This window comes from Dietzia sp. NPDC055877 (genome assembly GCF_053615975.1).
The window spans coordinates 177,346-291,860 of the sequence record NZ_JBSHCV010000004.1; the positions used below are offsets into that span (position 1 = coordinate 177,346).

At 70.5% G+C, this 114,515-nt stretch carries 103 protein-coding genes, 4 tRNA genes and 1 other RNA gene (1 of these 108 running past the window's edge); 77 read left to right on the top strand and 31 right to left on the bottom strand.

Annotation, left to right across the window (positions count from 1 at the left end):
- Positions 1-107 precede the first annotated feature (107 nt).
- Together ACWGLC_RS07040 and ACWGLC_RS07045 are read right to left on the bottom strand one after the other, a co-directional pair.
- On the bottom strand, positions 108-1,637 hold the full coding sequence (locus tag ACWGLC_RS07040) for a coenzyme F420-0:L-glutamate ligase (RefSeq protein WP_452099221.1): 1,530 nt from the start codon (positions 1,635-1,637) through the stop codon (positions 108-110).
- A complete protein-coding gene (locus tag ACWGLC_RS07045; RefSeq protein ID WP_452099222.1) occupies positions 1,634-2,719 on the bottom strand; it encodes a 2-phospho-L-lactate transferase CofD family protein in 1,086 nt (361 codons plus the stop codon). Before ACWGLC_RS07045 ends, ACWGLC_RS07040 begins: the two co-directional genes overlap by 4 nt.
- Before the next feature lie 337 nt (positions 2,720-3,056).
- On the opposite strand from ACWGLC_RS07045, the gene ACWGLC_RS07050 reads away from it, so the two are divergent.
- A complete protein-coding gene (locus tag ACWGLC_RS07050) occupies positions 3,057-3,368 on the top strand; it encodes a WhiB family transcriptional regulator (RefSeq protein ID WP_230930249.1) in 312 nt (103 codons plus the stop codon).
- 128 nt (positions 3,369-3,496) lie between these two features.
- Here ACWGLC_RS07050 and ACWGLC_RS07055 read toward each other — a convergent pair whose 3' ends face one another.
- Positions 3,497-4,018: a metallopeptidase family protein gene (locus ACWGLC_RS07055; protein WP_372459564.1), complete on the bottom strand. Its 522-nt coding sequence runs from the start codon at positions 4,016-4,018 to the stop codon at positions 3,497-3,499.
- A 189-nt stretch (positions 4,019-4,207) separates the two neighbouring features.
- On the opposite strand from ACWGLC_RS07055, the gene ACWGLC_RS07060 reads away from it, so the two are divergent.
- The 12 genes from ACWGLC_RS07060 (at position 4,208) to secA (ending at position 19,716) form a co-directional block, all read left to right on the top strand.
- The gene (locus ACWGLC_RS07060) at positions 4,208-4,684 is read left to right on the top strand and encodes a DUF3499 domain-containing protein (protein ID WP_452099223.1); all 477 of its coding nucleotides are present in this window, start codon (positions 4,208-4,210) and stop codon (positions 4,682-4,684) included.
- An 86-nt stretch (positions 4,685-4,770) separates the two neighbouring features.
- Complete coding sequence (locus ACWGLC_RS07065; protein ID WP_452099224.1) at positions 4,771-6,147, top strand: phosphomannomutase/phosphoglucomutase; 1,377 nt, start codon at positions 4,771-4,773, stop codon at positions 6,145-6,147.
- The gene (locus ACWGLC_RS07070) at positions 6,140-7,234 is read left to right on the top strand and encodes a hypothetical protein (protein ID WP_452099225.1); all 1,095 of its coding nucleotides are present in this window, start codon (positions 6,140-6,142) and stop codon (positions 7,232-7,234) included. Before ACWGLC_RS07065 ends, ACWGLC_RS07070 begins: the two co-directional genes overlap by 8 nt.
- 7 nt (positions 7,235-7,241) lie before the next feature.
- Positions 7,242-8,459 (top strand): mannose-6-phosphate isomerase, class I, encoded by a 1,218-nt coding sequence (manA, locus tag ACWGLC_RS07075; protein ID WP_452099226.1) that lies wholly within the window; start codon positions 7,242-7,244, stop codon positions 8,457-8,459.
- Positions 8,460-8,539: 80 nt separating this feature from the next.
- Positions 8,540-10,006 (top strand): adenosylhomocysteinase, encoded by a 1,467-nt coding sequence (gene ahcY, locus ACWGLC_RS07080; protein ID WP_452099227.1) that lies wholly within the window; start codon positions 8,540-8,542, stop codon positions 10,004-10,006.
- Between the two features lie 32 nt (positions 10,007-10,038).
- Complete coding sequence (locus tag ACWGLC_RS07085) at positions 10,039-10,677, top strand: dTMP kinase (protein WP_452099228.1); 639 nt, start codon at positions 10,039-10,041, stop codon at positions 10,675-10,677.
- A gap of 198 nt (positions 10,678-10,875) precedes the next feature.
- Positions 10,876-11,556 carry an MtrAB system response regulator MtrA gene (mtrA, locus tag ACWGLC_RS07090; RefSeq protein WP_269075066.1) on the top strand — a complete coding sequence of 227 codons (681 nt, stop codon included), beginning with the start codon at positions 10,876-10,878 and terminating at the stop codon, positions 11,554-11,556.
- Entirely contained in the window at positions 11,553-13,280 is a 1,728-nt protein-coding gene (mtrB, locus tag ACWGLC_RS07095; RefSeq protein ID WP_452099229.1) for an MtrAB system histidine kinase MtrB, read from the top strand. Before mtrA ends, mtrB begins: the two co-directional genes overlap by 4 nt.
- Positions 13,277-15,016, top strand: a complete 1,740-nt coding sequence (locus tag ACWGLC_RS07100) for an LpqB family beta-propeller domain-containing protein (RefSeq protein ID WP_452099230.1) — start codon at positions 13,277-13,279, stop codon at positions 15,014-15,016. The genes mtrB and ACWGLC_RS07100 overlap by 4 nt, the downstream gene beginning before the upstream one ends.
- A 7-nt stretch (positions 15,017-15,023) precedes the next feature.
- On the top strand, positions 15,024-15,848 hold the full coding sequence (locus ACWGLC_RS07105) for a ComF family protein (protein WP_452099231.1): 825 nt from the start codon (positions 15,024-15,026) through the stop codon (positions 15,846-15,848).
- A 226-nt stretch (positions 15,849-16,074) separates the two neighbouring features.
- Entirely contained in the window at positions 16,075-16,761 is a 687-nt protein-coding gene (gene hpf / locus ACWGLC_RS07110) for a ribosome hibernation-promoting factor, HPF/YfiA family (RefSeq protein WP_452099232.1), read from the top strand.
- Positions 16,762-16,944: 183 nt separating this feature from the next.
- A complete protein-coding gene (secA, locus tag ACWGLC_RS07115; RefSeq protein ID WP_452099327.1) occupies positions 16,945-19,716 on the top strand; it encodes a preprotein translocase subunit SecA in 2,772 nt (923 codons plus the stop codon).
- 19 nt (positions 19,717-19,735) lie between these two features.
- Here secA and ACWGLC_RS07120 read toward each other — a convergent pair whose 3' ends face one another.
- Positions 19,736-20,344: a hypothetical protein gene (locus ACWGLC_RS07120; RefSeq protein WP_452099234.1), complete on the bottom strand. Its 609-nt coding sequence runs from the start codon at positions 20,342-20,344 to the stop codon at positions 19,736-19,738.
- A gap of 131 nt (positions 20,345-20,475) precedes the next feature.
- Here ACWGLC_RS07120 and ACWGLC_RS07125 point away from each other — a divergent pair, with 131 nt between their 5' ends.
- From ACWGLC_RS07125 to ACWGLC_RS07140, 4 genes are all read left to right on the top strand, one after another.
- Positions 20,476-20,886, top strand: coding sequence for an HAD family hydrolase (locus ACWGLC_RS07125; RefSeq protein ID WP_230930263.1), 411 nt, complete (start codon positions 20,476-20,478; stop codon positions 20,884-20,886).
- Between the two features lie 3 nt (positions 20,887-20,889).
- Entirely contained in the window at positions 20,890-22,287 is a 1,398-nt protein-coding gene (locus tag ACWGLC_RS07130) for a wax ester/triacylglycerol synthase family O-acyltransferase (RefSeq protein WP_452099235.1), read from the top strand.
- A gap of 107 nt (positions 22,288-22,394) precedes the next feature.
- The gene (locus ACWGLC_RS07135) at positions 22,395-22,916 is read left to right on the top strand and encodes a DUF6912 family protein (RefSeq protein ID WP_452099328.1); all 522 of its coding nucleotides are present in this window, start codon (positions 22,395-22,397) and stop codon (positions 22,914-22,916) included.
- A gap of 166 nt (positions 22,917-23,082) precedes the next feature.
- Entirely contained in the window at positions 23,083-24,201 is a 1,119-nt protein-coding gene (locus ACWGLC_RS07140) for a ferredoxin reductase (protein WP_452099236.1), read from the top strand.
- Between the two features lie 14 nt (positions 24,202-24,215).
- Here the strand turns inward: ACWGLC_RS07140 and rsgA are convergent, their stop codons facing one another.
- Both rsgA and aroA read right to left on the bottom strand, forming a co-directional pair.
- Positions 24,216-25,274 carry a ribosome small subunit-dependent GTPase A gene (gene rsgA / locus ACWGLC_RS07145; protein WP_452099237.1) on the bottom strand — a complete coding sequence of 353 codons (1,059 nt, stop codon included), beginning with the start codon at positions 25,272-25,274 and terminating at the stop codon, positions 24,216-24,218.
- A gap of 9 nt (positions 25,275-25,283) precedes the next feature.
- On the bottom strand, positions 25,284-26,627 hold the full coding sequence (gene aroA / locus ACWGLC_RS07150) for a 3-phosphoshikimate 1-carboxyvinyltransferase (RefSeq protein WP_452099329.1): 1,344 nt from the start codon (positions 26,625-26,627) through the stop codon (positions 25,284-25,286).
- Between the two features lie 41 nt (positions 26,628-26,668).
- Here aroA and ACWGLC_RS07155 point away from each other — a divergent pair, with 41 nt between their 5' ends.
- Positions 26,669-27,517 carry an SOS response-associated peptidase gene (locus ACWGLC_RS07155; protein WP_452099238.1) on the top strand — a complete coding sequence of 283 codons (849 nt, stop codon included), beginning with the start codon at positions 26,669-26,671 and terminating at the stop codon, positions 27,515-27,517.
- A 45-nt stretch (positions 27,518-27,562) separates the two neighbouring features.
- Here ACWGLC_RS07155 and ACWGLC_RS07160 read toward each other — a convergent pair whose 3' ends face one another.
- On the bottom strand, positions 27,563-28,018 hold the full coding sequence (locus ACWGLC_RS07160) for an aminoacyl-tRNA deacylase (RefSeq protein ID WP_452099330.1): 456 nt from the start codon (positions 28,016-28,018) through the stop codon (positions 27,563-27,565).
- A gap of 186 nt (positions 28,019-28,204) precedes the next feature.
- On the opposite strand from ACWGLC_RS07160, the gene ACWGLC_RS07165 reads away from it, so the two are divergent.
- Both ACWGLC_RS07165 and rsrA read left to right on the top strand, forming a co-directional pair.
- Entirely contained in the window at positions 28,205-28,882 is a 678-nt protein-coding gene (locus ACWGLC_RS07165; RefSeq protein ID WP_230930268.1) for a sigma-70 family RNA polymerase sigma factor, read from the top strand.
- The gene (rsrA, locus tag ACWGLC_RS07170) at positions 28,882-29,208 is read left to right on the top strand and encodes a mycothiol system anti-sigma-R factor (RefSeq protein ID WP_452099239.1); all 327 of its coding nucleotides are present in this window, start codon (positions 28,882-28,884) and stop codon (positions 29,206-29,208) included. Before ACWGLC_RS07165 ends, rsrA begins: the two co-directional genes overlap by 1 nt.
- Positions 29,209-29,282: 74 nt before the next feature.
- Here the strand turns inward: rsrA and ACWGLC_RS07175 are convergent, their stop codons facing one another.
- Positions 29,283-29,357 (bottom strand): 50S ribosomal protein bL37, encoded by a 75-nt coding sequence (locus ACWGLC_RS07175; protein ID WP_370452405.1) that lies wholly within the window; start codon positions 29,355-29,357, stop codon positions 29,283-29,285.
- Positions 29,358-29,464: 107 nt separating this feature from the next.
- On the opposite strand from ACWGLC_RS07175, the gene ACWGLC_RS07180 reads away from it, so the two are divergent.
- A complete protein-coding gene (locus ACWGLC_RS07180; protein ID WP_230930270.1) occupies positions 29,465-29,680 on the top strand; it encodes a biotin/lipoyl-binding carrier protein in 216 nt (71 codons plus the stop codon).
- Positions 29,681-29,804: 124 nt separating this feature from the next.
- Here the strand turns inward: ACWGLC_RS07180 and ACWGLC_RS07185 are convergent, their stop codons facing one another.
- The gene (locus ACWGLC_RS07185) at positions 29,805-30,053 is read right to left on the bottom strand and encodes a WhiB family transcriptional regulator (protein ID WP_452099240.1); all 249 of its coding nucleotides are present in this window, start codon (positions 30,051-30,053) and stop codon (positions 29,805-29,807) included.
- Between the two features lie 390 nt (positions 30,054-30,443).
- Here ACWGLC_RS07185 and ACWGLC_RS07190 point away from each other — a divergent pair, with 390 nt between their 5' ends.
- A complete protein-coding gene (locus tag ACWGLC_RS07190; RefSeq protein ID WP_452099241.1) occupies positions 30,444-30,905 on the top strand; it encodes a hypothetical protein in 462 nt (153 codons plus the stop codon).
- A gap of 23 nt (positions 30,906-30,928) precedes the next feature.
- Here ACWGLC_RS07190 and ACWGLC_RS07195 read toward each other — a convergent pair whose 3' ends face one another.
- Positions 30,929-32,179, bottom strand: coding sequence for an Rv3212 family protein (locus tag ACWGLC_RS07195; RefSeq protein WP_452099242.1), 1,251 nt, complete (start codon positions 32,177-32,179; stop codon positions 30,929-30,931).
- A 152-nt stretch (positions 32,180-32,331) separates the two neighbouring features.
- Positions 32,332-33,918 (bottom strand): DEAD/DEAH box helicase, encoded by a 1,587-nt coding sequence (locus tag ACWGLC_RS07200; protein ID WP_452099243.1) that lies wholly within the window; start codon positions 33,916-33,918, stop codon positions 32,332-32,334.
- Positions 33,919-34,205: 287 nt separating this feature from the next.
- On the opposite strand from ACWGLC_RS07200, the gene ACWGLC_RS07205 reads away from it, so the two are divergent.
- Positions 34,206-34,433, top strand: coding sequence for a DUF3107 domain-containing protein (locus ACWGLC_RS07205; RefSeq protein ID WP_230930274.1), 228 nt, complete (start codon positions 34,206-34,208; stop codon positions 34,431-34,433).
- Between the two features lie 62 nt (positions 34,434-34,495).
- On the opposite strand, the gene ACWGLC_RS07210 is transcribed toward ACWGLC_RS07205, so the two are convergent.
- Entirely contained in the window at positions 34,496-35,149 is a 654-nt protein-coding gene (locus ACWGLC_RS07210; protein WP_344996432.1) for a TetR/AcrR family transcriptional regulator, read from the bottom strand.
- Between the two features lie 149 nt (positions 35,150-35,298).
- Between ACWGLC_RS07210 and ACWGLC_RS07215 the strand changes: the two genes are divergently transcribed.
- The 8 genes from ACWGLC_RS07215 (at position 35,299) to nudC (ending at position 48,730) form a co-directional block, all read left to right on the top strand.
- The gene (locus tag ACWGLC_RS07215) at positions 35,299-36,318 is read left to right on the top strand and encodes a DUF3152 domain-containing protein (RefSeq protein ID WP_452099244.1); all 1,020 of its coding nucleotides are present in this window, start codon (positions 35,299-35,301) and stop codon (positions 36,316-36,318) included.
- A 51-nt stretch (positions 36,319-36,369) separates the two neighbouring features.
- Positions 36,370-37,605, top strand: coding sequence for a ThiF family adenylyltransferase (locus ACWGLC_RS07220; RefSeq protein ID WP_452099245.1), 1,236 nt, complete (start codon positions 36,370-36,372; stop codon positions 37,603-37,605).
- A gap of 26 nt (positions 37,606-37,631) precedes the next feature.
- On the top strand, positions 37,632-38,519 hold the full coding sequence (locus tag ACWGLC_RS07225; protein ID WP_452099246.1) for a TIGR02569 family protein: 888 nt from the start codon (positions 37,632-37,634) through the stop codon (positions 38,517-38,519).
- Positions 38,519-39,748, top strand: a complete 1,230-nt coding sequence (locus ACWGLC_RS07230; protein ID WP_452099247.1) for an MFS transporter — start codon at positions 38,519-38,521, stop codon at positions 39,746-39,748. Before ACWGLC_RS07225 ends, ACWGLC_RS07230 begins: the two co-directional genes overlap by 1 nt.
- Before the next feature lie 100 nt (positions 39,749-39,848).
- Positions 39,849-43,166, top strand: a complete 3,318-nt coding sequence (locus ACWGLC_RS07235; RefSeq protein ID WP_452099248.1) for a PD-(D/E)XK nuclease family protein — start codon at positions 39,849-39,851, stop codon at positions 43,164-43,166.
- Positions 43,163-46,498 carry a UvrD-helicase domain-containing protein gene (locus ACWGLC_RS07240; RefSeq protein WP_452099249.1) on the top strand — a complete coding sequence of 1,112 codons (3,336 nt, stop codon included), beginning with the start codon at positions 43,163-43,165 and terminating at the stop codon, positions 46,496-46,498. The genes ACWGLC_RS07235 and ACWGLC_RS07240 overlap by 4 nt, the downstream gene beginning before the upstream one ends.
- A 166-nt stretch (positions 46,499-46,664) precedes the next feature.
- Positions 46,665-47,744: a potassium channel family protein gene (locus tag ACWGLC_RS07245; protein ID WP_452099250.1), complete on the top strand. Its 1,080-nt coding sequence runs from the start codon at positions 46,665-46,667 to the stop codon at positions 47,742-47,744.
- 59 nt (positions 47,745-47,803) lie between these two features.
- Positions 47,804-48,730 (top strand): NAD(+) diphosphatase, encoded by a 927-nt coding sequence (nudC, locus tag ACWGLC_RS07250; protein ID WP_452099251.1) that lies wholly within the window; start codon positions 47,804-47,806, stop codon positions 48,728-48,730.
- Between the two features lie 11 nt (positions 48,731-48,741).
- On the opposite strand, the gene ACWGLC_RS07255 is transcribed toward nudC, so the two are convergent.
- A complete protein-coding gene (locus tag ACWGLC_RS07255; RefSeq protein ID WP_230930284.1) occupies positions 48,742-49,020 on the bottom strand; it encodes a mycoredoxin in 279 nt (92 codons plus the stop codon).
- 95 nt (positions 49,021-49,115) lie between these two features.
- On the opposite strand from ACWGLC_RS07255, the gene ACWGLC_RS07260 reads away from it, so the two are divergent.
- Entirely contained in the window at positions 49,116-51,341 is a 2,226-nt protein-coding gene (locus tag ACWGLC_RS07260) for a UvrD-helicase domain-containing protein (RefSeq protein ID WP_452099331.1), read from the top strand.
- Positions 51,342-51,391: 50 nt separating this feature from the next.
- Here the strand turns inward: ACWGLC_RS07260 and ACWGLC_RS07265 are convergent, their stop codons facing one another.
- Complete coding sequence (locus ACWGLC_RS07265; protein ID WP_452099252.1) at positions 51,392-52,708, bottom strand: ABC1 kinase family protein; 1,317 nt, start codon at positions 52,706-52,708, stop codon at positions 51,392-51,394.
- A 7-nt stretch (positions 52,709-52,715) separates the two neighbouring features.
- Entirely contained in the window at positions 52,716-53,687 is a 972-nt protein-coding gene (locus tag ACWGLC_RS07270; protein WP_452099253.1) for a hypothetical protein, read from the bottom strand.
- A 123-nt stretch (positions 53,688-53,810) separates the two neighbouring features.
- On the opposite strand from ACWGLC_RS07270, the gene ACWGLC_RS07275 reads away from it, so the two are divergent.
- Positions 53,811-54,446: a M48 metallopeptidase family protein gene (locus ACWGLC_RS07275; RefSeq protein ID WP_452099254.1), complete on the top strand. Its 636-nt coding sequence runs from the start codon at positions 53,811-53,813 to the stop codon at positions 54,444-54,446.
- A 111-nt stretch (positions 54,447-54,557) separates the two neighbouring features.
- Here ACWGLC_RS07275 and ACWGLC_RS07280 read toward each other — a convergent pair whose 3' ends face one another.
- Positions 54,558-55,970 carry a zinc-dependent metalloprotease gene (locus ACWGLC_RS07280; protein ID WP_452099255.1) on the bottom strand — a complete coding sequence of 471 codons (1,413 nt, stop codon included), beginning with the start codon at positions 55,968-55,970 and terminating at the stop codon, positions 54,558-54,560.
- Between the two features lie 79 nt (positions 55,971-56,049).
- Between ACWGLC_RS07280 and ACWGLC_RS07285 the strand changes: the two genes are divergently transcribed.
- From ACWGLC_RS07285 to ACWGLC_RS07320, 8 genes are all read left to right on the top strand, one after another.
- Positions 56,050-57,111, top strand: a complete 1,062-nt coding sequence (locus ACWGLC_RS07285; protein WP_452099256.1) for a YlbL family protein — start codon at positions 56,050-56,052, stop codon at positions 57,109-57,111.
- Between the two features lie 66 nt (positions 57,112-57,177).
- Positions 57,178-60,261 carry a UPF0182 family protein gene (locus ACWGLC_RS07290; RefSeq protein ID WP_452099257.1) on the top strand — a complete coding sequence of 1,028 codons (3,084 nt, stop codon included), beginning with the start codon at positions 57,178-57,180 and terminating at the stop codon, positions 60,259-60,261.
- A gap of 199 nt (positions 60,262-60,460) precedes the next feature.
- Positions 60,461-60,537: transfer RNA gene (locus ACWGLC_RS07295), tRNA-Met, on the top strand.
- Between the two features lie 386 nt (positions 60,538-60,923).
- Positions 60,924-61,000 (top strand) — tRNA-Met (locus ACWGLC_RS07300).
- 224 nt (positions 61,001-61,224) lie between these two features.
- Positions 61,225-62,322 (top strand): NAD(P)-dependent alcohol dehydrogenase, encoded by a 1,098-nt coding sequence (locus ACWGLC_RS07305; protein ID WP_452099258.1) that lies wholly within the window; start codon positions 61,225-61,227, stop codon positions 62,320-62,322.
- Between the two features lie 165 nt (positions 62,323-62,487).
- Positions 62,488-63,960: an aldehyde dehydrogenase gene (locus ACWGLC_RS07310; protein ID WP_452099259.1), complete on the top strand. Its 1,473-nt coding sequence runs from the start codon at positions 62,488-62,490 to the stop codon at positions 63,958-63,960.
- Positions 63,961-63,972: 12 nt separating this feature from the next.
- Positions 63,973-64,785 (top strand): enoyl-CoA hydratase/isomerase family protein, encoded by an 813-nt coding sequence (locus ACWGLC_RS07315; protein WP_452099260.1) that lies wholly within the window; start codon positions 63,973-63,975, stop codon positions 64,783-64,785.
- 46 nt (positions 64,786-64,831) lie between these two features.
- Complete coding sequence (locus ACWGLC_RS07320) at positions 64,832-66,010, top strand: FAD-dependent oxidoreductase (protein WP_452099261.1); 1,179 nt, start codon at positions 64,832-64,834, stop codon at positions 66,008-66,010.
- Between the two features lie 96 nt (positions 66,011-66,106).
- Here the strand turns inward: ACWGLC_RS07320 and ACWGLC_RS07325 are convergent, their stop codons facing one another.
- Complete coding sequence (locus ACWGLC_RS07325; protein ID WP_452099262.1) at positions 66,107-67,267, bottom strand: acyl-CoA dehydrogenase family protein; 1,161 nt, start codon at positions 67,265-67,267, stop codon at positions 66,107-66,109.
- A gap of 143 nt (positions 67,268-67,410) precedes the next feature.
- Here ACWGLC_RS07325 and ACWGLC_RS07330 point away from each other — a divergent pair, with 143 nt between their 5' ends.
- Together ACWGLC_RS07330 and ACWGLC_RS07335 are read left to right on the top strand one after the other, a co-directional pair.
- The gene (locus tag ACWGLC_RS07330) at positions 67,411-68,025 is read left to right on the top strand and encodes a TetR/AcrR family transcriptional regulator (protein ID WP_452099263.1); all 615 of its coding nucleotides are present in this window, start codon (positions 67,411-67,413) and stop codon (positions 68,023-68,025) included.
- 132 nt (positions 68,026-68,157) lie between these two features.
- Positions 68,158-68,868, top strand: coding sequence for a peptidase S1 (locus ACWGLC_RS07335; protein ID WP_452099264.1), 711 nt, complete (start codon positions 68,158-68,160; stop codon positions 68,866-68,868).
- A gap of 180 nt (positions 68,869-69,048) precedes the next feature.
- On the opposite strand, the gene ACWGLC_RS07340 is transcribed toward ACWGLC_RS07335, so the two are convergent.
- The 3 genes from ACWGLC_RS07340 to ACWGLC_RS07350 form a co-directional block, all read right to left on the bottom strand.
- Positions 69,049-70,254, bottom strand: a complete 1,206-nt coding sequence (locus ACWGLC_RS07340) for an acyl-CoA dehydrogenase family protein (protein ID WP_230930297.1) — start codon at positions 70,252-70,254, stop codon at positions 69,049-69,051.
- Positions 70,255-70,303: 49 nt separating this feature from the next.
- Complete coding sequence (locus tag ACWGLC_RS07345; protein WP_452099265.1) at positions 70,304-71,710, bottom strand: acyl-CoA dehydrogenase family protein; 1,407 nt, start codon at positions 71,708-71,710, stop codon at positions 70,304-70,306.
- Between the two features lie 117 nt (positions 71,711-71,827).
- A complete protein-coding gene (locus ACWGLC_RS07350) occupies positions 71,828-72,637 on the bottom strand; it encodes an inositol monophosphatase family protein (RefSeq protein WP_452099266.1) in 810 nt (269 codons plus the stop codon).
- A gap of 167 nt (positions 72,638-72,804) precedes the next feature.
- Between ACWGLC_RS07350 and prfB the strand changes: the two genes are divergently transcribed.
- The 11 genes from prfB to ACWGLC_RS07405 all read left to right on the top strand — a co-directional run bounded on the left by prfB (position 72,805) and on the right by ACWGLC_RS07405 (position 81,553).
- Positions 72,805-73,926, top strand: a complete 1,122-nt coding sequence (gene prfB / locus ACWGLC_RS07355) for a peptide chain release factor 2 (RefSeq protein WP_230930300.1) — start codon at positions 72,805-72,807, stop codon at positions 73,924-73,926.
- Entirely contained in the window at positions 73,923-74,819 is an 897-nt protein-coding gene (locus ACWGLC_RS07360) for a mechanosensitive ion channel family protein (protein WP_452099267.1), read from the top strand. The genes prfB and ACWGLC_RS07360 overlap by 4 nt, the downstream gene beginning before the upstream one ends.
- Complete coding sequence (locus ACWGLC_RS07365; RefSeq protein WP_452099268.1) at positions 74,819-75,421, top strand: hypothetical protein; 603 nt, start codon at positions 74,819-74,821, stop codon at positions 75,419-75,421. Before ACWGLC_RS07360 ends, ACWGLC_RS07365 begins: the two co-directional genes overlap by 1 nt.
- A 202-nt stretch (positions 75,422-75,623) precedes the next feature.
- Positions 75,624-76,313, top strand: a complete 690-nt coding sequence (gene ftsE, locus ACWGLC_RS07370) for a cell division ATP-binding protein FtsE (RefSeq protein WP_452099269.1) — start codon at positions 75,624-75,626, stop codon at positions 76,311-76,313.
- Complete coding sequence (gene ftsX / locus ACWGLC_RS07375; protein WP_452099332.1) at positions 76,313-77,215, top strand: permease-like cell division protein FtsX; 903 nt, start codon at positions 76,313-76,315, stop codon at positions 77,213-77,215. Before ftsE ends, ftsX begins: the two co-directional genes overlap by 1 nt.
- A gap of 108 nt (positions 77,216-77,323) precedes the next feature.
- On the top strand, positions 77,324-77,833 hold the full coding sequence (smpB, locus tag ACWGLC_RS07380; RefSeq protein ID WP_230930305.1) for an SsrA-binding protein SmpB: 510 nt from the start codon (positions 77,324-77,326) through the stop codon (positions 77,831-77,833).
- The gene (locus ACWGLC_RS07385) at positions 77,830-78,678 is read left to right on the top strand and encodes an EamA family transporter (RefSeq protein WP_452099270.1); all 849 of its coding nucleotides are present in this window, start codon (positions 77,830-77,832) and stop codon (positions 78,676-78,678) included. Before smpB ends, ACWGLC_RS07385 begins: the two co-directional genes overlap by 4 nt.
- 123 nt (positions 78,679-78,801) lie before the next feature.
- Positions 78,802-79,175, top strand: a transfer-messenger RNA (tmRNA) gene (gene ssrA / locus ACWGLC_RS07390).
- A 222-nt stretch (positions 79,176-79,397) separates the two neighbouring features.
- Positions 79,398-80,135 carry a DsbA family protein gene (locus ACWGLC_RS07395; RefSeq protein WP_452099271.1) on the top strand — a complete coding sequence of 246 codons (738 nt, stop codon included), beginning with the start codon at positions 79,398-79,400 and terminating at the stop codon, positions 80,133-80,135.
- Positions 80,136-80,283: 148 nt separating this feature from the next.
- Positions 80,284-80,356 (top strand) — tRNA-Ala (locus ACWGLC_RS07400).
- Between the two features lie 99 nt (positions 80,357-80,455).
- Entirely contained in the window at positions 80,456-81,553 is a 1,098-nt protein-coding gene (locus ACWGLC_RS07405) for a serine hydrolase domain-containing protein (RefSeq protein WP_452099272.1), read from the top strand.
- Positions 81,554-81,593: 40 nt separating this feature from the next.
- On the opposite strand, the gene nadE is transcribed toward ACWGLC_RS07405, so the two are convergent.
- On the bottom strand, positions 81,594-82,463 hold the full coding sequence (nadE, locus tag ACWGLC_RS07410; protein ID WP_452099273.1) for an ammonia-dependent NAD(+) synthetase: 870 nt from the start codon (positions 82,461-82,463) through the stop codon (positions 81,594-81,596).
- A gap of 175 nt (positions 82,464-82,638) precedes the next feature.
- On the opposite strand from nadE, the gene ykgO reads away from it, so the two are divergent.
- The 6 genes from ykgO (at position 82,639) to ACWGLC_RS07440 (ending at position 88,142) form a co-directional block, all read left to right on the top strand.
- Positions 82,639-82,761: a type B 50S ribosomal protein L36 gene (gene ykgO, locus ACWGLC_RS07415; protein WP_010541956.1), complete on the top strand. Its 123-nt coding sequence runs from the start codon at positions 82,639-82,641 to the stop codon at positions 82,759-82,761.
- Between the two features lie 668 nt (positions 82,762-83,429).
- Entirely contained in the window at positions 83,430-83,660 is a 231-nt protein-coding gene (locus ACWGLC_RS07420) for a redoxin NrdH (protein ID WP_230930366.1), read from the top strand.
- Positions 83,661-83,710: 50 nt separating this feature from the next.
- Positions 83,711-84,157, top strand: a complete 447-nt coding sequence (gene nrdI / locus ACWGLC_RS07425) for a class Ib ribonucleoside-diphosphate reductase assembly flavoprotein NrdI (RefSeq protein ID WP_452099274.1) — start codon at positions 83,711-83,713, stop codon at positions 84,155-84,157.
- Complete coding sequence (gene nrdE, locus ACWGLC_RS07430; RefSeq protein WP_452099275.1) at positions 84,154-86,304, top strand: class 1b ribonucleoside-diphosphate reductase subunit alpha; 2,151 nt, start codon at positions 84,154-84,156, stop codon at positions 86,302-86,304. The genes nrdI and nrdE overlap by 4 nt, the downstream gene beginning before the upstream one ends.
- 55 nt (positions 86,305-86,359) lie before the next feature.
- Positions 86,360-87,376 (top strand): class 1b ribonucleoside-diphosphate reductase subunit beta, encoded by a 1,017-nt coding sequence (gene nrdF, locus ACWGLC_RS07435; protein WP_230930312.1) that lies wholly within the window; start codon positions 86,360-86,362, stop codon positions 87,374-87,376.
- A gap of 229 nt (positions 87,377-87,605) precedes the next feature.
- Positions 87,606-88,142 (top strand): hypothetical protein, encoded by a 537-nt coding sequence (locus tag ACWGLC_RS07440; RefSeq protein ID WP_452099276.1) that lies wholly within the window; start codon positions 87,606-87,608, stop codon positions 88,140-88,142.
- Between the two features lie 20 nt (positions 88,143-88,162).
- Here ACWGLC_RS07440 and ACWGLC_RS07445 read toward each other — a convergent pair whose 3' ends face one another.
- Positions 88,163-89,290, bottom strand: coding sequence for an ABC transporter substrate-binding protein (locus ACWGLC_RS07445; RefSeq protein WP_452099277.1), 1,128 nt, complete (start codon positions 89,288-89,290; stop codon positions 88,163-88,165).
- Positions 89,291-89,543: 253 nt separating this feature from the next.
- On the opposite strand from ACWGLC_RS07445, the gene ctaD reads away from it, so the two are divergent.
- From ctaD to ACWGLC_RS07460, 3 genes are all read left to right on the top strand, one after another.
- Positions 89,544-91,304, top strand: coding sequence for an aa3-type cytochrome oxidase subunit I (gene ctaD, locus ACWGLC_RS07450; RefSeq protein ID WP_452099278.1), 1,761 nt, complete (start codon positions 89,544-89,546; stop codon positions 91,302-91,304).
- Positions 91,305-91,469: 165 nt separating this feature from the next.
- Positions 91,470-92,699, top strand: a complete 1,230-nt coding sequence (serB, locus tag ACWGLC_RS07455; RefSeq protein ID WP_452099279.1) for a phosphoserine phosphatase SerB — start codon at positions 91,470-91,472, stop codon at positions 92,697-92,699.
- Positions 92,696-93,517, top strand: coding sequence for an aminoacyl-tRNA hydrolase (locus ACWGLC_RS07460; RefSeq protein ID WP_452099280.1), 822 nt, complete (start codon positions 92,696-92,698; stop codon positions 93,515-93,517). Before serB ends, ACWGLC_RS07460 begins: the two co-directional genes overlap by 4 nt.
- Here ACWGLC_RS07460 and ACWGLC_RS07465 read toward each other — a convergent pair.
- A complete protein-coding gene (locus ACWGLC_RS07465) occupies positions 93,460-94,293 on the bottom strand; it encodes a helix-turn-helix domain-containing protein (protein WP_452099281.1) in 834 nt (277 codons plus the stop codon). The genes ACWGLC_RS07460 and ACWGLC_RS07465 overlap by 58 nt on opposite strands.
- A 156-nt stretch (positions 94,294-94,449) precedes the next feature.
- On the opposite strand from ACWGLC_RS07465, the gene ACWGLC_RS07470 reads away from it, so the two are divergent.
- The 5 genes from ACWGLC_RS07470 to ACWGLC_RS07490 are packed head-to-tail and all read left to right on the top strand — an operon-like array spanning position 94,450 to position 100,100.
- The gene (locus ACWGLC_RS07470) at positions 94,450-95,463 is read left to right on the top strand and encodes an ABC transporter substrate-binding protein (RefSeq protein WP_452099282.1); all 1,014 of its coding nucleotides are present in this window, start codon (positions 94,450-94,452) and stop codon (positions 95,461-95,463) included.
- Positions 95,460-97,157, top strand: a complete 1,698-nt coding sequence (locus ACWGLC_RS07475) for a siderophore-interacting protein (protein WP_452099283.1) — start codon at positions 95,460-95,462, stop codon at positions 97,155-97,157. Before ACWGLC_RS07470 ends, ACWGLC_RS07475 begins: the two co-directional genes overlap by 4 nt.
- Positions 97,154-98,293 (top strand): FecCD family ABC transporter permease, encoded by a 1,140-nt coding sequence (locus ACWGLC_RS07480; RefSeq protein WP_452099284.1) that lies wholly within the window; start codon positions 97,154-97,156, stop codon positions 98,291-98,293. The genes ACWGLC_RS07475 and ACWGLC_RS07480 overlap by 4 nt, the downstream gene beginning before the upstream one ends.
- The gene (locus ACWGLC_RS07485; RefSeq protein WP_452099285.1) at positions 98,290-99,321 is read left to right on the top strand and encodes a FecCD family ABC transporter permease; all 1,032 of its coding nucleotides are present in this window, start codon (positions 98,290-98,292) and stop codon (positions 99,319-99,321) included. Before ACWGLC_RS07480 ends, ACWGLC_RS07485 begins: the two co-directional genes overlap by 4 nt.
- A 2-nt stretch (positions 99,322-99,323) precedes the next feature.
- A complete protein-coding gene (locus ACWGLC_RS07490; RefSeq protein WP_452099286.1) occupies positions 99,324-100,100 on the top strand; it encodes an ABC transporter ATP-binding protein in 777 nt (258 codons plus the stop codon).
- Between the two features lie 50 nt (positions 100,101-100,150).
- Here the strand turns inward: ACWGLC_RS07490 and ACWGLC_RS07495 are convergent, their stop codons facing one another.
- Positions 100,151-102,259, bottom strand: coding sequence for an ATP-dependent DNA helicase (locus ACWGLC_RS07495; protein WP_452099287.1), 2,109 nt, complete (start codon positions 102,257-102,259; stop codon positions 100,151-100,153).
- A gap of 101 nt (positions 102,260-102,360) precedes the next feature.
- Positions 102,361-103,716, bottom strand: a complete 1,356-nt coding sequence (locus tag ACWGLC_RS07500; protein WP_452099288.1) for a nicotinate phosphoribosyltransferase — start codon at positions 103,714-103,716, stop codon at positions 102,361-102,363.
- Between the two features lie 53 nt (positions 103,717-103,769).
- Between ACWGLC_RS07500 and clpS the strand changes: the two genes are divergently transcribed.
- The 7 genes from clpS to ACWGLC_RS07535 all read left to right on the top strand — a co-directional run bounded on the left by clpS (position 103,770) and on the right by ACWGLC_RS07535 (position 108,641).
- Positions 103,770-104,114 (top strand): ATP-dependent Clp protease adapter ClpS, encoded by a 345-nt coding sequence (gene clpS, locus ACWGLC_RS07505; protein WP_452099290.1) that lies wholly within the window; start codon positions 103,770-103,772, stop codon positions 104,112-104,114.
- A 4-nt stretch (positions 104,115-104,118) separates the two neighbouring features.
- Positions 104,119-104,748: a DUF2017 domain-containing protein gene (locus tag ACWGLC_RS07510; protein WP_452099291.1), complete on the top strand. Its 630-nt coding sequence runs from the start codon at positions 104,119-104,121 to the stop codon at positions 104,746-104,748.
- A 10-nt stretch (positions 104,749-104,758) separates the two neighbouring features.
- On the top strand, positions 104,759-105,424 hold the full coding sequence (locus tag ACWGLC_RS07515) for a rhomboid family intramembrane serine protease (RefSeq protein WP_452099292.1): 666 nt from the start codon (positions 104,759-104,761) through the stop codon (positions 105,422-105,424).
- A 23-nt stretch (positions 105,425-105,447) separates the two neighbouring features.
- The gene (murI, locus tag ACWGLC_RS07520) at positions 105,448-106,290 is read left to right on the top strand and encodes a glutamate racemase (protein WP_452099293.1); all 843 of its coding nucleotides are present in this window, start codon (positions 105,448-105,450) and stop codon (positions 106,288-106,290) included.
- A gap of 74 nt (positions 106,291-106,364) precedes the next feature.
- Complete coding sequence (locus ACWGLC_RS07525) at positions 106,365-107,141, top strand: MBL fold metallo-hydrolase (protein ID WP_452099294.1); 777 nt, start codon at positions 106,365-106,367, stop codon at positions 107,139-107,141.
- A gap of 60 nt (positions 107,142-107,201) precedes the next feature.
- Positions 107,202-107,987 (top strand): ribonuclease PH, encoded by a 786-nt coding sequence (gene rph, locus ACWGLC_RS07530; protein ID WP_452099295.1) that lies wholly within the window; start codon positions 107,202-107,204, stop codon positions 107,985-107,987.
- Between the two features lie 3 nt (positions 107,988-107,990).
- Positions 107,991-108,641: a non-canonical purine NTP pyrophosphatase gene (locus ACWGLC_RS07535; RefSeq protein ID WP_452099296.1), complete on the top strand. Its 651-nt coding sequence runs from the start codon at positions 107,991-107,993 to the stop codon at positions 108,639-108,641.
- A 201-nt stretch (positions 108,642-108,842) separates the two neighbouring features.
- Here the strand turns inward: ACWGLC_RS07535 and ACWGLC_RS07540 are convergent, their stop codons facing one another.
- From ACWGLC_RS07540 to ACWGLC_RS07550, 3 genes are all read right to left on the bottom strand, one after another.
- Entirely contained in the window at positions 108,843-109,694 is an 852-nt protein-coding gene (locus ACWGLC_RS07540) for an endonuclease domain-containing protein (protein ID WP_452099297.1), read from the bottom strand.
- 414 nt (positions 109,695-110,108) lie between these two features.
- Complete coding sequence (locus tag ACWGLC_RS07545) at positions 110,109-110,483, bottom strand: DUF3817 domain-containing protein (RefSeq protein WP_230930331.1); 375 nt, start codon at positions 110,481-110,483, stop codon at positions 110,109-110,111.
- Positions 110,480-111,064 carry a hypothetical protein gene (locus ACWGLC_RS07550; RefSeq protein ID WP_452099298.1) on the bottom strand — a complete coding sequence of 195 codons (585 nt, stop codon included), beginning with the start codon at positions 111,062-111,064 and terminating at the stop codon, positions 110,480-110,482. The genes ACWGLC_RS07545 and ACWGLC_RS07550 overlap by 4 nt, the downstream gene beginning before the upstream one ends.
- A 59-nt stretch (positions 111,065-111,123) precedes the next feature.
- Here ACWGLC_RS07550 and ACWGLC_RS07555 point away from each other — a divergent pair.
- Positions 111,124-111,208, top strand: a tRNA-Leu gene (locus ACWGLC_RS07555).
- A gap of 16 nt (positions 111,209-111,224) precedes the next feature.
- Here the strand turns inward: ACWGLC_RS07555 and ACWGLC_RS07560 are convergent.
- From ACWGLC_RS07560 to ACWGLC_RS07570, 3 genes are all read right to left on the bottom strand, one after another.
- Positions 111,225-112,256 carry an esterase/lipase family protein gene (locus tag ACWGLC_RS07560; RefSeq protein ID WP_452099299.1) on the bottom strand — a complete coding sequence of 344 codons (1,032 nt, stop codon included), beginning with the start codon at positions 112,254-112,256 and terminating at the stop codon, positions 111,225-111,227.
- Positions 112,257-112,482: 226 nt separating this feature from the next.
- A complete protein-coding gene (locus ACWGLC_RS07565; RefSeq protein WP_452099300.1) occupies positions 112,483-112,620 on the bottom strand; it encodes a methionine/alanine import family NSS transporter small subunit in 138 nt (45 codons plus the stop codon).
- 3 nt (positions 112,621-112,623) lie between these two features.
- Positions 112,624-114,291 (bottom strand): sodium-dependent transporter, encoded by a 1,668-nt coding sequence (locus tag ACWGLC_RS07570; protein WP_452099301.1) that lies wholly within the window; start codon positions 114,289-114,291, stop codon positions 112,624-112,626.
- A 137-nt stretch (positions 114,292-114,428) separates the two neighbouring features.
- On the opposite strand from ACWGLC_RS07570, the gene ACWGLC_RS07575 reads away from it, so the two are divergent.
- Positions 114,429-114,515, top strand: the start of a protein-coding gene (locus tag ACWGLC_RS07575; protein ID WP_452099302.1) for a hypothetical protein. 447 nt of this gene lie beyond the right edge of the window; the window shows 87 of its 534 coding nt (coding positions 1-87); its start codon is at positions 114,429-114,431; its stop codon lies beyond the right edge, outside the window.

Here is a 114,515-nt window from a genome sequence, read left to right on the forward strand (position 1 = left end):
CGAGACATTGCATAGGCGGCGTGGGTCTAGGGCGAGGTCTGGGGTAAGGGCCGTGGCTGGGGCCGAGCCGGGCGGAGGTCCGGCCCGGCCCGTGTACTGCTGCCGACTCACCCGATCGTCAGATACGCGTCCCCGGCGGGCCTGGGCACACGGGGCGTCACCGGCTCGGCCGGCACCCCCACGGCAACGGCGCCGAGCGGCCGCCACGACTCCGGGACGGCCAACTCGCGGCGGGTGGTGTCGGCGGCGAAGATCGTCGACCCGATCCAGCACGAGCCCAGACCGCGGGCGGCCAGCGCCACCAGCAGCGACTGCACCGCGGCGCCGCCGGCCACGGTGAACATCGTCTCCTCGCAGGCGTTGCGGCGCTCGTCGGGGTAGTCGTGCGCGCCGGCGGCGTCGTCGACGAACGGCACGATCAGCTCGGGACAGGTGCGCAGGAGGTCGCCGCGCCCCAGCCGGCGGACGAGCACCTCGCCGGTGTGCCCCTCGGCCCGCAGATCGCGCTCCCAGTCCTCGCGCAGCGCGTCGAGCAGCCGCGTGCGCGCCTGCCCGGTCACGCGCACGAACCGGATCGGCGTGCTGTGGTGCGGCGCCGGCGCGGTCAGCGCGTCCCTCACGGCCTCGGCGAGCAACTCGGCGTCGACGGGCTCGTCGGCGAAACTGCGGACCGAGCGGCGCGCGGGAACGGCCTCTCGCCGCCCCTGCGCGAGCGCCTCGGTGGTGCCCAGCCGGAACAGGTCGAACTCGCCGTCACGCACGAGGTCCCGCGCCCGCCGGGGGATGTCGACGTCGTCGTCGTCGTGGGGTCCGGCGCCGCTCCCGGCCGCACCGCCGCCGACCGCCCCGCTCCCGACCGCACCATTCCCGCCCACATCGGCACCGTCGGCACCACGCGCGGCGCCGGCGCCCTCGTCGTCGAGCATGAGGTGCGCAAGGCCGCGCACCACGGCGACCGGCCGCCCGCCCAACTTGCCCTTGACCAGGTCGGCGGCCGCCGCGACCTCGTCGGCCACGGCCACGTCGGTCACCAGCAGTTCGTTGCCCTGGCGGTCCACGGCGCCGTCGTAGCCCACCGACACCCGCATCCCCGCCGCGCCGATCGCCAGGTCGATCTGGCCGGTACGCCACGCGCGACCCATGGTGTCGGTGACGATCACCGCCACGCGCGCGCCGGTGAGGCGGCGCAGGTCCGCGGCGAGTGCGCGGGCGGAGGCGTCGGGGTCCTCGGGCAGGAGCGCCAGTTCACCGGCCTCGACGTTGGAGCCGTCGACGCCCGCGGCGGCCTGCACGATCCCCAGCTTGTTCTCGGTGATGAGCGTGCGGTTGACGCGGGCCACCACGCGCACGGACTCGTCCTCCACGAGGCGCCGCCGGAGGGCGTCGCGCTCAGCCGGGTCGGTGGGGGCGGCCACGATCCGCCCCTCGGTCTTGGACAGGACCTTGGAGGTCAGGACCACCACGTCGCCGTCGGTCAGTCCGTGCGGGTCCGCGGTGAGGGACTCGGCGAGGATCCGCGCGAGGTCGTCGCCGGGGCGGAACTCGGGCAGCCCGTCCGGGGCCCACATCGTGACGTCGGAGGGCGCGGCGTGCTCCGCCGTCCAGCGTCGGATCTCGGGGATCGCGTCGTCGGTCACCGTGCGGCCCGCCCGGGCACCTCGAGGCCGGCCAGGCGGATCGCGGCGGCGAGCATCTCGGCGGTGGCCTCGGGGTCCGTCATGAGGAGCGGTGCCTCGGTGACGGGGACGCCGTCGACGTCCACGACCCCGGTGTCCGCACCCTCGGGGCCGTCGCCGGGGGCGACCAGCCAGCCGTCGAGGAGGCCCGTGCCCGCGCGCGCGCCGAAGTGGCGGGCCACGGCCAGGGCATCGGTCTCCACGCCGATCGCGGTCAGACACGCGTCGCCCATGCCGCGCAGGACCGCACCGCCGATCACGGGGCTCACGCCGACGACCGGGGCCGAGGTGGCGCGCAGCGCGGCGCGGATCCCGGGGACCGCGAGGATCGCGCCGACGGAGACCACGGGGTTGGAGGGGGCGACGACGACGAGGTCCGCGCTCTCGATCGCCTCCAGCGTCTCCGGGGTGGGGCGGGCCTTGTCGGCTCCGATGTGGACGAAGCCGGACGCGGGCAGCTGCGCCCTGTGCTTGACCCACCACTCCTGGAAGTGGATCGCGCGCGGGCCGGCGGCCGGGGCGGCCCCGTCGGTCGAGTCATGCGCGGGCGTGGATCCCGCTCCGGCTTCCTCCGGGCCGTCGGTGACCACGACGTGCGTCTCGCAGCGCTCGTCCGACACGGGCAGGAGGGCGACCCCGGGGGACCAGCGTGTGCACAGGGCCTCGGTCACGTCGGTGAGCCGGTAGCCGGCGCCGAGCATCTGGGTGCGGACGAGGTGCGTGGCCAGGTCCTTGTCGCCGAGGCCGAACCAGTCCGGCTGCACACCGTAGGCGGCGAGCTCGTCGCGGCAGTTCCATGTCTCGCCGGCGTGGCCCCAGCCGCGCTCGGTGTCGATCCCGCCGCCGAGGGTGTACATGCAGGTGTCGAGGTCCGGGCAGATACGGACGCCGTGCATCCACGCGTCGTCCCCGACGTTCACCACCGCGTCGATCCGGTGCGGGGAGTCCGTACGCGCGGCCACCTCGTCCAGTCCGAGAAGTCGGCGGGCGCCGAGCAGGAAACGGGCGCCACCGACGCCACCGGCCAGAACACAGATCCTCACAGCGCCCAAGGGTAGTGACCCGGCCCGACGGGGTGGTCGGCGCCGTGGGGGACGTGAGGTGCCGGGGCGGGCCGGCACGGCGAACCCGGTCCGAGAATCCATCGAATCGGATGCCGGAAGTGTCCCACGCCACACTTTTGACGGCGTGTCAGGGGGGACCGGGGGATGTGAGAAATGCTAGGTATCTCGGATTTCGCTTGACCCGGGCGGCTTGCATGTGTGTAATCACAGGTGTGTCATTCCCTGGTGGGTGACCCGAAGAACGCTCCGTTCGCGTCAGAGCGAATATTCAAACACCCAAGCAGTTCACCATGCGTATGCAGCTCACAACGAAGGGATGACCGTGGATCGACAGGCACGCACCGTGGCAGGACCCGACCTGGCCCTGGTCGACCTCGGCGTCCCCGGCCTGTTCGCTGAGGACGAGGAGGAGAGCTGGCAGGACCGCGCTCTCTGCGCCCAGACGGATCCCGAGGCGTTCTTCCCCGAGAAGGGCGGCTCCACCCGGGAGGCCAAGAAGATCTGCACCGGCTGCGAGGTCAAGGCGGAATGCCTCGAGTACGCGCTGGCCAACGACGAGCGATTCGGCATCTGGGGCGGCCTGTCCGAGCGCGAGCGGCGCCGGATCAAGCGCGAAGCCGTGATGTGATCCGCGTCGGCGAGTCCTCGCCGACCGGCGGCGTCGCAGCCGCCTGTTCCTGACCGTCCCGCGGGGCGGTCACCATTCATTTCGGCCCGGCCCTCCGACGATCGGCCACGGGCAGCCCGGCGCCTGCCCTAGGTGCGGTCGGGGCCGGCCTCGACCTCGTCGGGCGAGATCTCCAGATGCTGCGAGACCAGCTCGACGAGGACCGAGTACACGAGGTCGCGCAGGTCGTCGCCGTCAGGCGCGCGCCGGGTGAGTGGCTTCCGGAACAACACGAGTCGGGCGCGGGTCGGCTGCCCGCTGCGGTCCACCCCCGCGGGGACCAGACGGGCGAGGGGGACGTCGCCGTCCGCCACGACCTCCTCGGGCCATGTCTCCCCGGGGCGCAGTCGCATACGGGGCACCATGTCCACGGCCAGGTCGAGGTGAACCAGCTGGCTGTGCCAGTGCTGGTCGATCTCGGCGAAGGCCTCGAGGGCCGCCGCGTCGAACTCGGCCGAGCGGCTGCGCCACCGCGGGACCTCCGGCGGCAGGATGGGGCCACGGGGGCCGTGGCCGCGACGCTCGGCCCGGCGGGAGGTCACCACGCGGGGGCCGCTACGCCCCGGGTCGCCGGGGAAGTCCCGGACCGAGATCCGGCTGCCCGCGGCCACGTCGGTCTGGCCGGCGCCGGGGATGGCGGTCCCGGTCGGCGGCCGTCCGGGAATATGGGCGCTGGGAGTCATGGCGCGAGGATAGCGCCGTCCGCTCCCTGTCGGCCGGAGCGGACCGTGTGGATCGCCTCGGCGTGTCGGGCGGGTCGGGGGGTGCGTCGGCGTTCGTCGGGGCTACGCTGGGATCTCGTGAGTGAGAACCGTCGTTGCTGCCGCCCGGGATGTCCGAATCGTGCGGTCGCCACGCTCACCTACGTCTACGCGGACTCCACCGCGGTGGTCGGACCGCTGCCCGCGGTGGAGGAGCCACACGCGTGGGACCTGTGCGCCGCCCACGCCCTGCGCATCACCGCGCCTCGTGGTTGGGACCTGGTCCGGCACCCTGACATCGACACCTCCGCCGAGGACTCGGATCTCACGGCTCTCCTCGACGCCGTCACCGGCGGACCCGTCGGTGGTCGTCGCACCGGGGCCGCGCTCGTCGACGCCGAGCGCCTGCGGCGGTTGGGGGTGTCCGAGCCGGGCCCGCTGTTCCCGGACGACGCACCCGAGTTCCCGACCGGACGTCCTCACCTGCGCGTGGTTCCGGACGCCCCGGAGTCCGCGGGGAGTGCGGCGGGTGGGCCCGGCGACGACCCCGGGGAGCCGGGGCCGGGGATCGGTTGATCCCCGCCCGCGAGGCGGATCCGTCGGCGGATGCGCACGGGTAGTGTCGCGGGTGACATTCACCCGCCTCATCCCTGGAGCAGCACGTGGCACGCAGCGCCGAGTCCGTCCGAGCAGTCATCAAGGCCTACGACGTCCGTGGGATCGTCGGTGAGCAGATCGACGAGGATTTCGTCCGCGAGGTAGGCGGCTCCTTCGCGCGCCTCATGCGCTCGGAGGGGGCCGGCGCCGTCGTCGTCGGTCATGACATGCGGGACTCGTCCCCGTCGCTGTCGGCCGCATTCGCCGAGGGCGTCACCGCCCAGGGCCTGGACGTGGTGGTCATCGGTCTCGCCTCCACCGACCAGCTCTACTACGCCTCGGGACTGCTCGACTGCCCCGGCGCAATGTTCACCGCCAGCCACAATCCCGCCCGGTACAACGGCATCAAGCTGTGCCGCGCGGGCGCCAAGCCGGTGGGCCAGCAGTCCGGGTTGCAGGTCATCTCCGAGGAGGTGACAAGCGGCGTCCCCGCTTTCGAGCGAGCGGCCGGCACCGTGTCCGAGCGCGATGTCCTCGACGGGTACGGGGAGTACCTGCGCGGGCTGGTCGACCTCTCGGACATCCGGCCGCTCAAGGTGGCCGTGGACGCGGGTAACGGCATGGGCGGGCACACCGTCCCCGCCGTCCTGGGCGGGCTCCCGCTGGAGATCGTGCCCCTGTACTTCGAGCTCGACGGTAACTTCCCCAACCACGAGGCCAACCCGCTCGAGCCGGCCAACCTCGTGGACCTGCAGGCCCTGGTCCGCGAGAGCGGCGCCGACATCGGGCTGGCGTTCGACGGGGACGCGGACCGGTGCTTCGTCGTGGACGAGCGCGGTGAGCCCGTCGCCCCGTCGGCCATCACCGCCCTCGTCGCGGAGCGGGAGCTGGCCAAGGATCCCGGCGCCACGATCATCTACAACCTCATCACCTCCCACGCGGTGCCCGAACTGGTCGAGCGGCAGGGTGGCGTCGCAGTCCGTACGAGGGTGGGCCACAGCTTCATCAAGGCACAGATGGCCGACACCGGCGCGGTGTTCGGAGGCGAGCACTCGGCGCACTACTACTTCCGTGACTTCTGGGGCGCCGACTCCGGGATGTTGGCGGCGATGCACGTCCTTGCCGCGCTCGGCGGGCAGGACGGCACGCTCTCCGACCTCATGGCCGAGTACACGACCTATGCCGCCTCGGGCGAGATCAACTCGACCCTGAACTCCGCCGAGGCACAGGCCGAGCGGATGGAGGCCGTCGTGGCGACGTTCACCGACCGGGCCGTGTCCATCGACCGGCTCGACGGCGTGACCGTCGATCTGGGGGAGGGCACCTGGTTCAACCTGCGTGCCTCCAACACCGAGCCTCTCCTGCGACTCAACGCCGAGGCGCCGACCAGCGAGGGTGTCGGCGCGATCGTCGACGAGGTCCTCGCGATCGTCCGTGCCTGACCTGTCGAGCGATACCGGATCCGGCCGGATCGATCTCGACGACGCCGAAGCGCTCCGCGCGGCGGACGCGACCGGGGCACTTCTGCACGCCTCGATGGGGGGCGCGCAGGTCCGGACCGTCGCGACCGCGGTGGCGGCAGGGCTTCTCGACGAGCTCGACGGCGTGCGGCCCAGGGCGATGGTCTGGGTCGGTGGCCGGTCCGCGCGCGCCCGTCAGGCGGCCGACCTGGTCGTCGCGCTGACCGAGGCCGTGGGCGGCTCTGCCGTCCCGCCGCTCGTGGTGGCGCACAGCTTGCCCGCCTGGGTGGGTGCGCTCGACGTGGTCCTGGTCTCCGGCGATGACGCGGGGGATCCGGGGCTCGCCGCCGCGATCGACACCGCGGCCGGTCGTGGCGCCGCCGTGGTGGTGGACGTGCCCCGGGAGGGGCCGGTCGCGGAGTCCGGCCGGGGGCAGGCCATGTGGCTCGAGCCCCTGCCGTACCTGCCCCCGCATCGCGGGGTCCTGCGCCATGTCGCCGCCGGCATGGCGGTGCTGACCGCACTGGGCGCCCGGGGCCTGGATGTCACCGCCGCCGCCGACGCGATCGACGTCGAGCTCGAGAGTCTCGGCCCCGAACTCTCGACCCCGGTCAACCCGGCGAAGCTTCTCGCCACCACGGTCGCGGGACGGGACCCACTGGTGTGGGTCCACGCCGACGCGGTCTCGGAGGCCGTGTGCGCCCGCGCGGTCGCGGCGTTCTGCGACGCCGGCCGGGTCACCGCGTCGACCTCCGTCGCCGATGCGGTGCGAGCGCAGGCCGAGCGGGCCCAGGGCCGCCCGCCGGCGGATCCGCTGGCCAGCCTTTTCCACGACGACGAGCTGGACGGGCCGCGGGGTGACCTACCGGCGCGTCACCTCGGTATGGTGTTGAGCGCGGACGAGGACCTCGTCCGGCTGGCCGCGGGCCCGCTCGCGGATGTCGAGTGGATCACCGACCGTGGTCAGGACACGGTCGGCGATGCTCCGACCCCGTTGAGCGGAAAGGTGGCCGCGTTCATGGCCCGGACCGAACTGTCGGCCGCATATCTCCTGGTCGGGGGGCTGTAGGCCAGTGGTGGCACTCAGCCCGGTGGTCCAGGCATACGCCTGGGGCTCCCGGACCGCTCTCCCCGAGCTGTGCGGGACGGCCTCCCCGGCCCCGCACCCCGTCGCCGAGCACTGGTTCGGGGCCCACGACTCGGGCTCCTCGCTCTGCGCCGACGGACGCGGTCTCGACGCCAGGATCGCCGCCGATCCGCGGGGCGAACTGGGGGACAGGGTCGTCGACGAGTACGGCGGGGGGCTGCCGTTCCTCGTCAAGCTGCTCTCCGCCGAGCAGGCCTTGTCTCTGCAGGCGCACCCGTCGCCGGAGCGGGCACGTGAGGGTTATGCGGCCGAGGACGCACGCGGGATCGCCCTGGACGCGAACAACCGCAACTACCGGGACGTCAACCACAAGCCCGAGATCCTGGTCGCGCTGACCGAGTTCCACGCCCTCGTCGGCTTCCGGCCCGTCGAGCGCACGATCGCCCTGTTCGACGCCCTGGACGTGGCTCTGCTCCGCCCCTATCGGGACATGCTGGCGGGTCAGCCGGATGCGGAGGGGCTGCGCGCTGTGTTCACGACCTTCGTGACTATGCCGCACCCGGCCCTCGCCGATGTCGTGTCGGACCTGGTCGGATGCGCTGTCGGCTATCTGTCCGCCCACGGGGTCGACGGTCCCTGGTCGCCCGTGGCCGCCACGGTCACCGAGCTCGCGGAGCGCTACCCCAGCGATCCCGGCGTGTTGGCGGCGATGCTGCTCAACCGGGTCAGCCTGCATCCCGGCGAGGCCGTCTACCTGGGCCCCGGCCAGCTTCACGCCTATCTGAACGGCGTCGGCGTGGAGGTCATGGCCAACTCGGATAACGTCCTGCGTGGTGGCCTGACGCCCAAGCACGTGGACGTCCCCGAGCTCATGCGGGTGCTCGAGTTCACCCCGCTGCCCGACCCCACGGTGCAGCCGACGCCCGTGGACCGCGGCATCCCCGGCGAGGTCGACTACCCCACGCCGGAACCCGATTTCGCCCTGTCGCGTATCGACCTTCCCGCCGGAACCGAGTCGGTGTGGTGGCGGCCCGAAGGGCCTGAGGTGCTGTTGTGCACCTCCGGATCCGTCCGGGTCCACGACGGTGACTCGACCGAGATCCTCGGCGCCGGGGGCGCCTGCTGGGTGCCGGCGTCGGCGAACACCGTCACGCTGTCCGGTGCGGAGGGGGCCACGGTGTTCCGGACCCGCGTCGGGGACCGGTGACCGGACCACCGGCGCGGGAGGACTCCCGCTAGTGTGGTGCGGAAGTCTTCACAGAGATCGACAAGGAGCTGGTCGCACACATGTCCGCTGATCTGCAGGTGCAGTCCGTCAACGGTATCGAGTTCAAGGTGGCGGATCTCTCGCTCGCGGAGGCGGGCCGCAAGCAGATCCGTCTCGCGGAGCACGAGATGCCGGGTCTGATGGCGCTGCGCGAGGAGTACGCGACCGAGCAGCCGCTGGCCGGCGCCCGGATCGCCGGATCGATCCACATGACCGTCCAGACCGCGGTCCTCATCGAGACCCTCACCGCGCTCGGTGCCGAGGTGCGGTGGGCGTCCTGCAACATCTTCTCCACCCAGGACGAGGCCGCCGCCGCCGTCGTGGTGGGCCCGGAGGGCTCCCCCGAGGCGCCGGCCGGTGTGCCGGTCTTCGCCTGGAAGGGCGAGACGCTGGAGGAGTACTGGTGGTGCACCGAGCAGATCATGACCTGGCCGGGCGAGACCCCCAACATGATCCTCGACGACGGTGGCGACGCCACGATGCTCGTCATCAAGGGCACCGAGTTCGAGGCCGCCGGCGCCGTGCCGTCGGATGACGAGGCGTGGTCCGCGGAGGAGAAGGTCTTCCACGCGCTGCTGCGCGAGTCGGTCCCGGCGCACCCGGGCAAGTTCACGGCGATCGCCGAGTCGGTCCAGGGCGTGACCGAGGAGACCACCACCGGCGTGCACCGTCTGTACCACTTCCACAACGAGGGTGTGCTGCCGTTCCCGGCGATGAACGTCAACGACGCCGTCACCAAGAGCAAGTTCGACAACAAGTACGGCACCCGCCACTCGCTGCTCGACGGGATCAACCGCGGCACCGACGCCCTGATCGGCGGCAAGAAGGCCCTGGTCTGTGGCTACGGTGACGTGGGCAAGGGCTGCGCCGAGGCGCTCGCCGGCCAGGGCGCGCGCGTCCAGGTCACCGAGGTCGACCCGATCAACGCCCTGCAGGCGCTCATGGACGGCTTCGACGTGGTCACCGTCGATCAGGCGATCGCCGACGCCGACATCGTCATCACCGCCACCGGCAACAAGGACATCATCACCTTCGAGCACATGAAGGCGATGAAGAACAAGGCCATCCTCGGCAACATCGGCCACTTCGACAACGAGATCGACATGGCCGGCCTCGAGTCCGCCGCCGACGTCACCCGGATCAACATCAAGCCGCAGGTCGACGAGTTCGTCTTCGAGGAGGACGGCCGTTCGATCATCGTGCTGTCCGAGGGGCGCCTGCTCAATCTCGGCAATGCCACCGGACACCCGTCGTTCGTGATGTCCAACAGCTTCTCCGATCAGGTCATCGCCCAGATCGAGCTGTTCACCAAGGCCGATCAGTACCCGGTCGGCGTGCACCTGCTGCCCAAGATCCTCGACGAGAAGGTCGCCCGGCTGCACGTCGAGGCGCTCGGCGGCACGATCACGCGCCTCGCCAAGGATCAGGCCGAGTACATCGGCGTGGACGTCGAGGGCCCGTACAAGCCCGAGCACTACCGCTACTGATCGACCGGATTCCGGACCGGGGGGCAAGGGCAGTGAACGGCAGGCTCGCCGTGATCGAAGGGCTGGACGGTGCGGGGAAGAACACCCTGACCACCGCGCTCGCCGAGGAGCTGACCGGCCGCGGACTCACGGTCGGCCGCCTGGCCTTCCCCCGCTACGGGACCCTGCATGCCGACCTGGCCGCCGATGCACTGCACGGAGGCCAGGCCGGCACCGCGGACTCCCCGCACGCGATGGCGCTGTTGTTCGCGATGGACCGCCACGCCGCGTCGGGGGAGTTGTCCGCCCTGGGCGAGGCCAACGATGTGGTCCTGCTGGACCGGTACGTGGCCTCCAACGCCGCCTACACCGCGGCCCGACTGGGCGCGGAGCGGGCCGATGAGGCCGTGGAATGGATCGGCGCGTTGGAGTTCGAGCGGCTCGGCCTGCCCGTCCCGGACCTCCAGATCCTGCTCGACACCCCGGTCGAGGTCGCCGCGGAACGGGCGGGCTCCCGCGAAGTGTCCGATCCGGGCCGCGCCCGCGATCGGTACGAACGCGACTCGACCCTCCAGGCCGACACGTCCCGGGCCTACCGGCGGCTCGCCGAGACCTCCTGGCGTTCGCCCTGGACGATCCTCGGGGCCGAGCCCGACGTACACGAGTTGGCCGACGTCGTCGTCGGACTCTAGATCCCCGCGGGTACTCCGGCGGCGCGAACACCGGCCGCCCCGGTCGGCAGTGGGCTCGTCTCGGAGGCCGAGCCGTGCCCACGTGGTGTCGGTCCGGGCGGGTAAGGTCTGTATGAGCAGGAACACGACCCGCGGAGCGTTCCGACGGTCGCGTGCGCCTGCCGCCCCGACACGATACGCCGACAACAAGTGGTGACAATGACCCCCAAGATCCTCGTCGTCGACGACGACGCCGCGCTGGCAGAGATGCTCACCATCGTCCTGCGGGGCGAGGGGTTCGAGACCGAGGTCGTCGGCGACGGCGTCCAGGCCAGTGAGACGTTCCGCGCTGCACAGCCCGACCTGGTGCTGCTGGACCTCATGTTGCCGGGCAAGAGCGGGATCGACGTGTGTCGGGAGATCCGCGCGGAGTCCCGCGTCCCGATCGTCATGCTCACCGCCAAGACCGACACGGTCGATGTGGTGCTGGGCCTGGAGTCCGGCGCTGACGACTACATAATGAAGCCGTTCAAGCCCAAGGAGCTGGTGGCCCGCATCCGGGCCCGGCTGCGGCGGGGCGAGGACGAGCCGAGCGAGGTACTGCACATCGGCGACGTGACGATCGACGTGCCCGCGCACACCGTCACCCGCGAGGGGACACCGATCCCGCTCACCCCGCTCGAGTTCGACCTGCTCGTGGAGCTTGCACGTAAGCCCCGACAGGTGTTCACGCGAGAGGTTCTCCTCGAGCACGTGTGGGGCTACCGCCACTCGGCGGACACCCGCCTGGTCAACGTCCACGTCCAGCGTCTGCGCGCGAAGATCGAGAAGGATCCGGAGAACCCCGAGGTGGTCCTCACGGTTCGTGGAGTCGGCTACAAGGCGGGCGCGGTCTCGTGACCGCCGCTCGCCCGGGCGACGCGGCGGCGTCCCCCGGGGACGAGCGCGACACCCGCGACCTGACGGACTCGTCGCCGACCCTCCGCGAGAGGCTGGCGGACCTGGACCCAGGGGCGCTGGGGCTGCGGATCGCGCGGCTCTGGCGGCGCTCACTGCAGTTGCGCGTCGTCACCTCGACCCTGGCGTTGTCGATGGGCGTGATCCTGACGATCGCGTTCATGCTCCAGAGCCAGATGACCGCGCAGTTGCTGTCGACCAAACTCGACGCGGCCGTCGAACAGGCGGGCCGTCTGCGGCTCACGGTGGAGGCGCAGATCGCGGCCACCGACGAGGGCACCAGCGAACAGTCCAGGCTCGACCAGGCCCGCAGCGCGCTCGGCGAGCGCGGCTTGGCCTCCGGCGGGGACTCGGTCCACGCCGGCACCTTCGACCCGATACTCGTGATCCCCGACCAGACCGGCCGGGGGCAGGTCGTCAGCCCTGCCGGGGCCCAGGTCCCGCCGGAACTGCAGTCCCTCGTCCAGCGGGGCCGGATCGCCTCCCAGTACGTCACCATGGACTTCCGTGGCGAGCAGGTGAAGGCGCTGATCATCGGCACGCCCACCGACTCGTCGATCCCGGGGCTCGAGCTGTATCTCGTCTATCCGTTGATCGCCGAGGAACAGACGCTCGGGATCATGCGCGGCATCGTCGCCACCGCGGGGCTCGCCATCATCGTGCTGTCCGCGGCGATCGCCTGGATGGTCGCCCGACAGGTCGTCCTGCCGGTGCGGCAGGCCGCCTCGATCGCCCAACGTTTCGCCAACGGGCACCTCAAGGAACGGATGGTGATCCGCGGCGAGGACGACGTTGCGCGGCTGGCGATGGCGTTCAACGACATGGCACAGAGCCTGTCCGACCAGATCACCCAACTCGAGGAGTTCGGTGACCTGCAGAAGCGGTTCACCTCCGACGTCTCCCACGAGCTGCGCACCCCGCTGACCACCGTCCGCATGGCCGCCAGCATCATCTCCGACTCGGCGGAACACCTCGACGCGCCCACCAAGCGAGCGGTCGAGTTGCTCGAGTCGGAGCTCGATCGCTTCGAGAGCCTGCTCACCGATCTGCTCGAGGTCTCCCGCCACGACGCCGGCATGGCCGAGCTGTCGGTGGCCGAGATGGACGTGCGTAACGCCGTCCAGGACTCGGTCGAGACCGTCGCCCACATCGCCGAGTCCGCGGGGGTCGAGGTCGAGGTCGACATGCCGGACGATCCCGTCATCGCCGAGGTCGACTCGCGACGCGTCGAGCGGATTCTGCGTAACCTCATCGCCAACGCCCTGGACCACTCCGAATCGAAACCGGTCAAGGTGACGATGCGGATGTCCGACGCCGCGCTGGCGGTCTCGGTCCGCGACCGGGGCGTGGGACTCAAGCCGGGGGAGGAGGCCTTGGTCTTCAACCGTTTCTGGCGGGCCGACCCCTCGCGGGTACGCCGCTCCGGCGGGACCGGTCTGGGCCTGGCCATCGCGCTCGAAGACGCCAAGCTCCACGGTGGCCGACTGGACTGCTGGGGCAGCCCGGGCGAGGGCTCCTGCTTCCGACTCACCATCCCCAGGCAGCACGGCGGAACCCTGACGTCCAGCCCGCTGCCGCTGACGCCGGAGGACGAGGCGCGACAGATCCGGTCCGATTCGCCCACCCCGCTCGACCGTGTCCCCGGGACCGCGGACGGTGAGGGATGACCAGGGCCCGGCTGCTGTCCCTCCTGGTGGCGCTCGTGAGTGCGACCGGGTTGGTGGCGACGGGCTGTGCGACGCTGCCGTCGTCGTCGTCGCCCCAGGTCATCGACACCTTCGCCCCCTCCTCGCCCGACCTGTCGGTCCCCACGCCGGTGCCGGATCAGGAGCCCGACCTGTTGGTCCGCGACTTCATCAAGGCGGCGGCCATCGCCGACCAGCGGCACGCCGCCGCCCGCCAGTTCCTCACGCCGGAGGCAGCGGAGCAGTGGGACGACTCTGCCGAGACGACCATCGTGCTGCGCGCCGATCTCAGCGCCGAAGGCGGCCGCTCCGCCGACCGCGCCGAGTACACCCTGCGCGGTGAGAAGGTCGGCACACTCGACCCGGGCGGGATCTTCCGCGACGACACGGGGCAGGTCGAGGTGACCATCGGGCTCACCCGCACCGACGGGCAGTGGCGCATCGACGAGCTCCCGCCCGGCGTGGTGATCGAACGCACCGAGTTCTTCTCCACCTATGCCCAGCGTGAACTGTTCTTCCTCTCCGGCTCCGCCGACTCCCTCGTCCCCGACCCGCGCTGGACCGCCGCCGACCGCACCGATCTGGGGTACTCGCTCGTCAATCTGCTGGCCACCGGGCCCCGGCCGGCGTTGGACGGGGCGGTGCTCTCGCGGGTCCCGGACTCGGTGTCCGTCCGTCCGACCGAGTCCGCCGACGATGAGGATCAGCCCGGCACGACCATCGATTTCACCGGCCTTCCCGTGCTTAGCAGCCAGGCCACCACCCAGTTCGCGGCCCAGGTGGTCTGGACCCTCGCCAGATCGGACGTTCCCGGGCCCTATCGGCTCGAACGCGACGGCGCCCCGCTCGACGAGCGCTACGCCGAAGGCTGGACGACCGAGGACGTCCGCGATTTCGACCCCTACCCACCCGTCGAGCCCATGCGCTACGCCCTCACCGCCGCCGACGGCCTGGTGCGACTCGACGCAGGCGGCGCCCGCCCGGCCGACGGGCCCTGGTCCGCGGTCCGCGGGGGGCGGAGCGCCGCCATGTCGTATGACGGTCGCACCGTGGCCGTGGTGGCCGGGGACGTGCAGGCCGGACCCCGCCGCCTCATGGTGGGCGCGCTCGACGCGCAGCCCGTCGAGGCGATCAGCGCCCGCACGGTGGCCGGCCCGACCTTCCACCCCATCGACGGACGGGTCTGGGCGCTGGTCGACGGCACCCGCCTGGTGCGGATCGGGGTCGGCGGAGACGATCCGTCGATCCAGGAGATGGACGCACGACCGATCCTGGACCTCGGGTCCGGGGTGTCGGACCTGCGGATCGACCGATCCGGTGCCCGGATGGCCGTGGTCGCCGACGGCAAGGTGTTCATCGGCGCACTGTCGGATGAGACCGGGCAGCCGCTCGCCGGCTCGTTCCGCCAGATCGGTCGGACTCTGGGCGAGACCGTGACGTCGGTGGCCTGGCGTGACCGGTCGACCGTCGTGGTGGGACGCGATACCGCGGAGGCGCCGGTCGTGACGATCTCGGTCGACGGGGCGATCACCGAGCCGCTCTCGCAGCGCAACATCTCCGGCCCGGTCACCGACGTGGCCGCCGCCGGCCGCGAAGTGTATGCGGTGGACCAGCGCTCGCTCCTGCGCCTGGACACCGCCGCCGAGACCAGTGATCGCTACTGGCGCGAGATCAACGGGCTCGCCGCGATCCGCGCCGAGCCGGTGGTCGCGGGCTGATCCGGTCGTGTCCGATCCCGGCCTTCCAGGGGAGCCCGCGCGCCCCGGACGGTCCCACTCCGACACCATCCGCCGCGGTGCGGGCGGCGGGCAGGGCCGTCGTGGCTTCTCCTGGGGCGCCGCCCTGGCGGACCTCGTCGTCCCCCTGGAATGCGGCGGCTGCGGCAGGCCGGGGGAGCGGTGGTGCGCCGGCTGCGCGGAGACCCTCGCGGGGCCGCTGCTGCGGATCCGTACCCGCGCCGATCTGACGGCACCGGCCTGGGCGCTGGCACGGCACACCGGGGCGGCCGCCCACGCGGTCTCCGCCTACAAGGACCGGGGCCGGGCGGACCTGGCGCGGACGTTCGGTGCGGCGCTGGCTGTCGGCATCGATCGCCTTCGTGCAGCCGGGGAGATCGCGGAGGCCGGGGAACGTCCGGTGGTGCTGGTCCCCGCACCGGCGTCCGCGCGGGCCCGCCGCCGGCGCGGGTTCGACCACATGCGTGTGGTGGCGGACGCGGTGGCCGCCGATCTCGTCGGTTCGGTCCCCCCGGACACGGTGGCGGTGGCGCCCCTCCTCGAGGTGCGGGGGCGGGTGCGTGACGCCTCCGGGCTCGGTGCGCAGGCGCGCACGGACAACCTCGCCGGCCGGATCAGGCGCCGTCCCGCCGACACGGCGCTCCGGGCCTCGCCCGGGGCGCCCGAGACCGTCGCCGCACTGCTGTCCACCCCGGCGACGATCCTCGTCGTGGACGACGTGGTGACGACCGGGGCGACCGCGGCGGCGTGCGCGGCGGCGTTGGCATCCGGGGGGCTGAAGGTGGCCGGGGTGCTCGCGCTGACGGCCGCCTGACACCTCCGGTGCGCGACTTCTGCGGGACCCGCGGCCGACCTCCAGATGACCGGGTAGGGTGGGTGTCGGACGCGGTTCACCAGCACGTTCACTGTTATTGGTGGTTGGTGGGCCACGTCCGAGAGTGTCCACTCAGCCATGTGGGTTGACCCTTCGGCCGGTATTCCGGGCGGTGTCCGGGAGCGGCCGGAGTGGTCCGCCGCAGGCCCGATGAGGAGGAGCTTCGATGGCGAAGACCCCCGCAGTCCTGCTTGACCCCGCCACCTTCGACGGTCCCACGACCGACGATCCCGGCACTCCGGACGCCCCGGTGACGATCAGGGGCCGGAATGTCGAGGTACCCGAACACTTCGGGGCCCGGATCAACGCGAAGCTCGCGAAGATCGAGAAGATCTCGCCGACGAACATCCAGCGTTTCGACGTGATCCTGTTGCACGAGAACAACCCGCGGTTGTCCAAGGTGAGTCAGCGCATCGAGATCACCGTCAAGGGCAAGAGCGGTGTCGCCCGTGCGGAGGCGGCCGAGGACACCTTCTACGGCGCTCTCGAGTCGGCGGTCGCCAAGCTCGAGCGCCAGATGCGTAAGGCGCGGACCCGGCGCAAGATCAGCCATCAGGGGCATCGCCGTCCGCAGTCGGTGGCCGAGGCGACCGCAGAGCTCGCCTCCGACGCGGCGCCGGCCGAGGTGCTCGACGAATACGCGGACGCGATCGAGCACGATGAGCAGCTACCCGGTCAGATCGTGCGCCGCAAGGAGCACGACAGCTCGCCGATGACCGTCGACGAGGCGTTGGAGAGGATGGAACTCGTGGGTCACGACTTCTACCTGTTCCGTGACTCCGAGTCCGGCCGCGCCACCGTCGTCTACCGGCGCCATGCGTTCGACTACGGTCTGATCACCCTGACCGAGTAAGAGGGCCGGCAACCCGCTGTCCGCACCGCACGGGGGCGGTCCGATCCGAAGGGACCGGACCGCCCTCGGCGTGTACGGACGGCCCGGAACACCTAGGATGTGCGAGGGACCGGTGTGGTAACACGCCGGTTCGTGAGAACCCCGACCACATCCCCGACCACGAGGACGTTCGAGACTGTGTCCATCCTTTCCAAGCTGCTCCGGGCCGGCGAGGGGCGAAAGCTCAAGAAGTACACCGCTCTCGCCGACTACGTGGACTCGCTCTCCGCTGACGTGGAGAAGCTGAGCGACGACGAACTCCGTGCGAAGACCGACGAGTTCAAGAGCCGGGTGGCCGAGGGTGAGACGCTCGACGCGCTACTGCCCGAGGCGTTCGCCGTCGCCCGTGAGGCGGCTTTCAGGGTGCTGGGCCAGCGGCCCTACAAGGTGCAGATCATCGGCGGCATCGTGCTGCACACCGGCGCCGTCGCCGAGATGAAGACCGGTGAGGGAAAGACGCTCACCTGTGTGCTGCCCGCCTACCTCAACGCGCTGTCCGGTGACGGCGTGCACGTGGTGACGGTCAACGACTACCTGGCCAAGCGTGACGCGGAGTGGATGGGGCGGGTTCATCGGTTCCTGGGCCTGTCCGTCGGCGCGATCCTCAGCGGCATGACCCCGGCCCAGCGCCGCGAGTCCTACAACGCGGACATCACCTACGGCACGAACAACGAGTTCGGCTTCGACTACCTGCGCGACAACATGGCGCACGACACCGCCGAGCTCGTCCAGCGCGGTCACAACTTCGCGATCGTCGACGAGGTCGACTCGATCCTCATCGACGAGGCGCGGACACCGCTCATCATCTCCGGCCCCGCCGACGGTTCGAGCAAGTGGTACGGCGAGTTCGCCCGCATCGCGCCGCTGCTCGAAGAGGGCACGCACTACGAGGTCGACCGCAAGAAGCGCACCATCGGTGTAACGGAGCCCGGCGTCGAGTTCGTCGAGGACCAGCTGGGTATCGACAACCTCTACGAGGCCGCCAACTCGCCGCTGGTGAGTTATCTGAACAACTCCATCAAGGCCAAGGAGCTGTTCACCAAGGACAAGGACTACATCGTCCGCGACGGCGACGTGATCATCGTCGACGAGTTCACCGGTCGCGTCCTGGACGGTCGCCGCTACAACGAGGGCATGCACCAGGCCATCGAGGCCAAGGAGCGGGTCGAGATCAAGGCCGAGAACCAGACGCTGGCCACGATCACCCTCCAGAACTACTTCCGGCTCTACGAGAAGCTGTCCGGCATGACCGGCACCGCCGAGACCGAGGCCGCCGAGCTGTACTCGATCTACAAGCTCGAGGTCATTCCGATCCCGACCAACCGCCCGATGGCCCGCCAGGATCAGGGTGACCTCATCTACAAGACCGAGGAGGCGAAGTTCGGCGCCGTCGTCGAAGACATCGCGGAGCGGGTGGAGAAGAAGCAGCCGGTGCTCGTGGGTACCGCTTCGGTCGAGCGCAGTGAGCACCTGTCCCGGCTGCTCACGCGCAAGGGGGTCAAGCACCACGTCCTCAACGCGAAGTTCCACGCCTCGGAGGCGCAGATCGTCGCGCAGGCCGGTCGCCCCGGTGCCGTCACCGTCGCCACCAACATGGCCGGCCGCGGTACCGACATCGTGCTCGGCGGCAACGCCGACATCATCGCGGATCTCAACCTCCGCGAGCGCGGCCTCAACCCGGTGGACACCCCGGAGGAGTACGAGGCCGCCTGGGATGAGGAGATCGAGCGCATGCGCGCGCTCACCAAGAAGGAAGCCGAAACCGTCCGCGAGGCCGGTGGCCTCTACGTACTGGGCACCGAGCGGCACGACTCCCGACGGATCGACAACCAGCTGCGTGGCCGCTCCGGCCGTCAGGGCGATCCTGGCGAGTCCCGCTTCTACCTGTCCCTCGGTGACGAACTCATGCGGCGCTTCAACGGCGCGGCCGTCGAGGCCATCATGAACCGGCTGAACCTGCCGGACGATGTCCCGATCGAGGCCCGGATGGTCTCGAACGCGGTGAAGAACGCCCAGACCCAGGTCGAGTCGCAGAACTTCGAGATCCGCAAGGACGTCCTGAAGTACGACGAGGTCATGAACCAGCAGCGCACCGTGATCTACAAGGAGCGCAAGCGGATCCTCGAGGGCGAGGACATCACCGACCAGGTCGAGTCGATGATCTACCAGGTGGTCAGCGCGTACGTCGACGGCGCGACCGCCGAGGGTTACGTCGAGGACTGGGACCTGGAGAAGCTCTGGGACGCACTCGGACAGCTGTACCCGGTGTCCATCAGTGCGGAGGACGTCCTCGACGGCGACGAGTACGGCGCCGCCGGTGACCTCAGCTCCAAGAACCTCCGGGACGCCGTACTGGACGACGTGTTCGCCCGCTACGACGAGCGCGAGGCCGAGATCGAGGGCATCGGCGGCGAGGGCGCGATGCGTCAGCTCGAGCGTTCGATCATGCTGCAGGTTCTCGACCGCAAGTGGCGCGAGCACCTGTACGAGATGGACTACCTCAAGGAGGGCATCGGCCTGCGGGCGATGGCCCAGCGCGATCCGCTCGTCGAGTACCAGCGCGAGGGCTACGACATGTTCTCCGGGATGATGGACGGGGTGCGCGAGGAGACCGTGGCGTTCCTGTTCAACGTCAAGGTCGAGGCCAACCAGCAGCGCAACACCGTGGCGGCGCCGTCCGCCACGCAGGCGGCCGCCCTGGCCGGCGCCAACCCGATCCTGCAGGCGGCAGGTACCGGCCGTGACGTCTCGGACGAGCAGATGCAGTTCTCGGGGCCGTCCGAGTCCGGAGACGCGGAGCTGGTCGACGAGTCCGGTGCGGGCAACCGCGCCGACCGTCGCGCCCAGGACAAGAAGGAGCGCGCCGAGCGACGCGAGCGTGCCGCCCGGTCGGCCGGCAAGGGGCGCAAGGACTGACCCCTGATCGCGCTCCGGGTCAGACCATCCGGAGCGCGACGCACGAGGCCCCTGTGGGGGTCACCCGGATGCGGGCCGCGACTGCGAACAGTCGCGGCCCGCGCGCGTATGTGGCGCAGACCTCGTAGTCGGTGGACCGGGGGTCCGCTTCGCCTCCGGCACCGCTACCGGCGTCGGCCGTGTGGCCCGCCCCGGTGCCCCCGTCCCCGGCCGGGGCGGGATCCACCCCGGCCGGGTGGATGTGGAGGCGATGGATGCGGGCGGGGCCCAGCTGCCTGCCGGGGACGCCCGTGCGCGCCAGAGTCCGCAACATCTCCACCAGGTGCTCCGGGAAGGCCCCGCGCATGTTGTTCGGTGAGCGTTTGCGGTCCACCACCTCGAGCGCCATGACCACCAGCGCGTGGGCCGACCGCCGGGCCGGGACGGGCACCCCGCGCTCCGGGGCCGGCCGCGGGCGCCTCGGCCGACCCCCGACCGGACGACCGGAACGGGCTCCCGGCGACGGTTCCGTGGAGGGGAGAGGGCGGACCCCGTCGTCGTCATAATCCTCGTCGACCCCGGGGCGGACACGGCGCTCCCGGGCGTCGATCCGCCCCGTTCCGGGCCGGGTCACCTGCGTCGCGGACATGTCAGCTCTGCTCCCTCCACCGCCGGACCGGGGACGGTCCGGCGTCGTCTAACCCCTATGACGGGCCGGGAGCGGCGCGTGGTTCCACCTCGCTTACTGCGTCATGGCCCCGCGTTGCCTAGGCTGTTCCCATGCGAGGACTGATTGTCGACTACTTCGGGGTGCTGGACGGCACGGAGGAGGACCGCGAGAACTGGCGGTCCATCCTGACAGGTGCCAGGGAGAATGATGTCCGGCTCGCTGTTCTCAGCAACGAGCCCGAAGGGCCGGGGGCGGAGCGGGTCCGCGAGGACGCCCGCGCCTACGGGATCGAGCACGTGGTGCTCAGCGGTGTGACCGGTGTCGAGAAGCCCGAGTCCGAGGCGTTCCTGGAGGCGGCACGCCGGCTCGAGCTGGAGCCGCGCGAGTGCGTGATGGTCGACGATGCGATCGAGAACGTCCTCGGCGCCGTGCAAACCGGCATGATCGGTGTGTTCTACCAGGTGTTCGACCGGGCGGCCGTGGAGATCCGCGGGCTGCTGGGATTGGATGAGGTGGTCTGACCCGTGGCGACCAGGCTGGCGACGGCGGACGCGGATCTGCTGCTCGGGGATGCCGCGCGTTCTCGAAGCCGTCACTCGTGCTCCCTGGCGCTGGTCTCGAGGGACCGGCCGTGGGACATCGATCGGGTGATGGAGTTCGTCGACGCCCGCCTGGCTGACGCGCCGCGGTTCCGGCAGCGGATCCGGCAGGTGCCGTTCGGGCTCGCCCGAGCCGTCTGGGTGGACGATCCGGAGTTCGACCTGAGTTTCCATGTGCGGCGTTCCGCGCTGCCCGCCCCGGGCGGGATGCGCCAGCTCGCCGACCTGGTGGCCCGACTCGTCGACCGGCCGCTGGAACCCGACCGCCCGCTGTGGGAGCTGTACCTCATCGAGGGCGTGGAGGACGGCAAGCTGGCCATCCTCACCAAGACCCACCACGTGCTTCTCGGTGGCCCCAACGCCGTGGACCTGGCCCAGGTGCTGACCGCCGAGTTCCAGGCCTCGGCGGACGCGGACGAGGTAGCCACATGGACGCCCATGCCGTCCCCCGGGGACGGGGTGCTCGTGCTCGACGCCCTCATGACCATCGTCTCCGACCCGCTGGAGCTGGTCCGCCGCTCCGCGCGGCTCGTCCACGCGATCGAGCGGACTACCCGGGGCCTGGCGGGGGCGGCGAACTTCGCGGTGCTGCGGTCGGGGGGCGGGCTGTCGGAGATGTTCCGCACCGAACGCGCCCGGGGTAGCCGCGTGGGCCTGGCGTCGTTCCCGCTGTCCACGGCCCGGGAGATCGCCCGGGCCCACGGATGCAAGGTCAACGACGTGGTGCTGGCCGTGCTGTGCGGGGCACTGCGTTCGTGGATCCTGTCGTGCGGGCATCCGCTGATCACCTCCGACGTCCTGCGGGTGATAGTCCCGATGGCGGTGACGTCCGAGAGCGACCCGGGTGAGGACCACCGGGACGTGACCTCCGCGGAGATCGCCTCGGCGCTAATCTCGATGCCGGTGGGAGAGCCCAATCCGCGTATGCGGCTGGCGCAGATCGCACGCGAGACGGCGACCCAGCGCAATCCCCGCGAGGCCGTTGGCGCCAAGTCGCTGGCCCGGCTGTCCGGGTTCGCGCCGCCGACCCTGCACGCGCTGGGCTCGCGCGCGGCGATCATGCTGCCGTCGGACAGCTACGACCTCGTGGTGACCAACGCGCCGGGGCCCCAGCACAAGATGTTCTGGGGAGACGGCGAGCTCGTCGAGGTCTACCCGATCCCGGCGCTGCTCGAGCACAAGGCGCTCGCAGTGTCGATGAGCAGCTACTCCGGCATCGTGTACTGCGGCTTCACCTCCGATCGCCAGGCCGTCCCGGATGTCGAGGAGATCGGTGAGCTCATCTCCGGCGCGCTGGAGGAGCTCGTCGGCATCGCCACCTGATCGGTACCCGCGCGGCGCCGCCGACCCGGTCGGCATCGCCCACTGACCGTCCCGGTCGACCGATGACGCCGGCTGACCGCCACCAGCACTTCGAGGAAGGCCCCACCATGCGCTTGTTCATCCCCGCCACGTTGCCGATGCTCGAGACCCTGCTCACCGACGGGGAGATGCCGGTGCGTAGCGGCACCGCGTTCGCGGCCACGCCGGCGCTCATCGAGTCGTACGCGGAGGGTGATCTCGAGGAGATCGAGCACGTCGCGTTCCTGGAGGCCGCCCGCGCCTCGCTGCGGCTGCTCGGCGGCGAGATCGACTCCGGCACCGCGCACGGCACCCACCCGCATCGGCGGGTGGTGGTGAGCGTGGACCTGCCCGACGAACGGGTCACGCTGCGCCCGGACCTGGACACCGCGGTGGTGCGGATCAGCGGCGGGACCGTGGTGTCGTCGGACATCGCGGCGGTGCACGTGGATCTCGCGGGCGCGGTGGACCTGGTCAGGGGCGCAATCGACGCGGTGGATCGGGCCGATCTCGGCGACGAGGACGCGGAGCTCACCGTGGGAGACGCGCTCGATGTGGATCTGGCCTGGTACGACGCGGCGGAGTTGCCGTTTCTGTTGACGCTGCTCTGAGCGCGGTGCAACGGTTGTACAGGGCCGACGACGAGGACGAGCGGACTGTCGCGAACAGCACTGTGGTCTCCCGTCCAGGCCTAACCTACGCTACCGTAGGTTAGTGTTCGTCAACGCCGACCCGACCCTCGGGCGAGCGGGCGGCCGGACGTCGAGGGAGGCACCAGTGTCGGAGTCGAAGAGTGGACTAGGCCGGATCCTGCGGGCAGCCGCCGCGAGGGTCCCCGAGCCGCGCACCGCGCACCGGTTCCTCAACCGGCTCACCCACCCGCTGCGCGTGGATGACTATTCGTCGCTCGTCTACCCGCTGTGGTCCTCGCGCGAGCTGCGCGGCGAGGTGGTCTCCGTGCGACGTGAGGCCGACGACGCGGTGACGCTCGTGATCAAGCCGGGCTGGGGTGCCACCCCCACCTACCGCCCGGGTCAGTACCTGGGGATCGGCGTGCTCGTCGACGGCCGGTGGACCTGGCGTTCCTACTCGCTGACCTCCGCACCGACCAGCGGGCGGGGCGAGTACTCGGTGACCGTCAAGGCGATGCCCGAGGGACTGCTGAGCAATCACATCGTCGGCACGGTCGAGCCGGGCACGATCGTGCGCCTACAGGCCCCGGCGGGCGACTTCCATCTGCCGTCGCCCACCCCGGACAAGATCATGTTCGTCAGCGCCGGCTCCGGCGTCACACCGGTCATGGGCATGCTCCGGTCGATGGACCGCCGCTCCGGGGGCGAGCGTTTCCCGGACGTGGTGCACGTGCACTCGGTCCGTACCCGCGAGGACGCACTGTTCTACGACGAGCTGCTCGCCCTCGAACGCACCCAGCCCGGCTACACCCTGCACCTGCGGGTCACGGCGGAGGAGGGGCGCATCAACGCCGCGCAGATGTCGGCGCTGGTCCCGGATTGGTCGGAGCGGCCGACCTGGGCCTGTGGTCCGTCGGCGATGCTGGACGAGCTGGACGAGCACTTCGGTGCGTCCGGCCGCGAGGACCTGTACGTCGAGCGGTTCACCGTCAACCGCGACGCCGGCGCCTCGGGCGGCACGGTCACCTACGGCTCGACCGGCAAGACCGTCGAGTTGGACGGCGCCACCACGATCCTCGAGGGCGGGGAGAGCGTGGGCGTGCAGATGCCGTTCGGTTGCCGGATGGGCATCTGCCAGACGTGCGTGGTCCCGCTGGAGGACGGCCATGTCCGCGACCTGCGCAACGGCACCGATCACGGCCCCGGGGAGCGCATCCAGACCTGCGTGTCGGTCGCGCTGGGGGACGTGGAACTCAACCTCTGAGGGCGGTCGCCGGCTCAGGTCGGATCGTTTCTGTCCTGCCCCAGCTCCCACGGGTCGTTGGACTGCAGCGCGCCGAGGAGCTCGCGGACGGCCAGCGCGCGCCGGTGCGTGGCCGGGTCCTCGATCGCGTCGAACGCACACTCGGGATCGGCGGGCGGCCCCTGGTGGGTGCAGCCGCGCGGGCAGTCCTCGGCGATCTCGTGCAGGTCCGAGAAGGCGGCCACCACGTCGTCCGGGGAGACGTGCGCGAGTCCGAAGCTGCGGATCCCGGGGGTGTCCACCACCCAGCCGCCCGCGCCCAACTCGAGCGCCACCGACTGGGTGGAGGTGTGCCGGCCCTTGCCGACCCCGGAGACCACGCCGGTGGCCCGGCCGGCGTCGGGGACCAGGCGGTTGACCAGGGTCGACTTGCCGACGCCCGAATGGCCGATCAGTGCGGAGATCCGGCCGTCGATGGTCTCGTGGAGCTCGGCGAGGTCGTCGTCGACCCCCACCATCAACACCGGGACGTCGAGCGCGGTGAACTCGGCGGCGAACACCGACGGATCGTCGAGGTCGCCCTTCGTCAGGCACAGCACCGGCGTCAACCCGCCGGTGTAGGCGGCGACCAGCGCGCGGGCGACGAAGCCGGCGCGCGGCGGCGGGTCGGCCACGGCCACCACGATGAGCAGACGCTCGGCGTTGGCCACCACCACCCGCTCGTACGGGTCGGAGTCGTCGGCGGTGCGGCGTAGCACCGTGGAACGTTCCTCGACGCGCACGATCCGCGCCAGGGTGTCGCGCGCGCCGGTCAGGTCCCCGACCACGCCCACGTGATCACCCACGACGATCGGCGTGCGCCCGAGCTCGCGGGCGCGCATCGTCACCACGCGCGTGCCGGCGGCGTGGGTGGGCCCGTCGTCGAGCAGCACGCACCCCCACCGCCCGCGGTCGACGCTGACGACCATCGCGGCGGCGGCGTCGTCGTGGCTCGGGCGCCGCTTGGTGCGCGGCCGTGAGCCCTTTCCGGGCCGGATGCGGACGTCGGACTCGTCCCATCCGCGTGCGCCGCTGGTGCCCCGTCGGCCCGCCATGGCGGCGCGTCAGCCCCGCCCGGCGAGCATGTCGGACCACATTCTCGTGAAGCCGGGCATGGTTTTGGAGGTGGAGTCGATGTCGTCCACCTCGACGCCGGCGGTGACCAGGCCGATGATCGCGCCGGCGGTGGCCATGCGGTGGTCGGCGTAGGCGCGCCACGGGGCGCCGCGCAGGGGGGCGGGCGTGATCACGAGGCCGTCGGCCAGTTCGGTGACCCCGCAGCCCACGGCGCCGAGCTCGGCGGCCAGGGCCGCCAGGCGGTCGGTCTCGTGGCCGCGCAGGTGGGCGATCCCGGTCAGGCGGGAGGGGCCGTCGGCGAGCGCGCAGAGCGCGGCGACGGTGGGGGTGAGCTCACCGATGGCGGACAGGTCCATCTCGACGGGGGACAGGCGTTCGGGACCGACGACGACGAGGGTGCCGTGCCCGGCCTCGTCGGTGGTCTCTCCGGAGCCGTCGTCCGCGGCCTCGAGGGTGACGGTCGCGCCCATGGCCTGCAGGATGCCGCGGATGGCATCGCCGGGCTGGGTCGTGGTGGACGGCCAATGGGGGACGCGGACGGTGCCGCCCGTCACCGCGGCGGCGGCCAGGAACGGGGTGGCGTTCGACAGGTCCGGCTCTACCACCCGGTCGACCGCGTAGATCGGGCCCGGGGCGACCCGCCACGAGGACGGGGTGGGCTGCTCGACGGCGACCCCCGACTCGCGGAGCATCTCCAGCGTCATCTCGATGTGCGGACCCGACGGCACGGGGGAGGCGGCGGTGTGGACCAGCTCGACGCCCTCGTCGAAGCGGGCCGCCGACAGCAGGACACCGGAGACGAACTGGGAGGAGGCGGAGGCGTCCATCTCGACCCGCCCGCCCTTCAGTGCCCCTGCGCCGGTGACGGTGAACGGGAGGGTGTCGCCCTCGATGTCCGCGCCGAGCGCGCGCAGTGCGTCGAGCACGGTGGCCTGCGGGCGGACCCGGGCGGCCGGGTCGCCGTCGAAGGTGGAGGAGCCGGTCGCCAGTACGGCCACCGGCGGGACGAAGCGCATGACCGTCCCGGCCAGGCCGCAGTCGACGGGGGCGCCCCGCAGCTCGCCCGGCGTGATCACCAGCTCGGTGTCGTCGGCGGCGAGCGGGCCGTCCGGGCCCTCGATCCGGGTGCCCAGTGCCTGCAGCGCGGCGATCATCAGGTCGGTGTCCCGGCTGCGCAGCGTGCCGGTCAGCCGGGAGGGGCCGCCGGCCAGGGCCGCGAGCACGAGCGCGCGGTTGGTCAGCGACTTGGATCCGGGGACCGCGACGTCGGCATCGACGGGCGCGGCGGCGACAGGGGCATTCCAATGACTCACCTGGCCATTGTCGCCCATCATCTCGTTCTCCGGCCGATCCGGGTGCGAGGATGTCCGGTATGTGTGGACGCTTCTCGCTCTCCTCCGACCCGGCTCGGCTCGCGGTGGAACTGGACGCGGTCGACGAGGCCTCCGCGCCACCGCCCGGGCTGGCGCCGGCCGAGGGCCCGCTCGCACCGCGGTTCAACATCGCCCCCACCACGACGATCGCCGTGCTCGCGCTGGACACCCCGCGGGAGCGCTACGACGAGGGGCGGGCCCGTGCCGCGGTCGGGGCTGCAGGTGGGGTGGGCGGGGATGCCGACACCGCGGCGCCGACGCGGGTGATGCGGGCGATGCGCTGGGGGCTGGTCCCGTCGTGGGCGCGTGACTCGCAGAAGCTGCCCAACCTGTTCAACGCGCGGGTGGAGACGGCGTTCGAGAAGCCCGCGTTCCGGGCGGCGGTGAGACGCCGGCACTGCGTCATCCCGATGGACGGCTGGTACGAGTGGGTGCCGGGCGGGTCCGCGACCCCCGGCGGCAAGGCGGGGCCCAAGCAGCCGTTCCACATGAGCATGCCCGGTGACCGGGGGTTGCTCATGGCGGGGCTGTGGGAGACCCGGCGGGATCCTGATGACGAGTCCGTCACCCAGCTGTCGTGCACGATCCTGACCACCGAGGCGGTGGGTCCGCTGCGGCAGGTGCACGAGCGGATGCCGCTGGTCGTGTCCCCGGACATCCTGGCGGACTGGCTGGACCCGGGCGTGATCGGCGATCCGCGCGCGCTGGTGGACGGCGCCGGCTATGACCTGGCGCAGTGGGCGGACGCAGTGGAGATCAATCCCGTCTCGCGGGCGGTATCAGGCGTCCGTAACGACGGCCCCGAGTTGGTGCGGCGCGTCGACCCGGACGAGGGAATGCTGTTCTGACCCGCGGGTCGTCGAGGACGGGGCTGACCGGACGCGGCGTCGGCGCTATCCGGGGCGGCCCGCGGTCACGGGCGCGGTGACCGCGTCGGTGAGCGCCACCAGGTCGGCTCCGGCCAGTTCGATCTCCCAGCCGCGGCGGCCCGCGCTGCACAGGACGGTCGGGTGCTCGAGGGCCGAGGAGTCCACCACGGTGGCCAGAGCGCGCTTCTGGCCGAGCGGGGACACCCCGCCCACCACGTAGCCGGTGGTCTTCTCCGCCACGTCGACCGGCGCGAGGGTGACCTTGCCGCACCCGAGCGCGGCGGCCGCGGCCTTCAGATCGAGCGAGGACGTCACGGGCAGGATCGCCACCGCCAGCGACAGCCGTGACCCGGCGGGCGGGCGGGCTGTCGCCAGCACGAGGGTCTTGAAGATCCGACTCGCCTCCATGCCGAGGCGCTCGCCCATCACGCGGGCCGCCTCGTCGCCGTAGTCGCTGCCGGTCGCCTCGTACGTGTGCACGGTGTGCTCGACCCCGGCCGCGCCCAGTGTCGCGATCGCGGGGGTCGCGGCAGCACCGTCTCGTCCTCTGTTCTTGGCCACGGGTCGACACTAGTGCGCGGGCGGTGCGGAATACCGGGTGGCGGGGTGGCGTTGATCTAGATCGAGAGCCCGGGGGTGGCACCCGGGATCGGGAAGGAGGGTGCGATGCGGACCGCGGTCCTCGACGCCCCCGGCGTGCGACTAGACTCCGGGAGACCAACAGGTGAGGAGTTCCGGTTGCCGACCGAGTTGCAGCCCGACGAGGCAGACCAGCGTGCGGAGCAGTTCGAGGAGTTGGCGATGCCGCTGCTCGATCAGCTCTACGGTGCTGCGCTGCGGATGACCCGGAACCCGGCGGATGCCGAGGACCTGGTGCAGGAGGCCTACGCGAAGGCCTTCGCAGGATTCCACTCGTTCAAGCAGGGGACGAACTTCCGCGCGTGGATGCACCGCATCCTCACCAACGCGTACATCAACCATTACCGCAAGCGGCAGCGTCAGCCGGCGCAGTACCCGACGGACGAGATCACGGACTGGCAGCTGGCGGCGGCGGCCGAGCACACCTCGACGGGCCTGCGGTCCGCTGAGGTCGAAGCGATGGAGTTGCTGCCGGATGACGAGATCCGGGCGGCGCTGGCCGAGTTGCCGGAGGAATTCCGGATGGCGGTGTACTACGCCGACGTCATGGATCTGCCCTACAAGGAGATCGCCGAGATCATGGACACCCCGCTGGGGACCGTGATGTCGCGCCTGCACCGCGGCCGAAAGCAGCTCCGCGAGCTGCTGCGCGACGTCGCGGCCGACCGTGGTTACGGACGCGATCGCCAGGAGGGGGAGAACTGATGAAGGAACACGATCCCCGCCTCGACGAGATCGACTGCGGAGCGGCCCTGCGGGACCTGTCCCTCCTGGTGGACCTGGAGTGCGACGACGCCTGCAGGTCCCGCCTGGAACACCACCTGGCCGGCTGCCCCGACTGCCGCGAGAAGTTCCTCTCCGAGCGCAGGCTCAAGGCCAAGCTGTCCCGGTCGTGCTGTGAGAAGGCACCCAACGGTCTGCGCGAGCGACTGATGGTGGAGATCCGCCGGACGACCGTCACCACGACCGACGCGGACGGAACGACAGTGGTCCACCGTCGCACCACGGTGGAGCGCCGGGACCTTCGCTGACAGCGGCTCGAGGAATGCCATGAGGGGCGGGCACCGATCAGGTGCCCGCCCCTCATGCGGTCAGTAGTCCGAACTCAGCTGTTGGGACGCTTGCCGTGGTTGGCGTTCTTCTTGCGGCGATCCCGCCTCTTGCGGCCACGCTTGCTCATGGTCAGCTCCTTTCGTTCTGTGCGTCCAAGTCTCCCACGTCCGGGCCCGTGTGGTTGCATTGGAGTTGTCCGGGGGCCGTCGTGGAAGAAGCAGAGGAAGCAATCTTATGGCTGAACAGGTCCGTGCCGAGATGGTCGCAGGCGTCATGGAGGTCGTCGCGGCCGTCGGTGCCGAGGTGTCCGAAGGCGACACGATCGTCCTTCTCGAGTCGATGAAGATGGAGATCCCCGTGCTGTGTGAGACCTCCGGCACCGTGACCGAGGTGGCCGTGGCCCCGGGTGATGTCATCCAGGCCGGCGACCTCATCGCCGTGATCGACTGACCCGGTCGGTGGTCTGCCGCCGGGCCGCGTGCGCGTGTCAGCGGGCCCGGTGACCGGAGACGACTGAAGGCCGGTTCCCCTTCCCGGAGGAGGAGAACCGGCCTTCTGTGGTTGTGTCTGTGGATCAGACGGTGGTGCGGGTGCGGGCGCGGCGACGCTTGAGCGCGCGACGCTCGTCCTCGCTCATGCCACCCCAGACGCCGGCGTCCTGGCCGGACTCGAGGGCCCAGGCGAGGCACTCCGCGGTCACGGGGCAGCGGTTGCAGACGATCTTCGCCTCGGCGATCTGGGCGAGGGCGGGACCGGAATTGCCGACGGGGAAGAACAGCTCGGGATCCTCGTCGCGGCAGATGGCCTTATGGCGCCAATCCATGGGGAACTCCTTGTTGTGTGAGACCGTGGTCGGATGCGCCGGGCAGCACGAAACCACCGTCGTCGCCGCGCAGACCGGTACGATCTACGGATAGACGAGCGTGATGTCGACACCCGGCGGGGTGGTGGGGATGTACCCGCTCCGCGGGCTCACTCCGTTTCGGAGAGGCTCCCGGTTAAGGCAAGGCAAACACGGTGTGTCTGCGCTGTTACGAATGATCGTCCCACGATTTGCAGACAAGTCAACCCTCTTCGGCAGCGATGTGGTAAAGGTCACGCGGTTTGTCAAATCGCTCAGAAAGCGCACCACAGAGCACGTAATCGGTGTTACGGATCGCACTCCACCCGGCCGATACGACCTCCCCGAACCGCGGCGGCTTAGTCTTGGGTGGTGAACACCAGGCGACCTGATAACCGCGGCCAACCGGCCGATCCGCGAACCGCGATCCCGACCCCGGTCCGACTCGCCGGCTGGATCTCGTCGGCCCAGGGGCTCATCGGGCTGGTGACGGCGCTCGCGTTGATCGTGCGTGCGATCGGCGGCCACCGCGAGGAGACCGTGGTGATCAGTGGCTACGCGACCGCCGGGTGGTTCGTGATCCTCGGGGGCGGTCTCATGGCCGCCGGGATCGGCCTCCTGACAGGTCGTCGCTGGGGCCGCGGCCTGGTGCTGATCGCCGAGCTGCTGATCCTGGTCGCGGTGGGGTCGAGCGTCTTCGGAGCCACCGGGTCGGCGATCTTCGGCGAGGTGGGACTCGTCCTGTATGCCGGTGCCATCGTCCTGGCGGTGTCGTGTGCGGTCGCGCTGGCGTCCTTGCTGCGGCGCGAGGCCGTCGAGTGGTACGCGGCCTGATCCCGGAGCCGTGTGGGCAGCCCTCAGGCGTGCATCTTGTAGGCGTGGATCTCGCCCGAGCGGCGCTCGTAGAGGATGTCGCCGATCTGTGACAGGCCGGTGATGTCGGCCTCGTCGTCGTCGTCGTTTTGGAGGGCCGCGCCGGCCCCGTGGTCATCACCACCGTCGTCACCGCCGTCGTCGGCGGGCGAGGGGTCCAGCCGCCGGATGTCCACCCCGGAGCCGTGGTCGACGGTCATGAACCCGCCCGCCCGCGGGACCAACACCCAGTCGCGAGCGGTGCGATCCCCGGGGTCCGGCGACCACCCGCCCGTCAGACCGGGCCCCGTGGTCTCGAGCGCCGTCCACACGTACGCGCCGGTGTCGAGGTCGAAGGCGTGCGTGGCGGCGCCGTCGAACCACCGGAGCTGCTTGTCGTCGCCCGCCAGCGCGGACGGGGAGGGCAGACGCCGCGGCTCGCCGGGGAGGGCCAACACGGGGGAGTAGTCCGTCGGTGAGGTGAACCATTCGACCGCCCAGTCGTCGCCGCGGCGTGTCAGCCCCAGCGCACCGTCGTCGGTCGTGCCGAGCACCCACAGCTCGTCCGCCCCGGTCACATCGGAGGCGATGTCCTCCGGCTTCCGGTTGTCCTCCGGCACTGTCTTGGACAGCGTCAGGCGCGCCGAATCGTCATCGGGGCAGCGCTCCGCCACGACGAAGCGTTGGTCGGTGAGGGCGGCCGAGCCGAGAGTGCATCCGCTACGGGGCTGCATGCCCGCCTCCTGCGGCGCGTCCACGGCCCCGTACTCGATCGTGCGGACCAGGTCGTCACGCCAGATCTCCAGGCGTTCGGGGCTCATCGCGAGCGCGTGTCGCCAGGTGCTGGTCAGCTCCATGGTATCCGGGAAGGCGCTCTGGCGGGTGCCGGCGTAGTGTTGGGTTGTCGGGTCCAGTGAGGTGACGTCGCTGCAGCCGGCCGCCCCGTCGAAGGCCGCGACGAGCACGTCAGAGTAGAAGGTGGCCGCGCAGAAATGGCCGACGTGTGAGTAGGACCAGCGCTGCTCGCCCGAGCCGGCGTCGCGGCCCACGAGGGTGCCGTCGGGGCTGACGGTGACGAGGTTGCCCTTGGTGGTGAGCGGGGCGCCCGTGCCCGCGGAGCCGTGGGACCAGAGCGGCTCGAGGGTGGACGGGATCGCGGTGGCCGGACCGTAAACGGGTTGCTCGGTGTCGGCGGGGGCGAATTCGGACCGGGCCGCCGAGCCGTTGACCAGGATGAGGCCGGCGGTCACCGCCATGACGAGCGCGATGGTCCCCGCGGTGACGAGGTCACGCCGAGTCCGCCTCTCGGAGGGGACGCGGCGTCGCGCCGCGGGGGTGGGATCGTCCGGGGCGTCGGGGCCGTCCGCGTCAGCGCGGTCCGATCCCGACCCCGGGGGTGGTGCGGAGCTCAGCCCTGGCTCGCCTGGTCGCCGGCGCCACCCTGACCGCCGGAGGAGGGACGACGACGCCGCCGACGCCGCCGCGGGGAGCTTACCTCACCGGACGAGGCGGCGGGGTCCGATGAGTCGGGCCCCGCCCCCGAGTCGCCGGCGGGGGCGGAGTCGTGGTCCCGGGTCCGGCCCTGGGTGCCGTTCTCGCCGGAGGGCCCTCCCCGGGTACGCCGGCGGCGCGGCCGCGACCCGGAGTCGCCGCCCGCGTCGCCACCGGCGGTGCCACGCTGGTTCTGGTCGTCGCGGCGACGGCCGGAGCCGGTGCCCGTCGGCGCGCCGATGCGGCCACCCGCGCTCTCCGGGATGCCGAGGTCGGCGCGCAGGTGCGCCGAGGTGGAGTAGGTCTCGGCGGGCTCGCCGAAGTCCAGCCCGAGCGCCTTGTCGATCAGGCCCCAGCGGGGCAGGTCGTCCCAGTCGACGAGGGTGATCGCGACGCCCTTGCGGCCGGCGCGACCGGTCCGGCCGATCCGGTGGACGTAGGTCTTCTCGTCCTCCGGGCACTGGTAGTTGATGACGTGCGTGACGTCGTCCACGTCAATGCCGCGGGCCGCGACGTCGGTGGCCACGAGCACGTCCACGTCACCCGAGCGGAACGCCTTGAGCGACTTCTCGCGGGCGCCCTGGCCGAGATCGCCGTGGATGGCGCCGACCTTGAAACCGCGCTCCGCCAGATCGTCGGCGAGCTTCTGGGCGGTGCGCTTGGTGCGGCAGAAGATCATGGTGGCGCCGCGGCCGTCGGCCTGCAGGATGCGGGCAACCACCTCGGGCTTGTCCATCGAGTGGGCGCGGTACACGTGCTGCGTGGTGTTCTCGTGCGTGGCGCCCGAGTCCGCCGCCTCGGCCCGGATGTGCGTGGGCTTGGTGAGGAACGTGCGGGCCAGCGTGATGATCGGCCCCGGCATGGTGGCGGAGAACAGCATGGTCTGACGCTTCTCGGGCACCGAGCGCAGGATCTTCTCGATGTCCGGCAGGAAGCCGAGGTCGAGCATCTCGTCGGCCTCGTCGAGCACCAGGACCTCGACCTTGCCCAGGACGAGCTTGGACTGGTTGGCCAGGTCGAGCAGGCGGCCGGGGGTTCCCACCACCACGTCGACGCCCTTGTCCAGGGCCTCGATCTGCTGCTCGTACGGGGTGCCGCCGTAGATCGAGAGCACCTTGAGCGGGCGGGTGCCCGAGTCGGTGGGGGCGGTCAGGCCGGTGGCGGCGATCTTGAGGTCCTGCGTGACCTGGATGCACAGCTCGCGGGTGGGGACGATCACCAGCGCGCGGGGCGTCCCGTCGAGTGGGCGGGTGACCTCACCGGTGGAGATGCGGTGCAGGAGCGGGACGCCGAAGCCGTAGGTCTTGCCCATGCCGGTGCGGGCCTGACCGATGAGATCGGAGCCCCCGAGCGCCAGCGGGAGGGTGAGTTCCTGGATGGCGAAGGTGTGTGTGATCCCGCGCTCGCCGAGCGCGGTGACGATTTCCTCCCGGACGCCGAGCTCGGCGAAGCTGGGGGAGGAGTCGGTGGACGGGGCGTCGACGACGGCGGTCGTCGTGGCCATGCCGTCGACCTCGGTGGTGGTGACATCTGTGGTGGACAGGGCGGTGCCTTTCTCGTCTCGCGCGCTTGGAGTGAGTCGGGCCGAACAGGTCGGCCTCGCGAGCGGGGCGCGCACATTTCCACGGGGATCAGACGGTCGCGGGCGCCTGTACGGCCCGGACCCGGGTGTGATCCACGTCCATACATCCTATCCCGTCCCGCCGCCGAACCCCGGGATCGGGCTAGCCTTGACCGCGAGTATCACCGAGGACGGCGTGGCATGCGCCGACGATGAGAAGGGCAGGCACCGTGGAGGTCAAGATCGGCATCGCCGACAGCAATCGTGAGCTCGTGTTCAAGACCGGGATGACGCCCGAGGACGTGCATAGCCGCGTCGAGGCCGCCCTCACCGCCGAGGCCAAGGCCGTCCTCGAGCTCGAGGACGAGAAGGGTCGCCGCTACCTGGTGTCCACCGATCGCGTGGCGTACGTCGAGATCGGCGAGTCGGCCAGGCGTCCCGTGGGCTTCCTGTCCTGACGGGACGGGGAGCGTCGGCGTGAGCGACGCCGGTACCTCCGGTGTGCGGTTCGCCCGGGCCCTCAGGGGCCCGGGCGTTCGCCGTTCTGCCGCGGGATCTTGGACAACCCGCCCCAGCAGAGGGCGACGGTCATGGCCACCGCATCCGCGCGGGGGATGGGCCGCCCGGCGTCCAGCCAGTGCCCTGCGCTGACGCGGCTCGCGCCGACCAGGCCCACTGCCAGCAGCCGCGAGCGGTGCGCGTCGAGACCGGAGTCTCCCCGCACGAGGTCGTGGACGGCGTCGGTGCAGCCCTCGGTGGCCCGGTCCAGTTCCCGGCGCACGGTCTCGTCGCCCGGTTCGGAGGCGAACACGAGCCGGAATCCGCGGGTGTCGGTGTCGGCATAGGCGAAGAACGTGTCGACCGCCGCCTCGACGCGGCGGCGGTTGTCGGAGGTCGAGTCGAGCGCCGCGCGGATCCTGGCGAGCAACTGGTCGACATGATGTCGCAGGACCTCGAGATACAGGTCCCGTTTGGAGTCGAAGTGCTGGTAGAGAACCGGCTTGGAGACCCCGGCCAGGACCGCGATGTCGTCCATCCCGGCGGCGTGGAAACCCTGGTCCACGAACACCACGCCAGCGGTGTCGATGAGCTGGCGTCGGCGGGCGCTGCGGGGGAGCCGGGCCGCCCTGGCGCGCGCCGTTCCCGTGGGAAACGGTCCGTCCGGGCTGGTCATCTGGTGGCTCCTACTCCGCCCGGTCGGAAGTCGACAGGCGTCCGGGCCAGACGGACAATACCCGCACCGGCAGTGTGCCGGATGAGGCGGTCGTCGGGCGTGTGGGATCGTGGAGGCCTTGAATCGAACGGGACGCGAGGGGTGAACGGATGAGCGACGGGCGTCGCCCGGGTACGGGTGAGGGGATCTCTGATCCCGGGGCGCGCGGAACCGACCGTGCGCCGTACTACCCGCCGCACGGGGAGCCGCTGCGTGCGCCCTGGGATCCGGAGGAGTCCACCCCGGGTCGCCGTCGTTCCGTTCCGGGCTCCCGGGACCACCTGCGCCGCCAGTCCGCGCTGGGGCGGTTCCTGTCCACCTGGGGCTGGCGCGCCTACGCCATCCCGGTCCTGGTGGTGCTCACCGCGCTCGTGATCGCCGACGCCGTGGTGTCCTCGCGCCCGTCGGACGACGGGACCCCGGCCGCGACCGAGGAGAGCACCGAGATCATCGGCGTGCCCCTGCCCGGCGAGATCCCGCCGAGCGGCGACCTTCCCGAGGGGGGCCCGTTCGTCGACGCCGGCACCGGCGAGTTCCGGATCATGCCGGGCGGAACCGACGTGGTGGGGCGCCCCACCGCGGAGCTGTTCTCCTACACGGTCGAGGTCGAGAACGGCATCGACACCGTGGAGTTCGGCGGCGACGACTCGGTGGCGCGGATGGTCGACGCCACCCTGGCCAACCCCAAGAGCTGGACGGCGGACGGGGCGGTGGCGTTCCAGCGGGTCTCGGACGCCGAGCCGTCGTTCCGGGTCACACTCGCCAGCCCCATGACGGTCCGCGAGAGCTGCGGGTACGACATCGAGCTCGAGTCCAGCTGCTACAACTCGACCACCGGTCGCGTGTACCTCAACCTCGCCCGCTGGGTGCGGGGCGCACGTTCCTTCCAGGGCGACATCGGTTCGTATCGGCAGTACCTGGTCAACCACGAGGTCGGGCACGCGATCGGGTTCCCGGCGCACGAGCCGTGCCCGGCGGACGGCGCCCTGGCGCCGGTGATGATGCAGCAGACGTTCGGTGTGAACAACGGCGAGATCCACCGTCTGGATCCGGAGGGCGTGGTGCCGGACAACGACGACACCTGCCGCTACAACGCCTGGCCCTTCCCGGACGGTGCCCCGGCCGCGTGATGTCGATCGTGGCAGGCTTCAGTACCGGACCGGACGAGCAGAGGTGGAGCGATGAATGCCGCAAGTGGGATCACGGGCGAAGCCGCTGAGCAGGGGCTGCCGCCGTTGGTGGAGCCGGTCGCCGAGCTCAGCGCGGACGAGCGGGCGCTGTACTCGCGCCACCTGCTGTTGGGCGCGATCGGTGATGAGGGGCAGCGCCGCCTGCGCGGCGCCTCGGTGTTCGTGGTCGGTGCGGGAGGCCTGGGCGCTCCGGTGCTGTTGTACCTCGCCGCCGCGGGCGTCGGGAGGATCACGGTGGTCGACGACGACGAGGTCGATCTCGGCAACCTCCACCGGCAGGTGATCCACTCCGTGGCGGCCGTGGGGCAGCCCAAGGTCGAGTCGGCCCGGGAGCGGCTGGCCGGGCTGGCGCCCGGGGTCCGCGTCGATGCCCTGCACACCCGTCTCGACGCGTTGAACATCATGGCGCTGCTGGAGGGCCACCACCTGGTCGTGGACGGCAGCGACAACTTCGCGACCCGGTACCTCGTCTCGGATGCCTGCGAGATCGCGGGGATCCCGTTGATCTGGGGGACCATCGATCGCTTCCGCGCGCAGCTGGCGGTGTTCTGGTCGCGTCCGCCGGCGCCCGCCGCACCGGTGTCGCTGCGTGATCTCTACCCCTCGCCGCCGCCGCCCGGCTCGGTACCCAGTTGTGCGGAGGCCGGGGTCATCGGTGCGCTGCCCGGGACGGTGGGTTCGATGATGGCGATGGAGGCCGTCAAACTCATCACCGGCGCCGGTCGCCCGCTGCTGGGCCGCCTGGTGCTGCTGGACCTGCTCGAGGCCACCAACCGCACGGTGACGATCCGGCCGGATCCCTCGCGGGAGCCGGTGACCGAGCTGCCCGACGGCTCCGCTGACGCCTCGTGTGAGGTGCGGTCGTCGGAGCTCGCCGAGGTCCCGACCGTGACGGCCGTCGACCTCGGGTCCGAGCTGGGCGGCCGACCCGGAGCGGTGGCCCCGGTCCTGGTCGACGTGCGGGGGGCCGGCGAACGCTCGATCGCGCGGATCGACCCCTCGGTGTGGGTGCCGCTCGACACGGTGGCCGAGGACGCGGCCGACCCGACCGGGGTGCTCGGCCGGGCCGCCGCGCAGGGACCGCTGGTCATCTACTGCAAGTCGGGGATGCGGTCCGCGCGCGCCGCGGCCACGCTGGCGGCCGCGGGGTTCGCGGGGGTCCGGTCCCTCGAGGGCGGTATCGACGCGTGGACGCGCGACGTCGACCCGTCCCTGCCCGGGTATTGACGGAGGAGGTGGGTACCGTGGTCGACGTGAACGACGAGAGCCTGCCCGCGCACGTACGGGGCGCATTCGGTGCGACGGACGGCAGCGCCGTCCCCGTCGTGGCCGGATCGGGGACCGGCTGGCTCGTCTCGGCGCCGGGCGGACCGGTGGTGTTGCGTCCGGTCGCGGACACCGCGCTGGCCAACTGGGCGGCCCGTGTTCGCGAGAACCTCGAGGTGACCGGCCTGCGCGTGGCGCTGCCGGTGCGCTCGACCGACGGGCGGCACGTCGTCAGCGGGTGGCGCGCGGACCGGGCGGTCTCCGGTCGTCCGGAGGCCCGGGCCGATGAGACCATCGCGTGGTCGGTCCGCATCAACGCCGCGCTGAGCGAGGTCGAACGCCCCCGGATGGTGCGTCGTCCGTCGACCAGGCCGTGGGTCGAGACCGACTTGTTCGGTTTCGCCGAGGCCGCGGCGTGGGACGGCGACCCGGAGCGGGATCTCGCCCCCGGCATGGAGGACCGCGGCACACCGTTCGCCACTCATCGTGCGGCCGCCCTGCTCGGGGCCAAGGGGCTCATCCGGCACCGCCGACCCGTCGAGGTGGCCACCCCCGGGCTGGTGCACGGGGACCTCGCCCGCGGGCTGCTGTTCGACGCCTCCGCGGAGCCCGCACTGACCGACGTCGTGCCGTACGCCCGGCCCGCCTCGTGGTCCGCCGCGCTCGTCGCGGTGGACCACCTGTCATGGGGGACCGTCGACTCCGGCGTGCTCCTGCGGTGGGGTCACCTCGAGGAGTGGCCGCAGATGGTGCTGCGGGCGGCGGTGTTCCGGCTGGCGGTGCACGCGCTGCACCCGGGCTCGCGACCGGCGGCCATGGACGGCCTGCAGGCGATGGCCCGTCAGGTCGGCGAGTTCGTCGGTGACGCCGCCTGATGCCCACTGATCCGCGTCGAGCGAACAGTCGGTCCCGCGCGGTGGCCGTCCCGGTCGTGGCCCTGGTCGGGGTCGTCCTCGTCTCACTCAACCTCCGCACCGCCGTCACCTCCCTGAGCCCGCTTCTCGGGGTGATCGACGCCGAGATCGGTCTCGGCGCCGCCGGCATGGGCCTGCTCGGGATGATCCCCACCGCGATGTTCGCGGTCTGGGGTGTGCTCACCCCGGTGGCCCTCCGTCGCATGGGCCTCGAGGCCATGACCGTTCTCGCCATGGCCGCGGCCGCCATCGGTCAGCTGGTGCGTGCGGTCGCCCACGATCCCTGGGTGATGGGCGCCGGGTCGATCATCGCCCTGGCCGGCATGGGGATCGGCAACGTGGTGGCCCCGCCCCTGGTCAAGAAGTACTTCCCGCGGCACGTGGCCGCCGTGAGCATGGCCTACATCACCGGCCTGCAGCTCGGGACCGTCGTGCCCGCACTCGTGGCGGTGCCGGTGGAGGAGGCCGCCGGTTGGCGGGTCTCGATCGGGTGGTGGGCGGTCCTCGCCGTCGTCGCCGCGATCCCCTGGATGATCGAGATCCTGCGGCCCGGAACGCCCACCGGCGGTCCTACGGCGTCCGCCGCCGGCTCCACCGGGCAGCCGCAGCGGATCCGTCCGTGGCGCTCGCCGGTCGGCGTGGCCCTGGCTCTGTTCTTCGGCACCAACTCGTTGAGCACGTACGCGTTCTTCACCTGGCTTCCCGCGGTGGCCGAATCCATCGGGATGTCGCGTGCCGAGGGGGGTCTCGCGCTGGCCGTGTACTCGGCCATCGGCCTCGTAGCCGCGTTGGTCGTGCCCTGGGTGGCGGGTCGCTTCGAGGATCCGTACGCCGTCGTCGTCGTCTCCGTCGTGGCCTACCTGGCCGGCTTCGCCGGCCTGCTCTGGGCGCCCGGCGTCGCGCCGTGGCTGTGGATCTGCCTGCTCGGCGTGGGCCCCAGCACCTTCCCGCTGTGCCTGACGCTCATCAACCTGCGCACCCGTACCCAGGCCGGCTCGGCGGCGCTGTCCGGCTTCTCCCAGGGCGTCGGCTACACCGCCGCGTGCCTGGGCCCGATCGTGTTCGGGATGTTGCTCGACGGCCCCGGCCTCGCCGCGGGACTCGGATTCCTCACGGCCGTGCTGGCCGTCATGACCGTGGTCGCGCGCACCGCCTGCCGCCCGGTCATGCTCGAGGACACGCTGCGCTGACCCGCCGTCGTGCGCGGCGGGGCCGGGACCGCGGGGCAGGGGTCGGGGGTCACGGACGTGGGGCGAGGGGGATGTCGTAGGCGTGTGGTCTCATCGAGCCGTGACAGAGACCGCCTCCACCGCCCCTGACGCGCCCACTGCTTCTGACGCGCCCGGCGCCCCCGACCGGTCGAGTCCTGCCGTGGGCGGAGAGCGCTCGTGGCCAGCGGAGGTGGCGGAGCTCGTCGGCCGCGACTGGTCGGTTCCGAGGGGGCGGCAGGAGCGTTGGGTCGTGCGCGGCGGGCCGGGGAGCGGCAAGACCTCGCTGATCGTCGACATGCTGCGTGAGGCGGTCCTCGCAGGCGTGGGGTTGGACGGCGTGCTCGTCCTCGCCGGTTCCGCGCGTGCGGCGTCCGACCTGCTCGACGAGACCACCCGCGGGCTGCCGCCGGGGCTCGTCGTGGGAACGGACACCCCGGTTCGCACGGTGCACTCGCTCGCCCACGCGGTCGTGCGCCTGGCCGCGGCGCGGGTGGACGCCCCGCCGCCGCGGCTGCGCACGGGCGCGGAGCACGACGCGGTGATCCGCGAGACCCTGCTCGGGGAGCTGGCGGACGGTGCGCCGCACTGGCCCGAACAGATCCGCCCGGCGCTGTCCACGGTCGGGTTCGCGCGCGAGCTCCGCGACCTGCTGCTGCGATCGCTGGAGCGCGGGATCGGGCCACGTGAACTGGCCCGGCTGGGCAGAAGTGCGGGCCGGCCCACGTGGGTCGCCGCGGCCGGGTTCTTCCGTCGGCACGAGGAACAGATGGCGCTGCGCTCCGGCGTGCGCGGGGGCGAGTCCGACGTGCCCGAGGCGCTCAACGCCGCCGAACTGGTGGGTGCTGCGCTGGACGCCCTGATCGCGGACCCGGACCTGCGTGATCTGTTCCGTTCCCGCCGCCTCGTGGCGGTCGACGACGCGCACCATCTCGATCCGCTGGCCGCCGAGTTCGTGGCGACCATCGGCGGTGGGGCGGACGTGCTGGTGGTGGCCGAGGACGGGGACCAGTCGGTCTTCCGCTTCCGCGGCGCGGACGGCGGCCTGGCCCGGGCTGTGATCGACCAGGGCGGCCACGCGGTCGATCTCGCCGTGGGGCATCGGATGCAGCCCGAGGTGGCCGCGGTCGCCGCGCGGGTCGCCTCCCGGCTTCCCGGCTCGGCCCGGCACCGGCCGCGGGAGCACGGGGTCGGGCCTGGCAGGGCCGTCGGTTCGTCCGGAGCGCCCGGGCGGGGCGGGGCCGTGCAGGTCGCGGTCGCGGGGTCGGCGGCGGCGGAGGCCGCGCTGGTCGCGGACTTCATGCGCCGTCGGCACGTCCTGGACGGGGTGGACTACTCGGAGATGGCGGTCGTGACCCGCTCCCTGCCGCGGGTCGCCGATGCGCTGCTCGCCGCCCTGGACGCCGCCGGGGTGCCGGTCGTGGACGCGGGGGCCGAGCTCCCGCCCGCGCACGACCCGGTGGTCGCGGCGCTGCTGCTGCTCCTGCGCTCGGTTGCGGAGAGGGACGAGTTCACCGACGAGGACCGGATCCTCACCCTGCTCGCGGGACCGATCGGCCGGGCGGATGCCGTGGCGATGCGGCGCCTGCGGCGCGGGATCCGTCGTTCGGGCATCGGCGGGGCGGAGCCGAGCGCCACGACGCTGCGGCGGCTGGTTCTCGCGGACGGGGACGAGACACCCCCGGGACTGACCGTGGTGGAACTCGCGCCGATCACGCGGATCCGGCACGCGCGCGCCGCGGTGACCGAGCGGCTGCGCGCGGGCGGAAGCGCGGAGGAGGTGCTCTGGGAGGCCTGGTCGTCGGCACGTCTGGAACGCCGCCTCGTCCGCCAGGCGCTCGCCGCCGACGCGTGGTCCCGGTCCGCGGACCGCTCGCTCGACGCGGTCGTGTCGCTGTTCGATCACGCAGCGGACTTCGTCGATCGGGTGCCCGGCGGTTCCGTCCTGCTCTTCTGCGACATCGTCTCGGGCGCCGATCTGCCCGCGCCCCGCCGCGCCGACACCCGGGGCCGGGCCGGTGCGGTCAGCATCCTGTCGGCCCACGCCGCCGTCGGCAGGCAGTGGCGGTCGGTCGCGGTGTGCGGCGTCCAGGACGGGGTGTGGCCCGCCCCCCGCCGTCGCTCCGGCCTGCTCGGGGTCGACGAGTTGGTGGACCTCACCGAGCTCGCGGGCGGCGGGCCCCTGCCCTCGGAGGCCGAGCGTGCGGTGTCCTCCTCGGCCGCGAGGTCGGCCGAGGAACGCCGGTTGTTCTACGTGGCGTGCTCGCGCGCCCGCGACCACCTCCTGGTGACCGCCGTGGAATCTCCGGACGAGGGGGACGTGGCGCCGTCCCGGTTCGTCGACGAGATCGCCGACCTGGCCACCGCGGGGCACCCGTCCGGCCAACTCGGGCCGCTGCCGGGCCCCGCCCGGCACGCACCGACGGTGTTCACCCTCCCGCACCTGGTGGTCGACCTCAGGGCGGCCCTGCTCGACCCGGCCACCGATCCCGCCGACGCCGCGCATGCCGTGGGACTGCTCGCGGGCCTGCGGGATGCGGGGGTGGCCGAGGCCGACCCGGGGGCCTGGTTCGGCGCCGCCGAGCCCTCCACCAACACCCCGGCGTTCCCGGCCGCGGAGGGTGAGTCCCTCGCGGTGCTGTCCCCCTCAGGCTTCGGAACGCTCGAGGAGTGCCCGTTGCGCTGGTTCCTGCAGAAGATCAAGGGCGACTCCACCGACTCGGGCTCCGCGGCGGCGCTCGTGCGCGGCTCCGCCGTCCACGCCCTCACCCAGGCCGTCGAGGGCGGGGTCCCCGAGGACGCCATCCGTGCGGTGGTGCGGCGACGGGCGGAGGCACTCACGCTCGCACGCGGCTGGTTCGCGGAACGCGGAGCCGAGGAGATGGCCCAGATGGCCGAGACGTTCCGCCGCTGGCGTGGCGCCACCCGCGGCGAGTACACGACCGCCGGGGTGGAGGAGCCGTTCCAGTTCGACGTTCCCGGTGACGTCCGGGTCCGTGGACGGATCGACAGACTCGAGGCAACCGAGGCGGGACAGGTCGTCCCGGTCGACATCAAGACCGGCCGAAGCGCTGTCACCAAGGCCGAGGCGGCAGCCCATCCGCAGTTGGCGCTCTACCAACTCGCCGTCGCGCGCGGCGCGGTCGCCTCCGCCGGCGATCGCGAACCGGGCGGGGGGCTCCTGCTGTACCTCGCCGGGCGTGAGGACAAGCTGCCCACCGACCGGGTCCAGGACCCGCTGGGCCCCGAGTCCGCCGCCGCCCTGGACGAGCGGGTCGTCGAAGCCGGACGTTCCACCGTCGGGCCGGAGTACACCGCCCGGGTCGGCTCATGGTGTGACCACTGCGACGTGAAATCGAGCTGCCCCGCGCAACCCCAGGGAGAGCAGGTCACCGGATGAGCGCCCGCATCAGCCCCGCCGCGATCGCCGACGCCCTCGGCATCCACCGGCCGACGCCGGAACAGGCCGAGGTGATCGCCGGCCCCACCGAGCCCACGCTGGTACTCGCGGGAGCCGGAGCCGGCAAGACCGAGACCATGGCCGCCCGGGTGGTGTGGCTCGTGGCCAACGGTTACGCCAGACCCGGGGAGATCCTGGGCCTGACCTTCACCCGCAAGGCGGCGCAACAGTTGTCGAGGCGGATTCGTCGACGCCTCGAGGCGCTCGCGAGGAGCCAGCTGTGCGCGGGGCCCGGAGCGGATCCGGCGATCGCCGAGGCCATTCGTACCGAGGACCCGCAGATCTCGACTTATCACGCCTTCGCCGGGACGCTCCTCGGTTCCTACGGACTGCTGGTGCCGGTCGAGCCGGACTCCCGGCTGCTCACCCCGACGGCCGCGTTCCAGCTGGCCCATGACGTGGTCTCGCGGTGGGAGAGCCCGCTGACCACCGGCTCCGGCTCGGCGAAGATCACCCGTGATGTGCTCGCCCTCGCGGGCCAGCTGTCCGACCACCTGGTGACGACCGACGATCTGCGCGCCCACCCGGACCTGGTCACGACCCTCATCGCCACGCTCCCGCCCGGGCCGCGGCAGAAGGACACCCCGACGGCCTGGCTGAGTGGCTGCGCCGACGTGCAGGGCCACCGCGACGAGCTCGCCGACCTCGTGGATGCCGTCGCGGCGCGCATGCGCTCGGAGTCGGCGCTGGACCACGCCTCACAGATGGCGTTGGCCGCCACCGTCGCGCGGGACCATCCGGAGGTGGGACTCGCCGAGCGGCGGGCGTTCCGGGTCGTGCTGCTGGACGAGTACCAGGACACCGGGCACTCCCAGAGAGTCCTGCTGTCCTCGCTCTTCGGGGAGGGGGCGGATCCGGTGCCGGCGGTGACGGCCGTCGGTGACCCCATGCAGTCCATCTACGGATGGCGGGGCGCGTCGGCCTCCAATCTCGACAGGTTCCGCGAGGATTTCCCCCTGCCCGACGGCAGCGGGTCGCACCTGCGGGAGCTGACCACCTCGTGGCGGAACCCGCCTGAGGTCCTCGAGTTGGCGAACCGGATCACCGAACCGCTACGCGGACGCCCCGGCTCGATCCCCGTGCCGGAGCTCAAAGCCAGGCCGGGCGCCGAGCCGGCCGACCTGCTGGTGGCGGTACACGACACCGTCGACGACGAACGCGCGTGGCTCGCCGACCAGATCGCGGCGCGCTACCGGGCCGCGGTCGACGCCGGGCGGGTGCCCACCGCGGCTGTGCTGGTGCGGCGCAACGGCGACTCGGCCGCGATCGCCGACGCCCTCGAGGACCGCGACATCCCCGCCGAGGTGGTGGGCGTGGGCGGACTGCTCGACATCCCCGAGGTCGCGGATGTGGTGGCACTTCTCACCGTGGTCGCGCGGCCCGGAGCCGGGGCCGCGCTGCTGCGACTGCTTAGCGGATCCAGGTTCGCCCTCGGCGCCACCGACCTCGCGGCCCTCGCGCGCCGCGCCTCGCTTCTGTCCCTGCGCCGTTCCGCGCCTGCGACAGGTGTCGTGACGGACCTGCGCGCGCTCGAGGAGATCCTCGACGACATCGCGCGCGGCGAGGAGATCGACACCGCCGGACTGGCCGATGCCCTGGCAGACCCGGGCCCGGAGAAGGACTACAGCGCTGCGGGCGCCGCCCGCATCGACGACCTCGCCGGGATCGTCTCCGCGCTACGCTCGCGCGCGTCCGCACCACCGGCCCGACTCGCCGCCGCAGCCGAGAAGGCCCTCGGTCTCGACGCCGAGGTGCGGTTGCGTCAGCGGACGGGTGGAGGAGACGCCAGAGAACAGCTCGACCAACTGCAGGAGATCGCGGCCGGATTCCGGCCCGAGAGCGGAACAGGCCTCGACGCGTTCCTCGCGTACCTCGATCTCGCCCGCAGTGTCGACGGAGGGCTCGCTCGCGGCGAGGTGGTGGCGGCTCCCGGACGCGTTCAGATCCTCACCGTCCACTCGGCCAAGGGGCTCGAGTGGGAGATCGTCGGGGTGCCCCACCTGTCCACCGGGATCTTCCCCTCCGGCCAGGCGCCCGAGACGTCGCTCCGGACCGCGACGCAGCTTCCCGAACAGCTTCGCGGGGACAGGGAATCGGAGGAGAACCCGGGCGGGGTCCCGGTGCCACGACTCGACGACGTCACCGACCGCAAGCTCCTGGAGACCGCGCTGGGTGGCCACATCGACCGTGTCAGACGGCGTTCGCTCGATGAGGACCGGCGGCTGTACTACGTGGCGGTCACCCGGGCCGAACAGACGCTCCTGCTGTCCGGGTCGCACTGGGTCGGCGCAGCAGCCGCGCCCCGCGGGCCGTCGGAGTTCCTCGACGAGGCTCTGGAGGCGTGTCGCGGTGACCGGCCGGTGGGTGTGATCGACCACGCCGTCGTCACCCCCAGCCCCACCAACCCCGCCACCTCGCGAAGGATCGAGGCGACCTGGCCCCGCGAGGTGGCTCCGAACCTCCTGGCCACGGCCCGGGCCGTGGACGCCGCGGCACCGGTGGACCCCGAATCACAGGATCCGCCCGACGCCGGGCCGGCGCGGCGCTGGCACCTCGAGGCCGCGCCGCTGTTGGCCGACGCCCGGCGCGCCGCCGAAATGCGCGACCAGGTGATCCTGCCCCGGCGCCTCACCGCGGGGGAGGTCGTCGCCATGGCGGCGAACCCCGAGGCGTTCGCCGACCGCCTGCGCCGACCCGTGCCGTTCCGACCCGACCGCTTCGCACGCCGGGGGACCCGCTTCCACGCCTGGCTCGAGCACCGGTTCGGTGCCACCCATCTGCTCGACATCGACGACCTGCCCGGGGCGGGCGACCAGGGGGCCGACGACGGGCTGTCCGAGGCGGACTTCACCGCACTCCAGGAGGCCTTCGAGAGATCGCGATGGGCCCGGAAGACGCCGCACGCGGTGGAGGTGCCGTTCGAGGTCGGTCTCGGTGAACACCTGCTGCGGGGCCGGATGGACGCGGTGTTCGCCGACGGTGACGGGTGGGTCGTCGTGGACTGGAAGACCGGGCGGGTCCCCGCTGAGGCCGACATGCCCGCCATCGCCCTGCAGTTGGCGGTCTATCGGTTCGCGTGGGCGCAGATCCTCGCCGGGAGGCAGGGGCGTGAGGTGCCTCTGGAGAAAGTGCGCGCCGCGTTCCACTATGTGCGGCCGGGCCGGACCATCGAGCCCGCCGACTTACCGGGCGCCGACGACCTCCTGCGGTTGCTGTCCGACGGGCCGCGCCGCGCGCCGGGGGAGGGGCAACGTCAAGGCGGGGTCGGCTAACTGTGATGTCCAGGGAGGTTGGTCAGTCGGGTGACCGGTGGCTGACGTGGTGCCGCCCCGCGACGGGGCCGACCCGGTTGTTGTCCGGGGGGCGAGCCATAGGAACCGATTGTCCGTCTAGAGTGAGGCGTCTCGGAAAGAGACCGTCGCGGAAACGGAGTAGCCGATGGTGAGGAAGCGCGTGCTCGCGTCCCGGTTCCGCGACAGTGATCCGATCGACGAGAGCCCGGACCACATCCTCGTCGGCGTGGTGAGTATCCCGGAGAACACCGAGAGCCCGTGGCGCCTCATCGGCAAGCGGATCCTCATCGCCGTTCTCGCACTGCTGTCGGCGGCCGTGGTCGTCTACCTCGATCGTGACGGGTACGACGGCGGCGGGGGAGCCGACGGCCACCTCACGATCATCGACTCGATCTATTACGCGACGGTCTCCCTGTCCACCACCGGCTACGGTGACATCACCCCGGTCACCCAGCAGGCGCGGCTCATCAACACGGTGATCATCACCCCGCTGCGCCTGGTCTTCCTCATCCTGCTCGTCGGTACGACACTGTCCGTGCTCACCGAACAGTCCCGACAGGCATTCAAGATCCAGCGCTGGAGGAGTCTCGTGCGCAATCACACCGTCGTCGTCGGCTACGGCACCAAGGGCCGTTCATCTGTGGCCGCCATGCTCGCCGATGAGATCTCGCCGGAGGACATCGTCGTCGTCGACACCGACCCCCAGGCGCTCAAGGCCGCGGCCGCCCGCGGGCTCGTCACCGTCCAGGGCTCGGCGACCCGATCGGACATCCTCAAACTCGCTGGTGTCAGCCGGGCGGCGGCCGTCGTGGTGGCCACCAACACGGACGACACCGCGGTACTGGTCACGCTCACCGCCCGCGAGCTCGCACCGAACGCCAAGATCGTCGCGACCGTCCGCGAATCCGACAACAAGCACCTGCTCAAACAGTCCGGCGCGGACTCCGTGGTGGTCTCCGCCGAGACCGCCGGACGACTCCTGGGCCTGGCCACCATCACCCCGACCGTCGTGGGGATGATGGAGGACCTGCTGACCCCCGACGAGGGCTTCTCCATCGCGGAACGCCGCGTCGAGGAGGCGGAGATCGGCGGCTCACCGCGACATCTGGCCGAGCTCGTCCTGGGGGTCGTGCGCAAGGGGCAGCTCATCAAGGTCAACGAGCCGGAGGCCGACGCGCTGGAGTCCGGGGACAGGCTGCTCTACATCCGGATGGTCTCCGGCTGACGCCGGTCGCGGACTAGGCTCGTCGCAGCCCCTCGACCCGTGATAAGGACTCATCTGCGATGCCACTGGACTTCATGCTCGACTCCGACCCGGTGCTGTCCGTGGCCGCTCCCGAACGGGCCGCGAACCTCCGACAGAACGCCGAAGCGCTGGCCGGAGGCTGGGTTGACGCGCGGGTGATGCGCATCGACCAGCGCAACCGGTTCGCGGTCGAACCCACCGAAGAGGGCCGGCAACGCGTCCTGCTCGAACCGGCGATGCTGTTCGCCGAGACGCTTCCCGACGACGCGGTCTTTCTCGGCTCCACCGATGAGGGGCGCCACATCTGGGCGGTCAACGCCGAAGACCTGCCCGACGACCCGGCGGTGACGAACCTCCGTCGATGCGGAGCCGACCTGATCGAGGGGCACGGCTCGCTGGCCTCGCAGGCCGTCGCGGTCCTCGGCTGGCACCGCGACAACGTCCGCGGGCGCGAACCTCAGCACCATCCGAAGCGGGTCGACGCGGGGTGGGCGATCGAAGACGCCTTCCACGGCGGCCCCGAATACCCGAGGACCGACCCGGCCGTGATCTGTCTCGTCCACGACGGGGGCCGGCAGGTCCTGCTCGCGCGGCAACCGATCTGGCCGGCCGGGATGTACTCGCACGTCGCCGGGTTCGTCGAGGCGGGCGAGTCACTCGAGGGCTGCGTGCGCCGCGAGGTCGCCGAAGAGGTGGGCGTGGCGGTGGACAGGGCCCGCTACCTCGGCAGCCAGCCGTGGCCGTTCCCGCGCTCGCTCATGGTGGGCTTCCAGGCCCTGGCGGACCCGGCTGCGCCGATCGCCCTCGAGGACGAGGAGATCAGCGAGGCCAGGTGGTTCGACGTGGACGAGGTGCGCGCGGCGCTGGACGGCCACGGGGAGTTGATGGTGGCGCCGCCGGTCTCCATCGCGCACGTGATGCTGCGCTCCTGGGTCGCGGCGGTCGATCGCGACGGCGGCGCCTGACCGCTCCTCGATCAGGCTCCGGCGAGCTCGGCGAGCTTCGCCCGCACCTGCGAGGCCGGGGGGTTGGTGGCGGTGGTGCCGTCCGAGTACAGGGCGGTCGGCACGACCCGGTTTCCGTCGTTGACGCTCTCGACGAACGCGGCGGCCTCGGCGTCGGACTCCACGTCGATCTCCGCGTAGCCGATCTCCTTCTCGTCCAGCAGCTTCTTCAACCTCGTGCAGAAGGGGCACCACGTGGTGGTGAACAGGGTCAGCGGTCCGGTGGTCTCGGGTGTCGTCACTTCACTCATGTCCGGATCCAACGCCCGCGCTCCAGCGAATCATCCCCGGGGGAGGCCGGGGGCATGATGTCGGACGGGGATGCCACGATGGGGGCGTGAGTGACATGCAGCGGGCAGGTGGGGGAGGCTGGGCCGACAGGGAGCAGGCCCGGGAGCAGGCCGCGCAGCGGGTAGGGCAGCAGCCCGGCCCGCACCGCGATGCCGGGCGGGCCGGGTCACGCCCGGGCGGTGCCGGATCCGTGCTCGAGGGCCTCGATCCCCAGCAGCGTCACGCCGTGCTCGCGCCGCGCGGACCGGTCTGCATCCTCGCCGGCGCCGGCACGGGTAAGACCCGGACCATCACCCGGCGTATCGCGCACCTGGTCAACACGGGTCACGTGCGGGGCGATCAGGTCCTGGCGGTGACGTTCACGGCTCGCGCGGCCGGGGAGCTCCGGATGAGGCTCGCCGGGCTCGGCATCGCGGACGCGGGAACCGGGCCCGTCCAGGCGCGGACCTTCCACTCGGCGGCATTGCGGAACCTGTCGTACTTCTGGCCCCAGGTGTACGGGGAGGAGCCGTGGCAGCTGCTGGACGGGCAGTTCCGGGCCGTGGCCCAGGCGGTGCGCAGGGTGGGCCTGGATCCGAGCACAGAGACCATCCGAGACGTGCTCACGGAGATCGGCTGGGCCAAGTCGAGCCTGCTCACCCCGGGCACCTACGCCGAGCAGGCGCTAGCGCTGGGGCGTGACCTGCCGGTCCCCGCTCCCGAGGTCGCGCGCGCGTTCCGGGCGTACGAGGATCTCAAGGTCTCGGGCCCGGTGCGAATGCTGGACTTCGACGATCTCCTCGGGCACATGGCGGATCTGGTGGAGGACGTCCCGGCGATCGCGGAGGAGTTCCGCGATCGCTACCGCTGCTTCGTCGTGGACGAGTTCCAGGACGTCACCCCTGCCCAGCAGCGCCTGCTGAGCGCATGGCTCGGCAAACGCGACGATCTCACGGTGGTGGGGGACGTCAACCAGACCATCTACTCGTTCGCCGGGGCCGAGCCGGACTTTCTGCTGGGCTTCGCCGACCGGTACCCGGGCGCCACCGTGGTCCGGCTGGAGTCGGACTACCGGTCGACTCCGCAGGTCGTGGACCTGGCGAACGTCGTGATCGGCGCCGGTGCCGGACGTTTCCGCACTGCCGGGCTGACGCTGACGGGTATGCGGCCACCGGGCCCCGAGCCGCAGCTGAACGAGTACGCCGACGAGGATTCGGAGGCGGAGGCCGTGGCTGGCGCGGTCGCGGACCTCGTCCACGGCGGCCTGGACCCGTCGGAGATCGCGGTGTTGTACCGGGTCAACGCCCAGTCCGAACGGATCGAGGCCGCGCTCGAGCAGGCCGGAATCGGTTACCGGCTCAAGGGCGGGGAGGGCTTTTTCGAGCGGCCTGTGATCCGACGGGCCATGTCGACGATCGACCGGATGGTCGACGGTTCCGACGAGGCGACCGTGCAGGCGGGCGCCCGGCTCACGGACCCCACCGAGGTGGTGGCGGCCATCAGGCAGGCACTGGAACCCCTCGGGTTGACCGCCGCCGAGCCGTCCGGTGCCCAGGCCCGCGAGACCTGGAACGCCCTGACCGCTCTGGTCGGGCTGGCCGAGGAGATCGCCACCGCCGAGTCCCGGCCCGGCGTGCTGCCGGTGGTCGCCGGGCTCCGCGAGCGGGCCGCCGCACGTCACGCCCCCGACGAGCGAGGGGTCACGCTGGCATCGTTCCACGCGGCCAAGGGCCTGGAGTGGGACGCGGTGTTCCTCATCGGGGTCCACGAGGGCAGTCTGCCCATCAGCCACGCGATCAACGCCGGGCCGGATGCCATCGAGGAGGAACGCCGGCTCCTGTACGTGGGAATCACGCGGGCCCGGGAGCACCTGTCGCTGTCGTGGAGCCGTAGCCGACGCGCGGGAGGCAGGGCGACCCGGCGACCGAGTCGCTTCCTCGACCCGGTCCGCCCGGCAGGGGTCCCGGCGGCGCCCAGACGCAGCTCGGACTCCTCGGACAAGGGCCGGTGCCGGAGCTGCGGGGAGAAGCTCACCGGGCCCATGCATCGGGCGCTGGGTCTGTGCCCGGACTGCGCCGTGGAGGTGGACACCGGCTTGTTCGAGCGGTTGCGGGACTGGCGCAAGGACACCGCGGAGCGGATCGGCAAGCCCGCCTACACGGTCTTCACCAATGGCACCCTGGCGCAGATCGCGCGCGACAGGCCGGCCGACACCCGGGCTCTCGGCCGGATCGGCGGGATCGGGGCCCACAAGCTGGGCGAGTACGGCGACGATGTGCTGCGACTGATCCGCGAGGGCTGACGCGGCGGCGAACGCTGTCACCACGGGCCGGGGCTGGTCAGAGACCCGCCTCAGTCCTCGTCGGCGAAGATCTCCGGCATCCAGCGCCGCACGATCTGCTGGTACGGGGCGGTCGCCTGCAGCTGGCACAGCATGCCCACTGATGCCGACAGGACCCGGTGGATCAGCACATACTCGCGCGGCAGGGTGAATGAGCGCGACGTGCGGAACTCCCGTCCCGAGACGTCGCCGTACACCGCGAGGATGCCCTGCATCCAGGCGCGATCGAAGTGGAACGTCGGCTCGCGCATCGGCTCGATGAACGGGCCGAGGAACGCCATCGCGTCCTCCGGTTCGAGCCCCCCGCGGCCCACGTAGCCGGCCCGGGTCATCAACGCGACCAGGTCGTCGCTCCGGTTCTGGAGAGCGAGCCGCATCATCGAGGTCAGGGCCGGAGGGAACCCCTCGGGCAGCGGGATGGACGCGCCGAAGTCCAGCACGACCATCCGGCCGTCGTCGTCGAGCAGGAAGTTCCCGGGGTGTGGGTCGCCGTGCATCAATCCGACCCGGGCCGGGGAGCTGAACTGGAACTCCGCGAGCAGTGCCGCGGCCCGGTCGCGCTGCTCCTGCGAACCCGCCACGGAGATCTTGCTCAGCGCACGGCCGTCAGCCCATTCGGTCACCAGGACCTTGGGGGAGGACGCCAGCACCGAGGGGACGCGGATCTGCGGGTCGTCGGCGAACACGGTGGCGAAGACGCGTTGCGTGTCGGCCTCGTGGCGGTAGTCGAGTTCGGAGACCGCGCTGTCGTACAGCTCGTCGATCACGCCCTTGACGTCGGTACCGGGATTGAGCGGCCGGAGCAGTGGGGCGAGGCGGCGCAGCTGCCGCAGGTCGGATCGCAGCGCCTCGTCGGCGCCCGGGTACTGGACCTTGACGGCCACCTCGCGGCCGTCGGACCAGACGGCGCGGTGCACCTGGCCGATCGACGCGGCAGCCGCGGCCTCGCCGTCGAACTCCGTGAAGCGGTCGCGCCACTTCAGGCCCAGCTGGGCGTCCAGGACCTTCTCGACCTCGTCCGCGGGAAGCGGCGGTGCCTCGGCCTGAAGTTTGGTGAGCGCCTCCCGGAACGGCTCGGCGTACCTGTCGGGCATGCCGGCCTCGAACACGCTCAGTGCCTGCCCCACCTTCATGGCGCCGCCCTTGAGCTCGCCCAGGACCGCGAAGACCTGCTCGGCGGCCTGATCGGCGAGTTCCTCGGTCAGGTCGCCCTCGCCGCGGCCCAGAGCGCGGCGGCCCAGGGAACTTGCGGCGCGGCCGGCGATGCCCAGCGGCAGCCCCGCGAGTCTTGCTGCACGTCGGGATGAGGTGCGGGGAAGTTCTGACACGACACAATCATGACAGAGGACGCGCCTGCGTCGTCGCCCCACAGTCGCAGCCCCGGTCAACCGGCCATTCCCGACGTTTCCACAGACCTTCCGCGGGATTGATCTCGACGGTGGCGCCGACCGTCTGGAGCGGCGCGTCGGGCTGGCGGGTCGCCGACACCTCGGCCAGCACCAGTGCGGCGGCCGCGGTGAGCGCCGGGACCCCGGCCTCGGAGGCGTGGTCGACGAGCTGGGCGGCGACGAACGGCCACCGCGGGTCTTGCCGCGCCCGGAACAGGTCGGTGCACCGCAGACAGGGGCTGGCCCCGGGTACCACCGTCGGGCCCACCACCACCCGTCCGTCGCGGCAGTACGCGTGCAGGTGCGTCTGCCCGGACCGGTTGAGTACAGCGGTCACGACCGGGTCCACGGCGACGGTGTCGGTGAGGATCACCAGGTCGGGGGCGGGGCCGCGGCGAAGCCACGGTGGCCGGTCGGCGTCGAGGGTCAGACCCGGGCTGGCGCCGGTGGTGACCCGGCAGCCGTTCACCGACAGCGGTCCGCGGAGGATCTCAGAGATCTGACCCGCTCCCTGGATATGCACTCGCCGTACCGGCGCGGGTCTGGGCCCCTCGCCGGACGGGAGCGGGCCGTCTGGCGCTGCGGGGTTGTCGCGGGAGGCCCGCCGGCCGGCGCGGTGGAGCCGAACGTGGCCGAGGTCCGCCAGACGTAGGAGGATCCGGGCGACCTCGGCCGTCTCGTCGTCGTCGACCCCGACGCGGGCGGCCGCCGACTCGATGGTGCCGCCACCCTTCAACCCGGTGAGCACCGCGGCCAACCCGCGCGCCCCCAGGCGGGCAGGGGCGCGCACGACCACCGCGCGGTCGGGCGCCAGGCCGACCTGCACCGACCCGGGGTCGCGGACCACCACGACGGTCCCGGGCCGCAGGCGCGCCCGGACGGGGGTTGCCACTGTCGAGGGCGCAGGCGGAGAGCTCATGCGGCCATCGTGGCACGAGGCCGCCCGCGGAACGCCTCGGAGAGACCAGGTTATCCACAGGCGCGCGGTCCCTGTCCGGCCTGTGGATTCGTGCTGTCGGAGAGGTCGTCTACGGTGGTCGCCGTGCCGCCCACGCCCGCTGACCACACCGGACTGCCCACGAGCCCCGACGATCCGCGGATCGACGTGCGTCGGTCGAAGCGCCGCAAGCGCACGGTGTCGGCGCGGGTCGAGGGGGAGACGGTCGTGGTGCTCATGCCCGCAGGTCTGCCCAGGTCGGAGGAGCATCGTCTCATCGCGCAGATGCTGGCCAAGTTGGCCCGGTCGGGTCGCCGACGCGGGACGCGGTCCTCGGACGCCGAACTGATGGAGCGTGCGGGGGAGCTGTCGAAGAAGTGGCTGGACGGGCGGGCGGTGCCGGCGTCGGTGCGGTGGGTGCCGGCCATGAGCACGCGCTGGGCGTCGTGCTCGCCCGGTTCGCGGGAGATCCGGATCAGTGAGTCGCTGCGGGACGTGCCGTCGTACGTCCTCGACTACGTGGTGGTGCACGAGCTGGCGCACCTGGTGGTTCCGGGCGGGCATCCGCCGGAGTTCTGGCAGCTGGTGCGATGTTATCCCCGGACAGAGCGGGCGATGGGCTATCTCGAGGCGTACTCGCGGGTGCTGCGGTCCGGTGCGGCCGGCGGAGGATCAGCTGGCGAAGGGGACCAGGAGCCGGGCGAGGGCGTGGGAGATCTCGTCGACGACAGCGCGGAGTAGGCGCCGACGCCCCGCGCCGACGCCCCGGAACGCAGAGGAGAACCACGACGACGACACCACGACGACGGGCCGGCCGCCACCGGCAGCCGGCCCGTCGCGGGGCGTCACCTCTCAGGCCTTGTCCTGCGGCCCTTCGGAGTCGGAGGCGTCGTCACCGGCGTCACCGCCGGATTCGCGCAGGAACCGCTCGATCTCGTCGACGCCGCTCGAATCGCCGGTGGACTCGTCGAGCAGCCGGTCGATCACGGCTGCCGGATTCTCGAGGTCCTCGCCGACGGGCAGAAGATCGGGATGATGCCACAGGGCGTCACGACGTTCGGTGCCGACGGCCTCGCCGACACGACGCCACAGCTCAGAGGCCTCGCGGGCCTTCCGCGGCCGCAGCTCGAGCCCCACGAGGGTGGAGAAGGCCTGTTCGGCGGCACCGCCGGTGGCGCGGCGGCGCAGCCACATCTCGCGCAGCTTGTCGGAACTGGGCAGCCGGTCGCCCACCGCGGCGGTCACCACCGCGTCGACCCAGCCCTCGACGAGCGCCAGCAGCGTCTCGAGCCGGCCGAGCGCCGCCTCGTTGACGTTGGTCACCTTGGGGCCGATCGCGCCCTCACCACCGGAGAACAGCTCCTGCAGCTTGGCGGGGTCCTGGAGGATCGACGGGTCGAGTCCGGAGGCCAGATCGTCGAGCCCGGAGGTGTCCACGCGGATCCCGCGGGCGTACTCCTCGACGGTGGCCAGGAACCGGGCGCGTAGCCACGGAGCGCCGGCGAACAGTCGCAGGTGCGCGGCCTCACGGGCGGCGAGGAACACCACGACCTCCTGCCGGGGCAGCTCGAGCTCGTCGGCGAACGCGTCGATCGCGGTGGGGCAGAGCGCGGCCACTCCGTCGTCACCGAACGGCAGGCCCACCTCGGAGGAGAACAGCACGGCGGGCGCGAGCTTGCCGAGCCCTTGCCCGAGCTGCATGCCGAAGCCCATGCCGCCCATCTGGTCGAGCATCCCCAGCAGCGGACCGGCGATCTGCCGCGCCTCCTCGGGCATCGCGCCCTTGGTGGCGGAGTTCATCTGCTCGGCCACGGGGGTGCAGATCTTCTCCCAGGTGGGCAGCGACTGCTCGACCCACTGCTGCGGAGTCCACGCCTCGGTGCGGTGGACACCGGTGGGGAACACGGTGGTGTCGTCCAGCCACAGCTCGGCGAGCCGGACCGATTCCTCGGCGGCGGTGCGCGAGGCGTCGGTGACCACGGGCGTGCGGCCGAGCGCCTGAAGGGCGACGGTCCGTGCCAACTGGTAATTGACCGGGCCGGAGCTGCCGGGGCCGGACATGGCCGAGCCCATGGAGCCGAGCATCTGTCCGAACTGGGAGATCATCTTGCCGAGGTCGCCGAACTGCGAGGGGTCGAAGCCGCCGGGGCCACCGAAGCCGAAGCCACCGGGCCCACCCGGGCCGTCGGAGCCGCCCGGGTTCTTGTCCCGGTCGTCGCCTCGCCCGTCGTCGTCGGAGGCAGAGAAACCGAAGGGCTGGTTCATGCCACAACGGTACAGCGTGCAGGGGCGCGGGGTCCGGCCGCGACGCCACCGGACGGGGGAGCGGACTACCCTGTGCTGGGTGAGTCGCCGCTTGTTCACCCTGTTCGCCGCGTTGGTCCCGGCGGTGCTGTTGCTCGTCCTCGCGACGTCGGCCACGGTGCCCCTCGTCTCGATGGGACCCGGCCCGACGTACGACACACTCGGCCGGGCGCAGGTGGAGACGGAGGGCGGCGGCGTCGAGGAGGTCCCGGTCATCGAGGTGACCGGGCGTCAGACGGATGAGACCACCGGGTCGCTGCGGATGACCACGGTCGCGGTGCGGGACCGCCTGACCCTGATGGACGCGATGCGCTTCTGGCTGGATCCGGCGCAGGTCGTGGTCCCGCGGGATCAGGTGTTCCCGCCGGACCGCTCGCGCGACGAGGTACGTGAGTCCAACGTCGCGGAGATGGTGGGGTCGGAGAACAGCGCGGAGGCCGCGGCCTACCGCTACCTGGGGATCCCCATGAAGCCGCGGGTCGAGGGGGTGGACCCGGACGGTCCGGCGGGGGGCCGCCTGGAGCCGGGCGACATCCTCACCTCGGTCGACGGCGCGCGGGTGTCCGATGCCGCCGAGGTGGTGGAGGAGGTGTCCGCGCACCGCCCGGGTGACGAGGTGGGTATCGGCTTCCTCCGTGCCGACGAGGAGATGATGACGACGACGACACTGGCCCCGGCCGGTCCGGATGGTGATCCCGAGCAGGGCCGTCTGGGCATCCTCGTCGGGGACACCCCTGCCGACGGCACGGATGTGCAGATCTCGGTGGCGCCGGACGTCGGCGGCCCCTCCGCCGGACTGATCCTGGCGATCGCGATCGTCGACCGGCTCTCGCCGGGTGAGGCGACCGGGGGTGCGGACGTCGCCGGTTCCGGCACGATCCGACCGGACGGCACCGTCGGCTCGATCGGCGGGATCCGCCACAAGATCCGGGCCGCCAGCGAGGAAGGGGCCACGGAGTTCCTGGTTCCGGCGGCCAACTGTGGGGAGGCTGTGCAGAGTCCCCCGGAGGGCATAAGGCTCATCGAGGTCTCCACGCTCTCCGGCGCGCTGGAGGCGCTGGAGACCGCGGCTTCCGGGGGTGAGCCACCGACCTGCGGCTGAGGCGTGGCATTTCCGTAAGGTGGGACCAACGAGCATGTCCGCCCCAGCAGTCCAGGAGCAACACCTGTGTCCGTCCGCCCACCCGGCAATTCGCCCGGCCGGCCTCTCGCGATCTCGCGTCGCGGCCGTGCCGTCGCCATCGCCGTCGTCGTCGTCATCATCCTCATCCAGGTCCTACCCAGGCTGAACTCCACCTACACGGACTGGCTGTGGTTCGGAAGCGTCGACGCCACCAGCGTGTTCCGTACCGAACTGCTCACGCGGCTCGGCCTCTTCGTGGTGGTGGGCCTGTTCATCGGTATCGCGGTGGCGACCGGCATCGTGCTGGCCTTCCGCTTCCGGCCGGTGTTCCTCGCGCAGGCGGGCCTCCCGGACCCGCTGACCCGCTACCGGGCCGCGATGGGCGGTTCGCCGGCCAAGACCGTGATCTGGATCCCGATCGTGCTCGGTGTCCTGGCCGGTGCGGTCGCACAGACCGGCTGGCAGACCGTGTTGGCGTTCTTCAACTCCACGCCGTTCGGTCAGACGGACCCGCAGTTCGGGCTCGATATCTCCTTCTACGCGTTCCAGTTGCCGATGTGGCGCTCGATCGTCACCTGGGTGATGCTCGCGGTGGTGCTGGCATTCCTGGCCAACCTGCTCACGCACTACATCGTCGGCGGGCTGCGGCCCGGCGCGCGTGAGGGTGCGCTGACGCGCGCGGCCCGGATCCAGCTGGTGACGCTGGCCGGCATCTTCGTCCTGACGAAGGCGGCGGCGTACTGGCTCGACCGGTACGAGCTGCTGTTCCGCGAGAACGCCACCTTCACCGGCGCCGGCTACACCGACGTCAATGCCGTCATGCCGGCCAAGATCTTCATGTTCGCCGTGGCGCTGGTCTGTGCGGTGGCGTTCTTCTCGGCGATCGTCATCAAGGATCTGCGGATCCCGGCGCTGGCGACGGTGCTGCTGCTGTTCTCCGCGCTCGTGGTCGGCTCCGCGTGGCCGCTGGCGGTCGAGCAGTTCTCGGTCAAGCCCAACCGTGCCGAGAAGGAGCGCGAGTACATCGCCCGGAACATCGAGGCCACCAGGGCGGCGTATGACATCGGCGACGACCGGGTCACCTACATCGAGAACTGGGGCGCGGCCAACCCCAACCCGCGCGAGGCGGCCTCGGACATCACCACGCTGTCGAACGTGCGCGTGCTCGATCCGAACGTGCTGTCCCCGACGTTCACCCAGCAGCAGCAGCTACGCAACTTCTACGGTTTTCCCGACACGCTGAGCATCGACCGGTACACGATCGACGGCGAGATGCAGGACTTCCTCGTGGCGGCCCGCGAGCTCAACCCGTCCTCACTGCAGGCCAACCAGCGGGACTGGATCAACCGGCACACCGTCTACACACACGGCAACGGCTTCGTGGCGGCGCCGGCCAACCGGGTCAACGAGATCGCGGACGACGCGGGCTCGGACCGGGGTGGCCTGCCCAACTACCAGGTCTCGGACCTCGACGCGATCAACAACGACCAAGAGATGATGATCCCGGTCACGCAGCCGCGCATCTACTTCGGTGAGCTCATCGCCCAGTCGGATCCGGACTACGCGATCGTGGGGAACAACGGCGACGGCCCGCGCGAGTACGACACGGACACCGAGCAGTACACCTACACCGGTGAGGGCGGCGTGCCGCTGGGTGGCTGGATCAACCGCACTGCCTATGCGCTCAAGTTCGCCGAGCGCAACATCCTGTTGTCCGGTCTGATCGGCGCCGACTCGAAGATCATCTACGACCGCGATCCGCGGGACCGCGTGCAGAAGGTGGCCCCGTGGCTCACCACGGACACCAACACCTACCCGGCCGTGATCGACGGGCGCATCAAGTGGATCGTCGACGGTTTCACCACCCTCAAGACCTACCCGTACGCGGAGCTGAGTTCTCTCGAGGCCATGACCTCGGATTCGCTCAGCGACGGCGGTGGCCGGGCGTTGCCGGACGAAAAGGTCTCGTACATCCGCAACTCGGTCAAGGCGACGGTCGACGCCTATGACGGCACGGTGGATCTGTACGCGTTCGACGAGTCCGACCCGGTGCTGCAGACATGGATGAAGGCCTTGCCTGGCATCGTCCAGCCCGAGTCCGAGATCTCCGAGGAACTGCGGGAGCATTTCCGGTACCCGGAGGATCTGTTCAAGGTGCAGCGTGAACTGCTGGCCAAGTACCAGGTCGACGACCCGGGCCAGTTCTTCACCAACGACGCGTTCTGGTCGGTGCCGTCCGATCCCACGGTCACCTCGTCGATCCAGAACCCGCAGACGCCGCCCGCGAGCGGTCCCATCGGCGGGCCCGCCGGCGGCAACACCGGTGGTGCGGGAGGCGGCACGCAGACCGCCGAGCGCGAAGGGCCGAGCCAGCCGCCGTACTACGTCGTGGCCTCGGACCCGTCCGAACCGGATTCGGACACGCCCTCGTTCCAGCTCATCTCCGCTTTCCGCGGGTACGAGCGCGAGTTCCTGGCCGCGCACATGTCGGCCAGTTCGGACCCGGAGACGTACGGCGACATCACGGTCCGTGTGCAGCGGCCCACCGAGCCGCTCGCCCAGGGCCCCAACCAGGCGCAGGACATCATGATCGCCTCGCCGGCCATCGCCCAGGACCGGCGTCTGTGGGGCGAGACCGCGGAGATCACGGAGGGCAATCTCCTGGCGCTGCCGCTGGCCGGGGACTCGGTCCTGTACGTGGAGCCGATCTACACGCAGCGTAAGGACCAGGACTCGGCGTTCCCGCGTCTGCTGCGCGTGATGGTCACCTATGACCGCGCGGTCGGCTACGCGCCCACCCTGTACGAGGCGCTCAAGCAGGTGGGGATCGAGACCGACCCGAACGCCGTCCGTATCGACGAGAGCGGCGCGGCCGAGGCGGAGGCCGAGGAGAACACGTCCCGACCCGGCAGCGGCAATGAGAGCTCAGCGCCCCGTCCGTCCACTCCGCCGACGACCGGTGGGGGCGAGGGCAGCAGCGCTGACCGCGGCGCCGCGGTGCGCGAACTCAACTCCGCGTTGGCGGCCGTCCGGTCGGCGCAGAGCAGTGGCGACCTCGGCGATCTGGGTCAGGCGCTCGACGACCTGCAGGCCGCGGTCGACGCCTACCAGGCACTCGGCAACGGGTAGCTGACGCGGCACTCGGGCCCGCCCGGGTCGGTCCACCTCACGGAGGCCGACCCGGGCGTCGTCGTTGGCGGGCCCGATTCCAGCGCGTTGACCTGCGGCGATTCAGGTTCTGGTGTGCGTTCGGTCACGTTCTCGTCGATTCGCGTTCACCGATTTGCTTTGTTCGCCAAGTGGCACGTAGTGTCATACACGCAATCGACGCGGGGTGGAGCAGCTCGGTAGCTCGCTGGGCTCATAACCCAGAGGTCGCAGGTTCAAATCCTGTCCCCGCTACCACTGAACGAAGCCGGTGCGAGAATTCCTCGCGCCGGCTTTCGTCGTCGTTGGCCCGTGATTCGCCATTCCTTTCCTTAGAGGGCGCTGGTCAACGGCCGCCCGTGGACAGTTGACTCTTCCGATTGTGATTCGCCCGTCGGACCCGGCAAGTGACTCCCGATCCGACAGGTGAGCCGCAGTCCAGCAGGTGAAGCGCTATCCGGCAGGTGGGGCGATAGAGCTCCTCAGGCGGGTGGGCGGGCGTTGCGACTGCTGAGGCTCCGGGCGATTAGTGATGCGTCGAGGGCTTTGGTAGCCTCAGAACTCCAACAGCAACCGGGAAAGTGGCTGATAGCCACCAGGTTGGAAGCTGTTGGAATGTCTGCCAGGTGATGGCGGACAGGCGACGCGGGGTGGAGCAGCTCGGTAGCTCGCTGGGCTCATAACCCAGAGGTCGCAGGTTCAAATCCTGTCCCCGCTACCACGCACTCAGGCCCGGTTCCCGACAGGGAGCCGGGCCTGAGATCATTTGTGCCCCGCGTGCTTCGGCCACCATGCCGCCGGACCTCCCACGCCTTCCCGCCTGCGCGGTGCGCTGCCGCCCTGCGAGGGAAAGCCTGGTGGCCGGGTGGAGTGCCCCATAACGTGGACAGACGTCTAGACAGAAGTCCGTCGACACTGTCGCGTCCATACTCGGAGGCCCCGTTCATGAAGACCCGTGCAGCAGTCGTCGAAGGCCCGGGGCAGCCCTTCCAGCTGTCCGAGCTCCAGATCGACGAGCCCCGCTCCGACGAGATTCTGGTTCGCGTCCAGGCCGTGGGTCTGTGTCACACCGACATCACGATGAAGATGATGCTTCCCGAGGAGATGTTCCCCCGGGTCTTCGGCCACGAGGGCGCCGGAGTCGTCGAGGCCGTCGGCGCGGATGTCCAGGGCGTGAAGGTGGGCGATCACGTGGTGATGAGCTTCCGCTCGTGCCGCGAGTGCGATCGCTGTCAGGCCGGGGAGGTCGGCTACTGCAGGCAGGCCATGGCGCTGAACTACCTGGGCTACCGGGGGGACGGGTCGACCACGTTCCACCGCGACGGCGCGGCCGTGGCCGGTTCGTTCTTCGGCCAGTCCAGCTTCTCCGAGCTGACGATCGCCTCCCCGGACAACGTCGTGGTGGTCGACCCCGACATGGACCTGTCGATAGCCGCCCCGTTCGGCTGTGGTTTCCAGACGGGCGCCGGCGCGGTGCTCAACACCATCGACCCCGATCCGGCCTCGAGTCTCGTGATCTACGGCGCCGGGGCGGTCGGGCTGTCGGCGGTCGCCGCGGCCCGAGCTCGGCGAGTGCAGACGATCATCGCCGTGGACACCAAGGATTCCCGGCTGGAGGCCGCCGCAGGTCTCGGTGCTGTCGGCGTCAATCCGTCCGAGTTGCCCGACGGGTCGTTTGTCGAGCGTATCCGCGAGCTCACCGGTGGCGGGGCGACCGCTGGGGTCGACACCACCGCGGTGCCGCAGGTCATCAAGCAGGCCGTCCGGGCGCTCGCACCGCGCGGGACCTTCGTCGTGGTGGGCCTGGGGGCTCCGGAGATCGAGCTCGACGCGGTGGACCTCATGCAGAACGGCAAGATCGTACGGGGCTGCATCGAGGGCGACTCGGATCCCAGGACCATGATCCCGGAGCTGCTGGGGATGTACCGTGCCGGCGACCTCCCGCTGGGCTCGCTCGTCACCACCTATCGCTTCGACCAGATCAACGAGGCGGTCGAGGACGTCGCGGCGGGCAAGGTCGTCAGACCCGTACTCGTCTTCTGACGCGCACACTCGCTGCGCCCCTCGCTGCGGCCCGCTCGACGCGGCCCGGCTCGGTGCGGCCGCCGGAAACCGCGCCGCGCACGGCGGCCACCTCCTATGGTGGACAGGTGTCTGTCCGCATGTCCGATGCGATGGACGAACGTCCGGTGACGGCAGGAGAAGCCCATGACCACCTCACTCGACCGCGACGCCCTGCTGATTGGCACGCAGTGGCGCCGGCCGGAGACCGACGCGATGATCGAGGTGATCAGCCCTCATTCTGAGGACGTGGTCGCCCGGGTGCCCGACGGCTCTGTCGCGGACATCGATGCCGCGGTGACCGCCGCACGCGAGGCCTTCGACCACGGGCCGTGGCCACGGATGACCCCGGACGAGCGGATCGAGGTGGTGGCGCGACTGTCCGCGTTGTACGCTGCGCGACTCGAGGAGATGGCGACCGTGATCTCCACGGAGATGGGCTCACCGATCTCCTTCAGCAACCTCGCCCAGGCGCCGGCCCCCTGGATGATGATCGAGGCATTCACGAAGATCGCGCGCGAGTTCCCCTGGGAGGAGGCCCGCGCCGGGGCACTCGGCGGCGAGGTGATGGTGCGCCGTGAGGCGGTCGGCGTGGTCGCGGCGATCCCACCGTGGAACGTCCCCCAGTTCACGGTGCTGTCCAAGGTCATCCCGGCGTTGCTCGCCGGCTGCACGATCGTGGTCAAGCCCGCACCCGAGACACCGCTCGACAGCTATCTACTCGCCGACCTGCTCATCGAGGCCGGCGTGCCCGAGGGGGTGGTGAGCATCGTCGCCGGCGGCCGCGAGGTGGGCGAGCACCTGGTGCGACACCCCGGGGTCGACAAGGTCGCGTTCACCGGCTCGACCGAGGCGGGCCGGAAGATCGGCGCGATCTGCGGCGAGCAGCTCAAGAGGTGCTCACTCGAGTTGGGCGGCAAGTCCGCGGCGATCGTTCTCGACGACGCCGACCTGACGACCGTCGTCGAGGGCATGAAGTTCCTGGGCGTGATGAACTCCGGCCAGGCGTGCGTGGCCCAGACCAGGGTGCTGGTCAGCCGGGAGCGCCATGACGAGGTCGCCGAGGCATTGGCAGAGGGCATCGGCTCGATGGTCGTGGGCGACCCGCTGGACCCGGCCACCGAGATCGGCCCGATGGTCGCCCGACGGCAGCAGGAGCGGGTCAACTCCTACATCGAGATCGGCCGGCAGGAGGGGGCACGGCTGCTCACCGGCGGAACCGGGCGGCCGGACGGATTGGAGAGCGGCTGGTACGTGCGGCCCACAGTGTTCGCGGGGGTCGACAACTCCATGCGTATCGCGCAGGAAGAGATCTTCGGTCCGGTCCTGTCGGTGATCGCCTACGACGACGTCGACGACGCCGTGCGCATCGCCAACGACTCCGACTACGGCCTCGCGGGCACGGTGTGGACCGGTGACCGCGACGCGGGTCTGGGCGTGGCCCGCCGCGTGCGGACCGGCACCTACGGCGTCAACACGTACACCATGGATTTCGCCGCACCGTTCGGCGGATTCAAGGCCTCAGGCGTGGGCCGCGAGTTCGGACCCGAGGGGCTCGCGCAGTACACCGAACTCAAGTCCGTCTACCTCGGAGAGCCCGTCCCGGGCGCCGACAGCTGAGGAGCTCTCCACGTGACCACGCACGCCGACATTCTCGAGGTGCACGACGCGGACCGTGTCCGCACGCTCACCATGAACCGCCCCGAGGCGCTCAACGCCTTCAACGGCGCCCTGTACACCGCCGTGGCCGCCGCACTCCGTGACGCCGCGGTCGATCCGACGGTCGCGGTCGTCCTGCTCACCGGCACAGGCCGGGCGTTCAGCGCCGGGACGGATCTGATGGAACTGGCCGAGCAGGTGGCCGTCCCGGGGGCCGACGCCGAGGCGAGCACCGAGGAACACGGCTTCAACCTCCTGGTGGACGCGCTGATCGCGTTCGACAAGCCCCTCGTCGCGGCGGTCAACGGTCTCGGCCTGGGCATCGGGGTGACCCTGCTCGGGTTCGTGGATCTGGCCTTCATGGCCGAGGGGGCCCGGCTCAAGTGCCCCTTCACCAGTCTCGGAGTGGCTCCCGAGGCCGCTTCGAGCTACCTGATCCCGCGGCTCGTCGGCCACCAGAACGCCGCCTGGGTGCTGCTGTCCTCGGAGTGGATCTCGGCCGAGGAGGCGCACGAGATGGGTCTGGTCTGGCGGCTGTGCGCGCCGGAGGAGTTGATGGCCGAGGCCACCTCGCACGCCACCCGCCTGGCCGCGCTGCCGGTCTCGAGCTTGCGCGCGGTCAAGAAGGCGATGACCGAGCCGATCGCCCGCCAGGTCACCGAGGCGCGGCAGCGGGAGAACCGGATGTTCGCGGAATTGCTCGGTGGACCCGCGAACTCGGAGGCGTTGGCGGCATTCGCCGAGGGTCGAAAGCCCGACTTCACCTCGTTGCCGGACGGCGCCTGACCGGCAGGAGAGTCCCCGGGCGGCCCGGGTGGGCCAGGATGGCGGGGTGACCACCTCGCACCCGCCCGCGCCCCGCCCGGTCGACGTGGTGGTGATCGGCGCAGGCCAGGCCGGACTCGCGGCCGCCTACCACCTGAAGCGGCGGGACTTCGTGCCGGTGGGCCGGGCGAGGCCGGGGGAGCGCACCTTCGTGGTGCTGGACGCCGAGGACGGCCCCGGCGGCGCCTGGCGGCACCGGTGGGAATCACTCACCATGGCCACCGTCAACGGAATCTTCGAACTGCCCGGGATGGCCGTCCCGGGCGTCGACCGAACCGTCCCGAGTCGCTGGGCACTGCCCGCCTACTTCGCCGACTACGAGAAGTACTTCGACCTGGACGTCCGGCGGCCGGTCCGGGTCAGATCGGTACGGCGGGGCGGTGACGGGCCCGATGGCGGGGCGGGGGAGCACCTCGTCGTCGTCGCGGAACACGGCTCGGACATCCACGCCGGCACGGACCGCCCCGGCGGCTCCGGCTCCGGCTCCGGCTCCGGCGCCGAGCGTTGGGCGGCGGGGCACGTCATCAACGCCACCGGCACCTGGTCCCGGCCGTTCTGGCCCCGCTACCCGGGCCAGGAGACGTTCCGCGGCCGCCAACTCCACGTCCACGACTACGTCGCCGCTGAGGAGTTCGCCGGCCAGCGGGTGGTGATCGTGGGCGCTGGTATCTCGGCCACGCAGCTGCTGGAGGAGATCTCGCTGGTCGCCGACACGTTCTGGGTGACCCGCCGCCCCATCGAGTGGGAGACCGGGCCCGCGCCCGCGAACTTCTCGGCCGCGATCGACCGTGTCGCCGACCGGACCCGCCGGGGGCTGCCGCCGGAGAGCGTGATCAGCGTGACCGGCCAGTTCCGCGGCCCCTGGATCGAACGGGCCGAGGCGCGCGGTGTCCTGGTGCGCCACCCCATGTTCACCCGCATCGAGCCCGACGGCGTCCGGATGCCGGACGGGCGGCTCGAGGAGGCGGACGTCATCCTCTGGGCGACCGGGTTCCGGCCGGCGGTGGCGCACCTCGCGCCCCTCGGCCTGCGGACCCCCGAGGGCGGGATCCGCGTGGACTCCGGGCGGGCGCTCGACGAGCCCAGACTCTTCCTGATCGGCTACGGCCCGTCCCAGTCGACCGTGGGCGCCAACCGGGCGGGCCGTGACGCCGTACGCGCGATCGTCGCCGACACCCGCCCCTGACGTAGCAGATCCACTACCCGGCTGGGCGATGCGCTCCCCGATGGCGGGAAGCGGACCGTGCAGCCGGGCAGCGGCTCTGGCGGGCGAAGGGAGGGATCAGAGAGTGCGCGAGATCAGTTCCTTCATGATCTCGTTCGTGCCGCCGTAGATCTTCTGCACGCGCGCCGAGGCGTACATGCGGGCGATCGGGTACTCGGTCATGAAGCCGTAGCCGCCGAAGACCTGCAGGCTGCGGTCGATGATCTCGCACTGCTTGTCGGTGCAGTAGTACTTGGCCATGGAGGCGGTGGCCGGGTCCAGCTCGCCCCGCAGGTGCAGGCCGATGCAGTGGTCGAGCAGCGTGCGGGCGGCCATGGCCTCGGTCTTGCACTCGGCCAGCTCGAAGCGCAGGTTCTGGAACTTGAGGATCGGCTTGCCGAACGCCTCGCGATCCTTGGCGTACTCGGTGGCCAGCCGGACCGCGGTCTCGGCGGCGGCCACGGCGGTCACGGCGATGATGAGGCGTTCCTGGCCCAGTTGCTGCATGAGCTGGATGAAGCCCTGGCTCTCGCCGGCCTCGCCGCCGAGGATGTCGCCGGCGGGCACGCGCATGTCGTTGAAGAACAGCTCCATCGTGTCCTGGTACTTCAGGCCGATCTTGTCGAGTTTGCGGCCGCGATCGAACCCGGGCAGGTCGGCGGTCTCGGCGACCACCAGGGACAGTCCCTGGGCGCCCTCGCCGCCGGTGCGGGCCACGATGATGACCAGGTCGGCGTGCATGCCGTTGGAGATGAAGGTCTTGGAACCGTTGACCACGAAGCTGTCACCGTCACGGGTGGCGGTGGTGCGCAGCGCCTGCAGATCGGATCCGGCGCCCGGCTCGGTCATGGCGATCGCGCCGACCATCTCGCCGGTGGCGAGCTTGGGCAGCCAACGCTGCTTCTGCTCCTCCGTGCCGTACTGGAGGATGTAGTGCGCCACGATCGTCGAGTGGACCGAGTTTCCCCAGCCGTCGTCCAGTGCGCGGGTCTGCTCCTCGGCGATGACCGCCTCGTGGGCGAAGGTGCCGCCGCCCCCGCCGTACTCCTCGGGGATCGAGATGCACAGCAGGCCCGCGTCGCCGGCCTTGTTCCAGAACTCGCGGTCCACGGCGCCCTGCTCGGCCCAGCGCTCGAGGTTGGGGACGGTCTCCTTCTCGAGGAATGCCCGGGTGTGGGCGCGCAGAGCGTCCAGGTCCTCGGTCATCCAGGGGGAGCGGAAGGGGGCGGGCTCGAACACGGGGCGGCTCCAGAGTGATGCGTATCGGGGCCGTTGCGGCCTTGACTGCCGCCACTATACAACTGCATGGCATGCAAGTGTATGGTCGGTGTGCGAGTGGCGCCGTCGGCGCCGGGACACACAGGGGAGACGAGGTGGGGACCGTGGCCGGGGACGAAGCCGAGCAGGCGGCTTCCTGGACGAGCGCCGCCGCCGGAGATGCCACCGCGCGGTCGCGGATCCGCCGGGCCGCCCTGGAGCTGTACGCGGAGTACGGCGAGGACCGCGTCTCCATGCGTAGGGTCGCCGCGGAGGTCGGGGTGACGATCGGCCTCATCCAGCACCACTTCGGGACCAAGGACGGGCTCCGACGGGCCGTGGACGAGGTGGTGGTGGAGAGCGTGGTCCAGACACTGGCGACCGTCGACCACTCGGGGCCGGCCGCGGAGGTCGTGGCGGCCCGCGACGCGGCGGTCCGCGAGATGCTCGAGCGGAACCCCGTGATCGTGCAGTACCTCAACCGGGCGCTCCTCGAACCGGACGGACGCGGCGGACCGCTGCTCGAGGCGATCGTGGACCTCACCACCCGCGTGGTGGAGGGGCTGCGCACCGAGGGCCTGGCGTCCACGCGCAGCTCGGACAAGGTGCAGGTCGTACGAACCCTCATGGGTCAGGTCGGGGAGTTGTTCCTCGAGCCGGTGGTCTCCGCCATCTGGGCGCACATCGACGGCGACCCGGCACTGCGGCCGACGATCCGGATCACCGTCGAGGGTTCGTGACACCCGCAGCGGTTGTCAGACGGAGGTAGCGGGACGGAGTGACGCTGTGCGCTGTGCATACCGGCCGACCTGCCGCTACGCTGTCGGGAGCGTAGACCCCGTCATTTCGGCCGGGGTGGGAAGGACACGCTCATGAGGTTCACCCGTCTGGCGCGGTTCGCCGCGGCGACCGTGATGGCCGGCGCCACCGCCCTGGTCGCTCCTGCCGCGGCACAGGCTGCGGCCCCGGTCGGAGGCGGCACGCCCGTCCTCGTCGGCGGAACGGCGGGCTGCACGATCACCGCCGCGGGGTTCGATTCCACCGGCGCGCCGGTCGCGTTCACCGCTGCCCACTGCAGTGACCGTATCGATTCCCCGGTCATCCTCAAGGGCAACGAGGGCGCCGGCGTGATCGGCACCATCGTCACCCGCAACGAGATCCTCGACTACTCGGTGATCCGCCTGAACCCGGGCACCGCCTTCCCGGTGCGACAGCAGGGCGTCACGGGCCGCGGGCCGGCGCCGCAGTTCGGCGACATCGTCTGCAAGGACGGACTGTCGACCGGGCACACCTGCGGCATCACGTGGCAGCGTGAGGGCGTTCGGTTCTGGAGCCAGGCGTGCGCCGGTTACGGCGATTCCGGCGGTCCCATCACCCATGACGGCCGTCTGGTGGGCCTGGTCTCCGGTGGCCACATGCCCCCGGCCGCCGGTGCGGTCGGAAGCGTCGGCCCGATCCTGCCGTCGTGCGTCCACCCCGCCCAGTCGCCGTTCTTCCTGCCGGCCCTCGGCTATTCGTTCGACGCGATCGTCGACGATGCCACGGCCCGCGGCTGGCCCGGCCAGGGCTTCCAGATGGCCTGACACGTCCGCGGAACCGCCAGGACCCGGCACCGGACTCACGGTGCCGGGTCTTCGCGTCTGAGGCGCCTGCAGCGAGCGCCTTCACGTCGAACGCCGAGCGCCGAACGGGGAACGCCCCCACGGACTCGTGGTCCGTGGGGGCGTTCTGCGATCTGGATGCGGGCGGGCGCCCGCGTCAGCTCACTTGAGCTCGGCGCTCGACAGGTCCAGGATGCGACGCGCGATCACCAGCTGCTGGATCTGCTGCGTGCCCTCGAAGATGTCGAGGATCTTGGAGTCTCGCGACCACTTCTCCAGGAAGCTGCGCTCGGAGTAGCCGTACGTGCCGGCCAACTCGACCGCGCCGAGGGTGACGGCGGAGCCGGTTCGCCCGGCCTTGGCCTTACACATCGATGCCTCCTTGGTGTTGGGCATCTTGTTGTCCGCCATCCAGGCCGCGCGCAGCGTGAGGAGGTAGGACGCCTCCCAATCGGCTTCGAGCTCGAGGTACTTGGCCACGGCGGCGGGCTGGCTGGTGGCGGGACGGTCGTAATCGATCTCCAGCCCGGCCTCCTCGAGGAGCGTGCGGATCTCCTCGAGCGCGGCACGCGCCACACCCACGGCCATCCCGGCCACGAGCGGACGGGTGTTGTCGAAGGTCTGCATGGCGCCGGCGAAGCCCTTGTCCACGCGGATCTCCGGATCGCCCAGGAGATTCTCCTTGGGGACCCGGCAGTCGGTGAACGAGATCTGGGCGGTGTCGGAGGCACGGATGCCGAGCTTGTGCTCGAGCCGGTCGACCGAGACGCCGGGGTGGTCCCGCGGCACGACGAACGACTTGATGGCGGCGCGGCCCTTGCTCTTGTCGAGGGTGGCCCACACGACGATGTGGTCGGCGCGTTCACCGGAGGTGACGAAGATCTTGGTGCCGTTGATGACGTACTCGTCGCCGTCGAGTCGGGCGGTGGCCGACACCGCGGCCGAGTCGGAGCCGAAGTCGGGCTCGGTGATGGCCATGGAGGCCCACACGCGGCCGAACTTCTCCATCTGCTCGTCATCGGCCACCGCGGCGATGGCCGAGTTGCCGAGCCCCTGGCGGGGGATCGACAGGGTCAGGCCCACGTCCCCCCAGCAGGTCTCGATGATGTTGAGCAGCGACTTCATGTTGCCGCCGTTGGCCACACCCTCCCGCTTGGGGGCGCCGCCGGATCCCATGGTGGCGCCGGAGGCGGCCTGGCCGGCGTCCTCCATGGCTTCCATCATGGCCTTGAGGGTGTCCAGCTCGACGGGGTACTCGTGCTCGGCGAGGTCGTACTTGCGGGAGACGGGGCGGAAGATCTGTGTGGCCACCTGGCGGGCCTGGTTCGCACCCGCCTGGAGCTTCTTGGGCAGTTCGAGGTTGATCATCGCGTGGAGTCCTTGGTCCGGGTCGGGTGGGTGGCGGGGCGGTGGGTGGTCACAGGACCACCACGCCCTCGGCCACTCCGACGGCGCGCAGGTCGCGGTACCAGCGCTCGACGGGGTGTTCCTTGGTGAAGCCGTGGCCGCCGAGGAGCTGGACGCCGTCGAGGCCGATCTTCATGCCCTTGTCGGCCGCGATCTTGCGGGCCAGCGCGGCCTCGCGGGCGAAGGACAGGCCCTGCTCGGCGCGGGAGGCGCCGCGCCAGGTGACCAGCCGCATTCCGTCGAGCTCGGTGGCCATGTCGGCCACCGCGAACGCGACAGCCTGACGGTGCGCGATGGGCTCGCCGAACGCCTGACGCTCCTTGACGTACGGGGTGACGTAGTCGAGCACCGCGTGGGAGGTGCCCACGGCGAGGGAGGCCCAGCCCAGACGCGACAGCCGGGTGACGTCGGCGTAGGCGTTGGCGCGATCCTCGGCGGATACCTCCGGGCCGCCCAGAACGGCGTCGGCGGGCACCGAGACGTCGGTGAGGACGATCCGGCCCAGGCCGCCGGCGCGCAGACCCATCGACGGATCGGCCTCGATGACCAGGCCGTCCGTGTCGGACTCGACGACGAAGAACGTCGGCGCGCCGTCCAGGGTCGCGGCGATGATGAAGAGCTCGGCGCTGCCGGCGGTGGGCACCATCGACTTCACGCCGTTGAGGGTGAAGCCGCCGGCGACGCGCGTGGCGGTGGTGGCGAGTGCGAACGGGTCGAACAGCGGACGCGGCTCGGTCACCACGACGGCGGCGGCCGGGACCTTCTCGGAGGCGAACGCTGGCAGGTAGGACTTCTGCTGCGCGTCGGAGCCGAACTGGGTCAGGGTGGTGGCCACGCCGGACGGGGCGAGGATCGGCAGTGCGAGCCCGATGTCTCCGTAGGCGAGGGCCTCGGCGACCAGCGAGTTGGTCACCACTCCGCGCTCGGAGGCGATGCCGTCGAACTCCTCGGGCACGTTCAGCATGGTGGCGCCGATCTCGGCCGAGCGCTCCAGCAGCGAGGCGGGGGCCTCGGCGGCGGCATCGGCGTCGTGGGCGGCCGGCCGGAGGACCTCGGCGGCGAAATCGCGCACGGTTTCGGCGATCATCTGCTGCTCGTCCTCGAGCGTCAGGTCGAACAGGTCGGTGCGCGAGCCGGTGTCGGCGTCGGGCAGGCGCTTGGGGGCGCCGCCGCCGGAGACCTTCTTGAACGACTTGGTCGCGGCGCCGAGGGTCTTGAAGCCGGTCCTGGTGGCCTCGTAGGTGACCCGGTCGACCTTCTGTCGAAGACCGAAGCGCTCGGCGAACTCGGACCCGGTGATGGTCGTGAGTGCGCGCATGGCGGCACCGATCGCGTCGATCCTGGTCGGGTTCAGGCCCGGTGTGGAGTTCTCACCGCGCCCGGTCGCGGACGGGGTCGTGGAGTTCTTGCTCATCATCACCAGCTGTTCTCGTGACGGAGTGGACGGTGTGGTCGATGGAGACCTTACTCCGCAGTAAGTTACGAGCGCCAGACCTTCCCCCGAACCCGCTCCCGAGAGGATGAGAAGGCGAGGTCAGCCGCGTAGGAGCGACACGGCCTGTTCGACCGCACCGGGGCGTCCGGCGACAAACCAGTCGTACCCGTTGACCTCGACGGTCGTGCAGCTGCCGCCGGCGCCCTCGACGAGGGCGCGGCCGGGCAGCCAGTCCCATTCCGGGCAGGAGTGCTGGGCCCATACCGTGTGGACGCCGCAGGCGACCGAGGCGAGATCGACCGAGCCGGAGCCGAGCATCCGGATGGTCGCCGCGCCCCGGCTGACGCGGTGGAAGGGGTCGGCCAGGTCGGGGTCGTCGAAGAACGGCGGGTGTAGGTAGGTGGCGAGGCTGCCCGCGGCGAGATCGCCGGGGGCCAGGCGGGAGACGGGCACGCCGTTGCGGCGCGTGGGGACGTCGGAGCCACCGACGAACGTGTCGCCGGTGACGGGGCGGTGGACGGCTCCGAGCAGGTAGTCGTCGGGGCCGGTCAGGGCCACGGCCGAGCACCAGTAGTCCGAGCCGTTGACGAAGTTGTAGGTGCCGTCGACGGGGTCGACGGCCCAGCGCCGATCGTGGCTTCCGGCGACGAGGGTGCCCTCCTCGCCGAGGACACCGTCGTCGGGGCGGTGTCGCGCGAGTAGGTCGGTGATGTGGCGCTCGGCGGCGTTGTCCGCCTGGGTGACCACGTCGGAGACGGAGGTCTTGTGGTGGACGGCGAGGCCGTCCTCGCGCAGGCGTCGGGCCAGGGCGCCGGCGTCGACGACGAGGCGGGCCGCCAGGTCCGCGTCGGTCATCTCCGCGGATGACGTGTCGGGCGTCTGTCGGGGAGTGCGGGTGTCGATTGCCATGAGCTACCTCCGCTGGGGGCCGTGTCGGCCCGCTGACCTCGGGCGGCAGCGGGCGTCCGGACCCGACGCTACCCCCGCCGGGCGACGATCGGACGTGGGGCGGGTCACGGGTGGGAGACGGGTGTGCGAACGCGAGAAGACGTCCGGGCCGCGTAGAGTTGGATACCGTGCATCCTGACGTCTCCGCTGATATCGCCGCCCTCGACGCCACCATGACCACGGTCGAGAAGGTCCTCGACATCGAGGAGCTCGCCCGACGGGTCGATGAGCTCGAGCAGATGGCCGCCGACCCCGACCTGTGGAACGACCAGGACCGGGCCCAGAAGGTCACCAGCGAGTTGTCCTATGTGCAGGCCGACCTCCGCCGGTGCCGCGATCTGCGTCAGCGGATCGAGGACCTGCCACTCATGTACGAGCTCGCGGACGAGGCTCAGGCGGAGGGGGATTCCTCGGCCGTCGAGGAGGCGGATTCCGAGCGTGCCGCCCTGCGTGAGGACGTCGAGGCCATGGAGGTCAAGACGATGCTCAGCGGCGAGTACGACCAGCGTGAGGCCGTGGTCAACATCCGCGCCGGCGCCGGCGGCATCGACGCCGCGGACTTCGCCGAGATGCTGATGCGGATGTACATCCGCTGGGCCGAGAAGGCCGGGCACAAGGTCGAGGTGTACGACACCTCGTACGCGGAGGAGGCCGGCATCAAGTCGGCCACCTTCGTCGTGCGGGACCCCTACATGTACGGCACGCTGTCGGTCGAGCAGGGCACGCACCGCCTCGTGCGGATCTCCCCGTTCGACAACCAGGGCCGCCGCCAGACCTCGTTCGCCGAGGTCGAGGTGCTGCCGGTGGTGGAGACGGTGGACTCGATCGAGGTCCCGGAGAACGACGTCCGGGTTGACGTCTACCGTTCCTCGGGCCCGGGTGGTCAGTCGGTCAACACCACCGACTCGGCGGTCCGCCTCACCCACGTCCCCACGGGGATCGTGGTGACCTGTCAGAACGAGAAGTCGCAGCTGCAGAACAAGGTGGCGGCGATGAAGGTGCTGCAGGCCAAGCTGCTCGAGCGCAAGCGCCAGGAGGAGCGCGCCGCGATGGACGCCCTCGGTGCCGGGGGCAACGCGTCCTGGGGTAACCAGATGCGCTCGTACGTGCTGCACCCGTACCAGATGGTCAAGGACCTGCGGACCGAGTACGAGGTCAACAACCCGTCCTCGGTGCTCGACGGGGAGATCGGAGGCTTCATCGAGGCCGGTATCCGTTGGCGGATGCGGGAGGGGGCCGGCGCCGAGTGAGGCTACGCACCGACTTCAGTGGGATTCTCGACTGGCTCAGTAACCAGGGACTCGAGGTCGTCCTCCTCGTCCTGGGTGCGGCCCTGCTCACGAGGGCCATCGGCAAGGCCGGCCGGATGTGGCTGGCCCGGATCGATGCGGAGAACGCCGACAAGGAACTGTGGTCGGAGCGTTCGAAGCATCTCCACTCGGTGGTCCAGGTGGTCTCCTATGTCGCGATCGGTGTGCTCTACGTCGTCTTCGGGATCCAGATCCTGCTGAGGTTCGGTGTCAACCTCGTCACGCTGGTCGCGCCGGCCACCGTGCTGGGTGCGGCGCTGGGCTTCGGCGCCCAGCGGGTGGTCCAGGACTTCCTCGCCGGTTTCTTCGCGCTCGCCGAACGTCAGTACGGTTACGGCGACATCGTGGAGCTCACCACCTCGACCGGTGTCGCGGCGGGCACCGTCGAGGACGTCACGTTGCGCGTGACCCGCCTGCGAACGTTGGACGGTGAGGCGGTCATCGTGCCCAACGGGCAGATCGTGACCGCCGTCAACCAGTCCCAGGACTGGGCGCGCGCGATCGTCGACGTGCCGGTTCCCAACAGCGCGGACATGGACGAAGCGCACGACATCCTCGCCGAGGTCTGTCGCGACATCGTGCACGACGACGAGGTGGGCGTCTACATCCTCGACGAGCCGAGCGTCATGGGCGTCCAATCCATCAAACTCGAGCAGACCGTGCTCCGCCTCCTCGCCCGCACCAAGCCCGGGATGCAGTGGGAGGTGGGGCGCCGCATGCGCGCGGTGATCCTGCGCCGGTTCCGCCAGGAGGGCATCGTGCTGGAACCGGAGGCGATGGCCGCGATCCGCGCCGGAATGGTGCGACCCGACGACGGGGAGGGGGTCAGCTGATGTCCGAGAAGCCGAGTGACGTCCCCGACGGACCCGAGACGGCCGATCACACGTCCGTCAGCTATTCCTCCGTCGACGATGCCGAGCAGTCGGCTCCCGGCCAGCACGCCCCGTCGCACGCGGCCCGGCACCGGACCCGCCCCGAATGGCTGTCCGTGGTGATCGAGTTCTTCACGATGTCGCGTTCCACCCTGGTCCTGCTCGTCGCGTTCGTCCTCATCGCAGCGCTGTACAGCTTCGTGCGTCAGGACCCCGTCGTCGCGATCAACTCGCCGCCCCGGCCGGCCCCCACCCAGTCGGAGACCACGCAGTCCGAGACCACGCGGACCGACGCCACCGAGACGGCCGATCCGTCACCCACAGACCAGTCGACCGAGCCCACAGCGACGACCGACGCCGCGGAGACTTCCGGGACCGGCACTCCGCAGACGTCCGTGCCGAGAGATTCGCGTCTGGTCGAGCCGGGGCAGGGAACGGGCGCTCAGGGCACCGACGGGCAGCAGCCCCAGCAGTCGGCACCGGGGGTCACACAGGCACCGCAGGGGCAGCAACCACAGCAACCCCAGCTGCCCCAGCCGCAGACGCAGGTCCCGGCGCAGTAGCAGCTGTCCGGGGCCTGCCCGCGTCCCGTGATGATTGCCCGTGCGGTGGCGTCGTCGTCGTCACATGTCCAGTGGCGCAGCGGTGACAGCTCGCCGACGTCCCTCGCGCGGCGGGGCTCGTCGTCCTGACGTCTCCGGCACCAGAGACGAGTTTCTCCCGCCGGGGGGTGGCGTGTGACGGATGTGGCGCTAGGCTACGCGTGTGATCAGTGCTTCTCATGTGACCAAGTCGTACGCGTCATCGGCGCGCCCGGCTCTGTCTGACGTGAGCGTGGAGATCGACAAGGGCGAGTTCGCGTTCCTCATCGGTGCGTCCGGCTCCGGCAAGTCCACGTTCCTGCGGCTGCTGTTGCGGGAGGACAAGCCGGACACCGGCTCACTCGCCGTCGCCGGCCACGATCTCGTTCGGATGAAGCCGTCGAATGTTCCGATGCTGCGGCGCTCTCTCGGCGTCGTGTTCCAGGACTTCCGGTTGCTGCAGGGCAAGACCGTCGCCGAGAACGTTGCGTTCGCCCTGCAGGTGATCGGGAAGTCCCGCCAGACCATCGACAAGGTGGTGCCCGAGACCCTCGACATGGTGGGGCTCGGCAACAAGGCCAACCGGCGGCCGCACGAGCTGTCCGGAGGCGAGCAGCAGCGCGTCGCGATCGCGCGCGCGTTCGTCAACCGGCCGCTGCTGCTGCTGGCGGACGAACCGACCGGGAACCTCGACCCGGAGACCAGCGAGGACATCATGCTCCTGCTCGACAGGATCAACAGGATGGGGACCACGGTGCTGATGGCCACCCACGACCGACACATCGTGGACCGGTCGCGGCGGCGGGTCGTGGAACTCGTCGACGGTGAGGTCGTGCGCGACGACGCCCGCGGGACCTACGGGGTTGATCGATGATGGCCGCGAAGTTCATCGCCTCCGAGGTCGCCCAGGGGCTGCGGCGGAACCTGTCCATGACGCTGGCCATGATCATCACCACCGCGGTGGCGCTGGGGATGCTGGGCGCCGGCGTGCTCGTCGTGATGACCGCGTCGGCGAGCCAGGCCAAGTACGACTACCTCAACGAGTTCCGCGTCTACGTGGACCGGTCGATCTCCGCAGAGGACCCGGGCTGCGAAGCGGAATGCGCCACGATCCGGGAGGAGTTCGAGGCGACCGACGGTGTCGCGTCCGTGGAATACAAGAACCCGGACGAGACCTACTCGGAGTTCGTCGAGTTGTTCGCCTCCACCGACCCGGTGCTGGTCGAGTCGACCTCGCCGGACGCACTCGGTTCGCGATTCACCCTCACGCTGGCCGATCCGACGCGAGCGGAGTCCGTGGCCGCGAGCCTGGCCGAGGTGGAGGGCATCGAGGTCGTGCAGGGGCAGGGCGAACTGGTCGGGCGGGTCTTCTCGATCCTCGACGGGATCCGCAACGCGGCGTTCACCATCGCCGTGGTCCAGTTGCTGGCCACCGTGCTGCTCATCGCCAACATGACGCAGATCGCCGCGTTCACCCGCCGCACGGCGGTGGGGATCATGCGACTGGTCGGCGCGAGTCGTCTGTACACCGATCTGCCGTTCGTCCTCGAGGCCGTGGTCGCCTCGCTGATCGGGTCGGTGCTGGCCGTGGGCGGCCTGCTCGGGGCGAAGAGCGTCTTCCTTGACCGGGTGCTCGCGGAGGCCTACCGCGCCAACCTGATCGAACGCATCACCACCTCGGACATCCTGCTGCTCGCCCCGGTTCTGGTGGTGGCCGGTGCCGTGGTCTCGGCGGTGACCGCCATGGTGACGCTGCGGCTGTCCGTCCGGCACTGACCCGCGCCGGCGAGGCAGGTCCTGTCTCGGGGTAGCTACTGCTCCGAGAGCCTGCTCATCTACACTGTGGGGTCTGCCCGACCGCGGAAAACCAGGAGGTGAGCCGGCGTGGCCAAGAAGAACAAGAAGAAGGGTGCGTCGTCCCTCGGTACCGACGGCAGCATCGTCGCCAGCAACCGCAAGGCCAGGCACGAGTACCAGATTCTCGACACCTACGAGGCCGGCATCGCGCTCGTGGGAACCGAGATCAAGAGCATGCGCGAGGGGAAGGCCTCGCTCGTCGACGCCTTCGCCACCGTCGACGACGGAGAGGTCTGGCTGCGCGGGTTGCACATCCCCGAGTACTCGCACGGCAGCTGGACCAATCACGCGCCTAAGCGGGCCCGCAAGCTGCTGCTCCACCGCCGCGAGATCGACTCCCTGATCGGTAAGGTCCGCGACGGCAACGCGACCCTTGTCCCGCTGTCGCTGTACTTCGTCGGCGGCCGGGTGAAGGTCGAGCTGGCCGTCGCGCGCGGTAAGCAGGCGCACGACAAGCGGCAGGATCTCGCCCGTCGCACCGCGGAACGCGAGGCGGTCCGCGAGCTGGGCAGGAAGATCAAGGGCATGCGGGGATGATGCCGGTCGCGTTGGCGTCGACGTCAGCGGTGGCGTACGGCATCAGCGACTATCTGGGCGGCGTGGCCTCCCGGCGGGCGCGTGCGCTCCGAGTCGTCAGCATCTCCTACCCGGTATCGATCGCCCTGGTTGCGGTCGCCGCCATCGTCGCCGGCGGTTCCCCCGGCCTCGTCGGCCTCGCCTGGGGCCTGGCGTCCGGGGTGGCCTCGGGGGTCGCGGTATGGACGTTCTATGTGGCGCTCTCGCGGGGGCCGATGAGCGTGATCTCGCCGATCACCGCGATCCTCGCCGCGGCAGGGCCGCTGGCGTTCGGCCTGGCCGCGGGGGAGCAGCCGGGGTCGGTCGCGATGGCCGGTATGGCGATCGCGCTCGTCGCCACCGTGTTGGCCTCGATGGAGGGGGAGCACGGATCGTCCGTGCAGCACGGTCGGCTGACCCGGCACCTGCTGGTGCTGTCCGTGGTCTCGGGCCTGGCGTTCGCCGCCTTCTTCGTCCTGCTCGCCCAGGTGCCGGCCGGTCAGGGGCTGTGGCCGGTGGCGGCGTCGCGGGTCGGGGCGACGGTCATCCTCCTCGCCGCCGCCGTCGCGGCCGGGGAGTCCTTCCGTTTCTCACGGCGCCTCATCGCGATCGGCGTGGTGATCGCGGTCTTCGACGCGGTGGCCAACGGCGCCTTCTACTTCGCGGCGCAATCCGGGATGCTCGCACTCGTCAGCGTGATCGCCGCGCTGTATCCGGCGTTCACGGTCGCCCTCGCGGTCACCCACGGCGGCGAGAGGCTGAGGTCGGTCCAGATGGTCGGGCTCGCCTTGGCCGCCGTGGCAATCGTCCTGCTCGCGTTGGCGTGAGTAGCGGTTCGGTCGGAATCGTGCCCGTCGGGAGAGCAGTAGGGGAGATGCGCATCACCCTGGCGCAGCCCGGGGCGTGGATGTATGGTTGAGAGTCCGCCGGTGAGAACCGGTGGACCCTGAGGGGCTGATGTGGTTTCGACTACGTGAGTTGACGCAGGGGAAGCGTGCCGGTGCAGGCCAGAGACCACCGTGAGCGTCGTGGCAACCAATTACGCGCCGATACCAATCAGCGCGACTACGCCCTCGCTGCCTGATAGCGAGCCCGTAGTCTGTCGGCCCGGGGCAGCCCTCGCCCCGGTCCCCGGCATCATCTAGAGGGATCACCGGCTCACCCGGTCACGGGGTGGGTCGGGACATCACACAGTGACTGGGATCGTCATCACCAACACGTCCGCATGAGGGTGAGATCCGAGTAGAGGCCAAGGCGGACTGCGCACGGAGAAGCCCTGCCGAAGCTGCGGAGGACCCGGGTTCAATTCCCGGCAGCTCCACAATTCGGGCCCGCGTCCCCGGTCGATCATCGACCGGGGACGCGGTTCATTTCGGGGGACCCGCTCGGCGGCGACCACGGAAGCACCGCCCACGGCGCGGCACGGGGAATCCAGGGGCGTCACCACCTGCAAAGAGGGTGTGGGGCCGGGTTTCGGTACCCTCTCGATAGAGTCGGCCGCCGCGAGTGGCCGCGGATCTCCCAGCAGAGAAAGGCCCACGCACACGTGAACGCCAAGCCCCACAAGAGCGCCAAGGTGCTCCAGACGAAAAAGAACAACGGGATGCTCATCACCGTCATCGCGCTCATCGCGGTGGCCGTGGTGGTGTTGGGTGGTGTCGTCTGGATGGCGCAGCGGGGGTCGGACGCCAACCCCATCACCTTCGGTGAGACCCAGGACGAGCTCATCGAGATCACCGACGCGGGTGTGATCGCCGTCGGCGAGGCGGACGCGCCGACCATCCAGGTGTGGGAGGACTACATGTGCCCCGCCTGCGGCAGCTTCGAGGCGCAGTACGGCGCATCGATCGCCGAGGCGGTCCAGAACGGCGACCTGCGGGCCGAGTTCCACACGCTGAACTTCCTCAACGGCCAGTCCGGCTCCGGCGAGTACTCCACCCGCGCACTGGCCGCGACCCAGTGCGTGGCGGCAAAGGACACGCTGCCGGTGTTCTTCGAAGTCAAGGCGTCGTTCTTCACCAACCAGCCGGGCGAGGGCGGCGGCGACCTCAGCACGCGCGAGCTCGCCTCCCTCGCCGAGGACGCCGGCGCCAACGGCGACGCCGTCGAGTGCATCAGCAACGTCGAGACCAACGGCGGGATGGACAAGGCCGCCGACAGCGCGAACAACGCCCAGCAGAGCATCCGCGACATCACCAGTCAGGTGTCGACCCCGACCGTCGCGCACAACGGCGAGGTCGTGGAGATCAGCAACGCCAGCTGGCTCGTCGACATCATCGGCTAGGTCTCCGCGCGGGTACTGACCTGCGCGTATCGGTATGCCGGCCCCGCCCGCACGGGTGGGGCCGGCACCGATTTGGAACCTGTGCGGGTGGTCGTGTAACTTAAATCGGGCCGGTGACCGAGAGGGAAACGGCGGAGAAATCGAATACGGGGCTATGGCGCAGCTGGTAGCGCACCACACTGGCAGTGTGGGGGTCAGGGGTTCGAGTCCCCTTAGCTCCACCGGAACAGGATCCCGGGTCGTCATCGTGACGGCCCGGGATTCGTCATTTCGCAGGCATGTTGCTGATCCGTGATGGGACGAACTCGTAGGGTCGGGGCGTGGACGCATTTGCCGCCGCCAGGAACGCTCTCGATCAGGCCGTCGACGACGACCGGTTGATCGGCTACGTGTGCGGGATCCGGGAAGCGGGGCGGTCCCGGATCGCCGCCGGCGGTCCGAGTGCGATCGGCGGCGCGGAGATGGACCCGGGGACCCTCTTCCCGCTCTCCTCCAACACCAAGCCGCTGGGTGGCGCGCTCGCGATGGCGCTCGTGGAGCAGGGCGTCGTCGGCCTCGATGAGTCAGTCGACCGGTATCTGCCCGAGTTGCGTGAGCTCCGTGTCCTGGCCCGCCCGGACGGGCCACTGGATCAGACGGTCCCGATGGACCGGCCCATCACACTGCGTCACCTGCTCACCATGACCGCCGGTTTCGGTTGGGTGGGCGAGAACCCCGCGCTGGCCGAGGCGATGTCCGCGCGGGACGTCGGACCGGGGCCGTACGCCCCGCCGCTCGAGCCGGGAACCTACCTCGGCCGCCTGGCCGAGCTTCCGCTCGCGGGGCAGCCGGGTGAGGGCTGGTGGTATCACACGAGTAGCGACGTCCTCGGGGTGCTGCTCGCCCGCGCCTCGGGCCGGGCGGTGGCCGACCTGATGGCCGAGCACGTCACCGGGCCGCTGGGGCTGGCAGATACGGGCTTCACCGCCGATCCGAGTCGCCTGCCCACCTCGTACGGCGCGGGGGAGGGCGGCCGTCCCGCGCCTCTGGACACCGCGAGCAGGTTCGTCGGGCCGCCCGCGTTCGAGTCACTTGCCTGCGGCCTCGTCTCCACCATCGGCGACTATCTCACGTTCCTCGAAGCGCTCGTCGACGGCGGCCGGGTGCTCGGCCGGGACAGCGTCGGGCTCCTGGCGACCGACCACCTCACCGAGCCTCAACGTCAGGTGGCGCAGGGGATCATCGAGCCGGGGTGCGGTTACGGCTTCCAGGTGGAGGTCCGCCCGGGCGGGGTCGTGGGTTGGGCCGGAGGTCTGGGCACGATCGGTTACGTCGACCGGCGCACGGGGCGGTCTGCGGCGGTGTTCACCCCGCAGTCCTTCGACACGCCGGGAACTGCCGAGGCGTTGGATCAGGTGTGGCGACTGCTCGCTGACTAGCTGTTCCGCCCACGCACGTCGTATGTAGGCAGGCGGCGGGTCAGCGCCACCACGTGTCGAGCGGGGACGCCGGGGTATTCCGCTTGTGGCGCGAATTGAGGAAGAGCTGCTCGATCCGCTCCGCGGCCGCGCCGGGGACGCCGTCGAGGCCCTCGAGGTAGTCGTCGATCTGTTCGTACGTCACGCCGAGCGCCACCTCGTCGGGCAGGCCGGGGCGGTCGTCCTCGAGGTCCGCGGTGGGGACCTTGCGCCAGGTCGACTCGGGGGCGCCGAGGTGGCGCAGCAGCGCCGCGCCCTGGCGCTTGGACAAACCGGTCAGGGGGGTGAGGTCGACGCCGCCGTCGCCGTATTTGGTGAAGAAGCCCGTCACCGCTTCCGCGGCGTGATCTGTGCCGACGACGACGAGGTTCAGCTGCCCGGCGACCGCATACTGGGAGATCATCCGTTCACGGGCCTTGACGTTCCCGCGGACGAAGTCGCGGAGCGGACCCGCCTGCTCCGGCAGCTCGGAGAGGGCTGCTGCGGCGGCCGCGGAGGACGCATCGGTGGCGGCCTTGACGTCGACCGTGACGCAGCCGTCGGGCCGGATGAACGCCAGGGCGGTCCGCGCGTCGTCCTCGTCGGCCTGGGTTCCGTACGGCAGACGCATGGCGACGAAGCGGGCATCCGTCATCCCGTCGGCGCGGAGGCGCTCGACGGCGAGCTGGCACAACCGGCCGGCGAGGGTCGAGTCCTGGCCTCCGCTAATCCCCAGGACGAAGCCCGCGGCGGGGGTCGAACGCAGGTAGTCCACGAGGAACGTGACCCGGTCCTCGACCTCACGGGCCGGGTCGATCCCGGGGCGGACCCCGAGCTCGGCGATGATCTCTGCACGGAGGCCGGTAGGGGTTCCGGTGGGGGAGGAGTCCATGGGGCCAGCATATGCGGCGGCCCCGTTCACGCCATTTGGAGTTCTGCTGGGCCCGTCCGTTACTATGGACCAGTTGTGTGTCGTGCATCCGACCCTCGGGACGGACGTGTCGCACAGTGAATCCCAGTCGTGTCGGCGGCCATCGCGGCCGCCCCGAGAGCCTAAGGAGCGCCAGATGAAGGTCCGTAAGTCCCTTCGGTCGCTGAAGAACAAGCCGGGCGCCCAGGTTGTCCGCCGTCGCGGCAAGGTCTACGTGATCAACCGCAAGGACCCCCGGTTCAAGGCCCGCCAGGGCTGATCAGCGTCGCGTGAATTCTCACGCACCCCTCAAGGGCCCGTCACCGGTTCGCCGGTGACGGGCCCTTGTCGTCGTCCCCGGGGCAGTGGGTTCCACGGCCGATGGGACCCCTCCCGGCAGCCCCTCCTGGTTCGTTTCCGGCCCCCCGGGGCCGGCTCTCGGACAGGGGCGAGATTGTCCCTCGATGCGTCGGGCGGGGGTGGCCGCGTGGGGTCCCGGATCGGCGGAAAAGTGGTCAACCTGTGGATGAAATGGGGACGGGTTGTGAGGGCTTTGTGGGGGCGTTGGGAGCTTGTTGTGGGTTGCCCGAACGGTGTTTCGCAATGCTCTTCGGGGTGCAACGATGGTGTGGTGCACCCGCCGGGAGGGCCCCGGCGCGGTCGGTTCCAGACGGGGGCCGACAGCGTCCCACAAGGCGGGATCACGACCTGGGAATTCCAGCTATGTAAGACCAAAATGTTGTGGTCGGTTGACCTTCCAGACACTAGGGGTAGTGTCTAGAGGCGTTGCGGCACCGAAGAATGCCAACCATGTGATTCGGGGCCATGACCATCAGCAGACATTACGGCGACCCGCCGTCCGCGCCAGAAGCGTCGGACCGGATCACCACCACGAGAAGAGCCCCTCGCGCCGCCGCGGCGCCTGTGCCGAAAGAGGTCCCCACACTCATGGTCACCGTCTACACCAAGCCCGCCTGCGTCCAGTGCAACGCCACTTACAAGGCGCTCGACAAGCACGGCATCGAATACCAGCTCATCGACATCTCGGTCGACGACGAGGCGCGCGAGTACGTCATGGCCCTGGGTTACCTCCAGGCGCCGGTCGTGGTGTCCGGTTCCGACCACTGGTCCGGCTTCCGCCCGGATCGCATCAAGGCCCTCGCCTCGGTCGCGGCCTGACTTTCCGACAAGAACAGCAACACCAGAGTTCATGTGACTAGGGGGCAGCCATGGCGGCTCCGGATCCGGCCGATACGCCGGTGAGGATCGTCTACTTCTCCAACGTGTCCGAGTACACGAAGAAATTCGTCGATCGGCTCGGTCTTCCCGCGGTGCGCATACCGGTGCGGAGGACCGAACCGATGCCGGCGGTGTCGGACCCGTATGTTCTGATCGTCCCGACCTACGGGGGAAGCCTCGAGATCACCGGGAAGAACGGGGCTGCGGTCCCGCGTCAGGTGGTCGCGTTCCTCAATGACGCGCACAACAGAAGTCTCTGCCGAGGCGTGATCGCCGGCGGCAATACCAACTTCGGAACCGACTTCGGTCGCTCCGGCGACGTGATCGCGAACAAGCTGGAGATCCCGTATCTCTACCGGTTCGAGTTGATGGGCACACAGGAGGACGTCATCCGCGTCCGAGAAGGATTGGAAGAGTTTTGGCAGCACCAACAATGACCCCCGAGAGCAGCGGCACCATGGCGACCGAGGGGCAGCGTCTGGACTACCACGCGCTCAACGCCATGCTCAACCTGTATGACGCGGACGGGAACATCCAGTTCGAGAAGGATCATCAGGCGGCACGCGAGTACTTCCTCCAGCACGTCAACCAGAACACCGTCTTCTTCCACAACCTGGACGAGAAGCTGGACTACCTGGTGGAGAAGGACTACTACGAGCGCGAGGTGCTCGACCAGTACACGCGTAACTTCGTGCGCGAGCTGTTCGACTACGCCTACGCCAAGAAGTTCCGCTTCCAGACCTTCCTCGGCGCGTTCAAGTACTACACCTCGTACACGCTCAAGACGTTCGACGGTAAGCGTTACCTCGAGCGCTACGAGGACCGCGTCTGCATGGTCGCCCTCACGCTCGCCGCCGGCGACGAGGTGCTGGCCCGGCAGCTCGTCGACGAGGTCATCGACGGCCGTTTCCAGCCGGCGACGCCCACGTTCCTCAATTCGGGCAAGAAGCAGCGCGGCGAGCCCGTGTCCTGCTTCCTGTTGCGTATCGAGGACAACATGGAGTCCATCGGTCGCGGCATCAATTCGGCCCTGCAGCTGTCCAAGCGCGGCGGCGGTGTGGCCCTGCTGCTGTCGAACCTGCGCGAGCACGGCGCGCCCATCAAGCACATCGAGAACCAGTCCTCGGGCGTCATCCCCGTGATGAAGCTCCTGGAGGACTCCTTCTCCTACGCCAACCAGCTCGGTGCGCGTCAGGGCGCCGGTGCGGTGTACCTGCACGCCCACCACCCGGACATCTACAAGTTCCTCGACACCAAGCGTGAGAACGCGGACGAGAAGATCCGCATCAAGACCCTCTCGCTGGGCGTCGTGATCCCGGACATCACGTTCGAGCTCGCCAAGCGCAACGACGACATGTACCTGTTCTCGCCGTACGACGTCGAGCGCATCTATGGCAAGCCGTTCGCTGACGTCAACATCTCGGAGCACTACCACGAGATGGTCGAGGACAGCCGCATCAAGAAGACCAAGATCAACGCGCGGCAGTTCTTCCAGACCGTCGCGGAGCTGCAGTTCGAGTCCGGCTACCCGTACATCATGTACGAGGACACGGTGAACCGCGCCAACCCGATCGCCGGCCGGATCACGCACTCCAACCTGTGCTCCGAGATCCTCCAGGTCTCCACGCCGTCGACGTATAACGACGACCTGACCTACTCCCACGTGGGCAAGGACATCTCCTGCAACCTCGGCTCGCTGAACATCGCCAAGGCCATGGACTCGCCCGACTTCGGGCGGACCATCGAGACCGCGATCCGCGGCCTCACCGCGGTGTCCGATCAGACCTCGATCGACTCGGTCCCCTCGATCGAGCGCGGCAACTCGGAGTCCCACGCCATCGGTCTGGGTCAGATGAACCTCCACGGCTACCTGGCCCGCGAGCGGATCTACTACGGATCCGAGGAGGGCATCGACTTCACGAACATCTACTTCTACACCGTGCTGTACCACGCGCTGCGGGCGTCGAACGCCATCGCGCGTGAGCGGGGCAGCTGGTTCGCCGGCTTCCCGGATTCGAAGTACGCCTCCGGCGAGTTCTTCGACAAGTACACCGACCAGGTGTGGGAGCCGGCCACCGACAGGGTGCGCCAGCTGTTCGCCGAGTCCGAGGTCGCCATCCCCACCCGGGACGACTGGCACGCGCTCAAGACGGACGTGCAGAAGTACGGCATCTACAACCAGAACCTGCAGGCTGTTCCGCCCACCGGATCGATCAGCTACATCAATAACTCGACCTCGTCGATCCACCCCGTGGCCTCGAAGATCGAGATCCGCAAGGAGGGCAAGATCGGGCGCGTCTACTACCCGGCGCCCTACCTGACCAACGACAACCTGGACTACTACCAGGACGCGTACGAGATCGGCTACGAGAAGATCATTGACACGTATGCCGCCGCCACGCAGCACGTCGACCAGGGGCTCTCGCTGACCCTGTTCTTCAAGGACACCGCGGACACCCGCGAGGTCAACCGGGCGCAGATCTACGCATGGCGCAAGGGCATCAAGACCCTGTACTACATCCGGGTGCGTCAGCTCGCGCTGGAAGGCACCGAGGTCGAGGGCTGCGTCTCGTGCATGCTCTGATCCAGCGGCCGCAGGCCACCGCCCCGACCCCCACCCGTCACCAGGAGGAGATCCGATGACCGCCGAGCTGCACGCTCCGGGTTCACACAGCCCCGCCGCGGGCATCCAGCCCAAGCTCGTCGACCGGGTGTCGGCGATCAACTGGAACCGCATCCCCGATGAGGTCGACGACCAGGTGTGGGGTCGCCTGACGACCAACTTCTGGCTGCCTGAGAAGGTGCCCGTCTCCAACGACATCCCGTCGTGGCAGACCCTGACCGAGTACGAGCAGACGCTCACCGCGCGCGTCTTCACCGGCCTGACCCTGCTGGACACCCTCCAGGGCACGGTCGGCGCCGTCAGCATGATCCCCGACGCCTCGACCCCCCACGAGGAGGCGGTGCTCACCAACATCGCGTTCATGGAGTCGGTGCACGCCAAGAGCTACTCGACCATCTTCTCCACGCTCTGCTCGACCCCGCAGGTCGACGACGCCTTCCGCTGGGCCGAGGAGAACCCGTACCTGCAGCGCAAGGCCAAGATCGTGCTCGGCTACTACGCCGGCGACGATCCGCTCAAGCGCAAGATCGCCTCGGTGATGCTCGAGTCGTTCATGTTCTACTCAGGTTTCTACCTGCCCATGCGGTGGTCGTCGCGCGCCAAGCTCACCAACACCGCGGACGTCATCCGGCTGATCATCCGCGACGAGGCGGTGCACGGCTACTACATCGGCTACAAGTACCAGCGCGCACTCGAGCAGGTCGATCAGAAGACCCGTGACGAGCTCAAGGACTACACCTTCGAGTTGTTGTTCGAGCTGTACGACAACGAGGCCGACTACACCGAGGACCTCTACGACCCGGTGGGCTGGACCGAGGACGTCAAGAAGTTCCTCCGGTACAACGCCAACAAGGCCCTGATGAACATGGGCTACGAGGGCATGTTCCCCAAGGACGAGACCGACGTCGATCCGGCCATCCTCGCGGCGCTGAGCCCCAACGCCGACGAGAACCACGACTTCTTCTCGGGCTCCGGGAGTTCGTACGTCATGGGCAAGGCCGTCGCCACCGAGGACGAGGACTGGGACTTCTGACCTCTCGTCGCGCGCGGTCAGCCACCTGACACCAGCCGGGCCCTGAGCACCTGTGACACCACAGGCTCGGGGCCCGGTGACGTTCCTGTACGCGGCATATCGGCGCGCAGGCGAAACCACCTGCGGAGGTGGGCGTCCGTTTATCATCGAAGCGATCCCGCCGGTGTCCACGTCTCCTACGGTCGAGCGCGCATCCCCGGGTGATGTCCCCGCGTGAAAGGGAAGTGCCATGTCGTCGCATGCGGGAGGTGCCGAGGCCGAGGTCTCGGTCCGGCGAGAGCGTGACCTGCTGGCCGAGGTGCATCTGTCCACCGAGGAGGGGATCTACGGCCTGATCCTCGTGGCGGGGCTCATCGCGGTCGCCGGCAACACCGGTCTGTCCTCCATTCGGGCGCTGGCGTTCGTCCTCGTCACCGTCGGCGTGTTCTGGGTGGCGCACGTGTACTCGGGGACCGTGGCCGCGCACAGCAGTCACGCAGGACTGTCGCTGAGGGCGTCGCTACGGATGGCGCGTAAGCGTTCCAGGGGACTGCTCGCGGCCGTCGTCCCGCCCGCCGTCCCGCTGGTTCTGGGCGCAGTGGGGTTGATCGATGACCTCGTCGCCGACTGGATAGCGATGTGGACGATCGTCGCCGTCCTCGCCCTGCTCGGCTACCTCACCTATCGGCGTCGCGACGCGCCGCTGCGCATGTGTCTTCTCGCCGCGGTGTCCACGGCGGCGCTCGGGTTCGTCATCATCGTGGCCAAAGCACTGCTGCACCACTGAGCCCGCCGGCGCGGTGGCGACTATCCGTCGGGAGCGATCCCGTTGATCGACGTGCGGATGTCCTCCAGCACCGCGCGCGCCGCGACCGGTCCGGAACCCTCCCACACGGCCCGATCCATCACGAAGATCCTGTTGGCGCCGACCGCGTCCAGGTCGGCCCAGCGGTCGGAGGCGAAAACCTCGCGCGCCGCGTCCGCCTCCGCAGGGCCTCCGCCGACGATCGCGAAGATCACGTCGCCGTCCAGATCGTCGCCGAGCGCGGGGGACTCGGGCAGGGGAGGGACCCGCTCGCCGTCTCGCGTGCGTTGGGCGGGAGGCCGGCCGGCTTCCACCGACTCGAGCAGCAACGAACCGAGCGTGGTCGGGTCCTGGACCTCCGCTCCGCCCGTGTCGGACACCGACACCAGCGAGACCCGCGAGTCGGACGGGGTCGCCGCGCCGATCGTCATCCGCGTCCGCTCGATCACGTCCAGTAGTACATCGCCGCCCGCGCGGGGCCTGCCGTAGGCGTCGGAGATCAGCTCGGTCGCGTCCGTCCAGGACAGGGGGGCGGCGTCGTAGACGACCGTGGGCGCGACGGTGCCCAGGGCCTCCACGACCGCGTCATCGAGTCCGTCCGTGCCCGCCAGCACGATCAGGTCCGGATCGAGGTTCCGCGCGACCGAGGCGGCCTCCGACGGGCTCGGCACCGACAGATCGACCTCGGGGAGGTCGGTCAGAGACGTGGGGAGGTAGACGTCCGCGTCCCAGGGCAGCCCGGAGGTGCCGACGACGAGCTGCTGCAGCCCGAGGGCACAGGCGACGTCGACCGCTCCCACACCGAGCGCGAGGATTCGTTCAGGGGACCGCGGCACCTCGACGGAGGCGCCGCCCGGCCCCTCGGACGGCACATCACGAGAGCCCGCGCCCGGGAACTCGGCGGGGGCGGGCTCCTCGACGCAGGACTCCTCCGGCTCGGCGGAGCGCTGCAGCTCCTCGCCGGCCATGCGCGAGGGCGTCGTCGTCACCGGGTGCTCGACCATGTCGACAGGGGAGGGGCCACACGCGGAGAGCGTCAGCCCGAGCGCCAGCGGGGCCGCGAGGCCGGCGGTCAGTCGCCCGTACCCCCGCCCGGGGTGGCGGCGGAGTGATGGCGCGGAGTCGGTCATGGGAACACAGCCTAGGAGATCGTCCGACGACCGTTGCCTCCGTGGAGGTCGGGGACGTCTCGGAGGCCGTGCGTGGGTGCGGCCTGGATCACCTTCGATGTGCCGGATGACCACCGGCGACGACTTCGGCGGGGTGAGTGGTTGGTGTTCTCAGGCGGGGGTTAGGATTGCGGTCACGCACTATTCCTATGCGTTCGACGTGGGGTCGGTGGTTCGACCCGCGACGTCGGGTGAGGCGTTCAGGAGGACCCTTATGACCGCAGTGGCCCCCAAGCCGGTCCACGACCTCGACCACCCACCGGGCGAACCCACGGGTGACGCCCGGCCGGGTTCGTTCGTGTGGAAGATGCTGACGACGACCGATCACAAGATGCTCGGCATCATGTACATCGTCATGTGCTTCATCTTCTTCTTCATCGGTGGGCTCATGGCCCTGCTCATCCGGGCGGAGCTGTTCTTCCCGGGCATGCAGTTCCTGTCGAACGAGCAGTTCAACCAGCTGTTCACCATGCACGGCACAGTAATGTTGCTGCTGTACGGCACCCCGATCGTCGTCGGGTTCGCCAACTACATCATGCCGCTGCAGATCGGCGCGCCGGACGTGGCGTTCCCGCGGTTGAACGCGTTCGGTTTCTGGCTGTTCACCGCCGGCGGTGTCCTGATGCTCTCGGGCTTCCTCACCCCCGGTGGCGCGGCGTCCTTCGGCTGGACCATGTACATGCCGCTGGCGGACAAGATCCACTCGCCCAACGTCGGCGCGGATCTCTGGATCCTCGGCGTCGGCATCGGCGGTATCGGCACCATCCTCGGCGCCGTCAACTTCGTCACCACGATCATCTGCCTGCGTGCGCCGGGCATGACGATGTTCCGGATGCCCATCTTCACGTGGAACATCCTCGTCGCCTCGATCCTCATCCTGCTCATCTTCCCGCTGCTGACCGCCGCGGCGATGGGCGTGTTCTACGACCGCACCTTCGGTGGCCGCATCTACGACCCGGGCAACGGTGGCGCCATCCTGTGGCAGCACCTGTTCTGGTTCTTCGGTCACCCCGAGGTGTACGTCCTCGCGCTGCCGTTCTTCGGCATCGTCTCCGAGGTCTTCCCGGTCTTCTCGCGTAAGCCGCTGTTCGGTTACGCCGGCCTGGTCTTCGCGACGCTGGCCATCGCCGCCCTGTCGATGGCCGTGTGGGCGCACCACATGTTCGTCACCGGTGCGGTCCTGCTGCCGTTCTTCTCCTTCATGACGTTCCTCATCGCGGTTCCGACCGGCGTGAAGTTCTTCAACTGGATCGGCACCATGTGGAAGGGCAAGATGACCTTCGAGACGCCGATGGTCTTCTCCCTCGGCTTCATCGTCACCTTCCTGTTCGGTGGTCTGACCGGCATCATGATGGCCGCGGCGCCGATCGACTTCCACATCTCGGACACGTACTTCATCGTGGCGCACTTCCACTACACGCTGTTCGGCACGATCGTGTTCGCCACCTTCGCCGGCGTGTACTTCTGGTTCCCCAAGATGACGGGCCGGATGCTCGACGAGAAGCTCGGCATGTGGCACTTCTGGCTGATGTTCATCGGCTTCCACACCACGTTCCTGGTCCAGCACTGGCTGGGTAACCAGGGCATGGCCCGCCGCTACGCCGACTACCTGGCCACGGACAACTTCACGGTCCTCAACCAGATCTCGACCGTCGGCTCGTTCATCCTCGGCATCGCGATGCTGCCGTTCATCTGGAACGTCATCAAGAGCTGGCGCTACGGCGAGATCGTCACCGTCGACGATCCGTGGGGCGCGGGCAACTCGCTCGAGTGGGCCACGTCCTGCCCGCCGCCGCGCCACAACTTCGTGACGCTGCCCCGCATCCGCTCGGAGCGCCCCGCGTTCGAGCTGCACTACCCGCACATGAGCGAGCGCATGCGCGCCGAGGCCCACGTCGGTGGACGCGCCAAGTCCCACGACCCGCACTCGTCCAAGGACGTCGCCGAGCGCGGACCGTCGCCGCAGAAGGGCTGACCACCCCACCCGTACTCACCCACGGGCTCGGTTGACCGGAACCCCGTCGGTAGGCTTGTCCACCGGCGGGGTTCTCGCGTGTCCGCTGCACCTTCGTCTGTTGCGCACTCCTCAGGCGACCACCGGGTGGCCCAGGCCGCCCACGACCTCCCGTCAGGAGCATCCGTGAGCACCACCGGAACCCCGGCACTCCTCACCGTCACCGGTCCCGACCGCCCGGGCGTCACCGCCCGTGTCAGCGCCGTTCTCGCCTCGCACGGCGCCGATCTCGTCGATGTCGAGCAGGTTGTCGTCAACGGCCACCTGTCCCTCGGTCTCATGACGCGGGTCGACCAGGACGCCGACGCGGTCGCCGTCGTGCGGGAACTCACCGAGCAGGTGAGCGAGATGGGGATGCACCTCGACGTGCAGTTCGATGACATCGCGCCGGCGACCCCGCCGTCCACCCATGCCGTCGTGATCCTCGGCAGCCCCGTCACGGCGTCCGCGTTCTCCGCGGTCGCCGGGGCCCTGGCCACTATCGGCGCCAACATCGACTCCATCCGGGGGATCGCCGACTACCCGGTGACCGGGCTCGAGCTCCACGTCTCCACCGCGGGCCGCGACGCGGCCGACGACTCGCACCTGCGCGAGACCCTCGCCCCGCTGTCGGACGCCCACAGCGTGGACATCTCCGTCGACAAGGCCGGTCTCGGTCGCCGCTCCAAGCGGCTGGTGGTCTTCGACGTCGACTCCACCCTCGTGCAGGGCGAGGTCATCGAGATGCTCGCCGCGCACGCGGGCAAGGAGGAGGAGGTCCGGGCCGTCACCGAGCGCGCCATGCGGGGCGAGCTCGACTTCGCGCAGTCGCTTCACGAGCGGGTCGCGACGCTGGCGGGTCTGCCGGCGTCGGTTCTCGACGAGGTGGCCTCGAGCATCGTCCTCACCCCGGGCGCCCGCACCACCATCCGCACGCTCAAGCGACTCGGGATTCGGTGCGGCGTGGTCTCCGGCGGCTTCATCCAGGTGATCTCCGGCCTGGTTGACGAGCTCGGTCTGGACTTCGCGCGCGCCAACACGCTCGAGATCGTCGACGGCGAGCTCACCGGCCGGGTCATCGGTGAGGTGGTCGACCGCGAGGCGAAGGCCGAGTACCTTCGTCAGTTCGCCGACGAGCTCGGGATCTCGCTGAGTCAGACCGTGGCGGTCGGCGACGGCGCCAACGACATCGACATGCTCACCGCCGCCGGCCTGGGCATCGCCTTCTGCGCGAAGCCGGCCCTGCGCGAGGTGGCGGATGCGTCGCTGTCGAAGCCGTTCCTCGACACCGTCCTGTTCATCCTGGGGATCACCCGGGACGAGATCGAGGCTGCGGACACGGCCGCCGGAACTTACCGTCGGGTCCCGCTGGCGTGACAGATGGGGCTGCGGCAGGCCCCGCGGGCGTGGGTGACGGCCCGATCTCGGAAGGCACCGGCGTGATCGGGGGCCCGGGCACCGGCAGGGACCTCGACTGGTGCCACGACCGGCTGGCGGCGGGACCGTCCGGGACGGAGGATCCCGAGGACCGGAGAACGGTGCGGTCGATGCCGATAGTCCTGCACCTGCCCAGAGGCGACCTGCCGTCGCGGACCCCGCTTCTCGAGGCCGCGGCATGTGCGGTCGCCCTGGTGTGTGTGGACGTGCGCGTCGCGCCCGGCGGGCCGTGGCACGAGCCGTACTCCGGCTGGCTGGATGCCCGGATGCGCAAGATCGCCCGGCGGGCCAGGGGAGCGCAGTGGCGGGCGGCGCAGGACGTGGACGGCGTGACCGTCGAGGTCGACGGCTGCGAGGCGCGGGCGTTCGTCCCGGGCCCGGTCGACGACATAGATCCGCGCCTTGGGCGTCTGCAGATCGGCGGTACCGACCTCGAGCGTGATCATCCTGACCCGCCCCCGGCCGGCGTGCCGGTGATCTGGATCGATGAAGGCCTGGAGATGTCCGTCGGTAAGGCGGCGGCGCAGGTCGGTCACGGCGTCATGCTGCTGATGGCGGGGATGTCACGCAAGCGGCTGGGGGAATGGGTCGGCAGCGGTTGCCCCGTTGCGGTTCGTGAGGCCGGTTCCGCGCGCTGGCAGGAGCTGTCGGCCGCGGTGGTCCGATCAGAGCCCGGCGTGGCCGCGGTCGTCGACGCCGGCTACACCGAGGTCGCCCCGGGCTCACTGACGGTGATCGCCACCGACGTCCGGGCATGATCGCCGCGGCCCGCGTCGGCAGGCGCCTCCTCGGGCCGCCGGAGGCAGGCCAGGGGATCGATTCTGAGGTCATCGATCGGCGTGCCGCATTCCCGGCTGAGTGCACGGAGGAGCCCGGCTCGGTTCGCGAAACCTGCGCTCCGGGCCGCACTCTCACCGCTGGAGCCCCCGCGTAGGGCCCGGATCGCCACGTTGAGTCGAGTCCGTGTGCGCCACTGCTGGAACGTGAGCCCGGTTTCACCCAGGAACAGGCGCTGGATCTGACGCGGGCTGATCGAGAACCAGCCGCAGAGCTCGGCCAGGGTGGCGGAGGAGTCGGTCGCGACCTCGGCGATCTGACGTGCCGTGGGATGGGCGGGCGTGGGAACGGCGAATGCTTCGGTGAGAAGTGCCGAGACGATGTCGTCGAGACTGTCGGTGAACAGTGTCACCTGCTCGTGTGTGTAGGGCTGGGCCGCGAGCCTGGCCAGCATCAGGTCGGTGAGGGCGGGGACGACCCCCAGTCTCCGGACTCGTTCGACCGGAGTGTTGCGCGGGGACAGGAACGGCCCCAGTGCGATCGAATGCTCGTCCAGGTCGAGCGCGTGGGGGACCCCCGGGGCGAGGAGTACCGATGCCCGCGGTTCGAGAGTGACCACCGAGCCGTCCACGGTCAGGCGGCCGCGACCCATGACCATATGCACGATGTGCGGAACCTCGTGACTGTGCTCGGAATGACCGAAGAATCGCACCCGACTCTCGGGAACCGCCATCGCCAGTGCTCGTGTGAATCCCACAGGTGACCTCATTCTCTTCTGGTCCGTGACAAGTGTCACGTTGTCGCCTTCGGACCGTGACTGTGTCGCATCAGGCCTTCCGGGAGCACCCGCGACGATCTACCCTTCTCCGGGGGCTATTTGGTAAGCCTCACCTAATTTTGCACCGGAGGACAGATGTCACACAACACCCGTGCGCTCACGCGCCCGATCATGGCCGCGGCGATGACACTCATGCTGGCCGCCACCGCGGCGTGTTCGGCCGGAGAAGGGGATCCGTCCGCCGGCGCAGCGAGCGAGCCGGGCGGAACGCGCACGGTCAGCACGCCGAAGGGGGACGTGGAGGTGCCGTCGGACCCGGAGCGCGTGGTCGTGCTCAACTACGCACTCGCCGGGTACCTGTACGAACTCGACATCCCGGTGGCCGCCACGATCCCGGAGGACGCGAGCCAGGCCAACGGGGAGTTCTCCGAACTCTGGGGAGACGCTCCGGAAGAGGACGGCACCGAGTTCCTCCCGTGGTCCGCTGACGGATTCGACCTCGAAGCCATTCTCGCCACCGATCCCGACCTCATCGTGGCCGGCGGATGGGGGTTCCCCAACTTCCAGGCGGACGCGGCCTATGAGGAGCTGTCGGCGATCGCCCCGACGGTCATGGTGGACAAGTCCTTCGTCGACTGGCGTGAACAGGCCGAGTTCCTGGCCACGGACGTGTTCGACCGGCAGGACGAATTCGACGACATGGTCGCGACCTACGACGAGCGGGTCACCGAGGTGGCCGACGGGATCCTGGTTCCCCCGCAGCCGACGTCGTTCATCAGCGTGACCGCGGACGGGACCCCGTACCTGTTGTTCGAGGACACCGGCCTTTCCGTGATGTTCGGCGAGCTGGGATTCCGGACCGACGATCTCGTCGCCCGGCACAACCTCGAGCCCTACCAGCCGGGCGGCGACATGGCGGAGCTGTCCACCGAGCAACTCGGACAGATCGTCGACAGCGAGACGGTGTTCGTCATGGGGTTCAACGGGGAGACGACGTCGGTGGCCGAACTGGCCGACAACCCTGCCTGGCGCAACCTCCCCGCGTTCGTCGGGGACAACGCGTACGACCTCCCGTACTGGGCGGTGCGCCACGACTACAACGAGGCGCTCGCGATCCTCGACATCGTGCAGGCGGAGTTCCCTCGATGAGCCTGACCGATCTCGTCATCCATCCACTGGTGGTGCGGACTGCGCACGTGGTCTCGACGGAAGACGTTGACGGTCGCACTCGTCGTGTCCGCCTGGAAGGCGCCGAACTCGGCGCATTCGAGAGGGCGGGAATCAGCCACCCGGCGTTCGCCGCCCCCGGCTTCGACGATCACATCAAGCTGATCTTCGCCGCCGACGGAGACGTCGAGGCGGCGTTGCCCCGCCAACACGTCGACGGGATCGAGTGGACTCCCTCGGAGCACCGGTTGACCCGGGACTACACACCACACAGCGTGGATGGCCGGACCGGGGGCTTCACCGTGGATTTCGTCCTGCACGGGGACGGCCCGGCTGTGAGCTGGGCGCGTCAGGCGACGCCGGGGTCGACTGTGAGTTTCGTCGGACCGAAATCGTCCCAGGTGCTACCGGACGACGCCACGTCCATCGTCCTGATCGGCGACGAGACCGCGCTTCCCGCCGTCCGGCGGTTCCTGGACGAGCGGCCGCTGACGGTCCCGGCGCATGTGGTGGTGACCACCGGAGGCGACGGGGCATCGACGGATCTCAAGATCCGGGGGACGGATTCGATCCGGGTCGAGCTGATGCCGGAGCCGAGCGGGGAGGCGATCGCCGCGCTGTTCGACACGGTGGACGAGGCGGAGGCGCTCGGGGACCGTCCGTTCGTCTGGGCCGCGGGTGAGGCACGGTCGCTGCTCCCACTCCGGCGTCGTCTGGCGGGCCGCGTCGAGAAGATTCACCGCAGTATCACCGGTTACTGGCACATCGAACGCGCGGAGAAGGCGGGGGAGAGCGTTCCCGAACTGCCCGAGTCGCCGGTGGCGTGGTTCGCGGTCCGGGCCGCCCTTCACACGGGTCTGCTCGACGTACTGCGGGACCGTCCGATGTCGGTCCCGGACGCATCGTCGGCGCTCGGCGTCCAACACGGACTCGACTCGCTCGTGGGCACGCTCGCCGCCGCCGGTCTCCTGGACGGTCATGCCGACGGACGCTGGGCCCTCACGGATCTGGCCGTATCCCTCGTCGACGACGCGCACTCACGGGACGAGTTCACGGGGACCGAGGCCGACCAGGTCCTCGCACTACGTCATCTGGCGGATTCGCTCCGCAGTGGGACCCCCGCCTGGCAATTGGACACCGGGCTGCCGTTCGCGGAGTCCGCGCTCACCGACCCCGAGGTGGCGCATCACCTCGAGCACGAATCCGAGTCGCTGGTCTTCCTCCAGCACGGCCTCCGGCGCGTTCTGACCGGGCTCGCGAGCCCGGGGGTCGTCGCGGTGGGCCCGGGGGCGGGCCTGGTGGCCCGGCTCGCCCACGGCGCCGGGGACGGCAGCGTCCACGTGGAGGTCGATGGAGAGCGCGGCGATGTGGTGGTCTCGGCAATGCTCCTGAGTCACCTCGATGACCAGTCGGCCCTGCAGCATCTGCGGGACCTGTCCGACATGGCCGGCCGCGCGCTGGTCATCGACTCGAGTACCCCCGACGGGCTGTCGCAGACCGCTGCTGACCAGGGGCTGCTCCGCTTCGTCACCACAGGGCGCGACCCTCGGACGCAGGACCGGGTCGGAGAGCTGGCCCGGGCGGCCGGATGGACCGCGCGGCAACGGCACACCCTCGGGTGGGGAGTCGTCGCGGACGAGTTCATCCGAGACGACGACGGTGCGTCCCGGCAGTGACCCCGACTCCGCCGACGACTTCCCAGCGTCCGGCGAACCGGCCCGCTCGGTCGGACGGGCGCACCGGCCGGTGGGCCGAGGGGGCCACCCGGTCGTTTTCTCCGCAGGCCATCCACACAGATCCGCCACGGAGCGGGCACCGGACCGGACGGCGGATCATCGGCCTCGCGATCGGCGTCGTCCTCCTGGTGGCCGTCTGCGCCCTGAGTCTGTTCGTCGGGTCGGCGTCACTCGGGCCCGGCGAGGTGATGTCGGCGTTGACGGGTAAAGCCGACCCGATCATCCACTCGACCGTTGTGGAGATGCGACTGCCCAGGGCTCTCCTCGGGGTCCTGGTGGGCGCGGCGCTCGGCGTGGCGGGCGCACTCGCCCAGGCTCTGACCCGGAACCCCCTCGCGGACCCGGGGATTCTCGGCGTCAACGCCGGTGCGGGGCTCGCGGTGGCGGTGGCCGTGGCGTTCTTCGGGATCACCTCGATCAGTGGCTACGTGTGGTTCGCGTTCGCCGGTGCGCTGCTGTCGTTCGTGCTCGTCTATACGATCGCTCTGCGCGGGCCACACGGAGCGACGCCGGTGCGCCTCACCCTGATCGGGGTGGCCCTGACAGCCGTGTGCACCGGCATCACCCAGTCACTCGAACTGGTGCTTCCCCGTGTCTTCGACCAGATGCGGTTCTGGGGTGTCGGGAGTATCGCCGACCGGCCCGAGGGGACCGTCGCGTTCGTCGCCCCGTTCATCGTGGTGGGGCTCGTGGTGGCCATGCTGACCGGGCGCGCGGTCAACGCCATCGCGCTCGGCGACGACCGGGCCCGTGCACTGGGGGTGCCGATCGGCCTCGTACGGGGCACCTCGGCCCTGGCGATCACGGTGCTGTGTGGCGCCGCCACAGCGGCCGCCGGGCCGATCGCGTTCGTGGGACTGATGATCCCGCACGCGGTTCGGCTGGTCACCGGCCCGGACCATCGGTGGATCATGGCCTACTCGGTGGTGGCCGCCCCGATACTGCTCGTCGTCGCGGACATCATCGGACGCCTCGTGGCCTGGCCGGCAGAGTTGCGCGTGGGAATCGTCACCGCATTCCTGGGAGCCCCGGTGCTCATCCTGCTCGTCCGCCGGGCGGAACGGGGAGGAATGTGACCGGCGAGCGGGCCGTCCGGCTGGGCCGATTCAGCCGTATCGTGACGCCCGGTGACATCCGGGTCGCGGGTCTTGTCGTCGTCGTCCTCGTGGCGCTGGTCCTGGCCTCGCTCATGGTCGGGGACCAGTTGATCCCCCTCGATCGTGTCGTGCGGGCGTTCGGCCCCGAGGCCACCAGAGTGGACTCTATGGTCGTGGTGCAGTGGCGGGCGCCCCGCGCGTTCGCCGCCGCGGTGTTCGGCGCCTGCCTCGGGATCAGCGGCGCCGTCTTCCAGTCGCTGACGCGCAATCCGTTGGGGAGTCCCGACATCATCGGCCTCAACACCGGCGCATTCACCGGGGTCCTGGTGGTCATCAGTCTGGGCGGGATGGGCTACGCCGCGGTCTCCGCGGGCGCCGTGGTCGGGGGAGTGGCCGCGGCCGGATTGGTGTATCTGTTCGCCTACTCCTCCGGGCTCCAGGGATTCCGCCTGATCATCGTGGGGATCGCCGTCAGCGCGTTCCTCGGGTCGATCAACTCATGGCTGGTCGTCTCATCCGAACTCGACGTGGCGCTGCGGGCCGCGGTCTGGGGCGCGGGGTCCCTGAACGGCGTCCGATGGCCACAGCTGCTCGGAGCAGGCGCGCTGGCCCTGGCTCTCGTGGCGCTGGTCCCGTGGCTGGCCCGACGAATCGCCCAGCTCGAGTTGGGCGATGACGCCGCGAAGACGCGCGGGGTCCGGACAGAGCCGGTGAAGGCCGTCGCCGTCGTGGTGGGAGTAGCGCTGACCGCGCTGGTGACCGCGGTGACCGGGCCGATCGCGTTCATCTCGCTGGCCGCGCCGCAGATCGCGCGGCGGACCCGACGGCGGTCGGGTGGCTTCGACCCGGTCGGCGCAGCCCTCGTCGGAGCGGTCCTGCTCGCCGGGTCCGATCTGATCGCCCAGCACGCGATCCCCGCCGCCAGTGTGCCGGTCGGCGCGGTGACGGTCTGTCTGGGCGGGATCTATCTGGTGTACCTGCTGGTGCGGGAGAGTGACAGGAGTTGAGTGTGGAATCGGCACTGGAGGCGCGCGGGGTATCCGTGGCGTACCGGCGGGGCGAAAACGTGCTGTCCGAGGTCTCGGCGAGCGTGCCGGCCGGCGAGTTCACCGCGATCATCGGACCCAACGGATGCGGAAAGTCCACCCTGCTCAGGGTGTTCACGAGACTTCTCACCCCGTCGTCAGGTCAGGTTTTCCTCGGCGGTGAGGACCTCGCCCGCGTGCGTACGGCCGACGTCGCGCGCCGTTTGAGCCTGCTCCCCCAGGACTCGCCGATCCCGGACGGGATCCGGGTGGCCGAGCTGGTGCGGCGAGGTCGCTATCCGCACCAGACCCTGTTCGCCCAGTGGAGCGCCCGCGACGAGGAAGCGGTCACCACCGCCATGGAGCTGACCCACGTGGACGAACTGGCGGACCGACTCGTCGGCACCCTGTCGGGCGGGCAGCGCCAGCGCGTGTGGATCGCGCTGGCACTGGCACAGGATGCGCCCTGCCTGTTGTTGGACGAGCCGACGACCTTCCTGGACATCGCGCATCAGGTGGAGACGCTGCGCCTGCTCGACGATCTTCGCGCGCGGGGCCGGACGATCGTGGCGGTGTTGCACGAGCTGGGGAACGCCGCCAGGTTCGCGACGCATCTGATCGTGATGAAGGACGGGCGGGTGGTGGCGACCGGGCCTCCGGCCGAGCTCCTGACCGAGGAACTGGTGGGAGAGGTGTTCGGCCTGCGGTGCCGGGTGATTCCCGATCCGGACACCAGGGTGCCGGTCATCCTGCCGCGGTGAGACCGGGCCCTGCGCGGCGCTGATGCCCGGTCGGCGCCGCCTCCGACGGCTCAGGAGTCGCGAAGTCGCTCCAGGGCGCCGAGCACCACGTCGCGGTTGGTGGTCTGCCAGAACGGGGGCAGTGAGGCGCGGAGGTAGCCACCGTAGCGGGCGGTGACCAGCCTGGAGTCGAGTACGGCCACGACGCCCCGGTCCTCGGTACGACGGAGGAGGCGCCCGACGCCCTGCGCGAGCAGGAGGGCGGCGTGGTTACCGGCGACGGCGAGGAAGCCATTGCCACCGCGGGCCGCCACCGAGCGCTGCCGCGCCGACAGCAGCGGGTCGTCCGGGCGGGGGAACGGGATCCGGTCGATGACGACGAGCGACAGTGTCTTGCCGGGGACGTCGACCCCCTGCCAGAGCGAGAGCGTCCCGACCAGCGTGGTCTCCTCGTCCTCCGCGAACTGAGCGACGAGATTGGCCGTCGAGTCCTCGCCCTGGCACAGGACCGGGGTGTCCAACCGTTCGCGCAGGAGCTCGGCAGCGGCCTTGGCCGCCCGCATCGACGAGAACAGTCCCAGTGTGCGCCCACCGGCGGCGGCGACGAGATCCACGAGTTCGTCCTCCGCGTCGGACGAGGTCCCGTCGCGGCCGGGGGCGGGCAGGTGCGCGGCCACGTAGAGGATGCCGTTGCGGCGGTAGTCGAACGGCGATCCGGCGTCCATGCCCGACCAGCGCAGTGCGGCGGCGTCCTCGTCGGACGGCGGCTCGAGGGAGACGGCCGTCGCCGGGTCCGGGCGCGCGGCGGAGGCGGGCGGCAGACCCCAGCTGGCGGCCAGCCCGTCGAACTTCCCACCCGTCGTGAGGGTGGCGGAGGTGAGGATCACCGTGGACTCGGCGAACAGGCGGGTACGCAGGAGTCCCGCCACGGTCAGCGGCGCGACCCGCAGGATGCGTCCGCGTCGGTCCTCCTGGCTCATCCAGACGATCTCCAGGCGTTCGGCCACGGGCTTGTCGTAGGACCCGAGCATGCGGTCGGCGGCCTCGGCGATCTCGTCGAGTGCCGCCAACGTCTTCTGTCGGTCCGAGGCCCCCTGCGGGTCGCCGGCCGCCTCCCCGGGCTTGGGGCCGGGCACCGCGCTGCGGCAGTTCTCCGCGGTGTGGCGGACGGCGGCCAGCGCCAGGTCCGCCCCCTCGGGAAGGATGTCCCAGCGCCCCTCAGGGCAGATCTCGAGTAGCCCGGCCAGGCCCTCGCCGGCGGCGACCATACGGTCCGCGGTCTGCTGGTCGACGAGCTTGGCGGCCCGGCGTGCGGCCTGGATGACGGCGGCGCCGGTGAGTTCCGCGGTGGAGACCCCGGTGACCCGGTCCGACAGTTCGTGGGCCTCGTCGATCACCACGGCGTCATGCTCCGGGAGCACCGACACGTCGGTCATGGCGTCGATCGCCAACAGCGCGTGGTTGGTCACCACCACGTCCGCGCGTCCGGCCTCCTGCCGGGCCTGCTCGGCGAAGCACTCGGAGAACTCGGGGCACAGCTGCCCCAGGCATTCGCGGCTCGTCACCGAGACCTGGCGCCACGCCGCGTCCGATACGCCGCGGGGCAGATCGTCCCGGTCGCCGGTGTCGGTCTCCTGCGCCCAGTCGTGCAGCCGCGCGATCTCCCGCCCGAGCCACGAGGACGGGCCGGTGTCGCGGGGCGAGGCCTGCCGCGGGGTGCGTGCGGCCGTGGACTCGCCGCCGAGAGGGAGATCGAACAGCTCCTCCGTCTCGATCTCCTCCGGGTCGGCCTCGTCGACCGGCCCGGTGCTCACGCGGTGGAGGCACAGGTAGTTGCCGCGGCCCTTGAGGATCGCGTGGGAGGGCGCCACGCCGAGCGACGGACGTAGTGCGGCGGCCAGGCGCGGTAGGTCCCGGTCCACGAGCTGGTTCTGCAGGGCGATCGTGGCGGTGGAGACGACGACGGTGCCGCCCGTCTCCACGGAGTGCCGCAGCGAGGGTACGAGATACGCCAGCGACTTACCCGTGCCGGTGCCGGCCTGCACGGCGAGATGCTCGCCGGTCGACAACGCGTTTCCCACCGCCTCGGCCATCATCAGCTGGCCGTCGCGTCGACTTCCGCCGAGACCCTCGACAGCGGTGTCGAGGAGCTCGGAGACGGAGGGAAGCGAGTCGGTCACGCGGTAACCCTAGCCGCCCGATCCGACACGAGGTCAGCGGCCGGTGGGCGCGGACGCGGTCGTCGTCGGTCCTGCCCTCGGGGGGACGGGCGACCAGCGTTCTACGAGGGGGTGCCGTGCGGCGCGACGGTACGAACGGGGATGGCCGGATCCCCGGCACTGAGCGCGAGTCCCTCCCACGGCAGGCTCACCATCACGGCCGCGTGGTGGTCGCGGGACTGCTCGAGTGAGGGCAGATCCGGCACGGGCTCGCCGTCGCGGAGCATGGGGATCATCAGCTCGCGCTGCTCGAGACCGGGCTCGTCGGGCGCACTGCCGGACGCCGGGAAAAGCACTTCCTCGACCGCGGTACCCGAGGCCCGGTGGTACCGGACCGCGCGCTTGGCACCGGGCAGCGTCTCCTTGTGGGTGGAGCGTTTGGCCACCGGGATGCCGTCGACCTCCACCAGCTTGTAGACCATGCCCGCCGTCGAGGCGCCGGAGCCGGTCACCAGGCGCGTGCCGACGCCGTAGACGTCGACGGGCTCGGCGCGGAGCGCGGCGATCGCGTACTCGTCCAGGTCCCCGGAGACGACGATCTTCGTGCGCTGCGCCCCGAGGGCGTCCAGCTGGTCCCGCACCTGCCTGGCGAGCACGCCGAGGTCGCCGGAGTCGATCCGCACGCCCCCGAGTTCGGGGCCTGCCACCTCGACCGCGGTGGCCACGCCGGAAGTGATGTCGTAGGTGTCGACCAGCAGCGTCGTCCCCACCCCGAGGGTGGCGACCTGCGAGCGGAAGGCGGCCGCCTCGTCGGGGCCGTCGGGCCCGGTGTGGAGCAGCGTGAACGCGTGCGCCGAGGTGCCGGCGGAGGGGACACCGTGGCGCCGGGTGGCCTCGACATTGGAGGTGGAGTGGAAACCGGCGAGGTAGGAGGCGCGGGCCGCGGCCACGGCCGCCTCCTCGTGGGTGCGGCGTGAGCCCATCTCGATGATGCGGCGGCCGCGTGCGGCGGAACTCATCCGGGCGGCCGCGGCCGTGATCGCGCTGTCGTGGTTGAACACGGACAACACCAGGGTCTCGAGCACCACACACTCGGCGAAGCCGCCGCGGACACTGAGCACGGGGGAGCCGGGAAAGTAGAGCTCGCCTTCCCGGTAGCCGTCGATGTCGCCGCTGAACCGGAAGTCCCGGAGCCATCGGATGGTCCGCTCGTCGAGGGAGTCCGCGACCACCGCGACCTCCTCCTCGGTGAACCGGAAGTCGGCGAGCCGGTCGAGCAGACGGCCGGTGCCGCCGACGACGCCGTACCGGCGGCCCGCGGGCAGGCGGCGGGCGAACACCTCGAAGACGCAGGGCCGGTCGGCTGTGCCGTCGGCCAGTGCCGCGCTGATCATGGTGAGCTCGTACTTGTCCGTCAGCAGCGCGGTGGAGGGCCGCCCCGACCGGGGTTCGGAGGCGGGCGATGTCGTCGAGGTCACGCGGCCGACTCTACGTCGTGGCCGCGGGGGCGGGAATCCGTATCCTGGGATGCATGCACCCAGTGACGACACCGCTCGCGGCCGTCCGGAGCACCGTCCCGCACATGGCGATGCCTTCGGCGGTGCCCGTGGAGTCCACGGATACGGAGCTCGACGGCGGGATCGACAATCCCTGGCTCACCGTGGTCTGGGACGATCCGGTCAACCTCATGAGCTACGTGACGTTCGTCTTCCAGCGGGTGTTCGGTTACACCCGCGAGCACGCGCACGACCTGATGCTCAAGGTGCACAACGACGGCCGGGCGGTCGTGTCCTCCGGGGGTCGGGACAAGGTGGAGAACGACGTGCGGAAACTGCAAGAGGCCGGGCTGTGGGCCACCATGCAGCGGGAGGCGTGAGTCCGTGAAGGCCTGGCAGCGAAAGTCCTCCCTGGGCGGCCCCCGTATCAAGTCGGTGATGGAGAGCCACGAGGTGCAGATCCTGCACGCGCTGGTCTCCAACGTCGTGGACATGCTCGAGCAGCGCCGCGACTCGGCGCCGCGGGACGAGCTGGCCGAGCTCACGGGTATGCGCAGTGGGCATTCCGCACTGCCGGACCAGGCGCCGCTCGCGAGACTCCTGCCGGACTTCCACCGACCCGAGAAAGCGGACGGGCCGCAGGGACCGTCCGGGTCGGGGTCGGACGCCGGGGCCGTGGCGCGCGCCCACAACTCGGGCATGCGGATGATCCACGAGCCCGAGATCATCGACGCCAAGCTCGCGTCAGCGGCGGTGCTTCTGCGCTCGCTGCCGGCCCGCGGCGGAACCGTCTCGCTGACCATGGACCAGGCGCAGGCCTGGATGGGCTGTCTCAACGACGTTCGCCTGGGGTTGGGCGCGGTGCTGCTCGAGGCCGGCGACGCGGATGGCACCCCCGCGACCGATATCCCGGAGTTCGTGCCGGAGGACGATCCGCGCTCGGCGCAGCTGGACGTCTACCACTGGCTGACGTTCATGCAGGACTCCCTGTGCACCGCCCTGACCGGGGAATGAGGAGAACACCGTGTACCACGACCCCCGAGCCCCGATGACCCCCGGCGTCGGCGACCCGGCGCCCGCCAGGCAGGGCCCCCGGCGCGGGCCGGCGCTCATCCTGTTGTTCTGCTTCGTCGCCCTGATGTGGGTGGTCGAGGCGGCCGACCAGGTCCTCATCGCGGTAACCGGCAACCGGCAGGTCCTGGACGCCCACGGCGTGGAACCCCTGTCGACCGACGGCCTCCTGGGGATCCTCTTCCAGCCCCTGTTGCACGGTGACTGGGCGCACCTGATCGGCAACTCGGTAGCCCTCCTGATCCTCGGCTCGATCATCGCGATGTCCGGCGTCCGTCCGCTCATCAGCGTCACGCTCATCTCCTGGGTCGCCTCGGGCGTGGTGTCCTGGCTGCTCGGTGGCGTCGGCACCGTCCACATCGGCGCGTCCGGAATCGTGTTCGGCTACGTGGCGTACGTGATCCTCCGCGGTTTCTTCACCCGCAGGTTCCTGCACCTGGTGATCGGGGTGGTCATCGGGATCTTCTACGGCGTCGAGACCCTCGCCGGTCTGTCACCGATGCTCGAAGGCGTGTCGTGGCAGGGCCACCTCGGCGGCGCGATCGGCGGCCTGGTGTCGGCGTACGGGCTCAAGCGGGACCGCGGGTCGAAGCAGCTCCCCGCCGGGCAGCGCGGGTGACGGGCCGGAGACTGGGCGCCTCGGTGACCTCCCGGGGCCGCGGCACGCCGGGCACGCCGCCGGACCGGAATGCGCCGATCGGGGTCTTCGACTCGGGGGCGGGCGGATTGACCGTGGCGCGCGCGATCATGGACCAGCTGCCCGACGAGTCGGTGGTCTACGTCGGCGACACCGCTCACGGGCCGTACGGGCCGTTGCCGATCGCGGAGGTCCGCGCGCACGCGCTGGCGATCGCCGACCAACTCGTCGAGCGGGGCGTCAAGGCGTTGGTGATCGCCTGCAACACGGCGTCGGCGGCCATGCTGCGTGATGCCCGCGAGCGCTACCCGGTGCCCGTGGTGGAGGTCATCCAGCCGGCGGCCCGCCGCGCGGTGGCCACCACGCGGTCGGGGAAGATCGGCGTGATCGCCACGCGGGCCACGGTCGCCTCCCGGGCCTACGACGACGCTGTCGCCGCCGCGGCCGGCATCGAACTCACGTCGGTGGCGTGCCCCAAGTTCGTGGAGTTCGTGGAGCGCGGCGTCACCAGCGGCCGCCAGGTTCTCGGCCTGGCCGAGGCCTACCTCGCCCCGATCCGCGACTCGGACGTCGACACCCTGGTGCTGGGCTGCACCCATTACCCGCTGCTGTCGGGCGTGGTTCAGCTGGCGGTGGGGGACAACGTCATTCTGGTCTCGAGCGCGGAGGAGACGGCCAAGGACGTGCTCCGGGTGCTCACCGCCGAGGACCTGTTACGACCGCACGATCAGGAGCATCCGGCGACGCGGGAGTTCCTCGTCACCGGCGATCCGGATGCCTTCCGCAGAGTGGCGTCGCGCTTCATCGGTCCCGGGCTGGTGGCGGTCGGGCGGACGGCGGTGGGTTGAGCCGTGTGGGACACGCGTCGCGGGTAGGGGCGCAGTCGGCACGACACGCGGCCCGGCGTGGCACGATGGTGCCCATGTTTCTGACAGTCCTCGGGTGCTCGGGAAGTATCGGCGGACCCACCTCGCCGGCGTCCGGGTACCTCGTGGAGGTCGAGGGCGTGGCCCCCGTGGTGATCGACATGGGGCCGGGGGTGTTGGGCGCGCTGCAGCGCCACGCCGTCCCCGAGGACGCCGCGATCCTTCTGTCGCATCTCCACGCCGATCACTGCCTGGACGTGCCGAGCCTGTTGGTGCTGCGCCGGTACGGGCCGCACTCGGCCACGGCCGGCAGGGTGCCGCTGGTCGGGCCGTCGGGGACGGCCTATCGGATCGGCGTGGCATCGGCGGAGGAACCCGGTGCGGTCGACGACCTGTCGGACACGTTCGAGGTGTCGACGTGGGATGTCACGCCCGAGCTGGAGTTCAAGGACGACGACGAGGTGGTCCTGCATGTGCGGGCCGGACGGGTGGACCATCCGCCCGAGTCGTACGGCCTACGCCTGACCTCGGCCGACGGTCGCGTGCTGGTCTACAGCGGTGACACGGCTTATGGCGAGTCGGTGGTCGAGCTCGCGGCCGGCGCCGACGTCCTGCTCTGCGAGGCGTCCTGGACGCACGAGGAGGGGCACCCGCCGGGCATCCATATGTCGGGAATCGAGGCGGGACGGGTCGCGGCGCGCGCCGGGGTCGGTCGGCTCGTGCTGACCCACATCCCGCCGTGGACGGATCCCGAAGCCGTGCGTGCCGAGGCCGCGACCGAGTACTCCGGCGAGATCCTGCTCGCCGAGCCGGACCTTCGTCTGGAGATCTGAGGACCGGCGCAGGGGCCGTCGCCACGCGGTGTCGGGCGTCCGCCGCTAGGATCGGCGCTCGTGACCTCTTCGAACATCAGCAGAGCAGACGGGCGCGCGGACGGCGATCTGCGCGACGTGACCATCACGCGGGGCTTCACCTCGCATCCGGCGGGTTCGGTTCTCGTCACCTTCGGGCAGACCCGGGTGATGTGCACGGCCAGCGTCACCGAGGGGGTGCCGAGGTGGCGCAAGGGCTCGGGACTGGGCTGGCTCACCGCCGAGTACGCGATGCTGCCCGCGGCCACGCACGAACGTTCGGGCCGTGAGTCGGTGCGCGGCAAGGTCGGCGGCCGCACCCACGAGATCAGCCGCCTGGTGGGCCGGTCGTTGCGTGCCTGCATCGACCTGTCGGCGCTGGGGGAGAACACCATCGCGCTGGACTGTGACGTGCTCCAGGCCGATGGCGGCACCCGCACCGCGGCCATCACCGGCGCGTACGTCGCCCTGGCGGATGCGGTGACCTGGCTGCAGTCCAAGGGCGCGGTCACCGGCAATCCGCTCACCGGGGCGATCGCCGCGGTCAGCGTCGGCGTGGTCGACGGTCGCGTCCTGTGCGACCTCCCGTACGAGGAGGACTCGCGGGCCGGGGTGGACATGAATGTGGTCTGTACGGACGCGGGCGCGCTCGTCGAGGTGCAGGGCACGGCCGAGGGGGCCGCGTTCGGTCGCGACACGCTGAACGAGATGCTCGACTCGGCCCAGGCCGGTTGCGAGAAGCTGTTCGAGTTGCAACGTCAGGCGCTGGCCGCGCCGTACCCGGGCGAGCTGCCCACGCCTCCCGGCGTGCCGGCGCGGCGGAAGTAGACGGTGACCGTGCGCCTGCTGGTCGCCAGCCGGAACGCCAAGAAGCTCGCCGAGCTGCGCCGGGTGCTGGACGCGGAGGGGATCGTCGGCATCGAGCCGGTGGGCCTGGACGAGGTCCCCGAGTTCGCGGAGGAACCCGAGGACGGCGCGACCTTCGGCGAGAACGCCCTCATCAAGGCGCGGTCGGGCGCGCGGGCCACGGGCCTGGCGTGTCTGGCCGACGACTCCGGTCTGGCCGTGGACGCGCTCAACGGTATGCCGGGCGTGCTCTCGGCGCGCTGGGCAGGCAGCCACGGCGACGATGCCGCGAACAACGCCCTGTTGCTGGGCCAGCTGACCGACGTGCCCGATGAGCGACGGGGAGCGGCGTTCGTCTCCGCCTGCGCGCTGGTCTGGCCGGGCGGGGTCCCCGGGTCGGGTTTCACATCCGGGCCGGACGGCGCCGAGATCGTGACGGAGGGGCGCTGGCAGGGTTCGGTCCTGCGCGCGCCGCGCGGGGAGGGCGGGTTCGGCTACGACCCGCTGTTCCAGCCCGAGGAATCGGACCGCGCCGCCGCCGAACTCACGCCGGCCGAGAAGGATGCGGCCTCGCATCGCGGCCGCGCGCTGCGTGCCCTGGTACCGGCACTGCGAGTGCTCGCCGAACAAGCCTGACCCGGCCGTTGCCCGGGCCTCAACCCGGCGATCGCCCGTCCCCAGCCTCCACGCGGCACTCACTCACACGTCCTCAGTCCCGCCTCCGCCAGCCCGTCCGCCGAGTGGTCGCACCGCCTCACAAGACGCCAAGACCAGGCCCGGCGCAGACGGGATTCTCGACCACTCGCCGCGACCCCGCGGCACGCGAGGCGCGTCCGCCTAACTGAAGGCGCGGAGCAGTTGCCCGGCGAGTTCCTGGCGGGTGAAGTAGAACTGCCGCTTGGTTACCTGGATGAATCGCCACCCCAGCGCTTCGAGACGATTCCGGCGCTCGACGTCCCTGGCATGTTGTCGAGGCTCGTAGTGGTGGTCGCCGTCGTATTCCACCGCGATCATGCGTTCCGGGTCCGCGAAGTCCAGGCGATACGGAGTCCCCCGAATTTTGAACTGCGAGATGAGGTGGGTGATTCCCAGATCCACGAGGAACAATCTCAGTCGCGTCTCCATGGCGGACTGCGACTTCGGGTCGACCAACGTGCACCGGTCGAGTGCGATGCGCCGCCCCCTGAGTCCCGGGTACTGGTCGAGGAGCGAGGGCATCGCGAGCCGGGCATCGATTCCCGGACCCATGCGCCAGGCACCGTCGAGCGCGACTACTGCCTCGTCGCGGTCAAGGTTCCGGGCTAGATCGAACAGCGCCCATTCGGGAGAGGCGACCAGCAGAGGATTGCGATCTGCATCGAGAACGGTCTCGACCCGGTCGATCGGCACGTCGTAGCGGCGAGCGGTGATCCCCGGTCGTCGCACGCGCCGGAGACCGACGGCCAACTCGACGGGGTACTCGCGTGGTAGCCACGGGTGGCCGTGGATCGCGACCGCCAGCCACCCGGCCGCCACCGCGCAGGGGACCGCGACAGTCGCCGCGGCGAGGCGGGAGACGGGGGTCTGGCGCGTTTCTCGTGGCTCCCATACTCCGTGATGGGTACGTCGGTAGCGGTCGGTGGCGCGATGGGCGCCGAATTCGGAGAGCAGATGGCCGTAGCGTCGCGGCCCGCCGGGAGATGTGGTCACGCGTCGACCATCGCGCATCGTCCGATGAGGTCAGCAGATCTGTCCTGGCGAAACTTCTCGGTCTGTGGACACCGAGAGGCCCTGTGGAATGCGGGCGGCGACGCCGTCGGCTACCCGGCCGGCCCGGGCATACGTCGACGACACGGTTCCGCCGAGTGGTCCCACCGCCTCACAAATCCCCAAGACGCGGCCCCGCGTCACCGTGATTACCGACCACTCGGCGGGATTTGCGACCACTCGACGGGGAGGCGGCAGCAGAACCGAGGAGACGACCACTGGTCGGGGAGGCGGCTGCAGAGCCGGCGAGGCGACTACTCGACGGGATTTGCGACCACTCGGCGGGAAGATCACAGCAGAGCCGGGGGAGGCGCGCGCGGGTGGCGCTACTCGGCGTGAGCGCTCGGGGCGAGAGCTTCAGACGGCGAACTCCTCGCGGACGTCCTTGGTGCGCTTGTGCTCGAACCAGAACGACAAGAACGGGATCGTGCCCGCCAGCGCCGTGGCCAGGGTCCGCGAGGCCTTCCACCGGGCCTTGATCGCCAGGTCGAGGGTCATGAACAGGTACAGGATGTAGAACACGCCGTGCGCCTGGCCGATGTAGGTGAACCAGTCCGGGGCGTCGCTCGAGCTCGCCAGGATCAGGTACTTGTAGATCATCTCGGCCGTGAGCACGAGCAGCCACACACCGGTGATCCAGGCCAGGATGCGGTAGCGCTTGAGCGCGCCGGAGATCTTGCCGTTCGGGTCCGGCTTGCGATCGTCGGTGGTCGCGGCAGTGGTGGCGGTCATGAAGCGGGCTTCTCCTGTGAACGATCGACGACGCCGTCCTGACGGGCCAGCTCGGCGAGATACGAGTTGTACGCGGCCAGGCCCTCGTCTCGGGGCCCGCTGTCCACCACGGGTCGGCGCGTGGGCAGCAGGTCGGACGGGATCTCCGTCATGACCGGGCCCCGACGGCCACCGCGCCCGCCCGATCCGGCACGAGAACCGGCTGCGGGTGGGTGGGAGCCTGCGGCGGGGTTGTCGTCGTCGTCCTCGTCGAGAGGGAACGAACCGACGGCGCCGGCGCCCGCGACGTCGTACCCGCCAGCGGCCCGGTCCTGCTCGTCGGCCTCGAGGCGCACGTACTTGTAATAGGCGTAGACCAGGAACCCGGCCAGAAACGGCCACATAAACGTGTAGCCGAGGTTCTGGACGGTCCCGGTGGCCTCCTGGTAACGGGCCAGCTGCCAGAACCCCATCCCCAGGCAGAAGATCGCACCCAGGACGACGAACGCGATCCACGACGGGCGGTGCCGGATTTTCGGCGGGGCCGAATCTCCGGAAGCGGAATCGCCTCCGGCCGCGCGGGGAGTCGGGTTGACGGACACGACTCCACGGTACCGCCGACCGCAGGCTAAACTCACCTCGCGGTACCCCCGGGTATCACGCGCCCGTGGCGGAATTGGCAGACGCGCTGGATTTAGGTTCCAGTATCTACGGATGTGGGAGTTCAAGTCTCCCCGGGCGCACCACACTGCGCCCCCGGGTCTAGGTCACCCAGGGCGCGAACGGCGCGACCGGGAAGCACTCGACCGGCGCCGTCTCACCGGGTTCCAGAGCGTTGAGGGCGTACCGCAGCGCGCGCTCGCTGTAGAGGGTCGAGACGTGCTCCGAGTGGTCGGCCTCGCATTCGTCCTGGAGGAGGATGTTGGTGACGCCCGGCCCGGCGTAGTACTGCCGGACGAACGGGGTCACGACCTCGTCGTATTCACTGATCACGGAGTACATCTCGACGCCCGGCACCCCGGCGGCCCCCTCCGGGTAGACCTGCCGTGCGATCTCCGAGTCGTACACCTGCTGGGTCAGACCGGGCGTGGTGTCCTCGATGCTGCCGTACACGTGCGGCCCGATCACCGGGATCAGAGAGCGCAGCCACACGAGCGTGCTGAGCGTGGTGCCCGTCGACGGCGAGATGCCGACCTTGGTGTGGACCTTCTCCGCCCCGCCGAGCTGTGTCAGGTAGTAGTCGGGCAGGAGGCCGCCGCCCTGGGAATGGCCCACGAGGTCGACCTCGTGGGCGCCCGTCGCGGCCAGCACGCGGTCGACCATGTCTGCGAGTGTGTGTGCGGCCTCCGGGATGTCGCCGACCGCCTGCGCGGGGAATCGCGGATCCGGGGTGACGTTGCCGTGGTTGAACGTGAACACGCAGTACCCGGCGTTGCTCAGCAGGGGAGCACCGGCCTGCCACGCCAGGGCCTGGGTGGTGAAGGTGGGGTTGACCAGGATCACGGGGCGCGGCCGCTCCGGGGTGGGGGTGCAGTCCCAGTTGTTCGCGCCTGGCGGCGGTGTGAGCGGGTCGAGCGCCGCGAGGACGCCGGCCTGGATCGAGAACGGCACCGGTAGCGGGCCCTCGGTCGGGTCGGCAGCGGCCGGAGATGCGATGGCGACGCCCATGAGGACGGCCGAGACGGTGGCGATCGCCGCCTCCATCCGACGACGACGTCGTCCGTTCGCCGGACCCGTGCCCTCCTCGGGGGTGCGCTCTGTGGTCGTGTCGTCGGGGGCGGTCGTCGAGCTCATCGTCGGCCCTCCTCACTGCGCCAGAGGTGCTACTCGTGGCACGTTCAGCGAACGGTGGTGTGAGGTGGATCATATTCTCGCGCCGGGGAGTGACGGACGAATCGCCCCGACTGCCGTCCGGCCACGGTCAGCGGACCCGGGCGAAGACGGCTCCGCGAGACGACGCGACCCCGGCACCCCTGGCGGCGGGGTGTCGGGGCCGGGTCCGCTGTGGTCGTGGGTCGCGTCAGGCGTCGCGCGAGGTCACCGCGCGGGGCTCGTCGATCACGTCCGGGTGCGTGACGAAGTGCCAGATACTGAGCGCGAGACCTCCCCAGATCACGAGCAGGAACAGCACCATCATGATGATCGCCGTGGTGTCCATGGCTCAATCCTCCTTCGGGCGGTCGGTCGGGGGCGTGACGCGGGTGGCGCCGCCGTTGGCGGTGCCCGCTGAGGTGTCGGCCGAAGCGGCGACACCCGGGTCGAGTTCGTCCTGGTAGCTGAAGTCGCTGGGGTCGTCGTCGGTCGCCGGCGGGCCGTCGAGATGACGTGCCCCGCGCCAGGGCAGCAGCGACAGGATGACCGACAGCACGAGGATCGCGGCGATCATGCCCCAACCCCAGACCCCCAGAACGGCGGCGTCGTACCCCTCGTACGGCTCGGAGATGAGGCTCCGGATCTCGCCGAAGAGCGCGTAGGCCAGGACGATCGGGGTGATGACCGCCATGCAGATGATCCAGATCGGGCCGACCTTGAACGAGGACACCGAGTTCAGGTGGTCGCGCAGCGTCGGACCCAGGCGCAGGGCGAACATCACCACGATCAGGGCGATCAGCGCGATGCCGACGATCCCGATGCTGTTGGCGAACTTGTCCATGATGTCGAGGTTCTGCAGGCCGGTCTCGGTGGGCATGAGCAGGACCGAGACGACGGCCATGGGGACGCCCACGGCGAGGACGGCGGTGGTGCGTGAGACGCCCACCTTGTCCTGGAACGACGAGATCACCACTTCGACGATCGAGATCATCGAGGTCAGTCCGGCCAGAATGAGGCAGATGAAGAAGACGACGCCCCAGATCGGGCCGCCCGGCATCTGGGAGACGAGTGCGGGGAAGGCGATGAATGCCAGCCCCGGCCCGCCGCTGACGTCGTCCCAGCCGGCCCCGGCGGCAGACGACACCAGGAAGCCGAGGGTGGCGAACACACCGATGCCGGCCAGGACCTCGAACGCCGAGTTGGAGAAGCCCACCACGAGGCCGGAGCTGGTGAGGTTGGACTTGCGCTTGACGTACGAGGAGTAGGTGATCATGATGCCGAACCCGACCGAGAGCGAGAAGAAGATCTGGCCGTACGCGGCGATCCACACCCCCGGGTCGGACAGCACTCCCCAGTTGGGCGTGAAGAAGGTGTTGAGGCCGTCCAGGGCGCCCTCGAGGAACAGCGAGCGGATCACCAGGGCGACGAACAGGACCACCAGAAGCGGGATGAAGAACAACGCGGTCCGGCCGATGCCCTTCTGGACGCCGGCGATGAGGATTCCCAGTGTGACGACCCAGACCACGACCAGCACGATCGTGATCAGCGGGACGAAGTCCAGGCCGAATCCGGATCCCGCCTGCAGGAACTCCTCGGCGAAGAACGAGGATGTCTCTTCGTAGGTTTCACCCCAGCGCATGTCGACGGAGAACCAGGCGTAGCAGGCCGCCCACGCGAGGATCACGCCGTAGTAGATGGCGATCACGAGAGCGACGAGGACCTGGATCCAGCCGACTGGCTCGGCGAACCTGTTCATTCGACGGAAACTCAACGGCGCGGAGCCGCGGAAGCGGTGTCCGATCGCGTAGTCGAAGAACAGTAGCGGGATGCCCGCGGACAGCAGGGCGACCAGATACGGGATGAGAAAGGCGCCGCCCCCGTTGTCGTACGCGACAAAGGGAAATCGCCAGATGTTGCCCAGGCCGACGGCCGAGCCGATCGCGGCGAACACGAACACGGAGCGCCCGGAGAACGCCTCCCGTTTTCTCGTACCGCCTGTGGTGGCGGGTGTGGACATGAGTTCCTCCTCGGCGGGGGTGGCGGCATTTCGGTGCCGTAGATCCCCTACTTCTAGTCCGGTAGTTGCTGATTGGTGACCATTTCGACGCAAGTCGGGTATCGAGGCCACGTGACTGGTGGGATTAGAGTAGGCCCATGAGGCCTCCTCGTGGTGGACAGACGGCAAGACGCGCGGTTCTCGCCGCGGCGTTCGTCGTGACCACGGCCGGCGCTGCGGCTGTC

What these genes read in the sequence shown, in the direction of transcription:
- ACWGLC_RS07220 (WP_452099245.1), top strand. Translation starts at nt 36,370, where the DNA reads ATGAATGCCGCAAGTGGGATCACGGGCGAAGCCGCTGAGCAGGGGCTG.
- ACWGLC_RS07560 (WP_452099299.1), bottom strand. Translation starts at nt 112,256, where the DNA reads ATGAGCTCGACGACCGCCCCCGACGACACGACCACAGAGCGCACCCCC.
- nadE (WP_452099273.1), bottom strand. Translation starts at nt 82,463, where the DNA reads ATGGACTCCTCCCCCACCGGAACCCCTACCGGCCTCCGTGCAGAGATC.
- nudC (WP_452099251.1), top strand. Translation starts at nt 47,804, where the DNA reads ATGCCACTGGACTTCATGCTCGACTCCGACCCGGTGCTGTCCGTGGCC.
- ACWGLC_RS07270 (WP_452099253.1), bottom strand. Translation starts at nt 53,687, where the DNA reads ATGAGCTCTCCGCCTGCGCCCTCGACAGTGGCAACCCCCGTCCGGGCG.
- ACWGLC_RS07120 (WP_452099234.1), bottom strand. Translation starts at nt 20,344, where the DNA reads ATGTCCGCGACGCAGGTGACCCGGCCCGGAACGGGGCGGATCGACGCC.
- ykgO (WP_010541956.1), top strand. Translation starts at nt 82,639, where the DNA reads ATGAAGGTCCGTAAGTCCCTTCGGTCGCTGAAGAACAAGCCGGGCGCC.
- ACWGLC_RS07050 (WP_230930249.1), top strand. Translation starts at nt 3,057, where the DNA reads ATGACCGTGGATCGACAGGCACGCACCGTGGCAGGACCCGACCTGGCC.
- ACWGLC_RS07525 (WP_452099294.1), top strand. Translation starts at nt 106,365, where the DNA reads ATGTTTCTGACAGTCCTCGGGTGCTCGGGAAGTATCGGCGGACCCACC.
- ACWGLC_RS07155 (WP_452099238.1), top strand. Translation starts at nt 26,669, where the DNA reads ATGTGTGGACGCTTCTCGCTCTCCTCCGACCCGGCTCGGCTCGCGGTG.
- ACWGLC_RS07260 (WP_452099331.1), top strand. Translation starts at nt 49,116, where the DNA reads ATGCAGCGGGCAGGTGGGGGAGGCTGGGCCGACAGGGAGCAGGCCCGG.
- ACWGLC_RS07200 (WP_452099243.1), bottom strand. Translation starts at nt 33,918, where the DNA reads ATGGCCACGACGACCGCCGTCGTCGACGCCCCGTCCACCGACTCCTCC.
- nrdI (WP_452099274.1), top strand. Translation starts at nt 83,711, where the DNA reads ATGGCGGCTCCGGATCCGGCCGATACGCCGGTGAGGATCGTCTACTTC.
- ACWGLC_RS07245 (WP_452099250.1), top strand. Translation starts at nt 46,665, where the DNA reads ATGGTGAGGAAGCGCGTGCTCGCGTCCCGGTTCCGCGACAGTGATCCG.
- ACWGLC_RS07215 (WP_452099244.1), top strand. Translation starts at nt 35,299, where the DNA reads ATGAGCGACGGGCGTCGCCCGGGTACGGGTGAGGGGATCTCTGATCCC.
- ACWGLC_RS07350 (WP_452099266.1), bottom strand. Translation starts at nt 72,637, where the DNA reads ATGGCAATCGACACCCGCACTCCCCGACAGACGCCCGACACGTCATCC.
- clpS (WP_452099290.1), top strand. Translation starts at nt 103,770, where the DNA reads ATGCACCCAGTGACGACACCGCTCGCGGCCGTCCGGAGCACCGTCCCG.
- ACWGLC_RS07230 (WP_452099247.1), top strand. Translation starts at nt 38,519, where the DNA reads ATGCCCACTGATCCGCGTCGAGCGAACAGTCGGTCCCGCGCGGTGGCC.
- ctaD (WP_452099278.1), top strand. Translation starts at nt 89,544, where the DNA reads ATGACCGCAGTGGCCCCCAAGCCGGTCCACGACCTCGACCACCCACCG.
- ACWGLC_RS07335 (WP_452099264.1), top strand. Translation starts at nt 68,158, where the DNA reads ATGAGGTTCACCCGTCTGGCGCGGTTCGCCGCGGCGACCGTGATGGCC.
- ahcY (WP_452099227.1), top strand. Translation starts at nt 8,540, where the DNA reads ATGTCCGCTGATCTGCAGGTGCAGTCCGTCAACGGTATCGAGTTCAAG.
- rsgA (WP_452099237.1), bottom strand. Translation starts at nt 25,274, where the DNA reads ATGGCGGGCCGACGGGGCACCAGCGGCGCACGCGGATGGGACGAGTCC.
- ACWGLC_RS07365 (WP_452099268.1), top strand. Translation starts at nt 74,819, where the DNA reads ATGTCCGAGAAGCCGAGTGACGTCCCCGACGGACCCGAGACGGCCGAT.
- ACWGLC_RS07195 (WP_452099242.1), bottom strand. Translation starts at nt 32,179, where the DNA reads ATGGCGGTGACCGCCGGCCTCATCCTGGTCAACGGCTCGGCGGCCCGG.
- ACWGLC_RS07420 (WP_230930366.1), top strand. Translation starts at nt 83,430, where the DNA reads ATGGTCACCGTCTACACCAAGCCCGCCTGCGTCCAGTGCAACGCCACT.
- ACWGLC_RS07565 (WP_452099300.1), bottom strand. Translation starts at nt 112,620, where the DNA reads ATGGACACCACGGCGATCATCATGATGGTGCTGTTCCTGCTCGTGATC.
- ACWGLC_RS07280 (WP_452099255.1), bottom strand. Translation starts at nt 55,970, where the DNA reads ATGAACCAGCCCTTCGGTTTCTCTGCCTCCGACGACGACGGGCGAGGC.
- ACWGLC_RS07125 (WP_230930263.1), top strand. Translation starts at nt 20,476, where the DNA reads ATGCGAGGACTGATTGTCGACTACTTCGGGGTGCTGGACGGCACGGAG.
- ACWGLC_RS07100 (WP_452099230.1), top strand. Translation starts at nt 13,277, where the DNA reads ATGACCAGGGCCCGGCTGCTGTCCCTCCTGGTGGCGCTCGTGAGTGCG.
- rsrA (WP_452099239.1), top strand. Translation starts at nt 28,882, where the DNA reads ATGAAGGAACACGATCCCCGCCTCGACGAGATCGACTGCGGAGCGGCC.
- ACWGLC_RS07475 (WP_452099283.1), top strand. Translation starts at nt 95,460, where the DNA reads ATGAGCCTGACCGATCTCGTCATCCATCCACTGGTGGTGCGGACTGCG.
- ACWGLC_RS07240 (WP_452099249.1), top strand. Translation starts at nt 43,163, where the DNA reads ATGAGCGCCCGCATCAGCCCCGCCGCGATCGCCGACGCCCTCGGCATC.
- ACWGLC_RS07470 (WP_452099282.1), top strand. Translation starts at nt 94,450, where the DNA reads ATGTCACACAACACCCGTGCGCTCACGCGCCCGATCATGGCCGCGGCG.
- ACWGLC_RS07440 (WP_452099276.1), top strand. Translation starts at nt 87,606, where the DNA reads ATGTCGTCGCATGCGGGAGGTGCCGAGGCCGAGGTCTCGGTCCGGCGA.
- ACWGLC_RS07570 (WP_452099301.1), bottom strand. Translation starts at nt 114,291, where the DNA reads ATGTCCACACCCGCCACCACAGGCGGTACGAGAAAACGGGAGGCGTTC.
- ACWGLC_RS07185 (WP_452099240.1), bottom strand. Translation starts at nt 30,053, where the DNA reads ATGGATTGGCGCCATAAGGCCATCTGCCGCGACGAGGATCCCGAGCTG.
- ACWGLC_RS07340 (WP_230930297.1), bottom strand. Translation starts at nt 70,254, where the DNA reads ATGATCAACCTCGAACTGCCCAAGAAGCTCCAGGCGGGTGCGAACCAG.
- ACWGLC_RS07210 (WP_344996432.1), bottom strand. Translation starts at nt 35,149, where the DNA reads ATGACCAGCCCGGACGGACCGTTTCCCACGGGAACGGCGCGCGCCAGG.
- ACWGLC_RS07255 (WP_230930284.1), bottom strand. Translation starts at nt 49,020, where the DNA reads ATGAGTGAAGTGACGACACCCGAGACCACCGGACCGCTGACCCTGTTC.
- hpf (WP_452099232.1), top strand. Translation starts at nt 16,075, where the DNA reads ATGGCGAAGACCCCCGCAGTCCTGCTTGACCCCGCCACCTTCGACGGT.
- ACWGLC_RS07545 (WP_230930331.1), bottom strand. Translation starts at nt 110,483, where the DNA reads ATGACCGCCACCACTGCCGCGACCACCGACGATCGCAAGCCGGACCCG.
- ACWGLC_RS07135 (WP_452099328.1), top strand. Translation starts at nt 22,395, where the DNA reads ATGCGCTTGTTCATCCCCGCCACGTTGCCGATGCTCGAGACCCTGCTC.
- ACWGLC_RS07180 (WP_230930270.1), top strand. Translation starts at nt 29,465, where the DNA reads ATGGCTGAACAGGTCCGTGCCGAGATGGTCGCAGGCGTCATGGAGGTC.
- ACWGLC_RS07385 (WP_452099270.1), top strand. Translation starts at nt 77,830, where the DNA reads ATGATGCCGGTCGCGTTGGCGTCGACGTCAGCGGTGGCGTACGGCATC.
- nrdF (WP_230930312.1), top strand. Translation starts at nt 86,360, where the DNA reads ATGACCGCCGAGCTGCACGCTCCGGGTTCACACAGCCCCGCCGCGGGC.
- ACWGLC_RS07305 (WP_452099258.1), top strand. Translation starts at nt 61,225, where the DNA reads ATGAAGACCCGTGCAGCAGTCGTCGAAGGCCCGGGGCAGCCCTTCCAG.
- ACWGLC_RS07310 (WP_452099259.1), top strand. Translation starts at nt 62,488, where the DNA reads ATGACCACCTCACTCGACCGCGACGCCCTGCTGATTGGCACGCAGTGG.
- ACWGLC_RS07165 (WP_230930268.1), top strand. Translation starts at nt 28,205, where the DNA reads ATGCGGACCGCGGTCCTCGACGCCCCCGGCGTGCGACTAGACTCCGGG.
- aroA (WP_452099329.1), bottom strand. Translation starts at nt 26,627, where the DNA reads ATGGGCGACAATGGCCAGGTGAGTCATTGGAATGCCCCTGTCGCCGCC.
- ftsX (WP_452099332.1), top strand. Translation starts at nt 76,313, where the DNA reads ATGGCCGCGAAGTTCATCGCCTCCGAGGTCGCCCAGGGGCTGCGGCGG.
- ACWGLC_RS07445 (WP_452099277.1), bottom strand. Translation starts at nt 89,290, where the DNA reads ATGACCGACTCCGCGCCATCACTCCGCCGCCACCCCGGGCGGGGGTAC.
- ACWGLC_RS07345 (WP_452099265.1), bottom strand. Translation starts at nt 71,710, where the DNA reads ATGATGAGCAAGAACTCCACGACCCCGTCCGCGACCGGGCGCGGTGAG.
- mtrA (WP_269075066.1), top strand. Translation starts at nt 10,876, where the DNA reads ATGACCCCCAAGATCCTCGTCGTCGACGACGACGCCGCGCTGGCAGAG.
- nrdE (WP_452099275.1), top strand. Translation starts at nt 84,154, where the DNA reads ATGACCCCCGAGAGCAGCGGCACCATGGCGACCGAGGGGCAGCGTCTG.